Origin of the sequence: Lentzea alba (genome assembly GCF_011067745.1) — a bacterium.
Classification (GTDB): Bacteria; Actinomycetota; Actinomycetes; order Mycobacteriales; family Pseudonocardiaceae; genus Lentzea; species Lentzea alba.
The window spans coordinates 115,343-225,008 of the sequence record NZ_JAAMPJ010000006.1 but is presented as its reverse complement, the minus strand read 5'-3'; the positions used below and the strand labels follow the sequence as shown (position 1 = coordinate 225,008).

The 109,666-nt window shown below is 67.9% G+C and carries 113 protein-coding genes, 4 tRNA genes and 1 pseudogene (1 of these 118 only partly in view); 64 read left to right on the top strand and 54 right to left on the bottom strand.

Annotated features, from left to right (window positions below; translation table 11 throughout):
• Positions 1 to 64 precede the first annotated feature (64 nt).
• Positions 65 to 697: a GNAT family N-acetyltransferase gene (locus G7043_RS23160; RefSeq protein WP_313888032.1), complete on the bottom strand. Its 633-nt coding sequence runs from the start codon at positions 695 to 697 to the stop codon at positions 65 to 67.
• Between the two features lie 134 nt (positions 698 to 831).
• On the opposite strand from G7043_RS23160, the gene G7043_RS23155 reads away from it, so the two are divergent.
• Complete coding sequence (locus G7043_RS23155) at positions 832 to 2,148, top strand: aminotransferase-like domain-containing protein (protein WP_166048689.1); 1,317 nt, start codon at positions 832 to 834, stop codon at positions 2,146 to 2,148.
• Between the two features lie 16 nt (positions 2,149 to 2,164).
• The gene (locus G7043_RS23150) at positions 2,165 to 3,109 is read left to right on the top strand and encodes a D-alanine--D-alanine ligase family protein (RefSeq protein WP_166048687.1); all 945 of its coding nucleotides are present in this window, start codon (positions 2,165 to 2,167) and stop codon (positions 3,107 to 3,109) included.
• Positions 3,110 to 3,197: 88 nt separating this feature from the next.
• Here the strand turns inward: G7043_RS23150 and G7043_RS23145 are convergent, their stop codons facing one another.
• The 3 genes from G7043_RS23145 to rsmG form a co-directional block, all read right to left on the bottom strand.
• Complete coding sequence (locus tag G7043_RS23145; protein ID WP_166048685.1) at positions 3,198 to 4,178, bottom strand: ParB/RepB/Spo0J family partition protein; 981 nt, start codon at positions 4,176 to 4,178, stop codon at positions 3,198 to 3,200.
• Positions 4,175 to 5,050, bottom strand: a complete 876-nt coding sequence (locus G7043_RS23140) for a ParA family protein (protein ID WP_086664885.1) — start codon at positions 5,048 to 5,050, stop codon at positions 4,175 to 4,177. Before G7043_RS23140 ends, G7043_RS23145 begins: the two co-directional genes overlap by 4 nt.
• Positions 5,051 to 5,145: 95 nt before the next feature.
• Complete coding sequence (gene rsmG, locus G7043_RS23135; RefSeq protein WP_166049362.1) at positions 5,146 to 5,793, bottom strand: 16S rRNA (guanine(527)-N(7))-methyltransferase RsmG; 648 nt, start codon at positions 5,791 to 5,793, stop codon at positions 5,146 to 5,148.
• Between the two features lie 221 nt (positions 5,794 to 6,014).
• Here rsmG and G7043_RS50415 point away from each other — a divergent pair, with 221 nt between their 5' ends.
• A complete protein-coding gene (locus tag G7043_RS50415; protein ID WP_390827763.1) occupies positions 6,015 to 6,464 on the top strand; it encodes a protein-tyrosine phosphatase family protein in 450 nt (149 codons plus the stop codon).
• A gap of 336 nt (positions 6,465 to 6,800) precedes the next feature.
• On the opposite strand, the gene G7043_RS23125 is transcribed toward G7043_RS50415, so the two are convergent.
• Genes G7043_RS23125 through rpmH form a run of 5 tightly spaced genes read right to left on the bottom strand, consistent with a single transcriptional unit; the run spans position 6,801 to position 9,203 of the window.
• On the bottom strand, positions 6,801 to 7,352 hold the full coding sequence (locus G7043_RS23125) for a Jag family protein (RefSeq protein WP_166048681.1): 552 nt from the start codon (positions 7,350 to 7,352) through the stop codon (positions 6,801 to 6,803).
• 31 nt (positions 7,353 to 7,383) lie between these two features.
• On the bottom strand, positions 7,384 to 8,418 hold the full coding sequence (gene yidC, locus G7043_RS23120) for a membrane protein insertase YidC (protein ID WP_166048679.1): 1,035 nt from the start codon (positions 8,416 to 8,418) through the stop codon (positions 7,384 to 7,386).
• A gap of 4 nt (positions 8,419 to 8,422) precedes the next feature.
• Complete coding sequence (gene yidD / locus G7043_RS23115) at positions 8,423 to 8,680, bottom strand: membrane protein insertion efficiency factor YidD (RefSeq protein ID WP_166048676.1); 258 nt, start codon at positions 8,678 to 8,680, stop codon at positions 8,423 to 8,425.
• A complete protein-coding gene (rnpA, locus tag G7043_RS23110) occupies positions 8,677 to 9,033 on the bottom strand; it encodes a ribonuclease P protein component (RefSeq protein ID WP_166048674.1) in 357 nt (118 codons plus the stop codon). Before rnpA ends, yidD begins: the two co-directional genes overlap by 4 nt.
• A 26-nt stretch (positions 9,034 to 9,059) precedes the next feature.
• Complete coding sequence (gene rpmH / locus G7043_RS23105; protein ID WP_030465619.1) at positions 9,060 to 9,203, bottom strand: 50S ribosomal protein L34; 144 nt, start codon at positions 9,201 to 9,203, stop codon at positions 9,060 to 9,062.
• A gap of 350 nt (positions 9,204 to 9,553) precedes the next feature.
• On the opposite strand from rpmH, the gene dnaA reads away from it, so the two are divergent.
• The 11 genes and pseudogenes from dnaA to G7043_RS23055 all read left to right on the top strand — a co-directional run bounded on the left by dnaA (position 9,554) and on the right by G7043_RS23055 (position 22,126).
• A complete protein-coding gene (gene dnaA, locus G7043_RS23100) occupies positions 9,554 to 11,125 on the top strand; it encodes a chromosomal replication initiator protein DnaA (RefSeq protein WP_166048672.1) in 1,572 nt (523 codons plus the stop codon).
• Positions 11,126 to 11,796: 671 nt separating this feature from the next.
• Positions 11,797 to 12,921: a DNA polymerase III subunit beta gene (dnaN, locus tag G7043_RS23095; RefSeq protein WP_166048670.1), complete on the top strand. Its 1,125-nt coding sequence runs from the start codon at positions 11,797 to 11,799 to the stop codon at positions 12,919 to 12,921.
• A gap of 40 nt (positions 12,922 to 12,961) precedes the next feature.
• Positions 12,962 to 13,843: a phosphogluconate dehydrogenase (NAD(+)-dependent, decarboxylating) gene (gene gnd, locus G7043_RS23090; protein ID WP_166048668.1), complete on the top strand. Its 882-nt coding sequence runs from the start codon at positions 12,962 to 12,964 to the stop codon at positions 13,841 to 13,843.
• The gene (recF, locus tag G7043_RS23085) at positions 13,844 to 14,950 is read left to right on the top strand and encodes a DNA replication/repair protein RecF (protein WP_166048666.1); all 1,107 of its coding nucleotides are present in this window, start codon (positions 13,844 to 13,846) and stop codon (positions 14,948 to 14,950) included. It abuts the gene before it with no gap.
• Positions 14,951 to 15,068: 118 nt separating this feature from the next.
• Complete coding sequence (locus G7043_RS23080; protein ID WP_242642573.1) at positions 15,069 to 15,602, top strand: DciA family protein; 534 nt, start codon at positions 15,069 to 15,071, stop codon at positions 15,600 to 15,602.
• 228 nt (positions 15,603 to 15,830) lie between these two features.
• Entirely contained in the window at positions 15,831 to 17,798 is a 1,968-nt protein-coding gene (gene gyrB / locus G7043_RS23075; RefSeq protein WP_166048662.1) for a DNA topoisomerase (ATP-hydrolyzing) subunit B, read from the top strand.
• A gap of 55 nt (positions 17,799 to 17,853) precedes the next feature.
• Positions 17,854 to 20,409, top strand: coding sequence for a DNA gyrase subunit A (gyrA, locus tag G7043_RS23070; RefSeq protein ID WP_166048660.1), 2,556 nt, complete (start codon positions 17,854 to 17,856; stop codon positions 20,407 to 20,409).
• A gap of 477 nt (positions 20,410 to 20,886) precedes the next feature.
• The gene (locus G7043_RS23065) at positions 20,887 to 21,507 is read left to right on the top strand and encodes a DUF3566 domain-containing protein (RefSeq protein ID WP_313888057.1); all 621 of its coding nucleotides are present in this window, start codon (positions 20,887 to 20,889) and stop codon (positions 21,505 to 21,507) included.
• A 73-nt stretch (positions 21,508 to 21,580) separates the two neighbouring features.
• Positions 21,581 to 21,654 (top strand) — tRNA-Ile (locus G7043_RS23060).
• Between the two features lie 233 nt (positions 21,655 to 21,887).
• Positions 21,888 to 22,007, top strand: a pseudogene (locus G7043_RS48465) (DLW-39 family protein); the annotation flags it as partial.
• Between the two features lie 46 nt (positions 22,008 to 22,053).
• Positions 22,054 to 22,126 (top strand) — tRNA-Ala (locus tag G7043_RS23055).
• Between the two features lie 213 nt (positions 22,127 to 22,339).
• Here G7043_RS23055 and G7043_RS23050 read toward each other — a convergent pair.
• The gene (locus tag G7043_RS23050; RefSeq protein WP_166048658.1) at positions 22,340 to 22,732 is read right to left on the bottom strand and encodes a DoxX family protein; all 393 of its coding nucleotides are present in this window, start codon (positions 22,730 to 22,732) and stop codon (positions 22,340 to 22,342) included.
• Positions 22,733 to 22,847: 115 nt separating this feature from the next.
• Here G7043_RS23050 and G7043_RS23045 point away from each other — a divergent pair, with 115 nt between their 5' ends.
• Complete coding sequence (locus G7043_RS23045) at positions 22,848 to 23,381, top strand: DUF2020 domain-containing protein (RefSeq protein ID WP_166048656.1); 534 nt, start codon at positions 22,848 to 22,850, stop codon at positions 23,379 to 23,381.
• A gap of 59 nt (positions 23,382 to 23,440) precedes the next feature.
• On the opposite strand, the gene G7043_RS23040 is transcribed toward G7043_RS23045, so the two are convergent.
• Positions 23,441 to 24,007 carry a hypothetical protein gene (locus G7043_RS23040; RefSeq protein WP_166048654.1) on the bottom strand — a complete coding sequence of 189 codons (567 nt, stop codon included), beginning with the start codon at positions 24,005 to 24,007 and terminating at the stop codon, positions 23,441 to 23,443.
• Positions 24,008 to 24,102: 95 nt separating this feature from the next.
• Here G7043_RS23040 and G7043_RS23035 point away from each other — a divergent pair, with 95 nt between their 5' ends.
• Together G7043_RS23035 and G7043_RS49950 are read left to right on the top strand one after the other, a co-directional pair.
• Complete coding sequence (locus G7043_RS23035; RefSeq protein ID WP_166048652.1) at positions 24,103 to 24,651, top strand: peptidylprolyl isomerase; 549 nt, start codon at positions 24,103 to 24,105, stop codon at positions 24,649 to 24,651.
• The gene (locus G7043_RS49950; protein WP_313888031.1) at positions 24,648 to 25,565 is read left to right on the top strand and encodes a rhomboid family intramembrane serine protease; all 918 of its coding nucleotides are present in this window, start codon (positions 24,648 to 24,650) and stop codon (positions 25,563 to 25,565) included. The genes G7043_RS23035 and G7043_RS49950 overlap by 4 nt, the downstream gene beginning before the upstream one ends.
• Positions 25,566 to 25,571: 6 nt before the next feature.
• Here G7043_RS49950 and G7043_RS23025 read toward each other — a convergent pair whose 3' ends face one another.
• The gene (locus tag G7043_RS23025; RefSeq protein ID WP_166048650.1) at positions 25,572 to 25,967 is read right to left on the bottom strand and encodes a PH domain-containing protein; all 396 of its coding nucleotides are present in this window, start codon (positions 25,965 to 25,967) and stop codon (positions 25,572 to 25,574) included.
• A gap of 248 nt (positions 25,968 to 26,215) precedes the next feature.
• Positions 26,216 to 26,482 carry a cell division protein CrgA gene (gene crgA / locus G7043_RS23020; protein WP_030465604.1) on the bottom strand — a complete coding sequence of 89 codons (267 nt, stop codon included), beginning with the start codon at positions 26,480 to 26,482 and terminating at the stop codon, positions 26,216 to 26,218.
• 432 nt (positions 26,483 to 26,914) lie between these two features.
• Here crgA and G7043_RS23015 point away from each other — a divergent pair, with 432 nt between their 5' ends.
• On the top strand, positions 26,915 to 27,886 hold the full coding sequence (locus G7043_RS23015; protein WP_278185832.1) for a class E sortase: 972 nt from the start codon (positions 26,915 to 26,917) through the stop codon (positions 27,884 to 27,886).
• Positions 27,886 to 28,041, top strand: a complete 156-nt coding sequence (locus tag G7043_RS23010) for a hypothetical protein (RefSeq protein ID WP_166048648.1) — start codon at positions 27,886 to 27,888, stop codon at positions 28,039 to 28,041. Before G7043_RS23015 ends, G7043_RS23010 begins: the two co-directional genes overlap by 1 nt.
• 56 nt (positions 28,042 to 28,097) lie before the next feature.
• On the opposite strand, the gene G7043_RS23005 is transcribed toward G7043_RS23010, so the two are convergent.
• The gene (locus G7043_RS23005) at positions 28,098 to 29,441 is read right to left on the bottom strand and encodes an FAD-dependent oxidoreductase (protein WP_166048646.1); all 1,344 of its coding nucleotides are present in this window, start codon (positions 29,439 to 29,441) and stop codon (positions 28,098 to 28,100) included.
• A 77-nt stretch (positions 29,442 to 29,518) separates the two neighbouring features.
• On the opposite strand from G7043_RS23005, the gene G7043_RS23000 reads away from it, so the two are divergent.
• On the top strand, positions 29,519 to 30,160 hold the full coding sequence (locus G7043_RS23000; protein WP_166048644.1) for an aminodeoxychorismate/anthranilate synthase component II: 642 nt from the start codon (positions 29,519 to 29,521) through the stop codon (positions 30,158 to 30,160).
• Positions 30,161 to 30,226: 66 nt separating this feature from the next.
• Here the strand turns inward: G7043_RS23000 and pknB are convergent, their stop codons facing one another.
• The 7 genes from pknB to G7043_RS22965 are packed head-to-tail and all read right to left on the bottom strand — an operon-like array spanning position 30,227 to position 39,935.
• Positions 30,227 to 32,236: a Stk1 family PASTA domain-containing Ser/Thr kinase gene (pknB, locus tag G7043_RS22995; protein ID WP_166048642.1), complete on the bottom strand. Its 2,010-nt coding sequence runs from the start codon at positions 32,234 to 32,236 to the stop codon at positions 30,227 to 30,229.
• 55 nt (positions 32,237 to 32,291) lie between these two features.
• A complete protein-coding gene (locus tag G7043_RS22990; RefSeq protein WP_166048641.1) occupies positions 32,292 to 33,800 on the bottom strand; it encodes a serine/threonine-protein kinase in 1,509 nt (502 codons plus the stop codon).
• A complete protein-coding gene (locus tag G7043_RS22985; protein ID WP_166048639.1) occupies positions 33,800 to 35,272 on the bottom strand; it encodes a peptidoglycan D,D-transpeptidase FtsI family protein in 1,473 nt (490 codons plus the stop codon). The genes G7043_RS22990 and G7043_RS22985 overlap by 1 nt, the downstream gene beginning before the upstream one ends.
• Positions 35,269 to 36,744, bottom strand: a complete 1,476-nt coding sequence (locus G7043_RS22980) for an FtsW/RodA/SpoVE family cell cycle protein (protein WP_166048637.1) — start codon at positions 36,742 to 36,744, stop codon at positions 35,269 to 35,271. Before G7043_RS22980 ends, G7043_RS22985 begins: the two co-directional genes overlap by 4 nt.
• A gap of 3 nt (positions 36,745 to 36,747) precedes the next feature.
• A complete protein-coding gene (locus G7043_RS22975; RefSeq protein ID WP_166048623.1) occupies positions 36,748 to 38,178 on the bottom strand; it encodes a PP2C family protein-serine/threonine phosphatase in 1,431 nt (476 codons plus the stop codon).
• Complete coding sequence (locus tag G7043_RS22970) at positions 38,175 to 38,636, bottom strand: FHA domain-containing protein FhaB/FipA (protein ID WP_030480247.1); 462 nt, start codon at positions 38,634 to 38,636, stop codon at positions 38,175 to 38,177. Before G7043_RS22970 ends, G7043_RS22975 begins: the two co-directional genes overlap by 4 nt.
• 51 nt (positions 38,637 to 38,687) lie before the next feature.
• Positions 38,688 to 39,935, bottom strand: coding sequence for a DUF3662 and FHA domain-containing protein (locus G7043_RS22965; RefSeq protein WP_166048621.1), 1,248 nt, complete (start codon positions 39,933 to 39,935; stop codon positions 38,688 to 38,690).
• Positions 39,936 to 40,061: 126 nt separating this feature from the next.
• Here G7043_RS22965 and G7043_RS22960 point away from each other — a divergent pair.
• From G7043_RS22960 to G7043_RS22945, 4 genes are all read left to right on the top strand, one after another.
• Positions 40,062 to 40,144 (top strand) — tRNA-Leu (locus G7043_RS22960).
• A gap of 88 nt (positions 40,145 to 40,232) precedes the next feature.
• Positions 40,233 to 41,042, top strand: coding sequence for an alcohol dehydrogenase catalytic domain-containing protein (locus G7043_RS22955; RefSeq protein WP_166048619.1), 810 nt, complete (start codon positions 40,233 to 40,235; stop codon positions 41,040 to 41,042).
• Positions 41,043 to 41,357: 315 nt separating this feature from the next.
• Positions 41,358 to 41,975 (top strand): hypothetical protein, encoded by a 618-nt coding sequence (locus tag G7043_RS22950; protein WP_086664859.1) that lies wholly within the window; start codon positions 41,358 to 41,360, stop codon positions 41,973 to 41,975.
• 14 nt (positions 41,976 to 41,989) lie between these two features.
• On the top strand, positions 41,990 to 42,646 hold the full coding sequence (locus tag G7043_RS22945) for an NAD(P)H-binding protein (protein WP_166048617.1): 657 nt from the start codon (positions 41,990 to 41,992) through the stop codon (positions 42,644 to 42,646).
• Between the two features lie 89 nt (positions 42,647 to 42,735).
• On the opposite strand, the gene G7043_RS22940 is transcribed toward G7043_RS22945, so the two are convergent.
• On the bottom strand, positions 42,736 to 44,028 hold the full coding sequence (locus G7043_RS22940; RefSeq protein ID WP_166048615.1) for a D-arabinono-1,4-lactone oxidase: 1,293 nt from the start codon (positions 44,026 to 44,028) through the stop codon (positions 42,736 to 42,738).
• 75 nt (positions 44,029 to 44,103) lie between these two features.
• Here G7043_RS22940 and G7043_RS22935 point away from each other — a divergent pair, with 75 nt between their 5' ends.
• A complete protein-coding gene (locus tag G7043_RS22935; protein WP_166048613.1) occupies positions 44,104 to 45,285 on the top strand; it encodes an amino acid deaminase/aldolase in 1,182 nt (393 codons plus the stop codon).
• Here the strand turns inward: G7043_RS22935 and G7043_RS22930 are convergent.
• The gene (locus tag G7043_RS22930) at positions 45,282 to 45,926 is read right to left on the bottom strand and encodes a TetR family transcriptional regulator (RefSeq protein ID WP_390827748.1); all 645 of its coding nucleotides are present in this window, start codon (positions 45,924 to 45,926) and stop codon (positions 45,282 to 45,284) included. The two genes, G7043_RS22935 and G7043_RS22930, sit on opposite strands and share 4 nt — an antisense overlap.
• Before the next feature lie 82 nt (positions 45,927 to 46,008).
• On the opposite strand from G7043_RS22930, the gene G7043_RS22925 reads away from it, so the two are divergent.
• The 3 genes from G7043_RS22925 to G7043_RS22915 are packed head-to-tail and all read left to right on the top strand — an operon-like array spanning position 46,009 to position 49,236.
• Positions 46,009 to 47,256: a GH1 family beta-glucosidase gene (locus G7043_RS22925; protein WP_166048611.1), complete on the top strand. Its 1,248-nt coding sequence runs from the start codon at positions 46,009 to 46,011 to the stop codon at positions 47,254 to 47,256.
• Positions 47,257 to 47,296: 40 nt separating this feature from the next.
• Positions 47,297 to 48,457 carry an MFS transporter gene (locus G7043_RS22920; protein WP_166049354.1) on the top strand — a complete coding sequence of 387 codons (1,161 nt, stop codon included), beginning with the start codon at positions 47,297 to 47,299 and terminating at the stop codon, positions 48,455 to 48,457.
• Positions 48,457 to 49,236 (top strand): SDR family NAD(P)-dependent oxidoreductase, encoded by a 780-nt coding sequence (locus G7043_RS22915; protein WP_166048609.1) that lies wholly within the window; start codon positions 48,457 to 48,459, stop codon positions 49,234 to 49,236. The genes G7043_RS22920 and G7043_RS22915 overlap by 1 nt, the downstream gene beginning before the upstream one ends.
• Before the next feature lie 258 nt (positions 49,237 to 49,494).
• Here the strand turns inward: G7043_RS22915 and G7043_RS22910 are convergent, their stop codons facing one another.
• Complete coding sequence (locus tag G7043_RS22910; RefSeq protein ID WP_030480258.1) at positions 49,495 to 49,854, bottom strand: hypothetical protein; 360 nt, start codon at positions 49,852 to 49,854, stop codon at positions 49,495 to 49,497.
• Positions 49,855 to 50,347: 493 nt separating this feature from the next.
• On the opposite strand from G7043_RS22910, the gene G7043_RS22905 reads away from it, so the two are divergent.
• Complete coding sequence (locus G7043_RS22905) at positions 50,348 to 51,730, top strand: helix-turn-helix domain-containing protein (RefSeq protein ID WP_166048607.1); 1,383 nt, start codon at positions 50,348 to 50,350, stop codon at positions 51,728 to 51,730.
• 99 nt (positions 51,731 to 51,829) lie between these two features.
• Complete coding sequence (locus G7043_RS22900) at positions 51,830 to 52,165, top strand: hypothetical protein (RefSeq protein WP_313888029.1); 336 nt, start codon at positions 51,830 to 51,832, stop codon at positions 52,163 to 52,165.
• A 71-nt stretch (positions 52,166 to 52,236) separates the two neighbouring features.
• On the opposite strand, the gene G7043_RS22895 is transcribed toward G7043_RS22900, so the two are convergent.
• The gene (locus tag G7043_RS22895) at positions 52,237 to 52,956 is read right to left on the bottom strand and encodes an SDR family oxidoreductase (RefSeq protein WP_166048605.1); all 720 of its coding nucleotides are present in this window, start codon (positions 52,954 to 52,956) and stop codon (positions 52,237 to 52,239) included.
• A gap of 87 nt (positions 52,957 to 53,043) precedes the next feature.
• Here G7043_RS22895 and G7043_RS22890 point away from each other — a divergent pair, with 87 nt between their 5' ends.
• Positions 53,044 to 53,886 (top strand): LysR family transcriptional regulator, encoded by an 843-nt coding sequence (locus G7043_RS22890; protein ID WP_166048603.1) that lies wholly within the window; start codon positions 53,044 to 53,046, stop codon positions 53,884 to 53,886.
• Here the strand turns inward: G7043_RS22890 and G7043_RS22885 are convergent.
• The 4 genes from G7043_RS22885 to G7043_RS22870 are packed head-to-tail and all read right to left on the bottom strand — an operon-like array spanning position 53,864 to position 56,704.
• Entirely contained in the window at positions 53,864 to 54,883 is a 1,020-nt protein-coding gene (locus G7043_RS22885) for a copper resistance D family protein (protein WP_166048601.1), read from the bottom strand. The genes G7043_RS22890 and G7043_RS22885 overlap by 23 nt on opposite strands.
• Complete coding sequence (locus G7043_RS22880) at positions 54,880 to 55,413, bottom strand: copper resistance CopC family protein (RefSeq protein WP_166048600.1); 534 nt, start codon at positions 55,411 to 55,413, stop codon at positions 54,880 to 54,882. Before G7043_RS22880 ends, G7043_RS22885 begins: the two co-directional genes overlap by 4 nt.
• Positions 55,410 to 56,144 (bottom strand): YcnI family copper-binding membrane protein, encoded by a 735-nt coding sequence (locus G7043_RS22875; RefSeq protein WP_166048598.1) that lies wholly within the window; start codon positions 56,142 to 56,144, stop codon positions 55,410 to 55,412. The genes G7043_RS22880 and G7043_RS22875 overlap by 4 nt, the downstream gene beginning before the upstream one ends.
• 44 nt (positions 56,145 to 56,188) lie before the next feature.
• Positions 56,189 to 56,704 carry a hypothetical protein gene (locus tag G7043_RS22870; RefSeq protein ID WP_166048596.1) on the bottom strand — a complete coding sequence of 172 codons (516 nt, stop codon included), beginning with the start codon at positions 56,702 to 56,704 and terminating at the stop codon, positions 56,189 to 56,191.
• A 58-nt stretch (positions 56,705 to 56,762) separates the two neighbouring features.
• Here G7043_RS22870 and G7043_RS22865 point away from each other — a divergent pair, with 58 nt between their 5' ends.
• Positions 56,763 to 58,412: a BCCT family transporter gene (locus tag G7043_RS22865; RefSeq protein ID WP_166049351.1), complete on the top strand. Its 1,650-nt coding sequence runs from the start codon at positions 56,763 to 56,765 to the stop codon at positions 58,410 to 58,412.
• On the opposite strand, the gene G7043_RS22860 is transcribed toward G7043_RS22865, so the two are convergent.
• The gene (locus G7043_RS22860) at positions 58,390 to 58,824 is read right to left on the bottom strand and encodes a DUF6474 family protein (protein ID WP_166048594.1); all 435 of its coding nucleotides are present in this window, start codon (positions 58,822 to 58,824) and stop codon (positions 58,390 to 58,392) included. The two genes, G7043_RS22865 and G7043_RS22860, sit on opposite strands and share 23 nt — an antisense overlap.
• A gap of 82 nt (positions 58,825 to 58,906) precedes the next feature.
• Here G7043_RS22860 and G7043_RS22855 point away from each other — a divergent pair, with 82 nt between their 5' ends.
• Complete coding sequence (locus tag G7043_RS22855; protein ID WP_166048592.1) at positions 58,907 to 60,550, top strand: TM0106 family RecB-like putative nuclease; 1,644 nt, start codon at positions 58,907 to 58,909, stop codon at positions 60,548 to 60,550.
• Positions 60,551 to 60,632: 82 nt separating this feature from the next.
• On the opposite strand, the gene G7043_RS22850 is transcribed toward G7043_RS22855, so the two are convergent.
• Positions 60,633 to 61,391 (bottom strand): SDR family NAD(P)-dependent oxidoreductase, encoded by a 759-nt coding sequence (locus G7043_RS22850; protein WP_166048590.1) that lies wholly within the window; start codon positions 61,389 to 61,391, stop codon positions 60,633 to 60,635.
• A 361-nt stretch (positions 61,392 to 61,752) separates the two neighbouring features.
• Here G7043_RS22850 and G7043_RS22845 point away from each other — a divergent pair, with 361 nt between their 5' ends.
• Positions 61,753 to 63,531 carry a gamma-glutamyltransferase family protein gene (locus G7043_RS22845; RefSeq protein ID WP_313888028.1) on the top strand — a complete coding sequence of 593 codons (1,779 nt, stop codon included), beginning with the start codon at positions 61,753 to 61,755 and terminating at the stop codon, positions 63,529 to 63,531.
• Here G7043_RS22845 and G7043_RS22840 read toward each other — a convergent pair whose 3' ends face one another.
• From G7043_RS22840 to G7043_RS22830, 3 genes are all read right to left on the bottom strand, one after another.
• Positions 63,532 to 63,756: a hypothetical protein gene (locus G7043_RS22840; RefSeq protein WP_166048588.1), complete on the bottom strand. Its 225-nt coding sequence runs from the start codon at positions 63,754 to 63,756 to the stop codon at positions 63,532 to 63,534.
• Positions 63,757 to 63,848: 92 nt separating this feature from the next.
• The gene (locus tag G7043_RS22835; protein WP_166048586.1) at positions 63,849 to 64,193 is read right to left on the bottom strand and encodes a hypothetical protein; all 345 of its coding nucleotides are present in this window, start codon (positions 64,191 to 64,193) and stop codon (positions 63,849 to 63,851) included.
• A gap of 266 nt (positions 64,194 to 64,459) precedes the next feature.
• A complete protein-coding gene (locus G7043_RS22830) occupies positions 64,460 to 64,834 on the bottom strand; it encodes a hypothetical protein (protein ID WP_166048585.1) in 375 nt (124 codons plus the stop codon).
• Positions 64,835 to 65,275: 441 nt separating this feature from the next.
• On the opposite strand from G7043_RS22830, the gene G7043_RS22825 reads away from it, so the two are divergent.
• Positions 65,276 to 66,559, top strand: coding sequence for a UDP-glucose dehydrogenase family protein (locus G7043_RS22825; RefSeq protein ID WP_166048583.1), 1,284 nt, complete (start codon positions 65,276 to 65,278; stop codon positions 66,557 to 66,559).
• Here G7043_RS22825 and G7043_RS22820 read toward each other — a convergent pair whose 3' ends face one another.
• From G7043_RS22820 to G7043_RS22810, 3 genes are all read right to left on the bottom strand, one after another.
• Positions 66,560 to 67,501, bottom strand: a complete 942-nt coding sequence (locus tag G7043_RS22820) for a UDP-glucuronic acid decarboxylase family protein (protein ID WP_166048582.1) — start codon at positions 67,499 to 67,501, stop codon at positions 66,560 to 66,562.
• Between the two features lie 71 nt (positions 67,502 to 67,572).
• A complete protein-coding gene (locus G7043_RS22815; RefSeq protein ID WP_166048580.1) occupies positions 67,573 to 69,528 on the bottom strand; it encodes a glycosyltransferase in 1,956 nt (651 codons plus the stop codon).
• Positions 69,521 to 70,939 carry a glycosyltransferase gene (locus G7043_RS22810; RefSeq protein WP_166048578.1) on the bottom strand — a complete coding sequence of 473 codons (1,419 nt, stop codon included), beginning with the start codon at positions 70,937 to 70,939 and terminating at the stop codon, positions 69,521 to 69,523. Before G7043_RS22810 ends, G7043_RS22815 begins: the two co-directional genes overlap by 8 nt.
• A gap of 53 nt (positions 70,940 to 70,992) precedes the next feature.
• On the opposite strand from G7043_RS22810, the gene galE reads away from it, so the two are divergent.
• Positions 70,993 to 71,973, top strand: coding sequence for a UDP-glucose 4-epimerase GalE (galE, locus tag G7043_RS22805; protein WP_166048575.1), 981 nt, complete (start codon positions 70,993 to 70,995; stop codon positions 71,971 to 71,973).
• On the opposite strand, the gene G7043_RS22800 is transcribed toward galE, so the two are convergent.
• Entirely contained in the window at positions 71,958 to 73,073 is a 1,116-nt protein-coding gene (locus G7043_RS22800; RefSeq protein WP_166048573.1) for a hypothetical protein, read from the bottom strand. The two genes, galE and G7043_RS22800, sit on opposite strands and share 16 nt — an antisense overlap.
• 122 nt (positions 73,074 to 73,195) lie before the next feature.
• Between G7043_RS22800 and msrA the strand changes: the two genes are divergently transcribed.
• The 3 genes from msrA (at position 73,196) to G7043_RS22785 (ending at position 74,558) form a co-directional block, all read left to right on the top strand.
• Entirely contained in the window at positions 73,196 to 73,855 is a 660-nt protein-coding gene (gene msrA / locus G7043_RS22795; protein WP_166048571.1) for a peptide-methionine (S)-S-oxide reductase MsrA, read from the top strand.
• Between the two features lie 120 nt (positions 73,856 to 73,975).
• Complete coding sequence (locus G7043_RS22790) at positions 73,976 to 74,296, top strand: type II toxin-antitoxin system RelE/ParE family toxin (RefSeq protein WP_313888027.1); 321 nt, start codon at positions 73,976 to 73,978, stop codon at positions 74,294 to 74,296.
• Positions 74,297 to 74,303: 7 nt separating this feature from the next.
• On the top strand, positions 74,304 to 74,558 hold the full coding sequence (locus tag G7043_RS22785; RefSeq protein WP_166048569.1) for a helix-turn-helix domain-containing protein: 255 nt from the start codon (positions 74,304 to 74,306) through the stop codon (positions 74,556 to 74,558).
• On the opposite strand, the gene G7043_RS22780 is transcribed toward G7043_RS22785, so the two are convergent.
• The 5 genes from G7043_RS22780 to G7043_RS22760 are packed head-to-tail and all read right to left on the bottom strand — an operon-like array spanning position 74,547 to position 79,313.
• Entirely contained in the window at positions 74,547 to 74,999 is a 453-nt protein-coding gene (locus G7043_RS22780) for a hypothetical protein (protein WP_166048567.1), read from the bottom strand. The two genes, G7043_RS22785 and G7043_RS22780, sit on opposite strands and share 12 nt — an antisense overlap.
• A 37-nt stretch (positions 75,000 to 75,036) precedes the next feature.
• Positions 75,037 to 75,393 carry a septal ring lytic transglycosylase RlpA family protein gene (locus G7043_RS22775; RefSeq protein ID WP_166048565.1) on the bottom strand — a complete coding sequence of 119 codons (357 nt, stop codon included), beginning with the start codon at positions 75,391 to 75,393 and terminating at the stop codon, positions 75,037 to 75,039.
• A gap of 45 nt (positions 75,394 to 75,438) precedes the next feature.
• Complete coding sequence (locus tag G7043_RS22770; protein ID WP_166048563.1) at positions 75,439 to 75,831, bottom strand: contact-dependent growth inhibition system immunity protein; 393 nt, start codon at positions 75,829 to 75,831, stop codon at positions 75,439 to 75,441.
• A 28-nt stretch (positions 75,832 to 75,859) separates the two neighbouring features.
• Entirely contained in the window at positions 75,860 to 76,486 is a 627-nt protein-coding gene (locus G7043_RS22765; protein WP_166048561.1) for a hypothetical protein, read from the bottom strand.
• A 40-nt stretch (positions 76,487 to 76,526) separates the two neighbouring features.
• Positions 76,527 to 79,313 carry a BTAD domain-containing putative transcriptional regulator gene (locus G7043_RS22760; protein ID WP_166048559.1) on the bottom strand — a complete coding sequence of 929 codons (2,787 nt, stop codon included), beginning with the start codon at positions 79,311 to 79,313 and terminating at the stop codon, positions 76,527 to 76,529.
• A 312-nt stretch (positions 79,314 to 79,625) separates the two neighbouring features.
• Between G7043_RS22760 and G7043_RS22755 the strand changes: the two genes are divergently transcribed.
• Positions 79,626 to 80,417, top strand: coding sequence for a cytochrome P450 (locus G7043_RS22755; RefSeq protein WP_166048557.1), 792 nt, complete (start codon positions 79,626 to 79,628; stop codon positions 80,415 to 80,417).
• Here the strand turns inward: G7043_RS22755 and G7043_RS22750 are convergent.
• From G7043_RS22750 to G7043_RS22740, 3 genes are all read right to left on the bottom strand, one after another.
• On the bottom strand, positions 80,392 to 80,820 hold the full coding sequence (locus G7043_RS22750) for an OsmC family protein (protein WP_166048555.1): 429 nt from the start codon (positions 80,818 to 80,820) through the stop codon (positions 80,392 to 80,394). The two genes, G7043_RS22755 and G7043_RS22750, sit on opposite strands and share 26 nt — an antisense overlap.
• A 145-nt stretch (positions 80,821 to 80,965) precedes the next feature.
• A tRNA-Gly gene (locus G7043_RS22745) sits at positions 80,966 to 81,038 on the bottom strand.
• Positions 81,039 to 81,079: 41 nt separating this feature from the next.
• Positions 81,080 to 81,478 (bottom strand): DUF7674 family protein, encoded by a 399-nt coding sequence (locus G7043_RS22740; protein ID WP_166048553.1) that lies wholly within the window; start codon positions 81,476 to 81,478, stop codon positions 81,080 to 81,082.
• A 159-nt stretch (positions 81,479 to 81,637) separates the two neighbouring features.
• On the opposite strand from G7043_RS22740, the gene G7043_RS22735 reads away from it, so the two are divergent.
• From G7043_RS22735 to G7043_RS22725, 3 genes are all read left to right on the top strand, one after another.
• Positions 81,638 to 82,951, top strand: coding sequence for a sigma-70 family RNA polymerase sigma factor (locus tag G7043_RS22735; protein WP_242642569.1), 1,314 nt, complete (start codon positions 81,638 to 81,640; stop codon positions 82,949 to 82,951).
• Between the two features lie 93 nt (positions 82,952 to 83,044).
• Positions 83,045 to 83,482, top strand: coding sequence for a DUF983 domain-containing protein (locus G7043_RS22730; RefSeq protein ID WP_166048550.1), 438 nt, complete (start codon positions 83,045 to 83,047; stop codon positions 83,480 to 83,482).
• A 15-nt stretch (positions 83,483 to 83,497) separates the two neighbouring features.
• Entirely contained in the window at positions 83,498 to 84,364 is an 867-nt protein-coding gene (locus G7043_RS22725) for an Fpg/Nei family DNA glycosylase (RefSeq protein WP_166048548.1), read from the top strand.
• Here the strand turns inward: G7043_RS22725 and G7043_RS22720 are convergent.
• Genes G7043_RS22720 through G7043_RS22710 form a run of 3 tightly spaced genes read right to left on the bottom strand, consistent with a single transcriptional unit; the run spans position 84,357 to position 87,035 of the window.
• A complete protein-coding gene (locus G7043_RS22720) occupies positions 84,357 to 84,935 on the bottom strand; it encodes a LutC/YkgG family protein (RefSeq protein WP_166048546.1) in 579 nt (192 codons plus the stop codon). The genes G7043_RS22725 and G7043_RS22720 overlap by 8 nt on opposite strands.
• Positions 84,928 to 86,346, bottom strand: a complete 1,419-nt coding sequence (locus G7043_RS22715; protein WP_166048545.1) for a LutB/LldF family L-lactate oxidation iron-sulfur protein — start codon at positions 86,344 to 86,346, stop codon at positions 84,928 to 84,930. Before G7043_RS22715 ends, G7043_RS22720 begins: the two co-directional genes overlap by 8 nt.
• Positions 86,328 to 87,035, bottom strand: coding sequence for a (Fe-S)-binding protein (locus G7043_RS22710; protein ID WP_313888055.1), 708 nt, complete (start codon positions 87,033 to 87,035; stop codon positions 86,328 to 86,330). Before G7043_RS22710 ends, G7043_RS22715 begins: the two co-directional genes overlap by 19 nt.
• A 111-nt stretch (positions 87,036 to 87,146) precedes the next feature.
• Between G7043_RS22710 and G7043_RS22705 the strand changes: the two genes are divergently transcribed.
• Positions 87,147 to 88,409, top strand: a complete 1,263-nt coding sequence (locus G7043_RS22705; RefSeq protein WP_166048543.1) for a sensor histidine kinase — start codon at positions 87,147 to 87,149, stop codon at positions 88,407 to 88,409.
• Between the two features lie 227 nt (positions 88,410 to 88,636).
• On the opposite strand, the gene G7043_RS22700 is transcribed toward G7043_RS22705, so the two are convergent.
• Positions 88,637 to 88,804 (bottom strand): hypothetical protein, encoded by a 168-nt coding sequence (locus G7043_RS22700; RefSeq protein ID WP_166048541.1) that lies wholly within the window; start codon positions 88,802 to 88,804, stop codon positions 88,637 to 88,639.
• A gap of 112 nt (positions 88,805 to 88,916) precedes the next feature.
• On the opposite strand from G7043_RS22700, the gene G7043_RS22695 reads away from it, so the two are divergent.
• From G7043_RS22695 to G7043_RS22645, 11 genes are all read left to right on the top strand, one after another.
• Positions 88,917 to 89,777 (top strand): S49 family peptidase, encoded by an 861-nt coding sequence (locus tag G7043_RS22695; protein WP_166048534.1) that lies wholly within the window; start codon positions 88,917 to 88,919, stop codon positions 89,775 to 89,777.
• Positions 89,778 to 89,840: 63 nt separating this feature from the next.
• Positions 89,841 to 90,707 (top strand): LytR/AlgR family response regulator transcription factor, encoded by an 867-nt coding sequence (locus G7043_RS22690; protein WP_166048532.1) that lies wholly within the window; start codon positions 89,841 to 89,843, stop codon positions 90,705 to 90,707.
• Positions 90,704 to 91,132 carry a hypothetical protein gene (locus G7043_RS22685; protein ID WP_166048530.1) on the top strand — a complete coding sequence of 143 codons (429 nt, stop codon included), beginning with the start codon at positions 90,704 to 90,706 and terminating at the stop codon, positions 91,130 to 91,132. Before G7043_RS22690 ends, G7043_RS22685 begins: the two co-directional genes overlap by 4 nt.
• A 1-nt stretch (position 91,133) precedes the next feature.
• Entirely contained in the window at positions 91,134 to 92,933 is a 1,800-nt protein-coding gene (locus G7043_RS22680; RefSeq protein ID WP_166048528.1) for a sodium/solute symporter, read from the top strand.
• A 259-nt stretch (positions 92,934 to 93,192) separates the two neighbouring features.
• On the top strand, positions 93,193 to 93,543 hold the full coding sequence (locus tag G7043_RS22675) for a DUF485 domain-containing protein (RefSeq protein ID WP_166048526.1): 351 nt from the start codon (positions 93,193 to 93,195) through the stop codon (positions 93,541 to 93,543).
• Positions 93,540 to 95,132, top strand: a complete 1,593-nt coding sequence (locus G7043_RS22670) for a solute symporter family protein (protein WP_166048524.1) — start codon at positions 93,540 to 93,542, stop codon at positions 95,130 to 95,132. The genes G7043_RS22675 and G7043_RS22670 overlap by 4 nt, the downstream gene beginning before the upstream one ends.
• Before the next feature lie 140 nt (positions 95,133 to 95,272).
• Positions 95,273 to 95,764, top strand: coding sequence for a SigE family RNA polymerase sigma factor (locus tag G7043_RS22665; protein ID WP_166048522.1), 492 nt, complete (start codon positions 95,273 to 95,275; stop codon positions 95,762 to 95,764).
• Complete coding sequence (locus tag G7043_RS22660; protein ID WP_166048520.1) at positions 95,764 to 96,645, top strand: hypothetical protein; 882 nt, start codon at positions 95,764 to 95,766, stop codon at positions 96,643 to 96,645. Before G7043_RS22665 ends, G7043_RS22660 begins: the two co-directional genes overlap by 1 nt.
• A gap of 59 nt (positions 96,646 to 96,704) precedes the next feature.
• The gene (locus G7043_RS22655; protein ID WP_166048518.1) at positions 96,705 to 97,043 is read left to right on the top strand and encodes a rhodanese-like domain-containing protein; all 339 of its coding nucleotides are present in this window, start codon (positions 96,705 to 96,707) and stop codon (positions 97,041 to 97,043) included.
• Positions 97,044 to 97,045: 2 nt separating this feature from the next.
• Entirely contained in the window at positions 97,046 to 97,954 is a 909-nt protein-coding gene (locus tag G7043_RS22650) for a DUF4328 domain-containing protein (RefSeq protein WP_313888026.1), read from the top strand.
• 66 nt (positions 97,955 to 98,020) lie between these two features.
• Positions 98,021 to 98,989 carry a glycerophosphodiester phosphodiesterase gene (locus G7043_RS22645; RefSeq protein ID WP_166048516.1) on the top strand — a complete coding sequence of 323 codons (969 nt, stop codon included), beginning with the start codon at positions 98,021 to 98,023 and terminating at the stop codon, positions 98,987 to 98,989.
• On the opposite strand, the gene G7043_RS22640 is transcribed toward G7043_RS22645, so the two are convergent.
• On the bottom strand, positions 98,986 to 100,668 hold the full coding sequence (locus G7043_RS22640) for an MSCRAMM family protein (protein WP_166048514.1): 1,683 nt from the start codon (positions 100,666 to 100,668) through the stop codon (positions 98,986 to 98,988). The genes G7043_RS22645 and G7043_RS22640 overlap by 4 nt on opposite strands.
• Positions 100,669 to 100,878: 210 nt before the next feature.
• Positions 100,879 to 102,066, bottom strand: coding sequence for a cytochrome P450 (locus G7043_RS22635; protein ID WP_166048511.1), 1,188 nt, complete (start codon positions 102,064 to 102,066; stop codon positions 100,879 to 100,881).
• A gap of 90 nt (positions 102,067 to 102,156) precedes the next feature.
• Between G7043_RS22635 and G7043_RS22630 the strand changes: the two genes are divergently transcribed.
• The 9 genes from G7043_RS22630 (at position 102,157) to G7043_RS22590 (ending at position 108,699) form a co-directional block, all read left to right on the top strand.
• Positions 102,157 to 102,897, top strand: a complete 741-nt coding sequence (locus G7043_RS22630; RefSeq protein ID WP_313888025.1) for a glycerophosphodiester phosphodiesterase — start codon at positions 102,157 to 102,159, stop codon at positions 102,895 to 102,897.
• A 26-nt stretch (positions 102,898 to 102,923) separates the two neighbouring features.
• Positions 102,924 to 103,859, top strand: coding sequence for a DUF5926 family protein (locus G7043_RS22625; protein ID WP_166048507.1), 936 nt, complete (start codon positions 102,924 to 102,926; stop codon positions 103,857 to 103,859).
• 38 nt (positions 103,860 to 103,897) lie between these two features.
• Positions 103,898 to 104,233: a DUF952 domain-containing protein gene (locus tag G7043_RS22620; RefSeq protein WP_166048505.1), complete on the top strand. Its 336-nt coding sequence runs from the start codon at positions 103,898 to 103,900 to the stop codon at positions 104,231 to 104,233.
• Positions 104,234 to 104,395: 162 nt separating this feature from the next.
• Positions 104,396 to 104,842, top strand: coding sequence for a SigE family RNA polymerase sigma factor (locus G7043_RS22615; protein WP_166049338.1), 447 nt, complete (start codon positions 104,396 to 104,398; stop codon positions 104,840 to 104,842).
• A gap of 3 nt (positions 104,843 to 104,845) precedes the next feature.
• Entirely contained in the window at positions 104,846 to 105,655 is an 810-nt protein-coding gene (locus tag G7043_RS22610; protein WP_166048503.1) for a hypothetical protein, read from the top strand.
• Positions 105,656 to 105,825: 170 nt separating this feature from the next.
• On the top strand, positions 105,826 to 106,422 hold the full coding sequence (locus tag G7043_RS22605) for a hypothetical protein (protein WP_166048501.1): 597 nt from the start codon (positions 105,826 to 105,828) through the stop codon (positions 106,420 to 106,422).
• A gap of 29 nt (positions 106,423 to 106,451) precedes the next feature.
• The gene (locus G7043_RS22600) at positions 106,452 to 107,033 is read left to right on the top strand and encodes a hypothetical protein (protein WP_166048499.1); all 582 of its coding nucleotides are present in this window, start codon (positions 106,452 to 106,454) and stop codon (positions 107,031 to 107,033) included.
• Positions 107,034 to 107,137: 104 nt separating this feature from the next.
• Entirely contained in the window at positions 107,138 to 107,545 is a 408-nt protein-coding gene (locus tag G7043_RS22595; RefSeq protein WP_166048497.1) for a YciI family protein, read from the top strand.
• A 2-nt stretch (positions 107,546 to 107,547) separates the two neighbouring features.
• Complete coding sequence (locus G7043_RS22590; RefSeq protein WP_166048495.1) at positions 107,548 to 108,699, top strand: RNA polymerase sigma factor; 1,152 nt, start codon at positions 107,548 to 107,550, stop codon at positions 108,697 to 108,699.
• Positions 108,700 to 108,750: 51 nt separating this feature from the next.
• Here G7043_RS22590 and G7043_RS22585 read toward each other — a convergent pair whose 3' ends face one another.
• Together G7043_RS22585 and G7043_RS22580 are read right to left on the bottom strand one after the other, a co-directional pair.
• Positions 108,751 to 109,308, bottom strand: coding sequence for a ferritin (locus tag G7043_RS22585; RefSeq protein ID WP_166048493.1), 558 nt, complete (start codon positions 109,306 to 109,308; stop codon positions 108,751 to 108,753).
• Positions 109,309 to 109,407: 99 nt separating this feature from the next.
• A protein-coding gene (locus G7043_RS22580) for an arginine deiminase (RefSeq protein WP_166049337.1) crosses the window boundary here: on the bottom strand, positions 109,408 to 109,666 show its final stretch. 929 nt of this gene lie beyond the right edge of the window; only the last 259 of its 1,188 coding nucleotides appear in the window; its start codon lies off the right edge, out of view; the stop codon is at positions 109,408 to 109,410.

The window sequence follows — 109,666 nt, the reverse complement described above, 5'->3', positions numbered from 1 at the left end:
GTGCCCGCCCCCTGGGGGGCCCCAACGTTGCCCGTGTCTTCTGGGGGGGCCCCCCGCGTTGCTGTCAGACGGGGCGGAAGCTGGGTTCCGCGGTCGAGACGGTGACGCTGTTGAGGAGACGTTCGAGGGCGGCCTCGACGTCCTCCTTCCACGTGATGGCGCTGCGCAGCTCCAGGCGCAACCGGGGCCAGCGCGGGTGCGGCCGCACGGTCTTGAAGCCGACGCTCGTGAGGAACTCCGCCGGCGTGACGCAACTGGGTTCGTCGTCGTCCGGGCGCATGTCGCCGAACGCCTCGACGGCCTTCACGCCACGACGCGTCAGATCCTTCGCCACGGCCTGCACGAGCACGCGCGCGAGTCCTCCCCCTCGGAACTCCGGAAGGATGTCCAGTGACGTCATGAGGACCGCGTCCGGGCTGACCGGGGACGTGGGGAAGGCGGCGCTGCGCGGAACGGCGGCCGGAGGTGCGTAGAACACCGAACCTGCGGGAATGCCGTCGCAGTAGATGAGACGACCGCACGAACCCCATTCGAGCAGGACGCTGGAGACCCAGGCTTCCTTCTCGAACTCGGTGTCGCCGTATTCCTCCGCTTGTTCGCGCAGGTGAGGGGCGAGCTCCCAGAAGACGCACGTCCTGCTGTGCTTGGACAGATGCTCCAGGTTGTCCAGCGTGACGCCCACAACGCGTCGCGACACCCCGACCTCCACCCCTTGGCACACACAGTGAACCCATACGAGGGTAGGCGAATGTGACGGAACCCGGAAGGCGCGTGCCCTGAACGGGATGACGGTTACACTCGCTCGGGACAATTCCTGATCAGGAGTCCCACATGACTGTGCCCGGACAGCCCGCCAAGCAGGGCCCCAGAAGCCTTGACCCCCACCTCCGCCGCTACGCAGCGCGCACGGCAGGGATGACGGCATCGGAGATCCGGGCACTTTTCGCAGTCGCGTCCCGCCCCGAGGTCGTGTCGCTGGCCGGCGGTATGCCGCACCTAGCAGCGCTGCCGCTGGAATCGCTGTCGGCCGAGATCGGTGATCTCGTGGCCGCCGAAGGCCTGGTGGCGCTGCAGTACGGCTCGGCGCACGGTGTTCCGCTGCTGCGCGAGCAGATCTGCGACGTCATGGCGCTGGAAGGCATCAACGGCCACCCGGACGACGTGGTGGTGACCGTCGGCTCGCAGATGGGCCTCGACATGGTCACCCGGATCTTCTGCGACCCCGGTGACGTGGTGATCGCCGAGGGACCCTCCTACGTGGGTGCTCTCGGGTCGTTCACCGCGTACCAGGCGCAGGTCGTGCACGTCGCGATGGACGCTGACGGGCTCGTGCCGTCGTTGCTGCGAGAGGCGCTCGAAGCCTGCAAGCGTGCTGGTCAGCGGGTCAAGTTCCTCTACACGATCCCGAACTTCCACAACCCGGCCGGTGTGACGCTGGCGGTGTCGCGGCGGGCCGAGATCCTGGAGATCTGCCGCTCGTACGGCGTGCTGGTCGTGGAGGACAACCCGTACGGGCTGCTGGGGTTCGACGGTCAGACGTACCCGGCGCTGCGGTCCATGGACCCGGACAACGTGGTGTACCTCGGGTCGTTCTCGAAGACCTTCGCCGCCGGCCTGCGGGTCGGCTGGGTGCTGGCGCCGCATGCGGTGCGCGAGAAGCTGGTGCTGGCGGCCGAGTCGGCCACCCTGTGCCCGCCGACGCTGAACCAGATGATCGTGTCGCGGTACCTGTCGACCCAGGACTGGAAGGGTCAGATCAAGACCTACCGCGAGGCGTACCGGGAGCGCCGGGACGCGGCGGTGTCCGCTCTCGAGCAGCACATGCCGCAAGGTTCCACGTGGAACATTCCGAACGGCGGCTTCTACGTCTGGGTGACGGTGCCGGAGGGCATCGACACGAAGGCGATGCTGCCGCGCGCCGTGACGGCCCGCGTGGCGTACGCGTCCGGTACCGGGTTCTACGCGGACGGCTTCGGCTCCCGCCAGTTGCGCATCTCGTACTGCTACCCGACCCCTGAGCGCATCCGTGAGGGCGTCCGCCGCCTGGCGAACGTCATCGAGGAAGAGATGCAGCTGCACGCGACCTTCGGGGCGACCCCGGGCCGTCAGCTGTCCGGGCCGCAGACCCCGTCGCCCGACACCGCCTGATCCTTGGAGTTTTGCTGTGGCTGACCGCATGGTCGCTGTGCTGTCCGGTGGGCTTTCCCACGAACGCGAGGTCTCGATCCGCTCGGGTCGCCGGTTGTCGGCGGCCCTGCGGTCGGCGGGCGTGACGGTGGAGGAGTGGGACGCCGACGCCTCGTTGCTGACGCGTCTTCGTGATCACCGCCCGGATGCCGTCGTCGTCGCGCTGCACGGCGGCGAGGGCGAGAACGGTTCGGTGCAGGCGATCCTCGAGATGTTCGGGGTGCCGTACGTGGGCACCGACTCGCGGGCGTGCCGCCGGGCGTGGGACAAGCCGACTGCGAAGGCCGAGCTGGCCCGTGCCGGGCTGCTGACGCCGGAGTGGGTCGTGCTGCCGCACGCGACGTTCCGCGAGCTGGGTGCCAAGCCGGTGCTCGACGCGATGGTCTCGACGCTGGGACTGCCGTTGATGCTGAAGCCGGATCAGGGTGGCTCGGCGCTGGGCGCACACGTGGTCCGTGACGCCGCCGATCTGCCCGCGGCGATGGTCGGGTGCCTGGCGTACGGCGACACCGTGCTGGCCGAGCAGTTCATCTCCGGCGTGGAGGTGGCCGTGACGGTGGTCGATGGTCCTGACGGTCCGACCGCGCTGCCGGCGGTCGAGATCGTGCCGGAGAGCGGTGTGTACGACTACACGGCTCGGTACACCGCGGGGCTGACCGACTTCCACGCGCCGGCTCGGCTGGACGCTGCTTCGGCCAAGGCGGTCGGGGAGCTCGCCGTGGCGGCGCACCGGTTGCTCGGGCTGCGGGACGTGTCGCGGACCGACGCGGTGGTGGCCGAGGACGGGTCCGTCTACTTCCTCGAAGTGAACGTGTCGCCGGGCCTGACTGAGACGTCGCTTCTGCCGATGGCCGTCGAGGCGGCGGGGCAGTCGTTGGGCGAGATTTACGCCGGTTTGATCGAGCGCGCTGTCGCTCGTTGATCTCTTCTCATAGGTGACGCCCCGTATCCGTTTGGATGCGGGGCGTCATCGTCACCGTGACATAAGGCCCGTGGGTGATCCTATGGACCTACTCCGATGTCCGAATTGTCGTTTCTGGGCTCATCATGCCGATGATGCGTTCAAGATCGTCAACTGACCCGAATTCGACGACGATCCGGCCCTTTCGCTGCCCGAGTTCGACCTTCACGCGGGTGTCGAAGTTGTCCGAGAGGCGCTCGGCGAGCTCCTGCAGACCGGGCGCGTGCATCTGCTTGCGCGGGGCGGCCTTCTCCTTTTTGGGCTTCTCGTTCTTCGCGATCGTCACCGCTTCTTCGGTCGCGCGGACCGACATGCCCTCGGCGACGATCCGTGCCGCGAGGTCTTCCTGCGTGCCGGCGTCGTCGAGACCGAGCAGCGCCCGCGCGTGGCCCGCGCTGAGAACGCCCGCCGCCACCCGTCGCTGGACGGGGAGGGGGAGCTTCAGCAGCCGGATGGTGTTCGTGACGACGGGGCGGCTGCGGCCGATGCGGTCCGCGAGTTCCTCGTGCGTGACGCCGAACTCCTCGAGCAGCTGCTGGTAGGCCGCCGCCTCTTCGAGCGGGTTGAGCTGGACGCGGTGGATGTTCTCCAGCAGCGCATCGCGCAGCATCACGTCGTCGGCGGTCTGCCGCACGATCGCCGGGATGGTCTTGAGCCCGGCCTGCTGGGTCGCCCGCCACCGGCGCTCGCCCATGACGAGCTCGTAGGTGTCGGCGGTGAGCTCGCGAACCACGATCGGCTGCATGAGCCCGAACTCCTTGATGGAGAACGAGAGCTCGTTGATCGCGTCCGGGTCGAACACCTGGCGCGGCTGCTTGGGGTTGGTCTTGATCGCGGTGACCGGCACCTCCCGATACACCGCACCCGCGACCTCACCGGCCAGCTGTTGGGTTTTCGCCGCTGCCCCGTTGCCGGCCGCCCCGTTCCCAGCCGCGGCGGGGCGGATGGTGCTGGGCGCACCGGGCGGAGGACCCTGCGGGATCAATGCGGCCAGGCCGCGCCCGAGTCCGCCCTTGCGCTGCTCCGTCATGCGCCCTCCTCCTTGGCCCCGCGGATCGCGATCTCCTTCGCGGCGTCGAGGTAGCTCATCGACCCGCGCGAGCCCGGGTCGTACGTCAACACCGTCTGCCCGAATCCTGGTGCCTCGGAGACCTTCACGCTGCGCGGAATCACGGTCTTGAGGGCGACGTCGCCGAAGTGGCCGCGCACCTCACTGGTCACCTGGTCCGCGAGCTTCGTGCGGCCGTCGTACATCGTGAGGAGGATCGTCGAGATCGCGAGGTCCGGGTTCAGGTGCTGCTGCACGAGCTCGATGTTGCGCAGCAGCTGGCTCAGCCCCTCCAGCGCGTAGTACTCGCACTGGATCGGGATGAGGACCTCCTGGGCCGCGACCATCGCGTTGACGGTCAGCAGGCCGAGGCTCGGCGGGCAGTCGATGAAGACGTAGTCGGGCTGCAGCTGGTCGAGCGCCTCGGGGGAGAGCGCCTCCTTCAGCCGCGACTCGCGGGCAACCATCGAGACGAGCTCGATCTCGGCGCCGGCAAGGTCGATCGTCGCGGGCACGCAGAACAGGTTCGGCGACGTCGGGCTGACCTGAGCGGCCTCCGCGATGGAGATCTCGCCGATGAGCACCTCGTAGACACTCGGCGTGCCGCTGCGGTGCTCGACCGCGAGCGCCGTGCTGGCGTTGCCCTGCGGGTCGAGGTCGATCACGAGGACCTTGAGCCCGTGGATCGCGAGCGCCGCCGCGAGGTTCACCGTGCTCGTCGTCTTACCGACGCCACCCTTCTGGTTGGCGACCGTGATCACCCGGCGGCGGGTAGGCCGGGGGAGCAACGACTCGTCGGGGTGCAGCACGCTTGCCGCACGAGCCGCCTCTTCTGCAATCGGGGTCCACACCACGGCGCTGTCATCTCCGTTGTTGGTCGGCTTGGCTTTGGGTTTGGAGGTCTTCGTTTCACGTGGAACATCGGCTGCTTGAAACTCCGGGTACACGCTCACCGATCCCTCCGCGTCTGGCGCTCGACGATCAGCACCGTCGTAGGCACCTCAAGTACGTCCGCTCCCACGACGACGACCGAGGGATTCGCGCCCCCAGCTTTGAGCACCGCAGCGCCGTCGCGGTCCAACTCTTCCTGCGCGCGCTCGCCCTTGAGCGCGACCATCCGCCCCCCGCCCTTGAGCAGGGGCAGGCACCACTTCGCGAGCTTCTCCAACGGAGCCACAGCCCTCGCCGTAGCCACGTCGCAGTTCTTCAACTGAGCCCTGATCGGTCCTTCCTCCGCACGCCCGCGGAGGACGGTGACGTTGTCGAGGCTCAGCCGTTCCTTCACCTCTTCGAGCCACGCGATGCGGCGCGCCATCGGCTCTAGCAACGTGATCCTCAGGTCCGGCCGCACGATGGCCAACGGCACACCAGGCAACCCGGCTCCCGATCCCACATCCACAACGCGCTCGTTCTGATGGAACAGCTCCTCGATCACCGCCGAGTTGAGCACGTGCCGTTCCCAAATCTTGTCGACCTCACGAGGACCAATAAGTCCGCGCTCGACGCCGTACTCCTCCAGGAGTCGAACGAACTCGGCAGCACGGTCAACGTACTCACCGAAGACGAGCTTCGCGTTGTCGGGCAACTCCCCGGCCATGTTCTCCGTCCGTGAGCGTTTCACGTGAAACCACGCGGCGGCGACGTTCCGGCGGCCGGTGGAAAAGCTGGCGAATGCCAGGGCACCATCATGACGGATCGACCGTGCGCTCCGCCAAATCCTGAGCGCTGTTTCACGTGAAACTTGGGGGAAAGTTGCGTCCGACCATCTACACGGTGACTCATCCGCGTCCATCTGTCGGCGCTGGGCTGGTTTCGACGATGGCTCATCCGGCTGGCGGGGCGTTGTTGGAGGGGAAGGTGCGGGGGCTGCGTCGGCTCGGTGTCGATGTGTTGGTGTCTGCTCAGACTGATGGTGAGCGGGTGGAGTGCGATCTGGTGGACCAGGCGCGGGCGGTTGCCGCGGCTGGGCTTCGGTTCGTGTGCTTTCCGATTGAGGATCGGACAGTGCCTGATGTGGCTTCGGCGGTGGCGGTCGTGGAACCGCTGTATGAGATGTATCGGGGCGGGGCGCATGTGGTGTTCCACTGCTGGGCTGGGATTGGGCGGTCTTCGTTGTTGGCCGGGTTGTTGTTGGGGATGGATGGGGTGGCGCCTGGGGAGGCTTGGCGGGTGATTTCGGAGGCTCGGGGGATGCCGGTGCCGGACACGGGGGAGCAGGAGGAGTGGTTGGCTGGGTGGTGGGAGGGCCGGTTTCACGTGAAACGATGAGGGGGCGGCTTGCGTGGGCCGGTCACCTTGCGTGGGCCGGTCACCTTGCGTGGGTGGTTGCGCGGGCCGGGAGGTAAAGCCCCGATCGCGACGCGTGGGTGCGTCACCGCTACCCAGCCGATTGTTGCCCACCGGGGCATGCGCTCCTGCCAACCCGGCGCGGCAAGGTCCTGCCAACCCATCCGCGCCTCACCCAGCGCGGCATCACACCGGGGCGTACCCCATCGAGGCATTGCCTGGCGTACCCGTCCTCGTCTCCGTGGTCCTGGTCCGTGGTCTGGACAGCAAACGGCCCCTGGTTCCGGGGAACCAGGGGCCGTTGTACAGCGGTTGCCGTCAGGGCTTCGGGAAGATGATTACCCGGCGCTGCGGCTCCTCGCCTTCGCTCTCGCTGTGCACGCCCGCTACTGCGGCCACGGCGTCGTGGACCACCTTGCGTTCGAAGGGAGTCATGGGGTGCAGGCGGGCGCGTTCGCCGGAGGCGAGGACCTTTTCGGCGGTGGTGCGGCCCATTTCGGCCAGTTCGGCTCGGCGGCCTGCTCGCCACTGGGCGATGTCCAGCATGAGGCGGGAGCGGACTCCCGTTTCTTGTTGGACGGCCAGGCGGGTGAGTTCTTGGAGGGATTCGAGGACGTTGCCTCGGGGGCCCACCAGCTTGGACAGGTCCTCGCCGCCGTCGATGCTGACGATGGCGCGGCCGCTTTCCACGTCCAGGTCGATGTCGCCGTCGTAGTCGAGCAGGTCCAGCAGGCGTTCTAGGTAGTCGCCTGCGATGTCGCCTTCTTGGACGAGCAGGTCCTCGGTCTTGGACTGGGACTGCGGCTCGGCTTCGGCCTCAGCCGGCGACGACGCCTCCACGTCGTCGGTCGCCTGCAAGGTCTCCGACACGATGTCTCCTCTCCGGGGCAAACGCCCGAAATCAGCGGCGCTTCTTGCTGCCCGGCTTCTTGCTGGTGGATCGGCCTGGAGTCAGGCCGGGAATCTCGGTGTTGGGCGTGCTGCCGTTCGTGTTGTCGGCAGCAGGCTTCTTCGGCGTGCCGCTGGGGCCTGCGGTCGGCATGCGCTTGGCGCCGTTCGCGGGCTTGGCGCCCGGTGCGGGCTTCTTCGGGTTGACCGGCTTGGCGCCTGGCTTCGGGGCGAGGGCCTGGCGCGTTTCCACGACCGCGGCCTTCTTCTCTTCTTCTTCGGCGTCGATGCGCTTGTAGACGAAGTGCTGCTGGCCGAGCGTCCAGCCGTTGTTGGACAGCCAGTACAGCAGGATCGCCACCGGGAAGAAGAAGCCACCGACCAGGACGCCCAGCGGGAAGATGTAGAGCGTCAGCTTGTTCATGATGGCCGTCTGCGGGTTGTCCAGCGCGGCCGGGTTCTGGCGGGCGACCGAGTGGCGGGACGTGAAGTGGGTCGCGATGGACGCCACGATCATCAGCGGCACGGACAGCAGGATGACGTTCAGGCGCTCGGTGCCGTACTGGGCCAGCTGGTCGGACGGCATCGTGATGAACGTCGAGAGGTTGGTGCCGAAGAGCTTGGCGTTGACGAACGAGTCGACGCCCTGCTTGTCGAAGAAGTAGACCTCGCCCCAGCCGGGCTTGAACGAGCGCAGCACGTGGAACAGACCGATGAACACCGGGATCTGCACCAGCATCGGCAGGCAGCCGCCGAGCGGGTTCACGCCGTGCTCGGACTGGAGCTTCTGCATCTCCTGGGCCTGGCGCTGGCGGTCGTTCGGGTACTTCTTCTTGATCTTCTGCATCTCCGGCGCGAACTCCTGCATCTTTCGCATGGAGCGCACCTGGCCGACGAACGGCTTGAAGAGGATGGCGCGGAGGGTGAAGACCAGGAAGATCACGGCCAGCGCCCAGGCGAAGCCGCTCGACTCACCGAAGACCTTGCCGAACACCCAGTGCCAACACCACAAGATGAAGGACACCGGGTAGTAGATGAAGTTGAGCACGGAGCTACTCCTCGGTGGGTACGTCGGGGACCTGCCGCCTCGGCGGAACGGGGTCCAGGCCTCCAGGGTGCCAGGGTCCGCAGCGCAGCAACCGGCGGATGGTCAGCCAGGTTCCGCGCAGCGCGCCGTGGACGGTCAGCGCCTCCACCGCATACGCGCTGCAGCTCGGGTAGAACCGGCATGTGGGCGGCAGCAGCGGCGAGATGAAACGCCGGTAGAAGTGCACCGGCAGCAGTGCGACCTTCGCGGGCAACGTGGTCATCGCGGCACCTTGCCCGTGAGGAGTTTGCGCAGCGCAGAGGAAAAGTCTGCGGCGAGCTCCGAGCTCGACGCCTCTGCTGCCGGTGCCAATGCCCGGACCACCACCAGAGTTCCCGGTGGCAGGTCGGCCAGGACCGGGCGAACCACGTGACGCAGACGCCGGTAGACGCGGTGGCGGACCACCGAGTTGCCGACTGTTTTGCTCACGACGAAGCCCACCTTGGACGAATCCAAGGTGGGCACGTCTGGCATCAAGGCGTGGACGACCAACCGGGGTCGTCCGGCGCGGCGGCCTCGGCGGACCACCAGGCCGAAGTCCTGGCTGCGGGTGAGCCGGGCGGCCGGTGGGAGCACGACGACGCTGCGCTTACCAGCCGCTGTCAGGCGGACAGCGTGGCACGGCCCTTGCTACGGCGCGCGGCCAGAATGGCGCGGCCGGCGCGGGTCCGCATGCGCAGCCGGAAGCCGTGCGTCTTCGCGCGGCGGCGGTTGTTGGGCTGGAAGGTGCGCTTACCCTTGCTCACGGTCGGTTCTCCCGGTGCTTCACTGCTTACAAAGCCTGGTTGGCGTCCCCAACGAGCAGTGGACGTAGGCGCGACAAAGGCGCCCGTCGCAAGCGGGAGACTCCTCTGAGAGTACGCACGCCCGGGTGCCACGACCAAATCGGGGTGGCAGATGCCACGTCTTGTGAGGCGTGGCGGGCCTTGTTACCGTTCTTCCCTCGCGCACGCCGGAGCTGGCGAGGGAGCCGCCACCGTACCGGCATCACAACGCACCGTTTAGTGCACAGTTGTGGATAACTCTGTGGATGCCTCTATTCTCCGTGTCCACGTGTGGAGTCATTGGCTCCGGTGGAGGGGAGGGGAGCGCGGAGGTGTCGAACCAGCAGGTCGATCTTGGTCTCGTGTGGGCCGAGGTGGTGCAGGAGCTCGCCACGAGCCACCTGTCCCCTCAGCAACGCGCGTGGATGAGGGTCACCCGGCCGATCGGTCTGCTCGACGGAACGGCCCTGCTCGCGGCGCCGAGCGACTTCGCGAAAGAGGCGATCGAACGGGCTCTGCGCGACCCGATCACCGCGGCTCTCTCCCGCAGGCTCGGCCGCACGGTCTCCCTGGCGGTGAAGGTCGACTCGCCGGAACCGGTGAGCCCGCCGACCACGCCGATCCCGGTGCAGACGGTCGTTCCGAGCATTCCCACCGGCGACACGCCCGTCCTCGCGGACGAGGCGGTCGTCACATCTGTCAGTGCAAACGCCGACACGGACGGTTCCGACACGGACGAGGTCGACGAAGCCGGCGACGCGCTCGCCGCCGTCACCGAGATCTGGCCGACCTTCAACACGGCGGGCGGCGCGGCGCCGAACGGGAACATGCCGTACACCCGGCCCGCGAACCCGTCTCCGTCGCAGACCCGGCTGAACGAGAAGTACAACTTCGACACGTTCGTCATCGGTGCCTCGAACCGGTTCGCGCACGCCGCCGCGGTCGCGGTGGCCGAGGCTCCCGCCCGGGCGTACAACCCGCTCTTCATCTGGGGTGAGAGCGGCCTCGGCAAGACGCACCTGCTGCACGCCGTCGGGCACTACGCCCAGCGCCTGTTCCCCGGCATGCGCGTGCGGTACGTGTCGACCGAGGAGTTCACCAACGACTTCATCAACTCGCTGCGCGACGACCGCAAGGTCGCCTTCCAGCGCCGCTACCGGGACATCGACGTGCTGCTCGTCGACGACATCCAGTTCCTGGAGGGCAAGGAAGGTACGCAGGAGGAGTTCTTCCACACGTTCAACACGCTCCACAACACGAACAAGCAGATCGTGGTGTCGAGCGATCGGCCGCCCAAGCGGCTGGAGACGCTGGAAGACCGTCTGCGCACGCGGTTCGAGTGGGGTCTGATCACGGACATCCAGCCGCCCGAGCTCGAGACCCGGATCGCGATCCTCCGCAAGAAGGCGGCGCAGGACCGGCTCGCGGCCCCGGCCGACGTGCTGGAGTTCATCGCTTCCCGGATAGAGCGGAACATCCGCGAGCTCGAGGGCGCGCTCATCCGCGTCACGGCGTTCGCGTCGCTCAACCGCCAGCCGGTCGACATCCAGCTCGCCGAGATCGTGCTGCGCGACCTCATCCCCGACTCGCACGCGCCGGAGATCACCGCGCCGACGATCATGGCGGTCACCGCCGAGTTCTTCGGCGTCTCGATCGACGACCTCTGCGGCCCTGGTAAGACGAAGGCGCTCGCGCAGGCGCGGCAGATCTCCATGTACCTGTGCCGCGAGCTGACGGACCTGTCGCTGCCGAAGATCGGCCAGACGTTCGGCGGCCGCGACCACACGACGGTCATGCACGCGGACAAGAAGATCCGCAAGGAGATGGCCGAGCGCCGGCGGATCTACGACCAGGTGCAGGAACTGACGTCCCGGATCAAGCAGCGCGCCCGCCACGCTCCCTGATCCGACCCGGGTAGCAACGAAGGGGTCCTCCGACACGGAGGGCCCCTTTTTCGTTCGCCCGCAACGGGGGGCGCACCCGGGAAGCACAAGCAGACGGAGTCGCACGGGCCGTACGCGCGCGCTCGAACCCAGGTGGAGTCGAGGGGTGCCCGGCCGCCCGGCAAGGCTTTCTGTTCAGCCCCAGCACTCGAAGGGGTGGGGACAACTGGAAAAGTCTGAGACCCAGGCCACGATCTGGCCACGGAAGCCTGTTGAACACCCGGGTACAACTGCCCCGCACCCGGGGACGCACCCGGGGACAACTGTGGACGATCTGTGGATCGAGAGGTGTGCACAACTGGCTGTCCCCGGGTGCGCCGATCTGTCCCCGGGTGCCATCCCCCCTTAGTCCACATGGTGGGTGACACCCTGACCAGCAGGTTCAACACCAGTCCACACAATCCACAGCCCTTACTGTTACTGCTGTTTGATCTCTTCAAGGAAGAACTTCAAAGCAAAACAGCGGGGGATGGTTCCCGGGGATCGGTGCCCGAACCCCGAAGTGACGGGAAGGGCCAGGACGCTCTAACGTGGTTGCTCCGCACCTCGGGTAGCCGAGGGTCGAGGCTCCCTAACCCCCACTGGCACGTTGTCGTGGTTGGGCTTGTCGACTGTCGAGGAAAGGACGCCTCATGAAGATCCGCGTCGAACGCGACGGCCTGGCCGACGCTGTCGCCTGGGTCGCTCGCAGCCTTCCGTCCCGTCCGCCGGTCCCCGTGCTGGGCGGCGTGCTGCTCGACGCGGAGTCGGACGATTCGCTGACGGTCTCCGGGTTCGACTACGAGGTCTCCGCCCAGGTCGGTGTTCCGGCCACGATCGCCGACGGCGGCCGCGCGCTGGTCTCCGGCCGTCTGCTCGCCGACATCACCAAGGCGCTGCCGAACCACCCGGTCGAGATCGCGGTCGACGGCGCTCGGATGATGATCAGCTGTGGCAGCGCCAGGTTCAGCCTCCCGACGATGCCGGTCGAGGACTACCCCGCGCTCCCGTCCATGCCGCAGCTCATCGGTGAGCTTCCGGGCGAGGTCTTCGGCGAGGCGGTCGGTCAGGTCGCCGTCGCGGCCGGCAAGGACGACACGCTCCCGATGCTGACCGGCGTCCGCGTCGAGATCGGCGACGGCAAGCTGACCCTGGTCGCCACCGACCGGTTCCGGCTCGCCATGCGCGAGTTCCCGTGGGAGCCGGACGAGGCGCTCGGCGAGGTCGCCGTGCTCGTCCCGGCCAAGACGCTCGGCGACGCGGCCAAGACGCTCGGCTCGTCCGGCAGCAAGGTCGAGATGTCTCTCGCGGCGAACGACGGTCTGCTCGGTCTGGCGGGTTCCGGCAAGCGCACGACCACCCGCCTGCTCGACGCCGACTTCCCGAAGTACCGCCAGCTGCTGCCGTCCGAGCACTCGGCCGCGGCGATCATCGACATCGACGCGCTGCAGCAGGCGATCAAGCGCGTGTCGCTCGTCGCCGAGCGCGGCACGCAGGTGCGCCTCGAGTTCGTGGACGGCGGTCTGCGTCTGTCCGCCGGTGGCGACGACGAGGGTTCGGCCGAGGAAGAGCTTCCGGTCGAGTACACCGGCGACGCGGTCACGATCGCGTTCAACCCCGGCTACCTGCTCGACGGTCTCGGTGCCGTCCGCACCCAGAAAGTCCACTTGTCCTTCACCACACCCAGCCGACCGGCGTTGCTCAAGCCGGTGGACGAGGATGGGAACGTGGCACCGGGCTACCTGTACCTCCTGATGCCCGTTCGCCTGCCCGGCTAAAACCCTTACCGGGTAACAGAAACGTTTAGGGGAGAACACCGTGCAGCTCGGACTCGTCGGCCTCGGCAAGATGGGTTTCAACATGCGCGAGCGGGTGCGTCGTGCCGGTCACGAGGTGATCGGCTACGACCGCAACCCGGAGGTCAGCGACTCGGAGTCGTTGGCGGACATGGTGTCCAAGCTCGAAGCGCCGCGCGTCGTGTGGGTGATGGTGCCCGCCGGCGAGATCACCCGTAACACGGTGAAGGAGCTGTCCGAGCTGCTGCAGCCCGGCGACCTGGTGGTCGACGGCGGCAACTCCAAGTTCACCGACGACCGGATCCACGCGGACCTGTTGGCGGAGAAGCAGATCGGCTACCTCGACTGCGGTGTGTCCGGCGGTGTGTGGGGTCTCGACAACGGCTACGCGCTGATGGTCGGTGGCGACGCCGCGCACGTCGAGCAGGCGATGCCGATCTTCGACGCGCTGCGTCCGGAGGGTCCGCGCGAGGAAGGCTTCGCGCACGCGGGCAAGGTCGGCGCCGGCCACTACTCGAAGATGGTGCACAACGGCATCGAGTACGGCCTGATGCAGGCGTACGCCGAGGGCTTCGAGCTGCTCGACAAGACCGACGTCGTGGACAACGTGCCCGCGGTGATCTCGGCCTGGCAGCGCGGCACCGTCGTGCGGTCGTGGCTGCTCGATCTGCTGGTGCGCGCGCTGGAGTCCGACCCGGAGCTCGACGACCTGCGCGGGTACGTCGAGGACTCCGGCGAGGGCCGGTGGACCGTCGAGGAGGGCATCAACAACGCGGTGCCGCTCCCGGTGATCTCCGCCGCGCTCTTCGCGAGGTTCCAGTCGCGGCAGGACGACTCGCCCGCGATGCGTGCGGTGGCCGCGCTGCGCAACCAGTTCGGTGGCCACGCCGTTCAGAAGGCATAAGTGCACGTCAGACACCTCCAGGTCAGCGACTTCCGGTCGTGGGAGCTCGCTGACCTGGCGTTCGAGCCCGGTGTCTCGGTGCTCATCGGGCGCAACGGCCAGGGCAAGACGAACCTGGTCGAGGCGATCGGGTACGTAGCGACGCTCGGTTCGCACCGCGTCGCCACGGACGCGCCGTTGATCCGTCACGGTGCTCAACGCGCCGTTGTGCGGGCGGCCGTGGTCAACGACGACCGCGAGCTGCTCGTGGAACTCGAGATCACGGCGGGCAAGGCGAACCGGGCGCGGATCAACCGTGGTCCGGTGCCGCGTCCGCGCGATGTGCTCGGGATCCTGCGCACCGTGTTGTTCGCACCGGAGGACCTCTCTCTCGTGCGCGGCGATCCGGGCGACCGGCGGCGGTTCCTCGACGAGATGCTGGTGTTGCGCGCGCCGCGGTTCGCCGGCGTTCGCAGCGACTACGACCGTGTCCTCAAGCAGCGCAGCGCGTTGTTGAAGACGGTGAAGCATTCTCGATCGGCGGAGCTGTCCACGCTCGACGTCTGGGACGGGCACCTCGCCAAGCACGGCGCGGAGCTGCTGGCCGCGCGGCTGAAGCTCGTCCGCGACATGGCGGACCACGTGACCTCGGCGTACGCGGAGGTCGCTCCGGAGTCACGTCCGGCGCTCATCTCGTACCGGTCGAGCGTCGGCGAGCTTCCGGAAGACCGGGAGAGCATCGAGGATCTGCTGCTGGCCGAGCTCGACCGGGTGCGGCGGCAGGAGATCGAACGCGGCGTATGCCTCGTCGGCCCGCACCGCGACGACCTCGACCTCACCCTCGGAGAGCTCCCCGCAAAGGGCTACGCCAGTCACGGAGAGTCATGGTCGTTCGCACTCGCGCTGCGGCTCGGCGGGTACGAACTCATGCGTGTCGACGGCCTCGAACCGGTGCTCGTGCTGGACGATGTCTTCGCCGAACTCGACCGCGGCCGGCGGCAGCAGCTGGCCAAGGTGGCGGCTGGTGCCGAGCAGGTGTTCATCACCGCGGCGGTGGCGGAGGACGTTCCGGAGGAGCTGAGCGGCGCTCGGTTCGTGGTGCATGACGGGGAGGTGCGGCGTGTCTGACTCGACGCCTGACTCTGAGGGTGCAAAAGCCCCACATGTAGCTCGATCGGGTGTGTCCGCCCACACATCTGGGGACAAGTCTGTGGATGGTGTGGATAACTCCGTCACAAATCCGGACTTGTCCACAGGTTTCCTCACACCTGGGGGTGAACCCCTGAAGGGGTCTGACCTCGCACGGGCCGCTCTCGAGGCCGCGAAGGCCAGCGCGAAAGCCCGCGGCAGGGTGCCCGGTAGCAAGTCGAAGGGCCGCCCGGTCAACCGTCGGCGCCGGCGCTGGTCGGGGCCGGGTCCGGACGACCGCGACCCCCAGCCGCTCGGCCGGATCGCCTCCCGGATCGCCGCGGACCGCGGCTGGGTCGAGCAACTCCAGGGTGGCCAGGTCTTCGGCCGTTGGGCAAAATTAGTGGGAGAGGACGTCGCCGAGCACGCGAAACCGATCGCGCTCAGTGACGGGGAACTGACGGTCCAGGCGTCGTCGACGGCGTGGGCCACTCAGCTGCGCCTGCTGCAGCGCGATCTGCTCAAGCGGATTGCTGCGGGTGTCGGTCACGGCGTCGTCAAACGGCTCAAGATCAAGGGTCCGGACGCGCCGAACTGGCGACACGGCCCCAGGCACGTTCCTGGACGCGGTCCGCGTGACACCTACGGGTGAGGTCCTGTCAAGCGCTCAGCGGCCGTTCTGCGGCTCAATGAGCGTTCACCTGCGGATTTGAACCCCCATTTCAGCGGTCCGCACCCATCTTCAGCCGATTCAGGGCCTCTGTGACCGAATCAAAGGTGTCCTTGGCCCCGTTCTGTCGTGGTGCACCGGTAGAATCACGGGGAGCGTCACCCATCAACGTGCGGGCCGTGCCCGCATCAGCGAGGAGACTCCAGGCCCGTGTCAGCAAAGAAGAATGAGTACGGCGCGTCCTCGATCACTGTCCTCGAGGGTCTCGAGGCAGTGCGCAAGAGGCCGGGCATGTACATCGGCTCGACCGGCGAGCGCGGTCTGCACCACCTGGTCCAGGAGGTTGTGGACAACTCGGTCGACGAGGCGATGGCGGGCTACGCGACAACGGTAGACGTCACCCTGCTGGCCAACGGCGGCGTCCGGGTGATCGACGACGGTCGTGGCATCCCGACCGACGTCCACCCGGTGGAGGGCATCCCGACCGTCGAGGTCGTCATGACCAAGCTGCACGCGGGCGGCAAGTTCGACAGCGACTCCTACGCGGTGTCCGGCGGTCTGCACGGTGTCGGCATCTCTGTGGTGAACGCGCTGTCCACGGCCGTCGACCTGGAGATCAAGCACAAGGGTTTCCTCTGGACCCAGCGCTACGAGAACGCCAAGCCGACGCCGCTGGAGAAGGGCGCGCCGACGACCGAGACCGGTACCTCGGTCACGTTCTGGGCCGACCCGGAGATCTTCGAGACCACCGAGTACAACGTCGAGACGATCGCGCGCCGGCTGCAGGAGATGGCGTTCCTCAACAAGGGGATCACGATCGTCCTGCGCGACGAGCGGGTCTCGGAGGCGGACGAGGAAGCCGACGCCGAGGGCCACAAGGCCGCGGTGAAGGAGCGCGTCTTCCACTACCCAGGTGGTCTGGAGGACTTCGTCCGCCACATCAACCACACGCGCGAGGCCGTGCACCAGAAGGTGATCGGTTTCGAGGCGCAGGGCGAGGACCTCCAGGTCGAGGTCGCGATGCAGTGGAACACCGGCTACACGGCGTCGGTCTACACCTTCGCGAACACGATCAACACGCACGAGGGCGGCACCCACGAAGAGGGCTTCCGCGCCGCGTTGACGCGTGTCGTCAACGAGTACGCGCGCGAGAAGAAGCTCCTCAAGGAGAAGGACACCAACCTCACCGGTGACGACATCCGCGAGGGTCTCGCCGCGATCATCTCGGTGAAGTTGAAGGAGCCCCAGTTCGAGGGCCAGACGAAGACCAAGCTGGGCAACAGCGAGGCCAAGTCGTTCGTGCAGAAGTCGACGAATGAGCACCTGGCCGACTGGTTCGAGCGGCACCCCAACGAGGCGAAGACGATCGTCACCAAGTCGGTGTCGTCGGCGCAGGCCCGCATCGCCGCCCGCAAGGCCCGCGAGCTGGTGCGCCGCAAGGGCGCGCTGGACATCGGCGGCCTGCCCGGCAAGCTGAAGGACTGCCGCTCGACCGAGCCGGAGCGCTGCGAGCTCTACATCGTCGAGGGTGACTCCGCAGGCGGCTCAGCCAAGGAAGGCCGCGACTCGATGTACCAGGCGATCCTGCCGATCCGCGGCAAGATCATCAACGTCGAGAAGGCGCGCATCGACCGCGTTCTGAAGAACACCGAGGTCCAGTCGCTGATCACGGCGCTCGGCACCGGTATCCACGACGAGTTCGACCTGTCGAAGCTGCGCTACCACAAGATCGTGCTGATGGCCGACGCCGACGTCGACGGCCAGCACATCCGCACGCTGCTGCTCACGCTGCTGTTCCGCTTCATGCAGCCGCTCATCGAGCACAACCACGTCTACCTCGCGCAGCCGCCGCTCTACAAGATCAAGTGGCAGCGCGCCGAGCCGGAGTACGTCTACTCCGACCGCGAGCGCGACGCCGTGATCAAGGCAGGTCTCGAGGGCGGCAAGAGGCTCGGCAAGGACGACAACATCCAGCGGTACAAGGGTCTTGGCGAGATGAACGCCGAGGAGCTGTGGGAGACCACGATGGACCCGGCCAACCGGATCCTGCGGCAGGTCACCATGGACGACGCGGCCACCGCCGACGAGCTGTTCAGCGTGCTCATGGGCGAGGACGTCGAGGCACGCCGTTCGTTCATCACCCGCAACGCCAAGAGCATCAAGTTCCTGGACATCTGAGTCCGGTCTTGGCACCTAGGCACCCTGGCGTTACTGGCGAGAAGGAAAGAGAACAGTGACCGAGACGACTCTGCCCCCGGACCACGACCGCATCGAGCCGGTCGAGATCCAGCAGGAGATGCAGAACTCGTACATCAACTACGCGATGTCCGTCATCGTGGGTCGTGCGCTGCCGGACGTGCGTGACGGGTTGAAGCCCGTGCACGTCCGCGTTCTGTACTCGATGTTCGACTCCGGCTTCCGCCCCGACCGCGGCTTCAACAAGTGCGCCCGCGTCGTCGGCGACGTGATGGGCAACTACCACCCGCACGGCGACTCGGCGATCTACGACGCGTTGGTGCGCCTCGCCCAGCCGTGGGCGCTGCGCTACCCGTTGATCCAGGGACAGGGCAACTTCGGCTCGCCGGGCAACGATCCGGCTGCCGCGATGCGCTACACGGAATGCCGGCTCTCCCCGTTGGCCATGCACATGCTGGCCGACATCGAGGAAGAGACCGTCGACTTCCGCGACAACTACGACGGCCGCATCCAGGAGCCGGTCGTCCTTCCGGCGCGCATCCCCAACCTGCTGATCAACGGCAGCTCGGGCATCGCGGTCGGCATGGCGACCAACATCCCACCGCACAACCTCCGCGAGGTGGCGGACGCGGTGGTGTGGGCGCTGGACAACCACGAGGCCTCCGACGAGGAGACCCTCGAGGCGACGATCGCCCGGATCAAGGGCCCGGACTTCCCGACGTACGGCCAGATCCTCGGCACCTCCGGCATCGAGGACGCGTATCGCACCGGCCGCGGCTCGGTCCGCATGCGCGCGGTCGTCGAGATGGACGAGGACGCCAAGGGCCGCACGATCCTGGTCGTCACCGAGCTGCCGTACCAGGTGAACCCGGACAACCTGGTCGAGAACATCGCCGCGCTCGTGCGCGACGCCAAGCTCACCGGCATCGCGAACATCGCGGACGAGTCGAACCGCCGCATCGGCATGCGCATCGTGATCACGCTCAAGCGCGACGCGGTGGCGAAGGTCGTGCTGAACAACCTCTACAAGCACACCCAGCTGCAGTACTCGTTCGGTGTGAACATGCTGGCGCTGGTCGACGGCGTGCCGCGCACGCTGCGGATCGACCAGATGATCCGCCACTACGTGAAGCACCAGATCGAGGTCATCGTCCGGCGCACGCGGTTCCGCCTGCGCAAGGCCGAAGAGCGCGCGCACATCCTGCGCGGTCTGGTGAAGGCGCTCGACCAGCTCGACGCGGTGATCGCGTTGATCCGCCGGTCCGAGACGCCGGACATCGCGCGCACGGGCCTGATGGAGCTCCTCGAGGTCGACGAGGTCCAGGCCAACGCGATCCTGGAGATGCAGCTCCGCCGGCTGGCCGCCCTCGAGCGTCAGAAGATCATCGACCAGTTGGCCGAGATCGAGCTGGAGATCGCGGACCTCAAGGACATCCTCGAGAAGCCGGAGCGGCAGCGCAAGATCGTGCGCGACGAGCTCACTGCGATCGTGGACAAGTTCGGCGACGACCGCCGCACGAAGATCATTCCGTTCGACGGCGACGTGTCCATGGAGGACCTGATCGCGGTCGAGGACGTGGTCGTCACGATCACTCGCACCGGCTACGCGAAGCGCACCAAGACCGACCTCTACCGGGCGCAGAAGCGCGGCGGCAAGGGCGTCCAGGGCGCGCAGCTCAAGCAGGACGACATCGTGGCGCACTTCTTCGTGTGCTCGACGCACGACTGGATCCTGTTCTTCACGAACAAGGGCCGTGTGTACCGCACGAAGGCATACGAACTGCCTGAGGCGAACCGCAACGCCCGCGGCCAGCACGTGGCGAACCTCCTCGCCTTCCAGCCGGAGGAGGAGATCGCGCAGGTCATCCAGATCAAGAACTACGAGGTCTCGCCGTACCTCGTGCTCGCCACCCGCAAGGGCCTGGTCAAGAAGTCGAAGCTCTCCGACTTCGACTCCAACCGATCGGGTGGTCTTATCGGCATCAACCTGCGCGAGGACGACGAGCTGGTCGGCGCCGTGCTCTGCTCGGCCGACGACGACCTGCTGATGGTGTCCGCGGACGGCCAGTCGATCCGCTTCCACGCGACCGACGACGTGCTGCGCCCGATGGGGCGTGCCACCTCAGGCGTGCAGGGCATGCGGTTCAACGCCGAAGACGAGCTGCTGTCCGTGGGCGTCGTCCAGGAAGGCCTGTTCGTTTTGGTCGCGACGGACGGTGGGTACTCGAAGCGGACGCCGATCGAGGACTACCCGGTCCAGGGTCGCGGTGGCAAGGGTGTGCTGACCATTCAGCACGACCGCCGACGTGGCAGGCTGGTGGGAGCGCTCATCGTCGACGTCGACGACGAGCTTTACGCCATCACCTCGACCGGCGGGGTCATCCGGACCCGAGCCGAGCAGGTGCGCAAAGCTGGACGGCAGACGAAGGGCGTGCGGCTGATGAACCTCGGCGAAAGCACCACTTTGATCGCCGTCGCACGCAACGCGGACGAGCCCAGCGACGTCACTAACGGTGAGACGTCTGCCGCGGAAGACGCAGCAGTGGACTCTGCCGCCGACCAGGCAGCCAGCCCCACCGACTCGGCTGAGTAGTCGGAATTGCTAGCGAGAGGCTAAGGACAGCTCGTGACTCCACCCGAGAACCGCGAAGGTCGGGACGCGGACAAGACCGCGGTGATCACCAAGCCGACTCCCCAGAACGCTGCGGAGAAGAAGGCTGACGCGGCCGCGCCGGCGGCCTCCGGTTCCTCGGGTGGGAACGCGCAGGACAAGACCAAGCCTGTGACGGCGGAGAAGGCGACCGAGGCCGCCAAGCCCGCAAAGCCCGAGACTCCGGCCGCTGCGGCTCCCGCTGCTCCGGCCACGCCCGCACCGGCTGCTCCTGCCGAGCAGAAGACCAAGCCGGTCGAGCAGAAGACGGTCGCGCTCGAGACGCCGGCACCGACGCCAGCACCGGCACCGGCACCGGCTGCGGAGACTCCCGCACCGGCGACCACGGCTGCTCCGGCGGCTCCTGCTCCGACCGCCGACGAGCCGGTCGTCGTCTCGGCGCCGCCGCCCTGGCAGCGCGTGACGAACGACACGGAGGCCGCGCAGCAGGACGCGACCCAGGCGTACGTGGCTCCGTCCGCGCCGCCTGCTCCGTCCTCTGCCTCGAACCCCGAGCCGGCCTTCCCGATGACCGACCCGGACACCGTCAAGGTGCAGAAGCCGGTGGTCACGGGCTCGGCCATCCCGGTGGGCCTGGGCAGCAGCCGCACGTCGGTGAACCTCGGCAACGGCGGAGCCCGCCCCGCCGCGGCCACCCCGTCGGCCCGCCGCCCCGGCCGCGGCCCGCGGCGCGCCTCGCTGCAGGTGAAGCGCGTCGACCCGTGGTCGGTGCTCAAGCTCGCCCTGGTGCTGGGCGTCGCGCTGTTCTTCGTCTGGCTCGTGGCGGTCGGCGTGCTCTACGGCGTCCTGCACGGCATGGGCGTCTGGGACAAGATCAACAGCACCGCGAACGACCTGCTCCAGGCCAACGAACCGGGCGAACCGTTGATCAGCGCCGGCCGCGTGTTCGGCGTCTCGGCGATCATCGGTGCCGTCAACATCGTGCTGTTCACGGCCCTCGCGACCGTGGGCGCGTTCGTCTACAACGTGTCGGCGGATCTGGCTGGTGGCTTGGAGTTGACGCTCTCCGAGCGTGAGTGACCCCCGATTTGGGAGCGGCGAGGACGATCCTGTAAGGTTCTCCTCGTCGCCCCAAGGGGTGACAGTTGATCGAGGGCCTATAGCTCAGGCGGTTAGAGCGCTTCACTGATAATGAAGAGGTCGGAGGTTCAAGTCCTCCTAGGCCCACTCGATTCGGGGCTACTCCTGTCGACGGAAAGCGTCGACCGTATCCCGAATCATCGTATCTTTTTCTGGGGGCCAAGCCCCCAGACCCCCTGCCGGGGGCGAGCCCCCGGACCCCCATCAACATCATTCGCTCGGCAGTCGACTCGGCGGTCGAGCTTCGTTCGTTCCGCAGTCGCCGCGGTGCTGTAACGTGATGGGGTCGTTGTTTTTTACGGTCTTGGGAGGGATTCGAAGTGGCTAAGAAGATCATCGCACTCGTCGTGGTCGCCGGTGCGGTCCTGTTCTTCGTGAAGCGCAGCCGTTCGGCCAAGGCCGACGCGGACCTGTGGCGCGAGGCCACCGCTCCCACCGACTGATCTCGGTTTCGATCTGACGGACGGCCCGCCGCCCTCGGATCTCGGGGACGTAGCTCAATTGGCAGAGCACCGCCTTTGCAAGGCGGGGGTTAGGGGTTCGATTCCCCTCGTCTCCATTCGTACCTCGGGCCGAGGAGTGTCTGCAGAAAGCGCAGACCTCCTCGGCCCGAAGTGTTTTCTGGGGGCCGAGCCCCAGACTCCACAGCCGGGGGCTTCGCCCCCGGACCCCCGGTCGGCTTGCCTTCGGCATCGCCGCCCCACCTGAGCTGGAAAAGCTGAAGCCCTGTTCGCGCCGCAGCGAACAGGGCTTCAGTGCTTTAGTAGTCACTTCACGCGTTGGCGAGTGACTTCTTCGACGACTTGCGAAGATGGTCGATGCTCCACGCGCCGGCGCCCGTGAACACCAGCAGCAGGAACACCCACGAGTAGACCGCCGCGAGCTCGCCGCCGTTCTGGATCGGCAGCAGGCCCCTGGGCTGGTGCACCACGAAGTAGGCGTAAGCCATGGCGCCGGAGGCGATCAGTGCGGCCCATCGTGTCCACAGGCCGATCACGATGAGGCTGCCACCGATCAGTTCGATCAGGCTCATGGGTCCGCTCGGCCACGACAGCAGGGCGGTTCCCTTCGCCATCTTCTGCACTCCGTGGATCACGAAGAGCACTCCGATCACGATGCGGAACAGCGCCAGGGCGTGCTCTCGTCGTTGCTCCAGGAACTCCATGACAGGGTCCTTCCGAGGCAGGGGGAGGGGACAGGGACCAGGGCACAAAAGGCATGGACCGATTCAGAGTGTGCCGCGAATGGGTGCTCTCGGTATCTGGTTGACTGTTGCCCCTATGAAACGAGCACTGTTGCTGCCCCTGCTCGGCGTACTCGCCGCGTGCGGCACCGATGTCGCCCAGAACGTGCCGGTGCCCACGACCCAGACCCAGCAGGTCACCACCACGACCAGCGCCGCTCCGACAGTGCCGCCCGCGCCCCAGCCCGCGACCGACGGCACCTGCCCGTACCTCGCGACCGGATTCGTCGCCGAGGCGAACGGTCAGCGGGTGCCCAAGGTGAAACTGTCAACGGACTCGCCCCACCCGGCGTGCTTCTTCTACGCCAATGCGACCGAGATCCAACTGACCGTGCGCGTGTACGTGGGTGACGAGCGCGTGGCCAAGTTGATCGTCAACGAGGCGGCGCCGGACGGTTCGCAGCCCGCCAGCTCACCCACCGGGTGGGCCGGAGGGTACGTCAGCAACGACACCGGTGTCGTCTACGCCGTCTCGAAAGGCGATGCCGCGGTGGTCGTGACGAGCAACCAGAAGCAGTCGATCAAGGCCCGCCGCATCGCCGAGGAAGCGATCAAGGGCCTGAAGATCTGAGACACGCGCGAACGGGTGGCCTTCCCGAGGGAAGACCACCCGTTCTGCGGTTCGGGAACCTACTTGACCGGTTCCTTCTGGGTCGGCACCTGCCCGTTGAGGACCGGCTCCGGCATCGGAGCCTGCTCCTCGTCCTGCAGGTGGACCTCTTCCGGCCTGCGCGTCAGCGCGATGTAGCCGGCCGCCGCGGCCGCGATCAGGAGTCCGAGCACCCACGGCCACCTGCGGCGCTTCGGTGCGTCCGCACCGAGCTGGGCCGCGGCCTTGCGGATCTCCTTGGCGCGCACCTTGGCGTCCTTGCGCGCGTGCTTCGCTGCCTTCTTCACTTCCTTGCGCACGACCTCGGCCTTGTGCATGAGGTCCGCTCGCGTTTTCGCGCTCTTCTTCGCGAGACGTTTGCGGGACCGGCGGGTTTGCTTCTCCCAGTCCTCGGCCTTGCCCATGAGCGTGTCGGCTCGATCCACGAGCGCGCCGCGCATCTGGTCAGCCGTGATACCGCGCTCCGCGAGCTTCACCTCAGCGGCGTGACCTGCGCGAACGACACCCTGACGCGCGGCCTTCAGACCGGTGCCGACAGCCTTGCCAACGGACTCGCCGGCGCGGGTCATGACGTCCACCTCGTCCATCCTGTGCTCCACAACGTTGTCGTCCGGTTATGCAAGAGAGGTACCCATCGTGCCCCTTTCTGAACATCGCCGCCTGTGGATGGCACGATGGGGTGGTGGCTGACAGCAACGAATCCTTCGTCGGGACCAAGGTGACGGCGACCCTGCACACCACGCAGGGCGACATCCGCATCAACCTGTTCCCCGACCACGCCCCCAAGACGGTGGCGAACTTCGTCGGGCTCGCCGAGGGCACGAAGAACTACACCGAGGCGAACGCAGGTGGCACGAACTCGGGTCCGTTCTACGACGGCACCCTGTTCCACCGCGTCATCGCGGGCTTCATGCTCCAGACCGGCGACCCGACCGGCACCGGTCGCGGTGGCCCCGGCTACCGCTTCGCGGACGAGTTCCACCCCGAACTGCAGTTCAACCGGCCTTACCTGCTCGCGATGGCGAACGCCGGGCCCAACACCAACGGCTCCCAGTTCTTCGTCACCGTGGCGCCGACGACGTGGCTGAACTTCAAGCACACGATCTTCGGTGAGGTCGCCGACCAGGAGTCGCGCGACGTCGTCGACGCGATCGGCAACACCACGACCGGCGCGGGCGACCGTCCGGTCAACGACATCAAGATCGAGCGGATCACGATCGAACGCGCGTGAGCAACGCCCCCGTGCCACCGGACGGGCCGGTCGGAGCGCAGCCGGAGACTCCGGTCTGCGTGCGTCATCCCGATCGGCCCACCCGGCTGCGCTGCACCAGGTGCGACCGTCCGGCCTGCCCGGACTGTCTGCGCGACGCCTCGGTCGGCATGCAATGCGTCGACTGCGTGAACGAGGGCGCCCGCTCGGTTCGCCGTCCCCGCACGCTCGCGGGCGCGGAGATCTCGAACGGCCGGCCGATCATCACGCAGGTGATGATCGCGCTCAACGTGCTCGCGTACGTGGTCACGGTCGTCCAGTCCGGCAGCCCGATGAACAACTCCCGTGCGGGCGTGTTCACGGCTACGTCGATGATCCCGGAGCTCACCGCCAACGGTGAGTGGTGGCGGATCCTCACGTCGGGCTTCATGCACTTCGGCCTGATCCACCTCGTGCTCAACATGGCCGCGCTCTTCGTGGTGGGCCCTGTCATCGAGCAGGAGCTCGGCAAGCTGCGGTACAGCGCCGTGTACTTCCTGTCGCTGCTCGGCGGCAGTGCGGCGGCGTTCTACTTCGGCACGGTCTGCCAGCAGCTCGCCGGCGCGTCCGGCGCGGTGTTCGGCCTGATGGGCGCGCTGCTGATCGTGTTCAAGCGGCAGAAGCGGGACATCTCGACGATCGTCGTGATCGTCGGCATCAACCTGGTGTCGAACCTCTTCACCAACGCCTCGCTTCTCGGGCACCTCGGCGGGTTCGTGATCGGCGGCCTGCTGACGCTCGCGATGGTCAAGGCGCCCCAGCAGAACCGCAACGCCTACCAGATCGGCGCTGTGGTGGCGGCCGCGTTGTTGCTCGGAGTCATGTTCGTGTTGCGTGCCTCCGAACTCGACACGACGGCCGAGATCGTCCTCGAGTACGCCAGGACGTGCCGCTAGAACTCTTCACGGCCGCAGAGCGTGAAGCACTCCGGCCACTTCTTCGGGATCGACGCCGAGGTCCAGTTTCGTGAGCACCACGAGACGGTCGTCGGCGTCGAGTTCCAATGTCTGCTGTTCCCTGCCGAGCCGGCGGGTGGTCTGCAGCTTGACCTTCACCTCGTGCCACGGCAGCAGCGTCGTGCTCGCGAACCCGCGCACGGCAAGCCCGTCCGCGTCCGCGGTGAGCCTCGGCCGGGCGATCGTCGCAAACGCTGCGAGGTAGCTGACCAGCAGCGTTGCCAGTCCGACGAGGAGACGGCCCGCGTTGTCGTCGGTGAGGAACGTCGCGACGGCGAGCAGGAGGGCGAGCACCCACGCGCCGGCGACCAGCGGGGCGGGAGTGGACCAGGTGCGAGTCACACCGTCGAGTGTCCCGCATGAAATGTGGACAACTGAACGGGTCCGCATGAGGGAAAACCGTCGCTTGTGCATTTTGGTGCAAAGTTGTCCACAGGACTTGTCCCCAATGGGGATGACTTACAGCCGTGTGCTTCGGTGACGCTCAGATGAACCAGGTGAACCTGGCGCAAACAAGAGTCGGCCCGGACGTGTGACGTCCGGGCCGACCTCTACGAACAGTGACGTGCCGAGTGCCGAGTGCCGAGTGCCTAGCGCCAGCGCATCGTCATCAGCAGGCCGATGATCATCAGCGCGAAGCCGATGGCGAAGTTCCACGCGCCCAGCTCGAGCATGAACGGGATCTTCTCGGCCGCGATGTAGTTGACGACCAGCCACGCGAGGCCCAGCAGCATGAAGCCGAGCATGACAACGACGTAGACCGGGTGAGACGGTCCCGCTGCCTTGACCTTGACCGGCGTGCGGCGGTCAGTGGGTGCGGTGTAGACCGCCTTCTTCCGGACCTTGGACTTGGGCATGCTGTCCTCGCCTGACGTGGATATCCCTAGTGACGTGAGTTTACGTGCACTACTCGGGAGACACGTTAACGTAGCGAACGTGGTCAGCGAACCACCTGGCAGACGCAGTTGTTTTCAGTTCACAGTCCGTGCGGAGGTTCTCAGGTGAACTCGGGACCCCAGCAGCCGCCTCCACGGCGTCCTGTACCCCGTCGTGATGACCTGCAGCACGTGCGGGCCAACCCCTCTGCGCGCCCACTGCCGCCGCCCGACGCGACCCAGTTCACCAGCGCTTTCTCCGGCAGCCTGCCCCCACCCGGTGCTCCGCCACGGCGCCCCGGCCCGCCTCAGGGACCGCCGCCCGGCACCCCCGCGCCCGGCACCCCCGCGCGCGGAATGCCCCAGGGCACGCCACCCGGTGGAATGCCTCGCCAGGGAACTCCGCCCGGAGGAATGCCGCGTCAGGGAATGCCGCCGCGTCCGCCCCGTCCTCGCCCGGTCGATCCGCCCACCGAGGTGATCCCGCGAATCGAGGACGACTACGACGACGAGTACTACGACGATGACGAGTACTACGACGACGAACCGAACAAGGCCGCTCCGCCGCCGGACAGCATGGCGCGCAAAGCGGTGCGCGGTTTCGGTGAGGCCCTCATCACGATGGGCCTGGTCGTGCTGCTGTTCGTCGTCTACGAGGTCTACGTGACCGACCTGCTGTCCGCGGAGAAACAGGAAGACGCCACCGCGGCACTCGACTCCGAGTGGAGCTCGAACGTCGTCACGCCGCCCCCGGCCGACCCGAACCGCCAGTCGAAGCTGAACCTCATCGAGGGCAAGGCCTTCGCGAAGATGTACATCCCGGTCTTCGGCAACGACTGGAAGTTCTCGGTCGTCGAGGGCACCACCGACAAGCACCTCGAAATCGGCCCCGGCCACTACAAGGACACCGCCGAGCCGGGGGAGGCGGGCAACTTCGCCATCGCCGGTCACCGCGTCGGCAAGGGTGCCCCGTTCAACGACCTGGACCTGCTCGAGTCCTGCAACGCCGTCGTGGTGCAGACCCAGACCCAGTGGTTCGTCTACCGCGTGCTCCCCATGAGCAGCGAGGTGGCCGGCTGGGCCTCGAACCCGAAGTCGAAGCAACCGTCGTGCGCCGGCGTGGCCCCGCTCTCGACGACCTTCGGCGACGCCTACGCGAAGACCGTCGGCCAGGAGATCGTCGTCCCGACCCAGGGCGAGGTCATCGCCCCGATCCCGCACCAGGTGGGCGCCACCGTGCCGGCCGACAAGCAGGCCCGGCTGCTCACGCTGACGACCTGTCACCCGCGGTTCTCCGACAAGCAACGGCTGATCGTGCACGCCATCGAGACCAAGAGCTACCCGGTGGCCAACGGCTTCGTGCCGCCCGAGATGACGGAGGGCTGATGTACGGCTGGATCTGGCGGCACCTGCCGGGACCGCTGTACCTGCGGATCGCCGAGGCGGTCGTGCTGGTGGTCGGCATCGTGGCGCTGCTGATGTTCGTGGTGTTCCCGTGGGCCGAGCCGAAGCTGCCGTTCAACAACGTCACGACCCAGTGAGCAGGTGAAGCCGCCACCGTGCCCACACGGTGGCGGCTTCATCGGGGAACGGCTGGTCAGCCGTTCGAGATCGTGGTCATCTCCTCGCGCGACACGACCTTCACGCGCTCGCGGCCCTGCACGGCCCCCAGGGCGATCTCGTGCAGGTCGAGGCGGCCCCAGCCCTCGTTCGTCACGAACGGCACGCCGCGCTGCTCGAGGAACTCGACCACCGCGGACGGCGAGGGCGACGTGGCCAACGGCAGCGAGGCGGCGTCTTCGAGCAGGCTGGTGATGGTTTCCAGGGCGTCGCCCTTGGTGTGGCCGATGAGGCCGATCGGGCCGCGCTTGATCCAGCCGGTCGCGTAGACGCCCGGGATGGGCACCTCGTCCAGGTCCAGCACGCGGCCGGCGAGGTGCGGGATCGTGCCGGACACGTGGTCGAACGGGATGTCGGGCAGGTGCGTCGAGAGGTAGCCGACGGCGCGGTACACGGCCTGGACGTCCCAGTCGGTGAAGGCGCCGGTGCCGCGGACGTTGCCGTCACCGGTGAGTTCCTGGGTTTCGGTGCGCAGGCCGACGACCGACGAGGTACCCAGCACCTCGACCGGTGCCTCCAGGAAGTGCAGGTGCAGGCGGCGCGGGCGGTTGCCGACGTCGCGGATCGCCCACTCCTGGAGGGTTTTCACGATCATCTCGACCTGCTTGTTGGTCCTGATCGCGTGCATCGAGGCCTCGTCGAACTCGATGCCCTCGGCGTGGACGATCACCTCGACGTTCGGCGAGTGGTCGAGTTCGCGGAGTTCCAGCGGCGTGAACTTGGCCTGGGCCGGACCGCGGCGGCCGAAGACGTGCACGTCGGTGACCGGTGAGGAGGCCAGACCCTCGTAGACGTTCGACGGGATCTCGGTGACCAGCAGCTCGTCGGCGGTCTTGGCCAGGATCCGGGCCACGTCGAGAGCGACGTTGCCGACACCCAGGACGGCGACCGACGTGGCGGTCAGCGGCCAGGTGCGCGGGACGTCGGGGTGGCCGTCGTACCAGGACACGAAGTCCGCGGCGCCGTAGCTGCCGGGCAGGTCGATGTCGGGGATGTCGAGAGCGCGGTCCGCGGAGGCGCCGGTGGAGAAGATGACGGCGTCGTAGAACTGGCGCAGGTCGTCGAGCTTCACGTCGACGCCGTACTCGACGTTGCCGAAGAAGCGGACGGACGGCTTGTCGAGCACCTTCTGCAAAGCCGAGACGATGCCCTTGATGCGCGGGTGGTCCGGGGCGACGCCGTAGCGGACGAGGCCGTAGGGCGCCGGCAGCTTCTCGAAGAGGTCGATCTGCACGTCGACGTCGGACTTGGTGAGGATGTCGGCGGCGTAGACACCGGCCGGTCCAGCGCCGACGACCGCGACGCGCAAGGGGCGACTCATGACACCTATTTTAGGGAAGCCTTACCTGAGTGCGGACGAGAGCTAACTCACTCGACTCGACCGACTAGGCTCTGTCCATGCGCGTGCTCGTGGTCGACAACTACGACAGCTTCGTCTACAACCTGGTCCAGTACCTGGCTCAGCTGGGTGCGGAGTGCGTCGTGCGGCGCAACGACGAGGTGGACCTCGACGAGATCGACAAGGTCGACGGCGTGCTCGTCAGCCCAGGCCCCGGCACGCCGGAGCGCGCGGGTGCGAGCATCGACGTCATCAAGAAGTGCGCCGACACCGGCAAACCGGTCTTCGGCGTGTGCCTCGGCCACCAGGCGATCGGTGTGGTGTGGGGCGGCACGGTCGACCGCGCACCCGAGTTGCTGCACGGCAAGACGAGCATCGTCTTCCACGAGGGCAAGGGCGTGCTCGACGGCGTGCCGCAGCCGTTCATCGCGACCCGCTACCACTCGTTGACGGTGCTGCCGGAGACGATCCCCGCGGAGTTCGAGGTCACCGGCAAGACCGAGACCGGCATCGTGATGGCCATGCGCCACAAGGAACTTCCGGTCGAGGGTGTGCAGTTCCACCCCGAGTCCGTGCTGACCGACGGCGGCCACCGGATGCTCGCCAACTGGCTCAGGGTCTGCGGCTTCGAGGTCCCCGAGGCCACCGTCGCGCAGCTCGAGAACGGCATGCGCACGCTCGCGGCGGCCGCTCGCCAGTAAGACCGGCTCGTGAAGACCGAAGGGCGGTTCCGGAATCCGGAACCGCCCTTCTCGTCAACCCTGGTGTCAGGTGGTGATGATGCCGGCCTTGCCGATGGTCACCGTCACCGCGGTTCCCTTCGAGATCGGCGAACCCTTCGCCGGTTGCTGGGTGATCACCTTGCCGATCTGCGGCGACCCCGGCTGGACCGTCTGGTCCTGCGTGTTGAGGACGCCGTTCCAGCCCAGTGACTTCAGCTTGTTCTCGGCTTCCTTCTCGGTCATGCCGGTCAGGTCCGGCATCTCGAACTGGTTGCCCTTCGAGACCTTGAGCGTGACGAGCGTGTCCTTGGCCGCCTTGCTGTTGCCGACCGGGTTCTGCGAGATGACCTCGCCCTCGGGCTTGGCGCTGTCGACCTGCTCGATGTTGACCTTGAAGCCGGAACCTTCCAGCGTCTGGCGGGCGTCGGCCTGGTCGTCACCCACGACGTTCGGCACGTTCTGCTTCTCCGGTGCCCTGCCGAGCTGGATGCTGATCGTGCCACCCTTTTTGAGCTTCAGGCCGGTCGCCGGGTTCTGCGCCGCGACCTTGCCGACCTTGGTCGCGTCATCGACCTCGACCTGGTCATTGGCCTGTTGCAGCTTGAAGCCGTTCGGGTCCTTGTCCAGGATCGCCTGAGCTTCCTGCGGGGTCTTGCCCACCAGGTCCGGCACCGTGCCCTCACCGGGAGGAGCGCCGACGGAGATGGTGACCGACGTACCCTTCGTGAGCTGGGTGCCCTCGGGCGGGTTCGTGCCGATGACCTTGTTGATCTGGTCGGCCGTGCACTTGGCCTGTGCGCCGTTCGGGCCGGGCTCGCAGGCGACGTCCTCCTGGGCGGCCACGAGGCCCGCCTTCTGGACCTTCTCCTTGGCCTCCAACGGGCTCAGGCCGACGATCGACGGCACGGGAACCTTCTCCGCCGCCTCGTTGCTCGTGCTCATCACGTTCTTGGTGATCCACGCGGCGAGGCCGAGGACGGCCACGCACAGGATCGCCACCAGCGTGATCATGATGGCCTTCTTGCGCTTCGCGCGACGTTCTTCTTCCTCGTCGGCGATCGGGTCGTAGTCGTCGTCCGGCTCCGACTTCAACGCCGCCGGGCGGTGCCGGCCACCGCCGGAGATCACCTGCGTCCGGCCGGTGCGCGCCGCCGCCTGCTCGTTCATCACGGCGGTGCGGTCCTCGGCCGTCATGACGGCCGGCGCGGACGGACGCTGACCCGACAGCACGCGGACCAGGTCGGCTCGCATCTCGGCGGCCGACTGGTAGCGGTTCGCCGGACCCTTCGACATCGCCTTCAGCACGATCGCGTCGAGCTGCGGCGACACCTTCGGGTTCAGCTGTGACGGGGCCTTCGGGTCTTCCCGCACGTGCTGGTACGCGACGGCGACAGGGGAGTCACCGGTGAACGGGGGCTCGCCGGTCAGCAGTTCGAACAGCACGCAGCCGGCCGCGTAGACGTCGGAACGGGCGTCAACGGACTCGCCGCGCGCCTGCTCCGGCGACAGGTACTGGGCCGTGCCGATGACCGCGGCGGTCTGCGTGACCGCGGCCTGGCCGTCGTGCAGCGCTCTGGCGATGCCGAAGTCCATGACCTTCACGGCGCCGGACTTCGTGATCATCACGTTGGCCGGCTTCACGTCGCGGTGGACGATGCCGTGCCGGTGGCTGAAGTCGAGTGCGGCCGAGACGTCGGCCATGACCTCCATCGCGCGCTTGCCCGACAGCGGGCCCTGCGTCTTCACGATGTCGCGCAGCGTTCGTCCGTCGACGAACTCCATCACGATGTAGGGCAGCGGGCCGTACTCGGTCTGCGTCTCGCCGGTGTCGTAGACGGCGACGATCGCCGGGTGGTTCAGGGCGGCGGAGTTCTGCGCCTCGCGGCGGAACCGTTCCTGGAACTGGGCGTCGCGAGCGAGGTCAGCGCGCAGCACCTTGATCGCCACGTCTCTGCCGAGGCGGACGTCCCGCCCCTTGTGGACCTCGGACATGCCGCCGTAGCCGAGGGTCTCACCCAGTTCGTAGCGGTTTGAGAGCAGTCGTGGAGTGCTCATCGGTGCTTCGTCCCGCTCCTCGTCGACGGTGTTCCCAACTCGGTTCTGGCATTGCTCATGGCGCGCACGTCACCTTCACCTGCGAGCCGGCCGGCACCCCGCCTGTCGGCGCGATGGCGGTGACCCGGCACTTCTTCAGGTCGCCCGGCGATGTGCCCTGCGCGCTTTGCACCCTGGGGTCCATGCCTTGCTCGATCAGGTCTGTCCTGACTTCGTCGCCGGAACGACCGATGTAGTCGTCCTCGTCGATCTGCCTCATGGCGTTGCCCGGCAGCCGGTCGGCGGAGTCGGGTTTCGCCTGTCCGTTCGCCGGCGGGTTCACGCTCGCCGAACTGGAGGTGGTCGGCCCGCCACCTTGCCCGCTGCCGTTGTTCGACTGCACGGTCAGCTTCCACAGGACGACCACGCCGAGCACCAGCAGCACGGCCACCAGGAAAGCGACCATAACCCAGACGGCGTTCCGGTTTCTCCCCGGTGGCGTCGGCATTGGCGCGAACGTGCCGGTTTGGTGTGCCGGTTGCATCGCCGGGTGGGTACCGGGACCGGGACGGCCCTGGTGGTGCGACGGAATCGGCAGCGGTTGGGAAACCTGTGGCGGTGGGGGCGGTGGCTGCTGCTGGATGATCTGCTGCTGCGGCACGACCTGCTGCTGCACCATCTGCGGCGCCTGCTGGGGCACGTGCTGCGGAATGACCGGCGGCATCGTGAACCCGGACGGTGTCGGCAGCGGCTGACCGACCCGCACCGCGCTGACCGCCGCGGCGAACTCGCCACCGGTCCGGTAGCGCTGCCGCGGGTCCTTGACCAGCGTGGCCTCGATCAACGTCCGCGCACCCGGCGGAACGTCCGGCGGCAACGGCGGCGCGATGTCGCGGATGTGCATCATCGCGACGGTCACGGCGTTGTCCGACAGGAACGGCCGGTGTCCGGCCAGGCATTCGTAGCCACACACTGCCAACGAGTAAACATCGCTCGCCGGTTCGGCCTCGCCCCCAAGTGCCTGCTCGGGAGCGATGTAGTGCGCGGTCCCCATGACCATCCCGGACCGCGTCACCGGTGCGGCGTCCACGGCCTTCGCGATGCCGAAGTCGGTGATCTTCACCTTCCCCGACGGCGTGACCATGATGTTGCCGGGCTTCACGTCCCGGTGCACGAGCCCGCGTTCGTGGGCCGCCTGCAACGCGTTTCCGGTCTGCTCCAGCAGATCCAGCGTCACCTCTGCGGTGAGCCGGCCCCGCGAGATGATCGTCGCGAGCGGTTCGCCCTCGACGAGCTCCATCACGAGGTACGCGGTGTCCTCCGGTCCGTCGGTGACGGACGCGGTCTCGCCGTAGTCGTGCACCGACGCGATGCCGGGGTGGTTGAGCGACGCGGTCATCCGCGCCTCGGTGCGGAAGCGGTGCAGGAACTCGGGATCGCCCGACAGTTCCGCCTTCAGCACCTTCACGGCCACCCGGCGGTCGAGCCGTTCGTCGGCGCCTTCCCAGACCTCGCCCATGCCACCGACCGCGATCCGCCTGGTGAGGCGGTAGCGGTCGGCGAGGAGCTGGCCTTTGGTGAGCATCAGCGACCAGCCATGTACGCGTTGATCACGGCGCGTCCGATCGGAGCGGCGACCTTGCCGCCGGTGGCACCCAGACCGCGGTCGCCACCGTCCTCCACGATCACGGCGATCGCGATCTCCGGCTTCTGCGCCGGGGCGAACGCGATGTACCAGGCGTGCGGGTTGTTCTCGAGCGGCTTGGCGCCGTGCTCGGCGGTACCGGTCTTCGACGCGATCTGGAGGCCCTGCTGACGACCCTCACCGCCGGTGTTGGTCTCCGACTGGATCATCATGTCGCGCAGGGCGGACGCGTTGGCCGAGCTCATCGCGTCCTCGACGTTGTCGGGCTCGGTGTCGTCGATCGACTTCAGGTCCGGACCGAGGATCTTCGACACCAGGTACGGCTTCATGCGCTTGCCACCGTTGGCGATCGTCGCCGCGATGACCGCGTTCTCCAGCGGGGTGATCTGCACGTTCCGCTGGCCGATGCCCGTCTGGTAGAGCGCCGCGTCGTCCTCGATCTGGCCCAGCGTCGAGGTCTCGACCGGCATCGGCACCTGGAGGCCGGGGTCGTTGAAGCCGAACTTCTCCGCCTGCCGGCGCAGCTTGTTCGCACCGAGCTGGCCGGCCATCTCGCCGAATGCCGTGTTGCACGACTTGGCGAGCGCGGTCTCCATCGACACCGTCTGGCCGGGGCCGCACGGGGTGCCGTTGAAGTTCGGCAGGTCCGTCTGGGTATTCGGCAGCTTGATGGTGCCGGCAGCGGTGTACTGCGTGTCCTTGTTCTTGCCGTCGGCGAGCGCGGCCGCGGCCACCACGACCTTCAGCGTCGAACCGGCCGGGTAGAGGGCCTGCGTCGCGCGGTTGAGCAGCGGGTCGTTCGCGTCCTTGGCGTTCAGCTGCTTCCACGCCGCCGCCTGCTCGTCCGCGTCGTGGCTCGCGAGCAGGTTCGGGTCGTAGGACGGCGTGCTCACCATCGCGAGGACCTCGCCGGTGTCCGGCTTGATCGCGACGACCGAGCCGGTGAAGCCCTTCGAGGTCAGCTGGTCGTACGCGACCTGCTGGATCTTCGGCTGCAGGGTGAGCTGCACGTTGCCGCCGACCGGGTCACGACCGGTGATCAACGCCGAGACGCGGCGCGCGAAGAGCCGGTCGTCCGAGCCGTTCAGCAGGTCGTTCTCCGCACGCTCCAGGCCGGCCGTGCCGTAGGTGACCGACAGGTAGCCGGTGACCGGCGCGTACGCCGGACCGCTGTTGTAGACGCGCAGGTACCGGAGACGGTCCGTCGTCTCCTTGACGTCCGCGATCACCGTGCCGTCGGCGACCGTGATCAGACCGCGCTTGCGGGCGTACTCGTCGAGCAGCACCCGCTTGTTGTGCGGGTCCAGGCGCCACTTGTCGGCGTTGACCACCTGCACCCAGGTCGCGTTGCCCAGGAGCAGCACGATCATCACCATCATGGCCATGCCGATGCGGCGGAGCGGTGTGTTCATTTGGGACGCTCCACCATCACAGTGTGCTGGTCGGCGATAGCCGGTTGTTGCGGTTTCGGCTTGGGAGCTCGCTGAGGAGCCCTCGCCGCCGCAGAAATTCGCAGTAGCAATGCGACCAGGATGTAGTTCGCGAGCAGCGACGAGCCGCCGTAGGACAGGAACGGGGCGGTGATACCGGTCATCGGGATCAGCTTGGTGACACCGCCGACGACGATGAACACCTGGAAGCACACCGCGAACGCGAGACCGCCGCCGAGCAGCTTGCCGAAGCTGTCGCGCACCGAGATGGCACTGCGCAGGCCGCGGAGCGCGAAGACCATGTAGATCAGCAGCACTGCCGCGAGGCCGATGAACCCGAGTTCCTCGCCGATCACGGCGGTGATGAAGTCGGAGTTCGCCTCGGGGATCATTTCCGGACGGCCGGCGCCGAGACCCGCACCACCGATGCCGCCGGTCGCGAGACCGAACAGCGACTGCGAGATCTGGTAACCGCCACCGAATTCCACGTCGTAGCGCGCGATCGGGTCCTGCCAGTTCGCCACGCGGTCCTGGACGTGGTCGAAGAGCCGCCACGCGATGATCGCGCCGCCGGAGAACAGGCCGACGCCGAGCACGACCCACGCCGCGCGTTCGGTGGCGACGTAGAGCAGCACCAGCACGATGCCGAAGAACAGCAGCGAGGAGCCGAGGTCCTTCTGCAGCACCATCACCGCGACCGTGACGCCCCACGCGGCGAACAGCGGGCCGAGGTCGCGGGCACGTGGCAGGTCCATGCCGAGGAACCGGCGGCCGGCGGTGGTGAAGAGATCTCGCTTCGACACCAGAAACGCGGCGAAGAAGACCATCAGCAGGATCTTGGCGAACTCACCGGGCTGGATGGAGAACTGGCCGACCCGCAGCCAGATCTTCGCGCCGTTGATCGTCGGCGCGATGAAGCCCGGCAGCACACCGGGCAGCAACAACGCGACGAGCCCGGCGAGACCGAAGGTGTAGCCGAACCTGGCCAGCGTGCGGTGATCGGACAGGAACTTCAGCGTGGCCGCGAACAGCAGCAACCCGATCGCGGTCATGATGACCTGCTTGAACGCGACCGGTGACCACGTCGAGCCGTCCAGGTACTTGACGCCCTCCAGAGCCAAGTCGATCCGGTGGATCATCACCAGACCCAGCCCGTTGAGCAACGCGACGCACGGCAGAATCGCCGGGTCGGCGTAAGGCGCCCACCTGCGCACCGCGAGGTGCGCACAGGCGAAAAGACCGAGATACGCGAGACCGAGGTAGACGATCCTCAGGCTCAGCGAGCGCTCCTGGTTGAGTTCCACCAGGATCAGCGCCAGGGTCACGAGACCCGCGGCGAACGAGAGCATCACCAGTTCGGTGCCGCGCCGCGTCGGCGGACGCAGTCCCGGCGACGTGTTCGTCGCCACGGACGCGACTGGTGAGCCTTCCCCGGCGGGGGCGGGCGAGCCCATCAACTACGGACCCTCCCGGCAATCCACGCCGACCTTCTGCCCGCTCTGGGTGGGCGACGGCTCGGTGGCCCCGGTCTCGGGGGTCGTGCCGTTCGCCGGCGGCGGGCTGGTCGGCGTGCTGGTTTCCGTGCCGGTCGGAGTCGTCGGCGACGTCGGGCTGGTCGGGCTGGTCGGCGTCGTCGACGTGTCCTTGCAGAACGGCAGCATGTGTTCCGTGCGCAGCAACCTGACCGCGGCGCGCGCGCCGTCCAGCCCGTTGTCGCTGCGAAGGCCCGCGGTGATGGTCTTGCGACCGGCTTCCTTCAGGTCGCTCAGCGCGACCGGCTTGCAGCCCGTCGAACCGGGCGGGCACGAGTCCTCGACCTTGGACGACAGCTTGAAGCCGAGCACCGAGCCGTTGAGACCGCGGAAGATCGCGACCTGACCGTCCTCGGTGGCACCCACGTAGTACTGGGTGTTCAGCCACAGCTTTCCGCCGACCGCCACGACGGCGGTCAGCAGGAGCAGCACGAAGACGATCGCGAACGCCTTGATGGCGGTCCGCTTCTTGCGCTTCGGGTCCTGCGGTGGTGGCTGCGGTGCCTCCATGCGCTGAGGCATCGGCGGGCGCTGCTGCGTGAGCGCGCTCGCCCGGGAGGCCGCGGAGTCCGGCGGAGCGTTGTGCTCATCGCTGCCGTCACCGGCCGCGCCACCGAGGATCGGGTAGTCGTCGCCGAAGTCGATGTCCTCGACGTCCGCCACGATCACCGTGACGTTGTCGGGGCCGCCGCCCTTGAGCGCGAGCTCGATCATGCGGTCCGCGCAGGCCTGCGGGTCCGGGATGCGGATCGCCTCGTCGAGCGTCTCCAGGCTCACGACGCCGGACAGACCGTCCGAGCAGAGCAGGAACCGGTCGCCGACGCGCGCTTCGCGCACCGTCAGGCTGGGCTCGAAGTCGTGGCCGGTGAGGGCGCGCAGCAGCAACGAGCGTTGCGGGTGCGTGGCGGCCTCGTCCGGCGTGATCCGGCCCTCGTCGATCAACGACTGGACGAACGTGTCGTCGTGCGTGATCTGCGCGAAGGTGCCCTCCCGCAGGAGGTATGCCCGCGAGTCGCCGATGTGCACGAGCCCGAGGCGGTTGCCCGCGAACAGGATGGCCGTGAGCGTGGTGCCCATGCCCTCCAGGTCCGGGTCGCTCGTCACGAGCTCGGAGATGGCGCCGTTGCCGGCCGCGACCGCGTCGCGGAGCTTGCCGAGGAGGTCGTCACCGGGCTCGTCGTCGTCGACGTGGGCCAGCGAGGCGATGACCACCTTGCTCGCGACTTCACCGGCGGCGTGGCCACCCATGCCGTCGGCGACTGCGAGCAGGCGAGGGCCCGCGTACACGGAGTCCTGGTTGTTGGAGCGAACCAGGCCCCTGTCGCTGCGGGCCGCGTATCGAAGAACCAAGGTCATGAGCGCAGCTCGATCACCGTTTTGCCAATGCGGATCGGGGTGCCGAGAGGTACGCGCAGGGGTGCGGTGACCTTGGCTCGGTCTAGGTAGGTGCCGTTCGTGGAGCCCAGGTCTTCCACGTACCAGTCGGTGCCGCGCATGGACAGCCTCGCGTGCCTGGTCGACGCGAAGTCGTCGTCCAGGACGAGAGTGGAGTCGTCAGCGCGGCCGATCAGGATCGGCCTGCCGTCGAGCGAGATGCGGGTGCCGGTCAGCGCCCCGTGGGTGACCACGAGTTGCCGAGGCGCCTTGCTTCCCCTCGCCGACTTCTCGGACCTCCGGAATCCGGGCAGACCCGACGCCCGGAGCCCTGAGGCTGCGTAAAGATCAGAGCGGACCACACGTAGGGCGGCCAGCACGAAGAGCCAGAGGAGCACGAGAAAGCCCGCTCTGGTCAGCTGCATCACCAGCTCTTGCACCGGTTGTAACCGCTCCTGCCTTGAGTTGCTGACCGATGCCCGTGTCGACCTCTAGCCCGCGGTGCGGAAGACCAGTGACGAGTGGCCGATGCGGACGACGTCGCCTTCCGCGAGCTGCCAAGTCTGCACTGGCGTGCCGTTCACCGTGGTGCCGTTGGTCGAACCGAGATCAGCGAGCATCGCATTCTGCCCGTCCCAGGAGATTTCCAGGTGGCGCCTGGACACTCCCGTGTCAGGGAGGCGGAAGTCGGCTTCCTGCCCACGTCCTACGACGTTTCCACCCTGCTTGAGGTTGTACGTGCGGTTGGAACCGTCGTCGAGATGCAGGGTCGCGTTGAGCTGACGGTTGGCGCCCTGGGTGGCCGGCGGGGCGTATCCGCCCTGGTTGTAGCCCTGGTCGTAGCCGCCCTGCTGGCCGTAGCCGGGCTGCTGGCCGTAACCCTGGTCATACCCGCCTTGCTGGCCGTAACCCTGGTCGTAGCCACCGCCCTGCTGCTGGCCGTAGCCCTGGTCGTAGCCGCCGCCCTGCTGGCCACCGCCGTAACCCTGGTCGTAGCCCTGCTGGCCGTAGCCCTGCTGCTGGCCGTAGCCCTGGTCGTAGCCGCCGCCCTGCTGGCCGCCGCCATAACCCTGGTCGTAGCCCTGCGGCTGGGCGCCGCCGTAGCCCTGCTGCTGGCCATAACCCTGGTCGTAGCCGCCTTGCGGCTGACCCTGGTCGTAGCCCTGCTGGCCATAACCCTGCTGCTGGCCGTAGCCCTGCTGGTCATAGCCCTGCTGGTCGTAGCCCTGCTGGCCGTAGCCGCCCTGACCATAAGGGTCCTGGCCGGGCTGGCCCTGTCCTTGTCCGTAGCCGGGTGGCTGGCTCATGGGTCGGTCTCCTGCGGTGCGAGGTTGTGCTGACCGTCGGCTGGCCGCTTTCACGTCGGGGTCGACGGACGAGCTGGTTCGGAACTGTCCGGTGTGCAGCGCCTCGGAGCGCTCCAGGGAGACTACGACGTCACCATAGGTATCCCATCCGGACTCGGCCAGGTGCTCTCGCAGGCCCTCTGCGAGTAGCTGGGTGATGCGTAGTTCATCCTGCTCGTCGCCCGCAAGACGCTCGTGGTCCTGGGCGCCGAGCAACACTTTGTAGTGGTTGGGGGCTAGCAGTCTGCCACCCGCGAGCTCGCGGATGTTGCTGTCACCCTCCCGTTGCAGTGCCTGTGCCACCTCTTGGGGCACCACGTTGCCGCCGAACACGCGCGCGAAGGTGTTGCCGACCAGACCTTCCAGCTTGCGCTCGAAGCGTTGCAGGCCCATGTCGACTCCTTCCACTCGTCCCGCACGGCCGGGCTCCTGTACCGATCGTATCCGGGTACGACTCCGCCTACAGGGGGCGATTAGGAACCTGGTTTGGACGCGTGCTAGTGTTCCCAACGTCTCCAGGGGCAAGTGGCGGAATGGCAGACGCGCACGGTTCAGGTCCGTGTGTCCGAAAGGACGTGGGGGTTCAACTCCCCCCTTGCCCATCGAAAGACAGATGGAACCCCTCTCGCGGAATCGCGAGGGGGGTTCTTTCGTTGACCGGCAGTATCGGATTCCTTGATCCAACAGGTGATGTCTGTCACTCGTTCGGGGGTCGGCATGTGGGCGATAGCAGCGGCGGATTTCGGCGCGGAGCTCGAACTCGTGGAGCTTCCCGAGCCCTCGGCCGAGCCCGGTCAGCTCAAGGTCCGGTTGTTCGCGGCGAGCGTGAACCCGTTCGACCGGAAAGTCGTCGACGGGATGTTCCGGGGTTCGGATCACGTGTTCCCGTTGGTTCCTGGAACTGATGGGGCTGGTGAGGTCGTCGGTTCCGGAGAGAGGATTTTCGGCACCTTCTTCCACCATCCCGTCGGCGTTGGTACATACGCCGAGTACGTCACAGTTCCGGCCGGGAACGCGTTGGCTCCGTTGCCGGAAGATCTCGATCCCGCCGTTGCCGCCGCATTGCCGACCGCGGGTATGACGGCGCTGCAGTTGGTCGAGTCGCTCGGTTCCGCGCAATCGGTGCTGATCATCGGGCCCAACGGCGGCGTCGGATCGTTCGCGGTGCAGATCGCCCGTGCCGCCGGCAAGCGGGTCATCCCGGTGGGCCGCGGGGATTCCCTGGTCGAGGCCGACGCGCTGATCGACCTCGTGAGCAACGACCGTTCGTCGTTCGAGGCGAACGCGCGCTACGCGCCGTTGGCCTTCAACACCAACTACGTCTCCAGTGATCCCGCGCAGAACTTCGGCATGAAGGGGTCGCGCGAAACGTTGGTGCGGCTCGCCTCGATGGTGCAGGCAGGGGACCTGGACGTGCCGATCGCCCGGCGCGTGCCGTTGCGCGAAGCTGTTGATGTTTTCGCAGGTCACGGGCCCGGCAAGACCGTGATCATCATGTAGGTGGTCGTTCTGGCGCGGTGAACGGTCGACGGACGGTGACCGGCGCCGCTCACCGCCGTTTTGCCCCCACGCCTGACACACCCACTCTGAGCAGGTCTTTTGGTGCGTCCATCCGGATTAACGTCACCCAGACGGCAGCACCGTAGGACCGAACTCCCCGTGCCACTCTTCGACCGGTCACCGACCGGTCGGCGCCGTCGATCGCAGGGGGTGCGGCGACCTGGGGGCGGGCCGTGCGCTTCCTGCTAATCCTTATCCAGAGCACGAGTCGAAACGCGGCGGATCGCCCGCCGCGGGTGACGAGGAGGCACTGGCGTGAGCAGCACCCCAGCAAGGATCGCGGCCCTCGACAGCTCGAACGGTTTGTCGACGACCGCAGTCCCGGTTCCGGAACTGCCCGCGTCCGTCGAGGAGTTGGCAGCCGCCGCGGCGATCCGCCTCGGCTGGCACGGCGTGGTTCTCCCCGAAATGGTCCTGATGGGCCGCAAGGTCGTCGTCGTGGCCGAGCTCCTGGCCGACGCCCACGCCGAGCGCGTGTGCGTGGGTGCGGGTCCTGAGGCCGACAAGACCACCGTCTCCACGTGGGTGTGGCCGGAGATGGAAGGCCGCGTCCCGCCGGCCGCCGTCCGCATCGTCGGCGTCCTGGCCGTCGCCCGCCACTGGCGGACCGCGCTGGCCTCCGCCGTCCCCTTCGCCCGCTACGGCAACGCCGCGGTCGTCCTGCCCGAGTCGGTCGCGTTCTCGCACGACTACCTGGCGAACTGCCTGCCGCGCGTGCGTCGCTACGGCGTCTCGGTGCTGCTGGCCGACGACGAGAAGGACCTCTCGGTCGACGTGTCCGGCCGCCAGGAGACCGTGCCCGCCGAGGACACCGCCATCACCCGCTGGGTCAACGAGCTCGTCTACGAGCAGGTGCTCGCCACCGCTTCCTGATCTACGGTCGGGACATGCGAGTAGTCATAGCCGGCGGACACGGGCAGATCGCGCTGCTTCTCGAGCAGCAGCTGGCCACCCGTGGAGACGCGGCAACAGCACTGGTCCGCAATCCCGATCACTTTGGCGATGTGCAGGAAGCCGGAGCCGTTCCGGTGCTGTGCGACCTGGAGTCCGCTGAGCTGGACTCGGTCGCCGCGTATTTGAACGGCGCGGACGCCGCGGTTTTCGCCGCCGGCGCAGGGGCAGGCTCAGGAGCCGCCCGCAAGGACACCGTGGACTACGGAGCCGCCGCCCTGTTCGCCTCCGCTGCCGTGGAGGCGGGGGTGCGGCGGTTCGTCCAGGTGTCGACCGTCGGCATCGAGGACGCCGACTCTCCTTCGGTGGACCCGGACTTCGCGGTCTACCTGAAGGCCAAGAAGCTGGCCGAGGCCGACCTGAAGTCGCGTGATCTCGACTGGACGATCCTGCGGCCCGGGCCGTTGGTGAGCGACGCGCCCACCGGTCTGGTCACGTTGGCCGCGCCCCGGTTGCCGCGTTCGTCGGTCACGCGTGCGGATGTCGCCGCCGTGCTGGCGGAGTTGCTCAACGCCCGCAACACGGTCGGCAAGACGCTGGAGCTGGTGAACGGCGAAACGCCGGTCGCCGACGCCGTTCGCGCGATCCTCTAACCGACCAACGACGTCACTCACCCGTGGTTCCTGACTGCACGCGGGGACCCCGCGTATCCCAGGACTGCACGCGGGGTCCCCGCGTGCAGTCAGCCAAGCACTCGATCGAGGTACGGGTTCGTGAAGGTGCGGTTGGGGTCGAGTTCGTCGCGCACCCGCAGGAAGTCGTCGAAGTGCGGGTACAGCGGGCGGAGTTGCTCGGCGGTGAGGTCGTGCATCTTGCCCCAGTGCGGACGGCCGCCCACCGACGCGGCGATGCTGGCGTAGGCGTCGAAGAAGGCCTTGTACTGCATGCCGAGTGCCTGGTGCATCGAGATGTAGGCGGTGTCGCGGCCGTTCGCCGTGGACAGCCAGATGTCGTCGGCCTGGGCGACGCGCACCTCGCACGGGACGATCAACGCGTCGCGGTCGCCCAGCTTGTTGGCCACCGCGCGGAGTTCGCCGATGACGTCCGTCAACGTCTCGCGCGGGATCGAGAACTCGGTTTCCACGAACCGGACGCGGCGCGGGGTCACGAAGACGTTGTGCGAGTAGTCGGAGTAGGAGCGCTCGGAGATCAGCGAGCCGCAGAGCTCGTTCAGGCGCCGGGTGTAGCGCGGCAGGGTCTTGGCGACCTTGCAGACCGCGCCGAACGCGGCGTTCTCCATGACCTCGTACTCCCACGTCTGCCGGAGCTTCGACAGCGGCTTCGCGGGTCCGGGGATCCTGTTGTTGCGCTTGAGGATCACGCGGTCGGAGTGCGTGAACCAGTGGAACTCGACGTGGTCCTCGACGGCGCAGAGGTCGTCGAACTGCTCCATCACTGCGTCGAGCCGGCCCGGTGCCTCGGAGGCCTGCAGGACGAACGACGGCACGCACTGCAGGGTGATCGTGCTGATGATGCCGAGTGCGCCGAGGCCCACGCGGGCCGCGTTGAAGAGGTCCGGGCGCTCGGAGCGCGAGCAGGTGACGACCGAGCCGTCGGCCAGGACCAGTTCGAGTCCGGCGATCGCGGTGGCGAGGACGCCGAGCTTCGCGCCGGTGCCGTGGGTCGAGGTGGAGACCGCGCCGGCGACGGTCTGGGCGTCGATGTCGCCCAGGTTCGGCATGGCGAGGCCCAGGCGGTGCAGGTCCGCGTTGAAGGCCCACAACGGGGTGCCGGAGCGGACGGTGACCAGGCCGGATTCCGTGTCCGCGCGCACGATTCCCGTCCAACGGTCCAGGTCGAGCGCTGTTTCCGGCGCGACCGCGATGTCGTTGAACGAGTGACCGCTGCCCCGCGCGCGGACACGGGAGCCTGAGGTGACCGCCGCGGCGATCTCGTCCGTGCTGGCCGGGTGGACTACGCGCGTCGGGGTGCACGAAGCCGTTCTAGCCCAGTTCGTCCACACACGGACCTCCACGAGAGTGTGACCTGACACAGCAACGTAGGTGAAAGCTCTTCACGTTTCAAGGGTTCACGACGTACCGTCAGAGGTATGCGCAGAACTCGACTCGACGCCGCGACGAAGGATCTGGATCCTCCGTTCGCGATCGTCGACCTGGACGCCTTCGACCACAACGCGGCGGACCTCGCCCGTCGCGCTGCCGGTCACCCGATCCGGGTCGCGAGCAAGTCGATCCGCGTGCGCGAGCTCGTGAGCCGGGCGCTCGAACGGCCTGGCTACGCCGGGGTCATGTGCTACTCGCTGGCCGAGGCGCTGTGGTTGTCGGAGCAGAACATCAGCGAGGATCTGCTGGTCGCGTACCCGACCGCCGACCGGGCGTCGTTGCAGAAGCTCGCGGCCAACGAGACCGCGCGTCAGCGGGTCACGATCATGGTCGACTCGGTCGAGCACCTCGACTTCGTGGACGCGGCCATCGGGCCGCACGCCGACATCCGGGTGTGCCTGGAGCTGGACGTGTCGTGGCGGCCGTTGCCGGGCGTCCACATCGGTCCGCGCCGTTCGGCGATTCACACGCCGCAGCAGGCGAAGGTCCTCGCCGCCAAGATCACCCACCGGCGGGGCTTCAAGCTGGTCGGCGTCATGGCGTACGAGGGACAGATCGCCGGGCTGGGCGACAACCCACCGGGACAGCCGTTGCGGGCACTGGGGATCCGGTTCATCCAGTCGAAGTCCGGGCCGGAGCTGATCCACCGCAGGACCGCCGTGGTCAGCGCGATCCGGCAGGTCGCCGACCTGGAGTTCGTCAACGGTGGCGGCACCGGCAGCCTGGAGCTGACGGGTTCCGACCCGTCGGTCACCGAACTCGCGGCGGGCAGCGGCCTGTTCGGGCCGACGCTCTTCGACGCGTACCAGGCGTTCAAGCCGGAACCCGCGGCGCTGTTCGCGTTGTCGGTGGTGCGCAAGCCGACCAAGCGGGTCGCGACGCTGTTCGCCGGCGGCTACATCGCCTCCGGGACGCCGACGCCCGACCGCCAGCCGTCGCCGTACCTGCCGGCCGGGCTGAAGACGCTCGGGCTCGAGGGCGCGGGCGAGGTGCAGACACCGGTCACCGGCAAGGCGGCGGAACAGCTGAAGATCGGCGACCGGGTCTGGATGCGGCACGCCAAGGCGGGCGAGCTGTTCGAGCGGTTCGACGAGGTGCACCTGGTGCACGGTGACCGCATCGAGCAGACCGTGCCCACCTACCGCGGCGAACGGCACAACTTCGGCTAGACGGGCAGGCGCGACGACAGGTAGCCCCGGACCAGCGCCCTCGCTTCGGTGAGGATCGTCTGGTCGCCCATCGGGCTCTTGCGGAACGCCATCTTCATCACGGCGTCGGCGGCTTCGACGGCGATCGCGATCGGCAGCAGAACCTCGGTCATCGGAATTCCGAACTTGCCGGAGATCAGTTCGGAGATCTTGTCGGAGATGACATCGTTGTTGTCGCGGCGGTCGTCCAGCAGCCGCATGTCCACGACGTCACCGAAGTGCAGCCTCCCGAACGCGGGGATCTCGCGGTGCATCGTCACGTAGACGTCGAACACCGTGTCCACGGCGTCCCACCAGTGTTCGAGCGTCGCCTGCTCGAGCCGTTCGGTGATGCCCTGGGAGAACCTGTCGACGTTGCGCAGGGTCAGCGCCTGCACGACGGCTCTCTTGTCCGGGAAGAACTGGTACAGCGAACCGACCGCCACCCCGGCTCTTTCTGCGATCAACGTCGTGGTGACGCCGTCGTAGCCCACCTCGTCGATCAGGGTCGCGCAGGCCTCGAGCATGCGCTCGACTCTCTTGGCGCTGCGCTGCTGGACGGGCTGACGGCGAAGCGGGGTGGTGCTCGTCACGGCGACTCCCAGTAGTTCGGGTGCTTCCATCTTGCCTGTTGTACGGCCTTTTCACTTCCCTGAACCTGTCAACACGCCTACGATCCGAACAAGTTTCACATTTGGAGGATCGATGAGCGACTTCCTTTGGGGAGTGTCGACGTCCGCGTTCCAGATCGAGGGCGCGTTCGATGCAGGCGGTCGGGGTCCCTCCGTGTGGGACGAGTTCACTCCGATCCACGACAACGACAACGCTTCCGTTGCATGCGACCACTACCACCGGTGGCGCGAGGACGTTGCGCTCATGACGCAGCTCGGTGTGAACGCGTACCGCTTCTCGATCGCGTGGCCGCGCATCCAGCCCTCCGGCAAGGGGCCCGTCAACGCCGAGGGCCTCGACTTCTACGACCGTCTGGTCGACGCCCTTGTCGACGTCGGCATCGCACCCGTGGTCACGTTGTACCACTGGGACACGCCGCTGGAGCTGGAAGCCGAGGGCGGCTGGCTCAATCGGGACATCGCGGATCGGTTCGCCGACTACACCTCGCTGGTCGCGGACCGTCTCGCCGACCGCGTGAAGCTGTGGATCCCGATCAACGAACCCGCGATGGTGACGTTGCAGGGCTATGCGATCGGTGAGCACGCCCCTGGCAAGACGTTGCTCTTCGACGCGTTGCCGACCGCCCACCACCTGAACCTCGCTCACGGCCGTGCGGTCGAAGTGCTGCGGTCGTTCAACGCGCAGGCCGTTGGCACGGCGAACAACCACACGCCGGCCTGGCCGGCTACGCCGAACGACGTAGCAGCCGCCGAGGCGTACAGCGAAATCCACAACTGGTTGTACGCGGACCCACTTCTGTCGGGCCGATATCCCGACGCAGTCGCCGATCTGCTGCCGATCCAGGACGGTGACCTGCAGGTCATCCACCAGCCCCTCGACTTCTACGGCGTGAACTACTACAACCCCACCCGGCTCAAGTCGCCGTCGGAGGGCAACCCGCTGCCGTTCGAACTGGTGGAGATCGACGAGTACCCGCGCACCGGCTTCGGATGGCCGGTCGTGCCGTCCGGGCTGGCCGAGATCATCAGGACGTTGCGCGAGCGGCACCCGAACCTGCCGCCGGTGTACGTCACCGAGAGCGGCTGCAGCTTCCCGGACGAGATCGAGGACACCGACCGGATCGCCTTCCTCGACGGACATCTCAAGGCGGCGCTGGAGGCGGACGTCTCGGGCTACTTCGTGTGGTCCCTGCTGGACAACTTCGAGTGGGAGTCCGGATATTCACAGCGGTTCGGCCTGGTCCAGGTCGACTTCGAGACGCAGCGACGCACGCCGCGCGACTCGTTCCACTGGTACAGAAGGGTGATCAGTGGTGAGTGAAGCCCTCGCCGAGCCGATCGTCCCGGTTCGAAGAAGCTGGATGGCCTGGCTGTTCATCGCGAACCTCGGTCTGTGGCTCGCGGTCTACGCGCCGATCCAGATTCTGTTGCCACGGCAGGCCGAACTGCTGGACAAGGCGAACAAGACGTTCGTGTTCGGCGTCGTCACCGGTGTCGGCGCCTTCGTGGCGATGGTGGCGGTGCCGCTCATCGGGTTCCTGTCCGACCGCACGACCTCGCGCTTCGGCCGTCGGCATCCGTGGACGCTGAGCGGGTCGATCGTCGCGGCCGCCGGCCTCGGCGTTCTCGCCAACGCGCAGTCGGTCCTGGTCATGACGCTCGGCTGGTGCATGGTGCAGGCAGGGATCAGCAGCATGCTCGCCGCTCTGACCGCCGCAGTGCCGGACCGGGTGCCCGTCGAGCAACGGGCCACGGTCGGTGGACAGTTCGGCATCAGCCAGATGCTCGGCACCGTGCTGGGCGCGGTTGTCGTGACGACGCTGGTCACCGCCCTGCCTGCCGGCTACCTGGCCTGCGCGGTGATCGTGCTGGTCGGCGCGTTGTTCTTCGTGGTGAGGACGCCGGACACGCAGTTGATCGTGAAGCCGGTGCGGCCGACGTTCTGGATCTCGCCGCGTGAGCACCCCGACTTCACATGGGCTTGGCTCGGGCACTTCATGCTCAACGTCGGCAACGCGTTCGGCACGCTGTACCTGTACTTCTTCCTGAGCGACGAGGTGCACCACCCGTCTCCCGACCAGGGCCTGCTGGAGTTGATGGTCCTGTACGGGGTGGCGCTCACCGCAGGAGCGGTGCTGTTCGGCGCACGAAGTGATCGTTCTGGCCGTCGGAAGCCGTATGTGTACGGCGCGTCGGTCGTCATGGCGTTCGCGGCGTTGTTGTTGGTGGTGTCGCCGACGTGGCCGGTCGCCCTGGTCGCCTCTCCGTTGCTCGGCATCGGCTTCGGTACCTACCTGGCCGTCGCGATCGCGCTGCTCACCCAGGTCTTGCCGGCCGCGTCCGATCGGGCCAAAGATCTGGGCGTGATCAACGTGGCCAACGCGTTGCCACAGGTCATCGCCCCCTTGCTGACCACCGTGATCCTCGCGAACCTTGGTGGTTACCGCGGTCTGTTCGCGGCGTCGGCGCTGGCGACCGCGCTGGCGGCGGTGTTGATGAGTCGAGTGCGATCGGTGGTCTGATGCAGCTGTCGGGCAAGAGGGTTCTGGTCACGGGAGCGTCCCAGGGGATCGGTGCCGAGGCCGCGTTCCGGTTCGCGGCTCACGGCGCGCACGTCCACCTTGTGGCCCGGAGCGCCGAACTGCTCGATCAACAGGTCAAACGGATCATCGAGTTCGGCGGCTCGGCGACCGCGCACGTGGCGGATCTGGCGGACGCCGTGCAGATCCGCGCGCTCGCCGAGGAGGTTTCCGCACCTGACGTGCTCGTCAACAACGCGGGCGTCGGTCGCTGGCTGTTCCTGGACGACACCTCGGCCGACGAGCTGCAGACGATGACGTCGGTGCCGTACCTGGCGGCGTTGCTGCTGACCAGGGAGTACCTGGGTGCCATGCGGTCGCGCGGCTCCGGCTGGATCGTCAACGTCAACTCACCGGTCTCGCGCCTGCCGATTCCCGGCTGCGTGGGCTACCAGTCGTCGCGGTGGGCGTTGCGCGGTCTCACCGCTTCGCTGCGCCTCGACCTGCGCGGAACCGGCGTCGGGATCAGCGAAGTGGTGCCGGGCAAGGTGTCCAGCGAGTACTTCAACAACAACCCCGGTGCGGAGGAACGGATCCCGGCGATCGCCCGGATGATCCCCACGGTCACGCCGCAGCGGTGCGCGAAGGCGATCGTCGACGCCGTGGAGAAGGAACGCGCTGAGCACCTGTTCCCGTGGCAGCTCAAGGCGTTCGAGATCTCCGGCCGCCTCTTCCCCGGCCTCACGTCCTACCTCACCTGGAAGACCGGCACCCACCGCTAGCCGCAGCCGTCTGGAAACGTGAAAACGGCCCTTGCCTGCGCGGGAGGTGCAGACAAGGGCCGTGGTTGGTGACCGCGGACCGACGACGGTCGGGGAGGGTAGGTGCACGTCACCGGCCCGCGGGAATCTGTGGAGTTGTGAAGCTGACCGGGGCCCGCGATGTCGCGGTCGGGGGTTCGCACATCGCGGGCCCCGGTCAGTAGGCGGTTTGCAGACCTGGTCGTGTCGGGGGGACGCCAGGTCAGTCGCAAACGCCCGTTAGTGGGCTCGAGCCACCGCGCGGCGGGACCGGGTGACAGGAGGAGTCACCGGGGCCTCGCGCAGATGGCGAGCCGGGCGCGGGGCGAGTCCGCCCGCGACCAGGTGTTCGTACGCGGCGCGCCACACCGAGCAAGGTGACTTCTGCTGGCGCCAACGGCCGGAGCACTCGGGGCAGTTGCCCTTCTCGTCCGGCTCGTGCGCTGCCAGCAGAGCACGCCATCCCTCGGTCAGCCGAGGGAGCTCGGATCGAGCCACCGACAGGAGGGACGGGGCGTCAGCGCGGCTCGCCAGCTCCGTGAGCAGGTCGAGACGTTCCCACACAGCGTTGCGAAGAACCTGTCCGAGGATCGCGTCCATCGAAACGTCACCGTCACCTTTCCGCCTGGTCGGCGGCTTCGCGTAGCGCAGCCCTGAGCTGTACGAGCTGGTCGTAGGTCAAGACTGCCGTCTCACCGGGAGGTCCGACCAGAACCACTTGGCCCTGAACGACCTTCACGGTGAGCTGGCGGTCCCGGTCGACCACGTCGCCGCAGCTGATCTGCCACGATCGACGTTGCCCGGTCATGCCGCGCCATGTGGATTCGGTGTCACCCGTCTCCACAATGGAGGTGGAGCCAGGGGAGGAGCTGTCCACTATCGGTCGTTCCTCTCCGTGCTCACTCGCTTACCGGAATCCAGATTGCGATGATTCATGCCGGAACGGGACGTCACAGCGCCCACCGGTGGAAGTCTTACGGTGAGCGGTAAGCGGTGTTCGGTGGAGCCGATCAGCTCCGCCGAAGAGGACTTCTCGACTCGGGGACCTGCCCCTAGTCTGCCGATGACGCCTAACGGACTGTGAGGGTGCGCGATGAACACCATGAGTTCCCAGGGCTCTCCGATCCCCACCGAGGTGTGGGACCACCAGGAGATGCGGGACGCACTGGCCCGACGAGAGATCAGCTCGGTTTACCGGCTGCTCCGACGGCACGGTGTGTCCCAGCGCCAGATCGCGGCGCTCACTGGGCAGTCGCAGTCCGAGGTCTCGGAGATCCTCAAGGGACGCCAGGTGATGGCTTACGACGTCCTGACGCGGATCGCCATCGGCCTGGGTGTCCCACGTGGATACATGGGTCTCGCCTATGACGAGACAACGGCAGTACGGGTGGCCGCAACCGCGGACTCACCCCATCCTGAGGAGGACGAGTCGGTGAAGCGTCGGAAGTTCCTCGCGCACGCCGCCGCCGTGACAGTGGGCGCGGCCGTGTTCGGAGCGGACTCCGGGTCGTGGGTTTCACACCCCACACAGACTCCGGCTCCGGGACGCATCGGCATGACCGATGTGCGCCAGGTCGAAGCGGCGACGCGGGCTCTGCGTGCCCTGGACTACCAGTACGGCGGCGGTTCCTGCCGCGACGCCGTGGTCGCGCAGCTGTCCTGGGGACAGCAGATGCTCGGTGCGAGCTCCACGGACATCGTTCGCCAGCGCCTCTACGTCGCGCTGGCCGACCTGCACAACCTCGCCGGCTGGACGTCGTTCGACACGGGCCTGATGGACTCCGCCCGCAACCACTTCGGTCAGGCGCTCGACCTCGCCAAGCAGGGCGAGAACGAGGCGCTGATGGCGAACATCCTGTACCGCATGGGCCGCGTCTACCTGCACCAGAACGCCCCGGACGACGCGCTGAAGGTGTTCCAGCTGGGTCAGCTGGCCGCGCAGAACTCGGGCTCCGAACTGGCGGTGGGCATCCTGTGCGCGAACGAGGCCTGGGCCTACGCGAAGATGGGGTCCGACGAGCAGGCGCTGAAGCTGCTCGGCCGCGCCCGTGACGAGTTCTCCCGCGCGAACGTCGCGGAAGCCCCTGCCTGGGCCAAGTTCTTCAACGAGATCGACCTCTCGTCCATGATCGGCACGGTGCACACGGAGCTGGCACAGACGGTGGACGCCAAGTACACGAGGACCGCCATCCCGGCGCTGTCCAAAGCGATCAACAACTTCGGTGACGAGTACGCGCGCAGCCGCTCGTTCAACCTCACCTCGATGGCGATCAACCACCTGCTCGAGGGCGACATCGACCACGGCGCCAAGATCGGTCGCCAGGCCGTCGACCTGTCGGAAAGCCTCAAGTCGGTGCGCACGAAGCAGCGCATGGAGCCGCTTCGCCAGGAGGCCGAGAAGCGCCGCAACAACCCCGAGGCCCGCGAGCTCGCGGACCGCGTCGCCCGCTTCACCGGCACCGAGTCGGCCGCCTGATCCGCATCTCGTTTGGGTCCTATAGCACCACTTTTGGATGGTGTGGGACACGAAGCGGTAACGCCAGGACCTTCGCACACGAATGCAGCATCGACGGGCGTGCAATCCGCGCCTAAGGTGCGGCAGGTCGGGGCGAAGGACGAGGTGCGGCGCGTGAGCCTTACTCGGAGGTGGCGTTCCAGGAGAGCGCTGCGGTCCGCGCAGTTGCTCGATGAGGTGGTGGACACCCAGTTGCCGCTGCTGGCGGCGTTCGACGAGGAGAGACGGCGCAAGTCAGCCGACTACCTCGCGGAACTGGTGGCGCTGGCGCAGGACTACCGCTACTACGCGAACGGCTGGATCGACAGCCGTGAGCTCGATCGTCGCGGTCAGCGGACGATGAACCGGCTGGCGCGCATGCGTGAAGAATCTTCGGCTCGACTGATCACCGATTAGTCCGTTCGCGCGCAGCTCGTCGCGCTGATCGGACCACTCACCGAGTTGTGCGAATGTTTCACGTTGAACAATCACCAGGGCACCGGTCCGCTGTGGTCGAACAGGCCGCCGGTCGGCCCGTCGTCGGGCAGGGTGGCCAGCCTGATCGCGATCCTGGCTCCCTCCGCGGGTGTGTCCCTCCCCTGGAAGCCGTTGAGATCGGTCGCCACATAACCGGGGCAGGCGCCGTTGACCTTGATGTTCTCCAGTTCCTTCGCGTACTGCACGGTGATCGCGTTCAGGTACGTCTTCGACGGCGAGTAGGTCCCGCTGACCCCGCCGAGCGTGACGTCCGGTGTGCTCTGCAAGGTCAGCGACGCGACGTGGCTCGACAGGTTCACGATCCGCGGCCTCGCTGAACGGCTCAACAGCGGCAACAGCGCGTTGGTGACCCGGACGACGCCGATCACGTTGGTCTCCACCACCGCCCTGATGCTCTCCGGCGTGGCGGTCGACGGCTGGTCCGGCCACCCTCCGGCGATCGCGGCGTTGTTCACCAGCACGTCGAGCCGGCCGAACCTCTCCTCGAACAACGCGGCTGCTTCAGTGGCGCTCTCGTCGTCGGTCACGTCCAACGGCACGAAGAACGCGGCAACGCCCTCCGCCTGCAGCTTCGCCGCCGCCTCCTCGCCTCGCTGACGGTCCCGTGCACCGACTCCGACGCTCATCCCCAAGGCGCCCAGCCCTGCCGCGATCTCGTACCCGATGCCCTTGTTTGCGCCGGTGACCAGCGCAATCGTCTGTTCGCTCATGCATTTGATCGTGGTACGGCCCGCGTTCAAGACCAACATCAGTTCGGTGTGGCAGCGATACCCGGCCGGTATCGATAGCGTGGACGGGTGGAGACCCGAGAGCTTCGGTACTTCGTCGCGGTCGCGGAGGAACTGCACTTCGGCCGGGCCGCCGACCGCCTCGACATCGCCCAGCCGCCGTTGTCGCGGACGATCGCCCAGCTCGAACAACGGCTCGGCGTCGCGTTGCTGACCCGCACCAGCCGGAAGGTCTCGCTCACCGAGGCGGGCGCGGTGCTGCTGGCCGAGGGAAGGGCGATCCTCGGTGCGATCGCCGCGGCGGAGAGGCGCACCCGCACCGTCGACCGGCCTTCGCTGGTGCTGGCCGCCAAGGCAGGGGGCTCCGGCGAGCTGCTGGCGAAGCTGCTCGACGCCTACGCCGCCGAACCCGGCGCGGTCGCCGTCGACCTGCTGTTGTGCGAGGCCCACACCTGGCAACCGCTGCTCGACGGCCGGGCCGACGTGGCGATCCTGCACGAGCCGTACGACTCGACCGCCGGTCTCGACGTGGAAGCCCTGCACGTCGAGAGCCAGTTCGCGATCCTGCCGACTTCGCATCCACTGGCCGGTGCGGGACAGCTGCGGATGGCCGACGTCGTCGATCTGCCCGAACTCGCGCGCTGGCCGGAACCCGATGGCACCTACCCGGACGGTACCCGGGTGGAGGTGCACAACCTGACGCAGCTGTTCCAGATGATCGCGCTCGGCCGTGCGATCGCGGTCATGCCGGAAGTCGTCCGCCCGGGCCTGCCCGAAGGCCTGGTCGCGGTACCGCTGGTGGACGCGTCGAAGGTGACGACGGTGATCGCGTGGCCGCCGCACAGCAGGTCGCGGGCTGTTGCCGGCCTGGTCAGGGTCGCGACCGGGGTCAGCTCACCGGGGCCCGGCTGAGCACCACGGCGAGCCCGAACGCGACGCCCATGATGGTCACCTCCAGCACCGCCCACTGCACGATCGCGGTGACCTTGTGCTGGGAGATCTTCGGCAGCAACCGCCACCGGATCTGCGCCCCGAGCACCGCGATCAGCACGGCGCACACGGTCTTGCCGATGAACAGCAGGCCGTAGCCGGTCGTGAACATCGACTGCGGGAACGGCACGACCGGGTTGAGGACCAGCTCCAGCAACCCGTTGAACAGGCCGGTCACCGAGACCACGATCAGGCTGATGGTCGCGATCTTGGAGAACTTCGGCAGCGCGACCGCCAGCAGCCCCTTGCGGTAGGCGACCAGCGCCATCAACGCGCCGAGCCCGCCGGTCCACGCGGCCGCGCCCAGCACGTGCAGCTCCATGGAGACCATCGAGTAGTCGTGGTACTTCCAGTTGGAGGCGTGCCCGGTCACCGGGATCGGCAGCAGACCGAACATCGAGATGAGGATCCGCAGCTCAGCGGGTACGGACTCGCCGCCGCGCACGGCCATCACGCCGATGATCACGTAGACGAACGCGCAGGCTGCGCTGAACAGCAGGCCCTTGCCCGCACCGACTGCTCCGATGTAGTCGATCGCGTTGCCGATGCTGACGTTGCTGCCCGGCCGCAGCTCAGCGGCCTGCAGCACGATGGCCGTGAGCGCCGTGACCACCCAGACGGCCGCGGCGATCACCGCGGCCGGCCGGGCGATCCGCATGACGGGTTCGGTGTGCGTCGGACGGTCGAAGCCGAGCAGTTTCGGCAGGATCGACAACCCGACGACGACGGTCGCCGAGACGTCCAGCAGCACCCTGGTGACCGGCAGGCCGTACCGGACCGCCGCCCCGGCGTCGACGACCCCGGCGACCACGACAGGTGGTGCCAGCACGAGGCCGAGCGCGATGCCCGCGAGTGCGCCGAGGACGAGCCCGGCGAGCACCCGGTAGTGGGTGGGGGCGGTGGTCCGGACGTCGCTCATGCCTTCGCGCCCCCGCCACCGCGCAGGGCGAAGAACACGCCACCGCCGAGCAGCACCACGGCGCCGACGATCCACACCCAGATGGGCAGGCCGTTGCTCGAACCGTCGCTACCGGAGGCCGTGTCCGGGCTCGCCGGCGTGGTGGGCGTGCCGGTGCCGTCCTTGGTGAGCGTGAACGTGAGCTCACCGGACACGGGGTGGCCGTCCGCGGACAGGATGCGGTAGCCGATCTTGTACTGCCCGGCCTTGCCGAGCGCGTTGACCTTCGCGGAGACCGCGTTGTCCTTGATCGTCGGGTCGCCCGCGACCTCGTAGTGACCGCCGTTGGCGTCGACGACCGAGATCGTGTTGATGCCCTGGCCGCCCTGCACGTCCTGGTCGAACGTCAGCGTGACCGACGACGGACCGGCGTCCAGCGAGCTCTTGTCCTTCGGATCACTGCTGATCAGCGCGTTGTGCGCCGCCGCGGGGGCGGCCGTGACGAGCACGGCCGCACCAGCGATCAGGCACGCGACGAGTGCGCGCTTCATGCCTTGCGCCGCGAACGCAGGATCGCGCCGACGCCGAAGCCCAGGCCGAGCGCGCCGACGGCCAGACCGGCGCCACCGAGGTAGCGGGCGGTCTTGTCGGAACCGGCTGCCGACGCCTCGTGGGTGTCGGTGCTGTTGGCGGCCGGCGTCGTGCCGTGGCCACCGTGGGCGTCCTCGCCGGCCTTCTTGGGGGCGAGCTTCAGCGCGGGCGCCGGGTGCTCCGGCTCCTTGCCGTCGGCACCGGTCGACTGCGACCAGTCCACGACCTCGCCGTTCTCGTAGGTCTGCTTGGTCGGGAGCTCCAGCTTGTCCTTGCCCTCCGGCAGGGTGCCGAGCGCGACGAAGAACTCCTGGTACTCGTTGATCCCGATCTTCACACCGGGGTCGGCGGTCCAGGTGATCGTCTTGAACGCCTCGGTGATCTCCTTGCCGCCGATCGTCACGGGCTTGTCGAGCTTGCCCTTGACTGCCTCGGCCTTCCAGCCGGCCAGCGGCTTCGTGCGCACCGAGGTGAGCGGCGTGTCCTGCGGCAGCGTCACCTCGATCTTGGTGGTGCCGGCGTTGTCCCGTTCGTTCGGCACGCGGAACGCGAACGTCGCGCGGCCGCCCTGCGTGAACTCGGCGGGCTGGGCGCTGACGTGCGCCGATGCGATGGCCGGAGTGCCGAGCACGGCGAATCCGGCAACGGCGAGAACGGCGAGCGTGCGCACGCCGAATCGATTTGTCGACATGAAGTTGTGGCTCCTGATTGCCAAAGGGGTTTGGGGTTTTGGGGTCAGGAACCACAGGGAGGGCCGCGCAGCCCGTTCGCACGTCTCAGGTCCGTGTGGTGCGGGTTCCGGACGTAAGGCGTGCTGGTGAACGTCCGCACCGGCGTCGTGACCGGCTGCGGCGTGAGCCTGCGGGGGATCAGGCGGGTGACGGCGGCGAAGAGCCTGAACAGGGCGTTCTCGGCGTGGAACAGGAGCAGGCCGGTCAGCGTCGCGGCGACGAGGTGCGCCACGAACATCTGCCCGGTGAGCGTGTTCGTGTGCTCGTGGTTGACCCAGGTCAGCAGCAGGTGCTGGGCGAGCTGGGCGGTGCCGAGCCCGGCGATGATCGAGAGCTTCCCGGTGCGCTTGTCGGCGAGTGACGCTGCCGCGAACGCGATCAGCACCACCAGCGGCAGTGCGTGGATGAACTCACTGATCTCGCCGCCGCCCAGCCCGTGGGCGGTGATCGTGAGCGCGGCAGACGTCAGCGCGAGTGCGGCACCACGCAGGGTGCGCAACTCACTCGACCGTGTGCTCACCTCGGTGAGGGTAATCGGAGGAGTTTGCCGAGGTCTACGAGTGGGTATCTACGGCCGCATGCACAACCAATGCGACCAGCCGGGCCGTACCGACCGGGTCGTGTTCGGCGTTGCCGCTGGTCTGACGCTTGCGTTCGTGGCCTGGGGAATCGTCGGCACGTCCAGTCTGGCGACTTTCTCGAAGTCGGCGCTCGGGTGGATCATCCAGCATCTGGGCTGGGCTTTTGTGATCTCGGCCTCCGGGTTCGTGGTCTTCGCCCTCTGGCTCGCGTTCAGCCGCTACGGCAAGATCCCGCTCGGTCGTGACGACGAGAAACCCGAGTTCAAGACGGTTTCCTGGGTCGCGATGATGTTCAGCGCCGGTATGGGCATCGGGCTGATGTTCTACGGCGTCAACGAGCCGCTGAGTCATTTCGTGAAGCCGCCACCCGGCACGGAGGGTGACCCCCTCGAAACCGCGATGGCCACCACGCTCTTCCACTGGACGCTGCACCCGTGGGCGATCTACGCCGTCGTCGGCATCGCCATCGCGTACGGCAGCTTCCGCCGTGGCCGGTCGTCGCTGATCAGCTCGGCGTTCGCGCCGCTGCTGGGGCGCCGGGCGTCGTCCGGCTGGGGCCGGGCGATCGACGTGATGGCGATCTTCGCGACCCTGTTCGGCTCGGCGACGTCGCTCGGCCTCGGCGCCCTGCAGATCGGCAGCGGACTGGAGGCGGCCGGTTGGGCGAGCAACGTCGGCAAGGGCGTGCTGGTCGCGATCATCGCGGTGCTGACCGTGGCGTTCGTCGCGTCCGCGGTCTCGGGGGTCGCGAAGGGCATCCAGTGGCTGTCGAACATCAACATGATGCTGGCCGTGGTGCTGGCGCTGTTCCTGTTCGTGGTCGGCCCGACGGTCTTCATCCTGAACCTGATGCCGACGGCGCTGGGCGACTACTTCCGCGAGCTCGCGAACATGGCCGGCCGGACGGCTGCTTCTGGCGGTGACGCGACGGAGACGTGGCTGTCCGGGTGGACGATCTTCTACTGGGCGTGGTGGATCTCGTGGACGCCGTTCGTCGGCATGTTCATCGCGCGGATCTCGCGTGGCCGCACGATCAAGCAGTTCGTGGCGGGCGTGATCCTGGTGCCGTCCGCGGTGTCGCTGGTGTGGTTCGCGATCCTGGGCGGGACAGCGATCTTCGAGCAACGCTCGGGTGTCGATCTCGCCGGCCAGTCGACGCCGGAGTCGCAGCTCTTCTCGCTGCTCGGCCAGTTCCCGCTGGCGACGGTCGCCGGCGTGGTGGTGATGGTGCTGGTGGCGATCTTCTTCGTGTCCGGCGCGGACGCGGCGTCGATCGTGATGGGAACGCTCTCGCAGGAGGGCTCGATCCGGCCGAAGAAGCCCGTGGTGATCTTCTGGGGTGTGCTGACCGGTGCCGTCGCCGCGGTGATGTTGCTGGTCGGTGGGTCGAACGCGCTGACAGGACTGCAGAACCTGACGATCATCGCCGCCCTGCCGTTCATGGTCGTGATGATCGGGCTGTGCGTCTCGCTGGCGAAGGACCTGCGCTCCGACCCGATGATCAGGCGGGAGGAACGGGTCGCCGAGGTCATGGAAGAGGTCACCGCGCACCTCGATCCGGGGCAGGTGGTCGAGGAGGCGGCGGTCAAGGCCGTGGCCGAGGTGACCGGGAAGGTCCCGAACGTCAGCGCACGTTCAGGCGCCTGAGCAGTTCCTGCTCGAGCATCTCCAGATCGGTTCCGACGGCCCGGTGCGCGGCTTTGCGTCGGGCCGTCGGCATGCGTTCGGCGGCGCGCACCGCCGCGAGGAGTTGAGCCAGTCGCGCCTCGGTCTTCGAAACCCAATTGGAATCCGAAGCCCGCAATGCGTCCAACGACTCCGAGAAACCGACAATCCGCGCGTGCAACCGGGCACCGTAGCCGGAGTACTTCCCGATGTCCGCGACGTCGATGCCGAGCCGACGCGCCCGGTACCGGTCGTACTGCTCGCTCAAAAGCCCAGCTCCGCGGGCGATCACCGGGGCCAGCACCGGAATGAGCGCGGGCGCCACCACCTTCGCGACACCGACCAGGTTCTTCGCCCTGCTAGGCGTGAAGCCGGCCTTCGCTTTGCGCGCCATTCGGGTACACCTCCTCCGTCAGATGAAACTTACTGCCCAGGTTGCCGACACATGAGCCCGACGCGCGACATACGCTGCACCAGTGACTTCCCAGGTGCAGCTAGACGCCGGCGTGGTCACTCGTTGTCGGCGGCGGGTGCACCTCGAAAACGATCCGGAGATGCGCGACGCTCCCAAGGCGGCGCCGGATCCGGCTTCGGAACAACGGAAAGCGGACGCGACGAACCACCGTCGCGCGGTGGCGGACGCGCTCGGCAGAATCGTCGGCTCGAATCTCTTCGAGGTGCCGAGCGGGCCGGACGTGCGCAGCGCGGACCGGGAACGCGTGACGCTCGCCGCGATGGAGATGGGCGCGCCGTACATCTGGGGCGCCGCGCTGCCGCGTGACCCGCGCGGTGGCCGTCGCGGCGGAATCGACCTGCTGGTCAAGGACTCCACCGGGTACGTGCCGGTGCTCGTGGTCCGGCACAAGATCACCGACCCCGGCCAGGGCGCGCGCACGAGCCCGTTGACGCTGCCGTTGCCCGACGGCAGCCGCACCGACCCGCACCGCAAGGTCCGGCCGCAGCCGCGCGACCAGCTGCGGCTGGCGCACGCGCAACGGCAGCTGCAGGCCGCCGGGTACGCGCGCAACGGGCGCGCGACCGGTGGCGTGATCGGCATGGACGCGGACGTCGTGCTGTGGCACGACCTGGAAGCACCGACGTGGCCCGGCGGCCGCAACGCGCTGGCCGAGTACGACGCCCGGTTCAGCGACCGGCTGGCGGTGGCGCTGGCCGCGGCGAACCAGAAGGACGCGCTGGCCCGGCCGTCCCGGATCGTCGACTGCAAGACGTGCCCGTGGTGGCCGACCTGCGACAGCGATCTCAAGCAGGGCAGGGACGTCAGCCTCGTCGTGCGCGGCGAGGACGCGGCGGCCCTGCGCAAGGCCGGTCTGTCCACTGTGGATGAACTGGCGGCGCTGGACCCCGCTGCCGACGGCCCGATCCAGTTGGTGGGCATGCCGTTCGGCGATGCCGTGGTGCTTGCCCGCGCGTGGCTGCGCGATCTGTCGCTGGTGCGCCGGGTGCCCGAGATGAGCGTGCCGCGCGCGGACGTCGAGGTCGACGTCGACATGGAGAGCTTCGGCGATCTCGGCGCGTACATGTGGGGCTGCCTGCTGTCCGGAAAGGACATCGACGAATCGCCCGGTTATCGCGCGTTCGTGACGTGGGATGCGCTGCCGTGCGACGACGAGGCCCGTTCGTTCGCCGAGTTCTGGACCTGGCTGACGGGGATCAGGCTGCGCGCCAAGGCGCGCGGGCTGTCGTTCCGCGCCTACTGCTACAACGAGCTGGCCGAGAACCGCTGGCTGCTGGCGTCGGCGGAACGGTTCGCCGGCAAGCCCGGCATCCCGACGGTGGCGCAGATCAAGGAGTTCATCCAGTCGGACTCCTGGGTGGACCTGTTCGGGATCGTCCGCGAGCAGTTCCTGTGCGCGCACGGCAAGGGCCTGAAGATCATCGCGCCGGTCGCGGGCTTCTCGTGGCGCGACCCGGAGGCCGGCGGCGAGAACTCCATGCGCTGGTACCGGGCCGCGGTGGGTCTCAACGGTGACGAGCTCGACGTCGACCAGCGCCGGCGGCTGCTCGAGTACAACGAGGACGACGTCCGGGCCACCCACCGCCTGCGAGAGTGGATGACCTCTGACGAAATGTCCCGCCTCCCCTACGCCGGCGACCTCTGACACGCGCCTGCTTTTCGCACGCGGGGCCCTCTCGTACTGACACACAGTACGAAAGCGCCCCGCGTGCCGTCAGCGGCAGGCTTTAGCGAGGCGCCATGCGAAGAGCGCCGTCCATGCGGATGACCTCGCCGTTCAGGTAGTCGTGCTCGATGATCGAGAGCGCCAGCTGCGCGTACTCCGCCGGCTGGGCCAGTCGCTTCGGGAACGGCACGCCGGCGGCGAGGCCCGCGCGGAACTCGTCGGAGACCGTGGCGAGCATCGGGGTGTCGACGATGCCGGGCGCGATGGTCAGCACGCGGATGCCGACGGTGCTCAGGTCGCGGGCGGCCGGGAGGGTCATGCCGACGACGCCACCCTTGGACGAGGCGTAGGCGACCTGGCCGATCTGGCCGTCGAACGCGGCGATCGAGGCGGTGTTGATGATGACGCCGCGGGCGCCGTGCTCCAGCTCCTCGGTCTTGCCCATCGCGGCGGCGGCCAGGCGCAGCACGTTGAACGAGCCGATCAGGTTGATCTCGATGACCTTGCGGTAGAGGTCGAGGTCGTGCGGCCCGGTCTTGCCGACCGTGCGGGACGACGGGCCGATGCCCGCGCAGTTCACCGTGATGCGCAGCGGGGCGCCCGAACCGGCCGCGGTGTCGACGGCGGCCTGGACCTCTTCGCCCGACGTCACGTCGGCGGACAGGTAGGTGACGTTCTCGATCGCGTCGGCCTTCTCGATGGCGCCGGGCAGGTCGAGGGCGAACACCTGCGCTCCACGCGCCGCCAGCGCACGAGCGGTCGCGCCGCCGAGACCGGAGGCGCCACCGGTGACGATGGCCGCGGTACCCGAGATCTCCATGCCTTCATCCTCCTCGAGAAGAACTGCTCGCGAGGAGGTTAACGCTCGTTACCTCGAACTCAACGATCGGACCAGTGCAGCAGGGCCACCAACGGCACCGCTGCCAGGAGCGCGAGGCCGATGAAGATCGTCGCGATCGTCAGAATTCCCATGCCCTGAACTGTGCCGTTCGGCAGCGTTCGAAACATCGGCCGCGCCGGTAGACCTCTGGTAGGAGATCTGTCACGGTCAGCTACGACCAAAGTTGTACGGCGGTCTCAGGGTGCCAGCGGAGCAGATCAGGCCGCGTTGCGCTATTCGGGCGTAGGGCGTGCGTCACTCGGAGTCACGCAATTTAGTTAGCGTCGCATACCTTTATGGGGTGTTCACCACGCGCCCCGAACTCGTCGGCACCTTCGGAATGGTCGGTTCGACCCACTGGCTGGCCTCCTCGGCCGCCATGGCCGTGCTGGAGGACGGCGGCAACGCCTTCGACGCCGCGGTGACCGCCGGATTCGTGTTGCAGGTGGTGGAACCGCATCTCAACGGCCCCGGCGGCGAGGTTCCGATCATCTTCGCGGCGGCTGGTTCCGGGCCGCGCGTGCTCAGCGGCCAGGGCGTGGCGCCGGCCGGAGCCACGGTCGAGCACTACGCCGGACTGGGGCTCGAACTCGTTCCCGGCAGCGGGCTGCTGGCCGCGACGGTGCCGGGCGCGTGGGACGGCTGGCTCACTCTTCTGCGCGACTACGGCACGAAGTCGTTGCGCGACGTGTTGGACAAGGCGATCGGCTACGCCCGGGACGGGTTCCCGCTCGTCGCCCGCGTCGTCGACACCATCGAGATGGTCTCGGACCTGTTCCGCGATCACTGGCAGACCTCCGCGGCGCAGTGGATGCCCGGCGGTGCGCTGCCGGTGCGCGGCGGCCGCTTCCGCAACCCGAAGCTCGCCGACACCTGGGAGTGGCTGCTCGCCGCCGCCGAGGCCGCGGGCAGTGATCGGGAGGCGCAGATCGAGGCGGCGCGCCGGGCGTGGTCGCAGGGGTTCGTGGCCGCGCAGGTCGACGAGTTCTGCCGCACGGCCTTCCGCGACGACTCGGGACGCGACCACGCCGGTGTGCTGACCGGTGCCGACATGTCGTCGTGGGAGGCGTCGTACGAGGACGCCGTGCTGACCGACTTCGGTTCGTGGACCCTGGTCAAGGCCGGGGCGTGGACGCAGGGACCCGTTCTGGCGCAACAGCTCCGGCTGCTGGAGGGCTATGACCTGTCCTATGTGGACGGCAAGCCCACCGCCGAGACCGTCCACCTCGCCGTCGAGGCCGCGAAGCTCGCGTTCGCCGACCGCGAGGCCTGGTACGGCGATGTCGGCGATGTTCCGCTCGACACCCTGCTGTCGCGTTCCTACGCCTCTGAGCGGCGTTCGCTGATTTCAGATGCCGCGTCGTTCGAACTGCGCCCCGGCTCGCCCGACGGTCGGGAACCGTTGCTGCCCAAGCACATCATCGGCGGCCCGTCGGCGCTGACCTCGGACCCGACCGGTGCGATCGGCGAACCGACCGTGGCCCGTTCCGGCGTGACGCGCGGCGACACCGTGCACGTGGACGTCGTGGACCGCTGGGGCAACATGGTCTCCGCGACCCCGTCCGGCGGCTGGCTGCAGTCGTCGCCGACGATCCCGTCGCTCGGCTTCTGCCTGGGCAGCCGCGCCCAGATGTTCTGGCTGGACAAGGGTTTGCCGAACTCACTGGCGCCCGGCAAGCGTCCCCGGATCACCCTGTCGCCGTCGATGGCACTGCGCGACGGCGAGGCAGCGCTGGCGTTCGGCACGCCCGGCGGCGACCAGCAGGACCAGTGGCAGCTCGGCTTCTGGCTGGCGCACCAGGCGGGGCTGAACCTGCAGGAGGCGATCGACTCGCCGATGTGGCACTCGAACGCGTTCCCCAGCTCGTTCTACCCGCGCGCCTGGACCCCCGGCGAACTCGTCATAGAGTCCCGCGCCGGCGCGGACGTCCTGGCTGCGTTGCGAGCGCGTGGCCACCAGGTCGTGGACGCCGGCGAGTGGACCCTCGGCCGGATGTCGGCCGTGGCGAGGGGCTCCGACGGACTTCTGCGCGCCGGCGCGAATCCGCGCGGCGCGCAGGGCTACGCAGTGGGACGCTGATCAGCCGCCGATGACCTGAGTGCCGTCGTGGATCATTTCCACGTTGCCACCGAAGTTGTGCAGCGTGGAAATGCCGGCGCTCTCACCGAGGTCGCTGACCTTGCTGATCGGGTCGACGTCCGGCAGCTGCGGGGCGGGCAGCGGCGCGGCCTGCGCGGTGCCGGCCAGTGCGGCGATCGCGCCGGCGGCGATACCAGCGGACGCGACGATCTTCTTGATGCTCAAGGCGTTTCGCTCCGTAAAAAGAAAAGTGGAACGGCGCCCGATTCGAGGGGGAGGGAATCGGGCGCCGCCCCGGCCAGGAAGTACTGGTTGGATCAGATGTCGACGTGCGCGAAGCCGTTCCACGGCGCGGTCGGCTCGTTGAGGCCGAGCAGCGTCGCGGCGGGAACGCCGTTGCCGCCGGCGTCGACGTTCTCGACGAGCGCGGTGACGTCCGCGTCCTCGGCGTTGATGGCCTGGATCTTGCCGTTGACGTCGGACGTGTCGACCTTCGCGAGCGAGCCGACCGACGCGACGTCGCCCAGCTGACCACCGAGGTCGGGCTGCGTGTGAGCAGTGGCGTCAGCGGTGTCAGCGTGCGCGATACCACCCAGGCCGAGCATGACGGTGGCGCTGCCGAGGGCAACAGCGGCCCCGGTGACGGTCTTCCTGAGGTTCATGGGCGCGAACGTTTCGTGTTCGGGACCTCTACATCAAGCTGCGTAACTCAGGAGAGGGACATTCTTCATCCTTTAGGTGGACGCCAGTCCGTCTCAACGCACTTGCTACCGAACGTCACAGTTCTGGTCGTATTGGACACAACGGCCTGTTCGCCCGCTTGCGAGTAACACTCTTAAATCGGTCAAAATCCGTCGTCGCCGCGCCCGAATGGGCAGCGTTCATCAGCGCCATCAAGCGCGGCGACCTCGAAAACGTCTGACCAAACCTAGGCGATCGCGCCCGGCGGCAGCTTCAGCTTGAACGGCAGCGTCGTCACGACGGCCAGATCGGAAGCGGTCGCCTTCATCAACGACGGCGCGTTGCGAGCGCCGGGTTCCGGCAGGTCGAGAAGCCTGTCCACGGCCTCGACCAGCGGACCCTCGTAGATCCACACGGCCTGGGCCGGACGGGCCGAGTCGCGGACCGCAGGCAGACGTCCTGCGCGCGCCTCTGTCTCCGACCAGAACAGGATCGAGTCGATGAACCCTCTGCGCTGCTTGAACGCCATGATGCGGTCGAGCTGGCCGGCGTCGTCCCTCAGGTGGAGGAACTGAAAGCCGTGCTCGCGCAGCTCGATGACCTTGCTCAGTGCGTGGTCCATGGCGCACCTACCCCTGTGAGGTCCCCTTCGGGTGACTGATCAGTCATACGACCCGAAAGGATCGTACGGTAAGTCAACGTTCGTCCGTAAGACGTACTCCGAACGAGTATCTCAATTGGTGGACGCTTGTGGCTTAGGGTAATCACGTGCGTCCTTGTTGGGAGAAACGGCCAGGAGGGCCATTACGGTTCGCGTCAGGAACGCCAAACCGCCCAATGTGACTAATGTCACTGTGATCCACATGTGTCGCCTCCGAGTGGTGACCTACACCCGTAGTAGACGTCTAGCACTCGCCGGCGGTTGCAAGCCGCACCGACTCACCTTCTTAACAGAGAACGCCTGCGAGAGATCTCACGGCCCCGGTGAAACCGCCCTCCGCGACGGGGCCGCTGTGCGACGATCGGCGCTCATCTGTTCGTGCTGATCAAGGGCGGTTCGGGGATGTTCGTTCGCCGGGTTGCGGTCGTCGGGGCCGGGTACGTCGGGCTCACGTCAGCCGCCTGCCTCGCGTCGCTGGGGCACCACGTCGTCTGCGCGGACATCGACGAGAAGAAGGTCGAACAGCTCAGGAAGGCCGAAGTCCAGATCTTCGAGCCCGGGCTGACCGAACTCGTCGGGGAGGGCATCGCCGCCGGGCGCCTCGAGTTCGTCGTCGGCGTGCGCAACGCCGTGCCGGACGCCGAGGTCGTCTTCCTCTGCGTGCCGACGCCGATGGGCGAGGGCGGCGCGGCCGACCTCAGGGCCGTCGAAGCCGCGGTCGCCGAGATGAAGGACCTCCTCGCGCCCGAGACCGTGGTCGTCAACAAGTCGACCGTCCCGGTCGGCACCGCGAAGCGCGTGCTCGAACTGCTCGACCGCGACGACGTGTTCGTCGCCAGCAACCCGGAGTTCCTGCGCGAGGGCAGCGCGGTCAAGGACTTCATGCACCCCGACCGGATCGTCGTCGGTTCGGACGCCCAGAACGCCGCCGAACGCGTCTCCGCGCTGTACGCCCGTCTCGGTGCGCCCACGGTCCTCATGGACGCCGCCAGCGCCGAGCTCGTGAAGTACAGCGCCAACTGCTTCCTCGCCATGAAGCTCAGCTACGTCAACGCCATGGCCGAACTGTGCGAGCGGCTCGGCGCGGACATCGCCAACGTCACCGAGGGCATGGGCTTCGACCAGCGCATCGGGCAGTCGTTCCTGCAGCCGGGGCCGGGCTGGGGCGGTTCGTGCCTGCCCAAGGACACGCACGCGCTGTTGCAGATCGCCGAAGCGGCCGGTCACGAGTTCGAGCTGCTCCAGGCCACGATCAATACCAACGAGAAGCAGAGCCGGCTGATCATCAGCAAGATCGCTCAGGCGGTCGGCGGCCTGCGGGGCAAGAAGCTCGGGCTGCTGGGCCTCGCGTTCAAGGCCGGCACGAACGACCTCCGCGACTCGCCGGCGCTCAAGATCGCGAAGATGCTGAAGGCCGAAGGCGCCGAGCTGGTCGCCTACGACCCCGCGATCCCGGCCGAGGTGGAGGGCGTCACGGACGACGTCACGGTCGTCGACGACGTGCAGCACGCGGCGAAGGACGCGAACGCGCTCGTCGTGCTCACCGAGTGGCCTCAGTTCCGGTCGCTGGACTGGGCGGCGCTCGCCGGGGCGATGACCGGGCAGGTCGTGGTGGACACCCGCAACCTGCTCGACGGGGACATCCTGACCCGCGCCGGCCTCACGTCACACGGCGTCGGCAGGTAGTCAGAGCTTCACGGCGTTCTGCGAGAACCACTCGATCGTCCGGAGCAGCCCCTCGCGCAGGTCGACCTGCGGCTCCCAGCCCAGCAACTCCTGCGCGCGGGTGATGTCCGGCTTGCGCTGCGTCGGGTCGTCGGTCGGCAGGTCCGAGTACTCCAGGCCGACCGACACCCCGGTGAGGTCGCCGACGATCTGCGCCAGCTCCAGGACGGTGATCTCCTGCGGGTTGCCGAGGTTCACCGGGCCGAGCTCGCCGCGCTTGTCCGCCAGCGCGAAGATGCCGCGGACCAGGTCGCCGACGTAGCAGAAGCTGCGGGTCTGCTTGCCCGTGCCGTAGACGCTCAACGGCTTGCCGCTCAGCGCCTGGTGCACGAAGTTCGAGACCACCCGGCCGTCGGTCGCGTGCAGGCGCGGGCCGTAGGTGTTGAAGATGCGCACGATGCCGACGTCGAGCAGACCCATGCGGTGGTACGCGCCGAGCATGGCCTCGGCGTAGCGCTTGGACTCGTCGTAGACGCTGCGCGGGCCGATCGGGTTGACGTTGCCCCAGTACTCCTCGGGCTGCGGGTGCACCTGCGGCTCGCCGTAGACCTCGCTGGTCGACGCCTGGATCAGCCGCGCGCCCTTCGCGATCGCCATCTCGGCGACCTTCTTCATGCCCGTCGAACCGACCTCCAGCGTCTCCAGCGGACGCTCCAGGAACTTCGGCGGCGAGGCGGGGGAGGCGAAGTTCAGCACGAGGTCGACCGGACCGTCGACGGACCACTCACCGCAGATGTCCGCCTCGATGAACTCGAAGCGCGGCTCGTCCGCGTACCTCGTGACGTTTTCCGTGAGCCCGGAGGAGAAGTCGTCCACGACCACGACCGACCAACCGCGGTCGAGCACCGCGTCTACCAGGTGCGATCCGATGAATCCCGCACCACCGGTGACCACTGCACGCATGGCGTGAACCAACCCCTCCCCCAGGACCAAAGACACGAACGAGTGAAACCTAGGCTACGAAACCTCGGTGCCTAGGCGTTTTGCGCCTCCCAGTTGCTGAGCCACACGTCACGCGCCTCGCGCTCGCCGCGGATGGACGCCAGCCAATCACCGAGGGCGTCGACCTGCAGTTCGAGCGCACCGGACATCAGTCGCGGGCAGCTCTCCCGCACGGCGTCGAAGCCGGCGTCCTGGGAGATGTTCGTGAGGCTGAGCATCGAGGTCGCCGACTGCCGGTAGCGGCCGACGATCGTCTGCACGTGCGCCGCGTGCCCACCGCTTTCCGCGATCCGGCACCACAGCTCGTAGTCCTCCCACCCGTGCAGGCGGCGGTCCAGCGTGTAGCCCTCGAGCTTCGTCAGCGCCTCGTGCTTGATCAACGCCATCGCGTCGATGTAGTTGCCGTAGCGCAGTCGCCACGGCTCCCACGGCCACACGCCCATCAGGCCGACGGGACCGGTCGAGTCGAACCGCTGCAGCACGCCGTACGCGAACGACGCGTCCGGCTCGGCGTCGATGGCGGCCACCAGGCGTTCCAGACCGGTCGGCACGATCGCGTTGTCCGAGTCGAGCACGAACACGAGCTCGCCGCGCGCGTGCCGGAACGCCTCGTTGCGCGAGCGCGGCAGGCCCCGGTTGACCGGGTGCCGCACCAGCGTCATGGGGACGTGCGGGCTCTTGTCCATCCACTTGCGGACGGTCTGGTTGGAGCCGTCGTTGGAGCAGTCGTCGACGACGATGATCTCGATGTCGTTGTACGAGCCGGACGCGGCGGACTCCAGCGCTTCCACGACGTACGGCTCGTGGTTGTACAGCGCCATGATCACCGAGACGCGCGGCGTGCGGCGGTCCCACGCGGGCGTGCGGTGGTCGATCACCGGCGTCGGGTCGATCGTCGGGTCCGTCGAGACGCGGCGGCGCAGGTCGATGATGTCGAGCCGGATCTCGCGGATCGCCTGGCGGACCGCGTCGACGCCGTCGGTCTGGCGCTCCCAGGACGGCGTGACCTGCTGCCGGAACGGCTGCGTGCGGCTCGGGCCGAGGCGCAGCCGGTGACCGTCGTGGGTCTTGCGCAGGTCGTGCGCCACCGAGACCAGCTTCTCGACGCCGGCGGAGAACGGGTTCTCCTTGATCAGCTCGTAGGCGTTGCGGCGCAACCTCTTCAGCCGCGCAGGGTCCTCCAGCAACGCGGCCAGCGCGTGCGGCATGGTGGACAGCGCGGAGAACACCAGGTGCTCGTCGTGCTTGAACGGCTCGGTGTGCAGCGAGGTCTCGGACAGCATCACCGCACCGCAGTGCGCGGCCTCGGCGGCGCGCAGCCACTCGAAGTACGGCTCGTCTGCCTGGTGGACGTTGACGAGAACCTTGGTGCCCGCCAGCAGTTCCCGCTTGCGGTCACCCGTCACGAACGCCGCGTGGTCGCCGGTGTTCGGCGCCGCGTTGTCGGACAGGATCAGCCGGCTGCGGCGCGACCACAGCTGCCGGCCGATCTTCGAGAGAGCGTGCTCACGCCGTGGCGTCGCGCAGCCCAGGAACAGCACGTCCAGCTCGTGCTCGTCGGCGTCCGGGACGAACTTGTCCCAGGTGGGCGTCCAGCCGAACGGCAGGTGCTCCGCCGCGATGCCCTCCGCCTGGTAGCGCTTGACCGACAGCGTGCTGAAGTCGAACACCGCGCCGAGCTTGTGTCCGTAGTAGACGTTCGTGTCGAAGTGCGACGACGCCGGCTGCTCGGCGGTGATCCCGATGCAGCGCTTGGCCAGCCGCGGGTCCTCCAGGAACTGGCCACCCTCCAGCACCGCGTACTCGTGCGTGGGCAGCAGGACGAAGACGTCGTCGGGTTCGGTGTCCACGACGGACGTCACCACGTCGGCCGGCACGCCGAGCCGGGTCGCCTCGTCGACGATCGCCTCGGCCAGTTCGTGGAAGAACGCGTTCTGGAACCGCGACTGGACGACCCGCAGCCGCAGGTCAGCTCGCTTCTCAGGCATTGCGCCCGCCCTTGATCACACCGGTCGCCTTGCGCAGCGGAGCCGTGACGCGCCACGACGTGGAGCGTTCGAGATCGGTGATCCTGTCCTGCAGCGTGGTGCGCCAGTGCAGGTGCTCGCGGATCTCCTCGTCCAGCCTGCGGTTGAGGCGGTCGTTGTCGCGGGCGTACTCGGCGAGCAACGTCGTGGCCTCGTCCAGCGCGGTGAGGCGTTCGGCCGCCTTGGCCAGCTCGGTGTACTCGTTCTTGAGGTCGTGCAGTTCCTGCGCCACCACGTACTCGCGGCGGCGGGACTCCTCCAGCTCGGCGAGCGCCTTGCCCAGCGCGTCCTCGAGACCGGTCGCGACCGACTCGGCGCGCTCGCGGGCCGCCTTCTGCTCGTCCGCGAACTGAAGGCTGCGCTCCAGCTGGTCCGCGGCCGCGTCGGCCTCGGGGACGACGACCTGGGACAGCGGGTGGCGGGCCGTGCCGCCCTTCGCCCTGGTCTTCGTGGCGGCGGTGACGGCCGCCTGCAGGTGCTTGACCAGTGAGTCCTCGGAGTAGTGCTCCTCGATCCACGCGCGGTACGAGCGGCGTTCGTCGATCGACGGCTCCTGCGCGAACACCGCGGCGGCCTTCTCGACGATCGTCAGCACGTCCGCGTCCTCGACCGCGTGCGTGCCGGGAGCCTGGAACAGCTCGGCGCCACCACCGGCCGGGTAGCCGATCACGACGCAGCCCGCGGAAAGCGCTTCCGCGGCGGGCAGGCCGAAGCCCTCGTCCCGGCCGAGCGCGATGAACACCGACGCGTCGGCGAGCTCGTCGGCGACCTTCTGCTCGGTCACGTCGTCGAGCGACACGACCTCGACGCCCGCGAAGCGCTTGTCGTTGCGGAAGAGCGTGCTCAGCACGGCGGCCTCACGCGGGCGCTTGCGCGGGAGCAGCACGATCTTGCGCTTGCGCTCCTCGGCGAAGCGGTACAGCTCGGTGTCGATCACGTACGGCACCAGCTGGACCTTGAGCTTCGGGTGCAACGCGCCCAGCACGTCGACGCTCACCTTCGACCCCGCCCACACCTGCGGCGCCGGCTTCCACGCCGGGTAGTCGTTCCCGGTGAAGTTGTCGTAGGTGTAGAAGTGGTTCTGGTTGTAGACGACCTTGCGCACGCCGGGGGCCGGGTCGAACCCGTCCAGCACCATGACCTCAGGGACGACCAGCACGTCGTCCGGGCCGAGCTCGCAGGTCTCACCGCTGATGACCTGCGCGGTCGAGGAGAACCACCCGATCTGGAAGCCCTCGGCGAGGTGCCACACCTTGGCGTCGAAGCCGGTGCGTTCGGCGAGTTCCGCGTGCCGGTACATGGCGCGCACGCCGCCGGCCGGCTCCGTGACGTCCGGGACTACGTACACGACCTGGCGAGTCATGGTCGACATCAATCCCCTCGTGGGTCTGGCATAGCCTGTCGCCGTCGAACGGAGGACAAGCGGTGACGATCCTGGTTACCGGCGGTGCGGGTTACGTCGGCTCGCACGTCGTGCACGCGTTGACCGACGCCGGACGCGGCGTGGTCGTCGTCGACAACATGCGCACGGGCTCGCTCGCGGCCGTACCGTCCGGCACCCCGGTACACATTATCGACGTCACCGACACCGCGGCGCTGGAACAGGTCATTCGGGACCACGGTGTGACGGCCTGCATCCACCTGGCCGGCCTGAAGAACCCTGGTGAGTCCATGAAGGACCCCGGGCTGTACTTCCACAACAACGCCACCGGCACGCTGTCCGTGCTGAACGCGCTGGTCGGCACCGGTGTTCGTGATCTGGTCTTTTCGTCGTCCTGTTCGGTCTACGGCGCCGCGGAAAAGCTGCCGATCACCGAGGACAGTCCGTTGCAGCCCATCAGCCCGTACGGCCACAGCAAGCTCGTGGGCGAGCGGATGATCGAGGCGTACGGGAACGCGCACGGCCTGCGCTGGATGTCGTTGCGGTACTTCAACGCGGCCGGAGCGGCGCTCGACGGCAGCATCGGCGAGGACTGGGGCCCGACGCACAACCTGGTGCCGTTGCTGGCGAAGGCCGCTTTGGGAGCGCGTCCACCGGTGACGTTGTTCGGCAGCGACTACCCGACCGAGGACGGCACCGCGGTTCGCGACTACACGCACGTGGTGGACCTGGCCGAGGCGCACGTCCTGGCGCTGGGACACCTGCAGGACGGTGGTTCGTCGGCCGCGTTGAACCTGGGCACCGGCACGGGGTACTCGGTGCTGCAGGTGGTGAAGGGGCTGGAGCAGGTCGCCGGACGGCCGTTGCCGGTGACGTTCGGCGAGCGGCGGCCGGGGGACCCGCCCGTGGTGTGGGCGGATCCGGCCCGTGCTTCCGAGGTGCTGGGCTGGCGTGCCAGGTTCGGTCTTGCCGAGATCCTCGCCACCGCGTGGCAGTGGCACGCCAGGTCTCACTTGGTGGGGTAGTTCTTGGCGACGGCGGCGACGACCTTGGTCATGCCGCCTTCCATGGCTTCCTTCGTCTTGCCGCGCACCTCGATGCGCACGAGGGTGTCCTTGGAGGCGTAGAAGAGGCGCTCGTCGAACGGCACGTCGGGAACGTCGATGGCCCTCTCGTTCACCATCGCCGGCAGGCTTTCCGGACCCGTCGTCGCGACGAATCCCCACTTCTTCTGGTGCTCCGAGAGCGCCCCGACGGCCGCCTTGGCCGCGGCCTCGTCCGAGCACTTGAAGGCGTGGATCTGGGTGACCCAGTCGTCGGAGTAGGTCACCTGGGTCATGCCGGCCTCGGCACCGCACATGGTGATGAGCGCGGCTTCTTCCGGCCCGAACTGCGAGCGTTCCTTCGAAGCCTGGTCAACGGTCGTCTGGCCGCTGTTGGCCTCGTCGATCTTGCCCGGCAACGTGCTGCCGGGAAGCTTCGGTCTGGCGCTCGTCGACGTGGTCGGCGGGTTCGTCTCGCTGTTGGCGATCGGCGTGTCGGTGGACGACTTGCTGCCCGACGTGAACCACCAGATGCCGCCACCGATGAGCGCGAGCACCAGCACGACACCGACGATCGCGAAGACGCGACCCTTGCCGCCGCCACCGGACTCGTCGAAGACCTCAGGCCCGTGGCTCCAACTCGGCGACGGCTGGTTGATCTGGTCGTAGTCGCCGCTCACCCACGGCGGAGGCGCGGCCTGCTGCTGTTGCGGTCCGGGCTGGCCCCACCCGTCGGGACCGGGCTGAACCGGCGCCACGAACTGGGTGCGGTCGGCGTCGCCACCTCCGCGCTGGCCACCGGTGACCACCTGGGTGGCGTCCGGGTTGGGGTTCTGCGGCGGTTGCGGCTGCGGCTGCTGCGGGCCCTGGACGTTGACGACCTGGGTCCGGTCCGAGGTGTTTGGCGGCTGTGCCTCCCACTTGAAGGGCGGGGCAAAAGGCCCGCTCTGAGGATTCTGGGCAGGCCCACCGCCAGCCGACCCGGAGAGGACCTCGTCCCGGCGCCGTCGGTAATCGTCAGCCGAGATCCGACCAGAGGCGAGTTCGTTGTCGAGCTTCTGCAGCTCGTCTTGCCAGGTCACCCCTGGCACCCCCTTCCGCGCGAACATGGACTCGGACATTGTGCCCGTGCCCACTTATGGCTTCGTGCGGGCCTCACAAGTCGTGACCTGGTTGTGGCGCACCGCACCGTTATATTGACCGCATGGCGTGGTTCGGGCACAACAAACCGCAGGTGGTGGCCGCTGACGAGGCCCTGCCGGGCCGCGCGGAACCGCTCTCTGCGTCTTCGTCGCACGCGGTGTTCGCGGATCGACCGTTGGTGCCGCCGTTCCCGTCCGGTCATCGGACCGCTGTCCTCGGCATGGGCTGTTTCTGGGGCGCTGAACGACTCTTCTGGCAAACGCCGGGCGTCTGGTCCACCGCCGTGGGCTACGCGGGCGGCTCCACCCCGAACCCCACGTACGAGGAAGTCTGCTCGGGACGGACCGGGCACGCCGAGGTCGTCCTGGTCGTGTTCGACCCGGCCGCGTTGCCGTACGCGGAGCTGCTGCGGGCGTTCTGGGAGGGACACGATCCGACGCAGGGGATGCGGCAGGGAGCGGACATCGGGACCCAGTACCGGTCTCTGCTGCTGGTCGGCGATGAGGGGCAGCGAGTGACGGCCGAGGCCTCGCTGGCGGTCTACCAGGCGGCTCTGGATGCTTCGGGGCGCGGGGCGATCACCACGTCTGTCGAGCCGCTCGGGGAGTTCTACTACGCGGAGGACTACCACCAGCAGTACCTGTCCGATGCCAAGAACCCTCACGGGTACTGCGGGTTGGGCGGTACCGGGGTGTCCTGCCCGGTGGGCCTGAAGCCCTGACCTGTCAAGGTCGTTCCCTCAAAAGAGGACGGCACGCTGTGTATATAGCATCGATGGTATGGACTGGGTGCCGTCGAGCTTGAGCCCGAGGTTCGGGACTGGCTCGAAGAACTGAACACCGTGCAGTTCGCGACCGCTGCCTTCTACGTCGACTTGCTGGCGAACGAGGGTGTGCACCTGAGTGAGCCGTACACCCGCCAGCTGGACGGCAAACTGAGGGAGTTGCGGTTCTACCTGGACGGCAACGCGGTGCGCATCACGTACTGGATCGCCAGCGGGCGAAGAATCGTTCTGCTGACGGTGTTCCGCAAGACGCGGATGCGTGAAAGCCAAGAGGTGGCACGTGCGCGCCGCGCACTTGCACGGTGCATTGATCAGCTGCACACCGTGGACGAGCACGACGGGAGTGATGACGATGGCCGACTGGCGGCAGCTCCGTGATCGGCGAATGGCTGAGCCTGGAGCTGAGGAGGCGTACGAGGCCGCTCGCATCGCGTTCGAGTTGGGACGAACGGTCCGGGAGGTCCGGGAAGAACGTGGCTGGAGCCAGGCGCGGCTCGCCGAGGCGTCCGGGATGACGCAGCCGGCGGTGGCCAGGTTCGAGGCGGGTGGCACGGTTCCGACGATTCCCGTGCTGGAACGGCTCGCGCACGCTCTCGACCTCGAGCTGGTGGTCCGTCTCGCGCCGCGATCAGCTGCCTGAGATCGCGCTCTCCCGCGTCAGCAGAAGATGAGTCCGCACGGCCGCGTCGTCGTGGTCGTAGGCGCCGGCGGCGGTTTGGGCGTCGTGGTCTGAACCGGTGGCGGCTTCGTCGTAGTCGTCGTCACCGCGGCGGTCGTCGTAGTTGTGGTCGTCGTCGTAGTTGTTGTCTTGGAAGAAGAAGACGGTGCGGACGACGAGGGAGGGGACGACACGTTCTGTGACGGAACGTTGGACTCCGTCGGGAGCACCGAAGGCGTGTTGATGAGCGATACGCGGGCCGGTCTGTCGGTCTCCGGGCCTGCCGGATCGCTCGACGCGAGCGATCCGACATGCGGCGCGAGCACGTAAAACGCGGCAATGACAGCCCCCAGGAGCGCCCCGGTTGCGAGCCGACCCGGCCCACTCATCGCCGCTAACACCCGGATTGCCTATCTCGTTCACTCGATTGGGTCAAGCTAAACGAGTTTTTTCTAGTCGATCAAACCCTGGTGACCGTCACGCCGACCACGCCCTGTGACAACGGGGCGATGGCTTTGAAGCCGCGAGGGGTCAGGTCGATGCATCGGCCGGTGATGAACGGACCGCGGTCGTTGATCCGCACGGTGACCGTCTTGCCGTTGGAGCGGTTCTTCACCTTGACCTTCGTGCCGAACGGCAGCGTCTTGTGCGCGGCGGTCAGCTTGTTGGGGTCGAAGCGCTCGCCGCTAGCCGTCGTACCGCCACCGGTGTAGTAGGAAGCCTTGCAGGTCTCCGCAGAAGCCACGGGGGAGAAGAGGACTGCGGTGGCGGCGAGAGAGGCCAGCGTGAGGCCGGCAGCCGCGAGAGTCTTAGCCATGGGACTAGCAACTCAGCCGGCGGCAAAGACTCGCCTAACGCGCGCCTAACCGGGAAATTGCTCGGCGGCAGACACCAGCAGCTGCCAGTCGCCGTCGGGCAAGGTGCGCAGCCGGTCCAGCAAAGCGGACATTCTGGACAGTAACTCAGGGTGATCAGCCCAGAAGGAGTGGTCTACTCTGAGTAGAGCGGCGAGCAGGTCGCCGGGGTACAGGGCGACCGATCGCAGCGGGTCGCCTTCGACGTGTTCCAGCGCGAGCAACGCCGTGACGTCCAGCCCCACCTGATGCGTCACCAGCAGATGCAGCGACGTCGGCGTCAGCTGGCCCACCGGCAGATCGCGCAACGCGCACAGGTCCCGGTACAGCTGGGTGGACGACGAGTCAGGTCTCAGCCAGTCGTCGTCGCTCAGGTGCGCGAGCGTTCGGTGGCGATCCACGCACCCATAGTCCACGCAAACGGAAGACCTAGCGGGCCGACGGAGGCAACGGTTCGGCATTGGGCGACTGCCAGCCGACGCGCACCAGCACCTGGCCCTCGTGCAGCAACGCCTGCGACGCCAGGCCCCACACGGTCGACGCGAGCAGCACGCTGCTCACCGCTTCGCCCATCCGCAGCCAGTCGTTGCCGATCATCCGGACCAGCGCGCCGCCGCGGCGGGCCACCAGTTCCAGGTCGCAGCTCTCGGCGTGGGCCGCGTGCAGCAGCCAGGTCAGCGCCGAGTCCGGCACCTCGTCCGCCAGATAGGGCCGGGGGTCCTCCCGGCGCAGCGAGATCGCGGCCGCGGAGGCCACCTCGCACGAGAACGCGTCGAGCTCCCAGCGCGGGTGCACCGACGCGACCTGGCCGTCGGCCCCGGACCGCAGCACGTGGCAGTCCCAGCCCATCGCGGAGAGAGCGACCCGCACGTGGTGCAGCGCGGCACCACACGCGAGCATCGCCGTCTGGTCGGTACGTGTGGTCACGAGCTCCAGACACTCGTTGCCCTTGCGCCACCGGTACGGCGGAACGATGCCGAACGACGGTGCCCGCGCCGCGAGCTTCAGCACTTCTTCGACGGTTCCCGCGTCTGGGGTGCGCACGCTGGTCCTCATCCGAGACAGCCTGCTCGCGCCCGGTTGCACCGAGCCTGCGTCACGACTGCGCGGCCGCGACCACCGCTGCCACGGTCATCGCCGCACCACGCGCGAAATGCTCGTCGTAGTCCTCACCCAACGCCTGACGGCACAATGCCACGCACTGGTCGTGTGAGGCCGCGAAGTTGGCACTTCCGAACAACGGCAACCCGACCGACTGCCACACCCGGTCCGCGCCGCCCAGCAGCAACGCGGCGTGCGCGGCAGACCCGGTGACCACCGAGATCAGCGCCAGCAGCTCCACCGACACCGCGATGCCCAGCAGATCGTCGAACTGCTCCTTGATGCGCAACGAAGAAGTAGCCAGCTCACGGGCTTCGGCGACGTCACCGCGTCCCATCGCCACGAAAGCCAGGACGTACAACGCGTACGCGCGCGCCCAGAGTTCGCCGTGCTCTTCACACACGGCGCGAGCCTCAGCGCAGATCGCGGCCGCACGGTCGAGTTCGCCACTGAACGCCACGGTGATCGCCAACGCCACCCGCGCCATGATCACGTTGCTGTCGAGGTGTCCCAGCTCCGCGTGGCGCCGGTCGGCCTCAGCCAGCAACGCCGCCCCCGACGACAGGTCGTCGTCGAACACCGCCGCCGCGCCCTGCACGTAGGTGGCGTAGACGTCGGCGTCCTCGTCGTCCAGCAGAGCAGCCTCCGCACGGCACGACGCCAGCAACGCCGGCACCACGGCGGTGTTGCCCTGCAGCGTCGCCACGTAACCCGTGACCCACAACGCCTTGCAGCGCGCCCGCGACGGCTCGGTGTCCAGCGACAGCGCCCAGTTCAGCCAGTGCCGTCCCTCGGCGAACCGTCCACAGCCGACCCAGTAGAACCAGAGCGTCGCCGCCAGTCGCAGTCCCGCGTCGGCCTCGCCCGGCGTCGTCAGCGAGTACTCCAGCGCCGCCCGCAGGTTGCCGCTCTCGGTCGTCATCGCCCCGACGGTCGCGGCCTGCCGTGGTGTGAACCAGGCCCGTTCACCTTGTGCGGCAATGCCCGCGTACCAGTCGCGATGCCGTAGTCGTAGCCGTGGCTCGTCATCGCTCGCGCGCAGCCGTGTCTGCCCGTACTGGCGCATGGTCTCCAACAGCCGATAGCGCGCCACGCCGCCGTGTTCTTCGCGCTGCAGCACGGATTTGTCGACCAGCCCGTCGACCGCGTCGAACATGAAGTCCGCGGTCAGCGCGTCGTCGGAACACACCGCCTCGGCCGCGGCGAGGTCGAAGCTGCCGGCGAAGACCGAGGCTCGCGCCCACAACAGCTGCTCGCGCGGCGAACAGAGGTCGAAGCTCCAATCCATGGTCGCCATCAGGGTCTGGTGCTGCGGCAACGCCGTCCGCCCGTCGTCGGTCAGCACCTTGAACCTGTCGTCCAGCCTTTCCAGCAGCTGCGACGGCGTCAGGGCGCGGACCCGCAGCGCCGCCATCTCGATCGCCAGCGGAATGCCGTCCAGCCGCCGGCACAGGTCCGCGACTGCCTGCTCGTTCGCCCCCGTGATGACGAACGAGCCAGGCACCGCCGCGTCGGCGCGTTGCGCGAACAACGTCGCCGCGGGATAAGGCACGGACAACGGCGCCACGGACATCACCTGCTCGCCGTAGACCCGCAACGCCCGCCTCGACGTCGCCAGCACCCGCAATCGGGGAGCCACCCGCAACAGCGTGTCCACCAGCACCGCGCAGTGGTCGACGACGTGCTCGCAGTTGTCCAGCACCAGCAACGCGTCCCGGTCAGCGAGGAACTCGGTCAGCACGGCCAGTTGCCCGCGCCCGGTCTGGTCGACCACGCCCAGCGCCTCGGCCACCGTGTGCGGGACCAGGGCCCTGTCCCGCAACGCCGCCAGCTCCACCAGCCACACCCCGTCCGGCGGCTGCTCGCCCCGTGCCACGTGCACCGCGAGCCGCGTCTTGCCCACCCCGCCAACGCCGATCAACGTCACCAGCCGGTGCTGCCTGACGAGCTCCGCGACGTGCTGGGTCTCCGGGCGGTCGACGAAGCTCGACCGGTCGGCCGGCAGGTTGCCGCGGATCACTACGGGAGCGCGTTCGGACAGGTCAAGACGTGGATCGGCGGTCAGCACCGCCTGTTCGAGGTCGCGCAGCCGGGCGCTCGGCTCGATGCCCAGCTCGCCGACCAGCACCGCGCGGGCCCGTTGGAACGCGGCCAGCGCCTCCGCCTGCCGGCCGCCCCGGTAGAGCGCGATCATCAGCTGCTCCCACAGCCGTTCGCGGAACGGGTGCTGCTCGACCAGCGAGTTCACCAGCGGCGCCACCGCGGCGTGTTCGCCGAGCTCCAGCGACGCCTCCATCAGGTCCTCGGTCGCGTCCATCCGGAGCTCGGTGAGCCGCGCGGACTCCTGCCGGGTCCACTCACCTGGCCGGCAGTCCGCGAGCGGGTCGCCCGTCCACAACGCGAGGGCTTCGCGCAGCATCCGGGCCGACTCCAGCGGGTGTTCGCTGTGCCGTGCTGCTGCGACGAGCGCCTCGAACCGTGCGACATCAACGGTGTCCGCGGGCGTGTTCAGCACATAGCCGGGTTCGCGGGTGGTGATCAGCTCGCCCAGCCCGGCGTCGCGGATCTGGCCGCGCAGCCGCGCGAGGAGGCTGTGCAGGGTCTTCGTGGCGGTCGCGGGTGCCTCGTCCGACCAGAGCGCGTCCACGAGCGCGCTTCTCGGCACCGTCTCCCCGGGATTCACGGCCAGGCGGGCCACCAGGGTCCGCTGTCCCGCGCTGCTGAGCTGAACTGCTCCGTTCGGACCGGTGAGTTCGAGTGGTCCGAGCAGCCGGATGATCACGTCATTGGTCCTGTCGTCAGCCCCCGACAAAGGCTGGAACCGCGCCAAGATATCGCAATGGAATTCGACCCGAGAATCAACGCCCAGCGCGTGACCGCCTACGCCGATCTACGTGCGGTGTTGGCTGATCCGGTGACGTTCTCCTCCCGGAACATGGCAGGACCGCAGGTCGCGACAGTGGCGGCGCTGCTGCCGCCGGAGCAGCGGCGATTGCTGGAATTGATGTCATCGCTCAACGCGGCGGACGGCACGAGGCACGCCCGAATTCGTGCATCGGCGAATCACAAATTCACTCAAACGGCCGTGCGCCAAATGGCTGACCCAATTCGATTACGTGCTCGGGCCCTGCTCGACGACCTGCCGGAAGAGGCGGACTTCGTGAGCCAGTTCGCGGCGCCGTTCGCGTTGGGTGTCGTGGGTGACGTGCTCGGCGTGCCGGAAAAGGACTTCCCGCTGTTCCGCGAGTTCGTGGCACCGGTGCTGGAACTGACCAGCGGTGAGGAGGTCAGCGAGCGGGTCCTCGGGTCGTACTTCGCCGCGATGAACGAGTTCTGCGCCTACTTCGGGCGCTCGGACGTGTTCAAGGGCGGGCAGCTGTCCGAACAGGAACGGCTGTCGCTCTGCCTCGCGGTCGTGGTGGCCGGTACCGACTCGACCACGAACCTGCTGGCCAGCACGCTGCTGCGACTCGACCGGCGGGAACGCCGACTCGGTGGCGTGGTGGAGGAGGTGGTGCGGCTCGACGCGCCGTTCATCGGCTTCTTCCGGACGGCGACGCGTCCGGTGGCGATGGGCGGGGTGAAGATCGCCGAGGGCGAGCACCTCTTCCTCGACTACGCGGCCGGCAACCGCGACCCGAAGGTGTTCACCGAGGACTTCGACCCCGGTCGGCCGTCCGTGCCGGCGCACCTCGGCTTCGGGCACGGGCCGCACTACTGCCTCGGCGCCCAGCTCGCGCGGCTGGAGGGCCGGATCGTCGCCGAAGAGCTGCTCGACCGCTCGTCCGAAGTGGCCGAGCAGCCCGGCGACGTGCGCTACCGCAGGCACCTGATCAGTCACGGGCCCGCTGCGCTGCGGTTCAGACCAGGGCGGCGTCCAGCGTGATGTTCTCGACGGCCGCGAGCGCCTTGGAGACCGGGCAGTTCGCCTTGGCGCCCTCGGCGGCCTCGACGAAGGCCTCCTGGGTGAGGCCCGGCACGTTGGCGCGCACGGTGAGGTGGATGCCGGTGATGCCGACACCGGCCTGGAACGAGACCTCGGCCTTGGTGTCGATCGAGGTGGGCGGGGTACCCGCGCCGGTCAGGCCGTGCGAGAGCGCCATCGAGTAGCAGGAGGAGTGCGCCGCCGCGATGAGCTCCTCGGGGCTGGTCTTGCCACCGGCCTCCTCGGCGCGCGCCTTCCAGTCGATCTCGAAGCTGCCGCTCTTGGACGTGTCGAGGCTTACATTTCCCTTGCCCTCGACGAGAGAGCCTTCCCAGTGCGCGTTTGCCGTCTGAGTGATGGCCATGATCTCCAGGTCCTTGTCGAACGTGCTCGATCAGGTTGATGCGAGCGGACAGGACCACCCTTTCACGGGCGGGCTGCGAGATCACCTCAAGAAGCCTGAGAAACGAAAGAAGCCCGGTGTCCGTGGACACCGGGCTTCTTTCGAGAGCGGATGACGAGACTCGAACTCGCGACCCTCACCTTGGCAAGGTGATGCGCTACCAACTGCGCTACATCCGCACTGCGTCTTGCTGTCGTACGGGGACAACTATACAACAGCGCTAAACGGCGTCTCGACCGGGGGGTTCCAAACCGGCCAGCAGTTGATCTACCTCGTCCAACTGCTCCTTGGGCCAGCGCCACTCCCACAGCGCCCGCACCTTCGGCAGCACGTCGACCGGCAGCCAGGCCGCGACCTCCTCGCGGAGGTCCCAGTCGTCGAACACGTGCTCGTAGAAGCTGATCAACGCCGCGTTCTCGAGGAACTGCTCCGGCTGGTGGAAGCACCAGTGCGCGAACCCGTACGCGCGCCGCAGCACGTCGTCGTCCTGCTCGCGATGCGCTTCCATCGCCAGCTGAGACAGCTCCGAGAAGAAGACGTGGCAGGACCACTCCTCGGTCTCGGCGACAGCACTGAGCTCCGGCACGAGGGCCGAAGCGCGTTCTCGCCAGTCCACCACGCCCGTGACGATAGTCGCTCGATCTTCTTCGGCCGACGGTCCGACTCCCACATGTGACCGTCTCGTCACCGATCACGTTGCGCTGATCAGCCCACTACTAACGGATGGTCTTGTATATCGACCTGTTCTCATCCAGGAGCAGTTCTGGCCCCTTGTGGCATGTTGAAGCCTGTGATGGTCGACGAGAACGAGGTCGACCGGGACCTGCTCGCCAGGGTGCGCGAGGGAGATGACTCGGCCTACGGCGAACTGTTCTCCCGGCATGCGGACGCGATCCGCCGTTTCTCCCTCAGGCACGTCCGCGAGGCGGCCGAAGCCGACGATCTCACCGCAGAGGCGTTCTTCCGCATGCTGCAGGCGATCCGTCGCGGCAGCGGCCCCACGGACCACGTCCGCACGTACCTGCTGACGGTCGCCCGTCGCGTCGCGTGGGAGTGGAGCGGCCGGCGGCGGGACGTGCCGGTCGAGGACGAGGAGCTGGGTCGCCGGGTCGAGCCGGTGGGTGACAACGCGAACCGCCGGGCCGAGCACAACCTGATCACCCGCGCCTTCTCGAGCCTGCCCGAACGCTGGCGGGTCGTGCTGTGGCGCGTCGAGGTGGAGGGCGAACGCCCCGCCACCGTGGCGCCGCACTTCGGGCTTTCGCCGAACGCCATGTCGGCGCTGGCGCGGCGTGCGCGTGAGGGTCTGCGCGCGGCGTACCTGCAGGCGCACCTGGCCGCCGACGACGGGCGTTCGTCGTGCGCGGCGATCCGTTCGAAGCTCGGCACCTACACGGCCGGCGGGGTCCAGGGCGTCGAGGAACGCCGGATCCGCGCCCACCTGGACACCTGTTCGTCCTGCTCGCAGCTCTACACCGAGCTCAACGAGGTCTGCGCGACCCTGCGCGCCAACGCGGCGTTCCTGATCGTGCCGTCCTCGCTGGGGCTCGCGTTCGCCGGGAAGGTGCTGTTCACCAAGGCGAAGCTGGCGTTCGCGGCGGCGAGCGTGGCGACCGTCGGCCTGGTCGGGACGATGGCCGCGGTGTTCACCGGAGGACCGGGCGTCGCGGTGCTGCAGCCGGACCAGCACCCGGTGATCGCCATGGTCACGTCGGGTTCGGCCAGCTCGGGGCACAGCCAGGAGCTCGTGGTCGCGCCACCGCCGGTGCAGCATCAGGAGAAGCCGCAGGCGAACGTGATCAACCCGGGCGGCCGGGCGCAGGAGACCGTGCGCAGGACGTCGTCCTACGCGCCGCCGCCACCGCCCGTGGAGCAGCGCCGGGAGGAACCGGTCGAGCGGGCCTTGCCGGTCTCCACGCCGGTGTCGTCCGAGGCGGTCACCTCGGGGCCCGTGACCTCGCGGGACGTCAAGTCGCTGAACGCGGTGTCCACCACGTCCGATCCGCCGTCACCGCCTGATCCGTGCTCGTCTCCGCAGACCACGCCCACGACGATCACCCTCTACCCGACGAGGCCCGCCGTCCAGAACTGACGGTGACGATCAAGCTCGGCCTAGTTCACCCACAAGGCTCGCCTCGCGTCGGATACGGTTTGACCAAGACCGAGCGAGCGTGGGAGCGGGTTTATGACGCGGCTGGTGCGCGGTGCCGACGGGCGGATGTGGACGGTCCACAGCCGCATCGAGTGGCGCAACCCGGAGGAGTCCGACGACTTCGAGCACGACGTCAGCGGCGGCGTCCTGCCCGGCATCATGATGGCCGGGATGCTCGTCGTGATGGTCGTGGTGCTCATCGCGTGGACGCCGGAGCAGGTGGTCGTGCCCGCGTGGCTCATCCTCGCGCTGATCTTCCTGTTCGCGTTCTTCCCGGTCCGCTGGGCGCTGCGCCGGCCGCACACGCTGGTCGCGGAGAGCAAGGCGACGGCCGACGAGCTGCCGCCGGAGCGGTGGATCGGGTCGGTCCGGGGCCCGCTCGCGGTGCGCCAGGAGGCCTCGCGGGTCGCTCGCACGATCGAGATGCACTCGCTGCCGGACGTCGAAGGCCCGTTGCAACCCGTCGACTGATGCGACACTGGACCGGTGCCCGAACTACCCGAGGTAGAAGCACTGGTTCACCACCTGCGTGAACACGCTGTCGGTCGCACCGTGCACCGCGTCGACGTGGCATCGCTGCAGGTGTTGAAGACGTTCGACCCGCCGTGGACCGCGCTGCACGGCCAGGAGGTCGTGGGCGCGCACCGGCACGGCAAACACCTCGACCTGGAGATCGCGGACGGCCTGCACCTGGTCGTCCACCTAGCTCGCGCCGGCTGGCTGCGCTGGGCGGACACCATGTCGGCGCCCCCGCCCAAGCAGGGCCGCGGGCCGTTGGCGTTGCGCGTGCACCTCGGTCCGCCGGGGCAGGGGCCGGGCTTCGACCTGACGGAAGCGGGCACCAAGAAGGGGCTCGCGGCGTGGATCGTGCGCGACCCGAAGTCCATTGCGAGCGTCGCCAGGCTGGGCCCGGACGCGTTGGAGATCACCCGGACGCAGCTGGAGGACCTGCTGGCCGGGCGCACCGAGCGGTTGAAGACGGCGCTGACGGATCAGGGCCTGATCGCGGGCATCGGCAACGCCTACTCGGACGAGATCATGCACATGGCGCGGCTGTCGCCGTACGCGACGTCGGGCAAGCTGAACTCCGAACAGCTGGATCACCTGCACGAGGCCATGCTCAGCACGCTGACCGACGCGGTGGCGCGGTCGGTGGGCCAGGACGCGGCCCGGCTCAAGGGCGAGAAGCGGTCGGGGCTGCGGGTGCACGCGCGCACCGGTCTGCCTTGCCCGGTCTGCGGCGACACGGTTCGTGAGGTGTCGTTCGCGGACAAGGCGTTTCAGTACTGCCCGACGTGCCAGACCGGCGGCAAGCCGTTGGCCGACCGCCGGTTGTCCCGCCTGCTCAAGTGACGATGAGGACTTCCAGGGTGCGGGGCCCGTGGACGCCCTCCACCCGGTTCAGCTCGATGTCGCTCGTCGCGGACGGGCCGCTGATGAACGTCAACGGGCGGGTGGGCTCCAGCCGGTGCAACGCTTCCGGGACCGACGCGGCGATCTGGTCCGCTCGCACCACGCACAGGTGGTAGTCCGGGAGCAGGGTGAGTGCCCTGCGGCCCTGTGCTTCGCCGCCGTCGAGCACGATCGTGCCGGTGTCCGCGATGGCCACCGCGCAGCCGGTCAGCACGCCGTCGGACCGGTCCAGTTCCTCGATCGACAACGGCTCGCGCAGCCACGTGACGCCGTCGATCAGCCACTCGTCCGGTACGCCTGCCGGTGCGACGATCCGCTTGCCCTCCAGGCGTTTCAGCGCCTCCGGGACGTCGCTGACGACGTGCACGATCGCGCGGTAGTCGGCGACCGTTTCGGCGAGCAGTTCGACGCCGCCAGTGCCCTTCGTGTTGTAGCCGCGGACCACTTGGGGCGCTGCCGGGACTTTCGCGCTCCGGATGCGGTTGAGGATCTCTTCTCGTGCGCTAGCCACGGTTCTTCCTCCACCAGGCGCGGAACGACTCTTTCGGGGGCGCGGGCACGTCGCGTGAGGACGTCCACTTCGAACCCGGCCACGGCAGGGACGTGATCTTGCCGTCCTTGGCCAGGAAACGGGCCAGGGAACCGGCTTTCTGCGCCTTCTCGTAGCGGGAGGCCGAGGCGAACATCCACGCCGCGGCCGCCATCGCGATGGACTCCGGCGTGCGCCCCTTGGCGGCCACGACCTCGGCCCGCAGGTGCGTGAGGACGGACGGGATGTCGATCCGGACCGGGCACACCTCGAAGCACGCACCGCAAAGCGAAGAGGCGTAAGGCAAAGACGCGGCCAGCGGGTCGTGCAGGTCGCCGACCAGTTGTGGCGTCAGGATCGCGCCGATCGGTCCGGGGTAGACCGAGCCGTACGACTGGCCGCCGGTGCGTTCGTAGACCGGGCAGACGTTGAGGCACGCCGAACAGCGGATGCACCGGAGTGCTTGGCGACCGACGGAGTCCTTCAGCGTGGCGGTGCGGCCGTTGTCGATCAGGACCAGGTGGAACCGCTGCGGGCCGTCGCCGGGCGTCACGCCGGTCCACACGCTCGTGTACGGGTTCATCCGTTCCGCTGTGGACGACCGGGGCAGCAGCTGCAGGAAGACTTCCAGGTCCTGCCACGACGGCACGAGCTTCTCGATGCCCATCACGGTGATCAGGGTGTCCGGCAGGGTCAGGCACATCCGGCCGTTGCCCTCGGACTCCAGCACCACGATCGACCCGGTGTCGGCGACGGCGAAGTTCGCTCCGGAGATGGCGACCTTCGTGGTGAGGAACTTCTGGCGCAGGTAGCTCCGGGCGGCCTCGGCGAGGTCCGCCGGTTCGTCCGAGACCTCGACCCCCATGCGGCGCTGGAAGATCTCGCGGATCTCCGAGCGGTTGCGGTGGATCGCGGGCACCAGGATGTGCGACGGCCGGTCGTCGCCGAGCTGCACGATCAGCTCGGCGAGGTCGGTCTCGATCGCGTGCACGCCGCCGGCCTCGAGGGCTTCGTTGAGCCCGATCTCGGCGGTGGCCATGGACTTGACCTTGACGACCTCCTGCGCGTCCTCTGCCCTGCAGAGGTCGAGGACGATCCGGTTCGCCTCTTCGGCGTCCCGCGCCCAGTGGACCGTTCCGCCGCGCGCGGTCACCGACTCCTCGAGCTGCACGAGGAGCGTGTCGAGGCGAGCCAGGACGTCGTCCTTGATCTGCTCACCGGCGACGCGCAGCTGCTCCCAGTCGGTCATCTCGGCGACCGCGGCTGCCCGGCGGCCGCGGATGGTTCCGGTGGCCTTGCGCAGGTTCTGCCGCAGCTGGGTGTCGGCCAGGGCGGTCTTGGCCGCCTTGGGGAAAGTCGGGCTGCCCAGCCACGTCACGGGGTTGCGCGCCACGGGTCCTCCTCCGTCGAAGCCAGGATCTCCGCCAGGTGCACCGGCCGGACGCCCGCGCGCAACCGCGACAGGCCACCGCCGATGTGCATGAGACAGGAGTTGTCACCGGCGGAAAGCACTTCGGCGCCGGTGTCGAGCACGCACCGCATCTTGTCCGCGAGCATCGCCGTGGACGTCTCGGCGTTCTTCACCGCGAACGTGCCGCCGAAGCCGCAGCACTGCGTCGAGTCGGGCAGTTCCACCAGATCGAGCCCCTTGACCGACCTGAGCAGCGCCATCGGCTTGTCCCCGACGCCCAGCATGCGCAGCGAGTGACAGGTGGGGTGGTAGGTGACCCGGTGGGGGAACCACGCGCCCACGTCGGTTACGCCCAGCACGTCGACGAGGAACTCCGCGAGCTCGAAAGTGCGCGGCGGAGACTCACCCAGCGTGGGATGGATCTCCCGAACCATGCCCGCGCATGACCCGGATGGCGCAACGACGTAGTCGTAGCCGCCGAAGACGTCGGTGTACTTGCGGGCGAGCGGCTTCGAATGCTCCCGATAGCCGGTGTTGAAGTGCATCTGACCACAGCAGGTCTGATCGAGCGGGAACTCCACCGAACAGCCGAGCCGCTCCAGCAGACGCACCACAGCACGGGCCGTCTCCGGGAAGAACGTGTCGGTCAGGCAGGTCGCGAACAGGGCCACTTTCACGGCCACACCCTCTCCCCAAAATCATCGGATGTCTACCCGGATCGGTGGACCGTACGGGGGTACGCCGGGCGCGCCTCTTGCTATCGGGCTGTCCCACAGCAGAGCATGTGCCCTGTGGGCGACCTGTTGACCGAGCGCGCTGTGCTCGGCGTCATCGCGACCCTGGCCGTTCTGGGCCTCTTCGTGATGCTGTGCCGCGCTCGACGAGTCAGCACCTCCGTCGAGGATGCTGTGATGGACATGCTCGACCGCATGTCCAGGGCGTCGAGCGACCTCCGCGCGGGCCTGACCGAGGAGGCCGCGAACAAGGCCACGCCTCACCTGCGCGAGATGCTGCGGTGCGTAGCGGTCGCCATCACCGACGAAGAAGGCACCGTCCTGTCGTGGGACGGCGGCGCGAACGACCACTACGAGTACCTCCGCGACACGGTCGCCCGTGCCATCAACAACTGCCACAAGGAACACGTCGACCACCGCAAGCTCGGCTGCGAACTGCAGGGTCCGTGCTCACTGCACAGCGTTGTTGTCGTTCCGCTGGTTGTCGAGGGTGACGTGGCCGGAACGCTGATCGTGGTCTCCGGCGTCGCCTCGAAGCGCCAGATCCGGATGGCCGAGGAGACCGCCCGCTTCGTCTCCACGCAGCTGGAGCTGGAGGTCGTCCAGAAGCAGCGGCAGGCCCTCGCCCAGGCCGAGGTGAAGGCCCTGCGAGCGCAGATCTCGCCGCACTTCGTCTACAACGCCCTGAACACGATCTCCTCGCTGATCCGCACGGACCCCGCGCACGCCCGTGAGCTGCTGCAGGAGTTCGCGGAGTTCACCCGTTACTCGTTCCGCACCGACGGCTTGTTCACGACCCTCGCCGATGAGTTGACCAACATCCATCGCTACCTGACCATCGAACAGGCCCGCTACGGCTCGCGGCTGAACGTCCGCCTGCGCATCGCGCCCGAGGTGTTGCAGGTCGTCCTGCCGTTCCTGGTGCTCCAGCCGTTGGTCGAGAACGCGGTCCGCCACGGCCTGGCCAAGAAGCCCGGCGGCGGCATGCTCACCATCACCGCCGAGGACAACGGCAGCGAGGCCCTGATCAGCGTCGAGGACGACGGCGTCGGCATGGACCCGGACCGCCTCGACGACATCAAGGACGCCCACCAGACCGGCGCGCACGTCGGCATCGGCAACATCAACGACCGCATGCGCACGGTGTTCGGCGTCGAGTACGCCCTGGTCGTGGAGACGGCGCCGGACGCGGGGACCAAGGTCATCCTCAAGGTGCCGAAGTTCGCCCGGAACGTGCTGCCGAACCTGAACATCGGGTCCCAGATGACGGACGAACCGATGACGAACGAGCAGCCCGCGATCCGCGCCTGACGCAGCCCCGTGTAGTTGCACGTACAACCATGCTCAACCCAGGCGTGGAACGTGCCGATTGTGGTGTTGACCAATGAACAGCCGGCGCTCCCCGCAGGTCGAGGCCGGCCGCGAGTTAAGGGCAACATCAATTGCAGGAACAACAAGCACCCGAGCGCGTCCGCGTCTGCATCAAGTGCACTGCGAAGGGCTTCAGCAGCTGCAAGTGCTGAGCGCGGCACCGCAGGTCAGCGTGCTGCAACCGCCAAAGTCGTGATCAGCACGACGGCGCACACGCTCCAGCTCACCCACATCCAGTAGATGTGCATCGGCGTCGGTCCGGCGGCGTTCTGCCGGCCCCGGTCGTCCCACCACTCGACATAGCGTTCGAGCCAGCGGATCGGGTTGAACGTCACCCATCGAACCTAGCAGCGCACGACGTGTTTTAGGTCACGCGGGGGCCCTGCGTTTCCTCGTGGGAAACGCAGGGCTCCCGCGCGGCGGCGAAACGCACGTACTGTCGAGTACATGAGCGTCACGGACAAGATCGCGGCCCGGCTCCCGAGGGTCATGGACCGGGGTGAGCGGCCTCCGGTCGTCGCGGCGGTGCGGTTGCACGGGGTCATCACCCCGCAGTCCTCGCCGGTCACCCGCAACACGATCAGCCTCCAGAACGTCGAGTCGGCGATCAACCGCGCGTTCGACAACGAGCGCCTGATCGCCGTGGCTCTGCTCATCAACTCTCCTGGTGGCGCGCCCACCCAGAGCGCCTTGATCGCCGAGCGGATCCGGGAACTCGCCACCAAGAAGCACGTGCCGGTGCTCGCGTTCTGCGAGGACGTGGCGGCGTCCGGTGGCTACTGGCTGGCGTGCGCGGCGGACGAGATCTACGCGCACGGCACGAGCCTCGTCGGCTCTATCGGCGTGGTGAGCGCGGGCTTCGGGCTCAACGGCCTGCTGGACAAGGCCGGCGTCGAGCGCCGCGTCTACACGGCCGGGGAGAACAAGGTCAGGCTCGACCCGTTCCAGGCCGAGAAGCAGGAAGACGTCGAGTGGCTGAAGGGCCTGCACGCCGATCTGCACGAGCAGTTCAAGGCGTGGGTGACCGAGCGCCGCGGCGCCAAGCTGAAGACCGAGGAAGACCTCTTCAGCGGCGAGATCTGGACCGGTGCCAAGGCCCAGCAGCTGGGCCTCGTCGACGGCATCGGCACCATCCGGAGCGTCATCGCCAAGCGGTTCCCGGACGCCGAGCTGACCGTCGCCGAGCCGAAGAAGCCGTTGCTGGCCAAGCTCGGGCTCGCGGCCGCGTCCACCCGATCGGGCGATCTCGTGACGCAGGTGCTCGCGAGCATCGAGGAACGTGCTCGCTGGTCCCGATTCGGGCTGTGAGCATCAGTTCGGTTTCACAGGGCGTGTCGAGTCAACGCGTGACGTAGACATGACCGCACATTGATGGGCAAGATGCCCGACACAGTGAGTACCCAAGAAAACGCCGGTCTCCTCGTCCTCGCAGTCGATGACGAGGCTCCTGGCCTGAACGAGATCAAGTTCCTGCTCGAGAGCAGCCCCCAGGTCCGGCGGGTGCTGACGGCGTTCGACGCCGCCGAGGCACTGCGCATCCTGAGGGGCGACTACGAGCAGGAGGTCATGGCGAGGACCAAGGCCGGCCTGCCGCCGGTCGACGCGGTGTTCGCGGACATCAACATGCCCGGGTTGTCCGGCATGGATCTCGCACGGGTGCTCAGTGCGTTCAGGTACCCGCCGGCGCTCGTTTTCGTGACAGGCGTGGAGGAACGCGACGCGCTCGTCACGGCGTTCGACGTCGGCGCGCTCGACTTCATCAACAAGCCGATCAACGAAGAGCGCGTCCTCAAGGCGATCTCGCGGGTCGCCGACCGGGTGGGACGCACGTCCGTGCCGACCGCCGCGCCGACGCCCACGGCTCAGAACCCCGCCGAACCGACCGACGACGAGGTCATCCCCGTCGAGCTCGGCGGCACGATCAAGCTCGTGCCGCGCGCGACCGTGCGGTACGTCGAGGCCCAGGGCGACTACGCCCGGCTGCACACCCACGACGGCAGCCACCTGGTGCGCATTCCGCTCGCACAGCTCGAAGAACGCTGGGCGAACGCCGGGTTCGTGCGCATCCACCGGTCGTACCTCGTCGCGCTGCCGTTGGTGAGCGAGCTGCGGATGACGGCGAACGGGTACGCGGTGGTCATCGGCACAGGTGATGGCGCCAAGGAGCTCCCGGTCAGCCGCCGGCACACCAAGGAGCTCAAGGAACGGATCGTCCGACCGCCGAAGAGCGGCTGGTGAGCAGGCACGACGCGGGAAAGCCCGAGCAGGCCGCCCGCGAGGCCTGGCTCGGTGAGCAGGCCCGCAAACCACGCAGGCGCAGGGTCGTGCTCGCGGACTCGACCAAGCAGCGCGGCAAGGCGCTGCGCACGATCATCGAGCTGGAAGAGCAGACCAGCGTCGGTGAGAAGTTGGTTCGCGACCTCATCAAGCAGCAGCTCAAGTCCGCGTTCGGGCTCGCCTTCGCGGTCCTGATCGGCATGTGCCTGCTGCCGATCACCTTCTACCTGTTTCCGCAGATCGGGGATCTGAAGATCCTCGGCATCGGCATCCCCTGGCTCGTGCTCGGTCTCGCGCCCTTCCCGATCCTCTACGGGGTCGGGTGGATGTTCCGCAGGCAGGCCGAACGGCACGAGCGCGACTTCGTGAACATGGTCGACCGCTGACGTGAACGCCACCATCTGGAGCCTCAGCGCCATCCTCGCCGTTGCGGCCGTGACCTTCCTGCTCGGGTACGTCGGGTCCCGCAAGGCGAACACGACCCCGGACTTCCTGGTGGCGCGCCGGGCGATTCCGGCCACCCGCAACGCCGCCGCGATCTCCGGCGAGTACCTGTCCGCGGCGTCGTTCCTCGGCGTGGCCGGGCTCGTGCTCAAGGACGGCGTCGACGCGCTCTGGTACCCGATCGGCTTCACGGCCGGGTATCTCGCGTTGCTGTTGTTCGTCGCCGCACCGCTGCGCCGCTCCGGCGCGTACACGTTGCCGGACTTCGCCGAGGCCAGGCTGGGGTCGGTGAACGTGCGGCACTTCAGCACGTTCTTCGTCGTGTGCATCGGCGTGCTGTACCTGGTGCCGCAGCTGCAGTCCGCGGGTCTGACGCTGACCACGATCACCGGCCTGCCCGCGTGGTTCGGCGGCCTGATCGTCACGGTCATCGTCGTGATCAACGTGCTCGGCGGCGGCATGCGCGCGATCACGCTGGTGCAGGCGTTCCAGTACTGGGGCAAGCTCTTCGCGATCGCCGCGCCCACGTTCGTGCTCTTCGTGGTGTTCCTCGCCTCGCCGGACCGCGGCACGCAGTCGGTCAGCGACGACGGCGTGGTGCGCTTCCCGCAGACCGAGAAGATCACCGTGGCCGAGCAGGTGGTCAAGGTCCGCGTCGACGAGCCGCTGACGCTGAAGGTGCACGGCAAGATCGACGGCAGGGACGCGGACGGCGCGGTGTTCTGGGGCCGCGGCGTCTACGAGCTGAGCCCCGGCACGACCATGGAGTTCACCGCGGGCAGCCCGGTCCCGGTGGTCGAGGGCTCGCCGACGACCAACCACGACTGGTCGCGGCCGCAGACCGGCGGTATCTCCGAGCTGCTCAGGACGTACTCGCTGATCTTCGCGACGTTCCTCGGCACGATGGGCCTGCCGCACGTCCTGGTCCGCTTCTACACCAACCCGGACGGCAAGGCGGCCCGCCGCACGGCGTTGCACGTGCTCTACCTGCTGGGCCTGTTCTACATCTTCCCGACGGTGCTGGGCGTGCTGTCCCGGCTGTACCTGCCGCAGCTGCTGGTGAACGGCAAGACGGACGCGGCGGTGCTGATGCTGCCGGAGACGATGCTGCCGAACCTGGGCGGCCAGATCGTCGGCGCGATCGTCGCCGCGGGGGCGTTCGCGGCGTTCCTGTCGACCTCGTCCGGGCTCGTCGTGTCCGTCGCCGGGGTCGTTTCGACGGACATCATGCCGGGCAAGGTTCGTGACTTCCGGTGGGCAACGGTGTTCACCGGACTCGTCGCGATCGGTCTTGCGCTGCTGTTGCCGCGCTCCGATGCGTCACTGACGGTGGCCATGTCGTTCGCGCTCGCCGCGTCGACCTTCTGCCCGCTGCTCGTGCTCGGCATTTGGTGGCGCGGACTCACCTGGGTGGGCGCGGTGTGCGGGCTCGTGGTCGGCGGCGGCATGGTGATCACCGCTCAGGCGGTGAGCGTCGTCAGCTCCTACACCGGCCGCTGGGCGCCCGCGTTCATCACCCAACCTGCGCTGATCACGGTTCCGCTGGCGTTCATGACCATGATCGTGGTCAGCAAGGCGACGCGCAGACGTGCCCCCGCGGACGTCAACCAGATCCTGCTGAGACTGCACGCGCCGGACCCGCTGGGGTTCATCCGCGACCGCGACATCGCGCGCTTCGGCACGGCCGAGGAGAAGGCCAGGATGGCCGAGGACAAGCGCAGGGGAGCTGGTCGCACACGGTGAGTAACCACCGTTTCAAATGGGTGAAAATTGGTCACTCGAATCGGTGAACGGTGATTGCGGTCACGCAGAGTGCTGTTCGTCTACGCATACTGACCGTTCGTCGCATCACCCGACTGCTGGGCGCAACGGCACGAACGGAGTCTTACCTGAGTGACTCAAGTCTCCATACGGTTCCTGACCAAGAACAGGACCGCACCTGGAGGCATTACGTGCACGTCACGTTGCTGACACCTACGACGAGTACCGCGAGGAGGGGACTGTGAGCACCGTTGAGCACACCCCATCTGAGTCGGCCCCAGACGCGCAGAAGTGGGTCGACGTCCAAGCGAGCGATGACTTCGCCGAGCTGAGGCACCGACTGCGCAAGTTCGTATTCCCCGTCTCCGGTCTGTTCCTCGCGTGGTACCTGCTGTACGTGCTGCTCGCGGACTACGCGCACGGCTTCATGTCCACCAAGGTGATCGGCAACATCAACGTCGGGCTCATCTTCGGCCTGCTGCAGTTCGTGTCGACGTTCGTCATCACGACGCTGTACGTGCGGCACGCCAACAAGAACCTCGACCCGCTGGCGGAGAAGCTCCGCGAGGAGATCGAGGGAGACGGCAAGTGAACGAGTCCAGCCCGATCCTCAACATCAGCATCTTCGGTGTCTTCGTCCTGATCACGCTGTTCGTGGTCATCCGGGCGAGCCGCAACACCAAGACCGCTGCCGACTACCTCGCCGCCGGCCGCGCCTTCACCGGCCCGCAGAACGGCATCGCGATCGCGGGCGACTACCTGTCCGCCGCGTCGTTCCTCGGCATCGCGGGCGCCATCGCCCTCAACGGCTACGACGGCTTCCTGTACTCGATCGGCTTCCTGGTGGCGTGGCTCGTCGCGCTGCTGCTGGTCGCCGAACTGCTGCGCAACACCGGCAAGTACACGATGGGTGACGTGCTGAGCTTCCGGATGCGCCAGCGTCCGGTCCGCGCCGCCGCCGCCACGTCGACGATGGCCGTGTCGTTCTTCTACCTGCTGGCCCAGATGGCCGGTGCCGGTGGTCTCGTCGCTCTGCTGCTCGGCATCACGGGCACCGGTGGCCAGGCACTCGTCATCGCCGTCGTCGGCGCCCTGATGATCGCCTACGTCCTCATCGGCGGCATGAAGGGCACCACCTGGGTGCAGATCATCAAGGCGGTCCTGCTGATCGCCGGTGCGGGCATCATGACCCTCTGGGTGCTCGGCATGTACAAGTTCAACCTGTCGTCGCTGCTCGGTGCCGCCGTCGACAACGCGCCGAAGGCGGGCGAGAAGCTGCTCGGCCCCGGACTCGCGTACGGCAAGAACGGCACCACGAAGCTCGACTTCCTGTCGCTGGCTCTCGCCCTGGTGCTCGGCACCGCGGGTCTGCCGCACATCCTGATGCGCTTCTACACCGTGCCCACGGCGAAGGAAGCCCGTCGCTCGGTCGTGTGGGCCATCTGGCTGATCGGCATCTTCTACCTGTTCACGCTGGTCCTGGGCTACGGCGCCGGTGCGCTCGTGGGTCCGGACACGATCAACGCGGCACCCGGCAAGGCCAACTCGGCCGCCCCGCTGCTCGCGCTGGAACTGGGTGGCCCGATCCTGCTCGGCCTGATCGCGGCGGTGGCGTTCGCGACGATCCTCGCGGTCGTGGCCGGTCTGACGATCACCGCGTCGGCGTCGTTCGCCCACGACATCTACGCCAACATCATCAAGAAGGGCAAGGAGGAGGACAAGGACTCCGAGGTCAAGGTCGCCCGTCTCACCGCGATCGTGATCGGCCTCGTGTCCATCGGTGGTGGCATCATCGCCAACGGCCAGAACATCGCGTTCCTCGTGGCGCTGGCGTTCGCGGTCGCCGCCTCGGCGAACCTGCCGACGATCCTCTACTCGCTGTTCTGGAAGAGGTTCAACACCTCGGGCGCGCTGTGGAGCATCTACGGCGGTCTGGCAGTGACGATCACGCTGATCGTCCTGTCGCCGGCGGTCTCCGGTCAGCCGACGTCGATGTTCAAGAACGCCGACTTCGCGCTCTTCCCGCTGTCGAACCCCGGCATCGTGTCGATCCCGGTCGCGTTCCTGCTCGGCTACCTCGGCACGATCCTCTCCAAGGAGAAGGCCGACTCGGTCAAGCAGGCCGAGATGGAGGTCCGCTCCCTCACCGGTGCGGGCGCCGAGAAGGCCACCGCGCACTAGCCCGCAACAGCCTCCATGGGGGGCACATTCATGGACCTCACGTCCATGAATGTGCCCCCCATGGCTTTTCGGAGGGGTGCAACCCTGCCGGGGCCGGCCGCGTATTGAACGCGAACGCAGCACGAGCATGGGGGACCGGAGTGCGACGAGACGAGGAGTTCTCGGAGTTCTTCACGAGCAGATTCGACTGGGCGCGGCGCACGGCATACGCCTTGTGCGGTGACTGGTCGGAGGCGGAAGAGCTGGCGCAGAACGCGTTCGTGAAGGCGTACGCGAAGTGGCCGAGCATCAGGCGCGAAACGGCGGAGGGCTATGTCCGCCAGATCGTGACGCGCCTGTTCCTCGACAGCAGGCGCCGCGGCCGCGACCGCGTGAGCCCTGTCGCCGAACTGCCCGAACACGGGGTGGCCGGTGGTTTCACCGATCCCGACGCCAAGTTGAACGCGGCGCTGCTGCAGGTGCCGCCGAAGCAACGGGCTGCGCTGGTGCTGCGGTTCGTGCACGACCTGTCCATCGAGCAGACGGCTGCTGAGCTGGGCTGTTCGCTGGGCAACGTCAAAAGTCAGACAGCCAGAGGTTTGGCGGCGCTCCGCGAGGCGTACGGCGAGCCGGTCAACTCGGAGTGTGCCTGATGAACATCGAAGACGAGCTGCGCGGAGCTCTCGACGTACCCGCGCCGCCTCCCACGACAACTCTGGACCACGTGCTCAAGCGCGGCCGTCGCCGGGTGTTCGCCCGACGTGCGGGCGCGATGCTCGGTGTGGTGGCGGCGGTCGCCGGCATCGGCATCGGCGTCACGACGCTGAACCACGTGGCCTTGGAACACGCGCCCGCGGACCGGCTGAACGAGACCCCCGCCACCGTGGAGCGCACGCTGGACTGGCCGCGGGTCAACACACCGGCCCGGACTCCGTACGGGACATGGACGCCTGCAGCAAGCGCGCCACCGCCTGCCGGTCGCCCAGCGGCACCGATTCCGTTGTGCAACGCGACGGATCCCAAGAACGGGTTCGGGCTCAGTGCGGAGCCGCTGTCCGCCAAGTCCGTCGACGCCTGGCTCGATCTGGTGCGGCGGGCGCTGCCGGAGATGACCATCGCGCCAGGCCACTCCAACGAGTTCGCCATCGAGTTCGACGTGACCGACTCCGGCGGGACCGGCGGCATCAGAATCCTCGCGGGCAGGCCAATCGGTACCCCGCAGTCGAATGCGGACGACGGGCTCTGGGCCGGCGACTGCGAACCGGCCAGGCGGCTGACCCGCGCCGACGGCACGATCATGCAGTTGCACGGTGTGCGGCCGGTCGAGCCGTTCCTGACGCTCAAGCAGGTGCTGCAGGTGTACCGCAAGGATGGTCTGTACGTGCAGCTCGAACTGCTCAACTTCGGCACCCCGGACCTGGCTCCCGCCCCGGATCAGCCGGGATTCATCCGCACCGGGCCTGGTCGCGCCAATCTGCCGCTGACCGAGGAACAGTTCGCGAGGCTCGGGCCCATCATCGCGGAGGTGGCCTGAGGGTGTGCCGTGCCGGAGGCTCACGTCCGTGCAACCTCCGGCATGGCAACATCTAGGGCGTGACTGTTCCAAGCGTGGAGATCGCTGACGTTCCCGCCGTGCTGCCGGAAGACGCCGTCCTGCTGGACGTGCGCGAGCAGGACGAGTGGGACGCGGGCCATGCGCCCGGCGCGCTGCACATCCCGATGAGCGAAATCGGTGGCCGGCTCGCCGAGGTGCCGAACGACGTGCAGCTCTACGTCGTGTGCCGTGCCGGTGGCCGCTCCGCCAGGGTGACCCAGTACCTCAACGAGAACGGCTGGGAGGCCGTCAACGTCGAGGGCGGCATGCAGCACTGGGACGCGTCGGGTCGCCCGCTCGAGGGTGGCGTCGACGGCATGGAACCCGAGGTCATCTGATCGTGCAGCCGTTGCAGCCGATGCGCGTGGACTGGGTGGCGACTCCGCCACCCGGTGCGTACCCGCAGCCCTCGCGGCGGTCGCAGCGGCTGTCCTACGGCGGTCCGCCGAACTACCCGGCCCCGCCGCGCTGGGGTTTCCCGCTGCTGGCGTGGCGCTGGCCGACGGCCGTGTCCGGTGCGGTCGAGCAGGCCGACTCGGTCGACAACGTGCGCCGACTCGGCAAGACCGCGCAGAACTCGCTCTGGGTGCTCGCCGCCGTCGCCGTGTGGGCCGCGGGGTCCGAGATCTGGCGGTACGTGCTGCTCGCGCTGAGCCGGTTCGGCGCCCTCGACGCGAACCTGGTCGCTGCCTCGGACGCCATGGTGGTGTCCTCCGCGGCCATCATGTTCGTCGGGTGGCTGGTGGCGCTGGTGCTCACCGTGCTGTGGGTGCGGCGTGCGCGGAACGTGGCCGCTGATCTCGTGGGCTACGGGCCGTCCCGTTCAGGCGTGAAGTCGCTCCTGCTGCTGCTCGTGCCCTTCGTCAACCTTGTCGTGCCGGGCTCGGTGCTCGCCGAGCTGGAACACGCGGTGGTGCGCCGCCCCGTGGACGAACGCCCCCGGCCGTCGAAGCTGGTGCGCTGGTGGTGGGGCTTCTGGGTCGCCAGCGGGGTGATGTTCTGGGTCATCGTGCTGTGGCGGAACCTGACCGAGAGCACCCAGGCGTTGGCGGACGGCGTGCTCCTGCACACGGTCGACGACCTGTTGATGGCCTGCGTCGCGGTGACCACGGCGCTGGTCGTCCGGCGGATCACCACGCTGCTGCTGCCGGTCGACGCCGCATCCGTGCGGCTGATGCGGGTGCTCGAGGTGAAGGACGCCCCCCGACCGCCGCTGCGGTCGTTCCGCGCGTCCGGCTCGCCGCGCTGATCTGTTCAGCCGACGTTCGTACGCACGGACCTTCCCGGCGTTTCCGGTCAGTGCCAGGTTGGACTGATGCGGACACTCATCGGGGCACTGGTGATCGCAATGGCCACACCAGGCGTCGCTCAGGCGCACCACCGTGAATTCGACCTCCAGGCGCACCGCGGCGGCATCGGCCTGACCGTGGAGAGCACGCTCAAGGCGTTCGGCAAGGCGCTCGAACTCGGCGTGACGACCCTGGAGCTCGATCTCCAGATCACGAAGGACGGCCGTGAGGTCATCACCCACGACCGCAAGACGAACCCGGCGAAGTGCCTCGACACGGCACCCGCGTTCCCCGGCGACCCGGAGTTCCCCTACGCCGGCAAGTACGTGAAGGACCTGACGTTCGCCCAGGTGCGGACGTTGGACTGCGGCAGCACGCGCTGGTCGCAGTACCCGGACCAGGAACTCTCGCCGGGCGCCCGGATGCCCACCCTGGCCGAGCTCTTCGACCTGGCCCGCAGGCACCGCGCGTGGGGCATCCGCTTCAACATCGAGACCAAGGTCGAGGCCGCCGCGCCGCACGAGACCGCGCCGCGCGAGCAGTTCGTGCAGCGCGCGGTCCGCGAGATCCGCCGGTCCGGTTTCCTGTCCAACGTGACCATCCAGTCGTTCGACTGGGGCACCTTGATGCGGTTGCGCGAGGTCGAACCGCGCATCCCGTTGGTGGCGCTGACGCAACCGGAGTTCCTGCGGCCCGGCTCGCCGTGGACCGGTGGGCTGAACCTGGACGACTTCGGTGGCAGCGTTGCGAAAGCGGTGAAGAGCTTCGGCGCGAAGGCCCTGTCCCCGGTGCACACGATGACCACGAAGGAACTGGTCACCGAAGCCCACGGACAGGGCCTCGCCGTCATCCCGTGGACCGTGGACGAACAGTCACGGATGCACGAGATGATCGACACCGGGATCGACGGTCTGATCACCGACTACCCGGATCGGTTGCGGAAGGTGTTGAAGGAGCGCGGTTTCAAGCTCCCCAAGCGTTATCCGCGGCGCTAGTTGATCGCGACGGGGTCGGCGGAGTGGTCGCCGGTCTGCAGACCACCGCGCTGTCCGGTGGAGATTCCGCACAACGCCGCCTCGTTGAGGCTGGCTGCCGCAGCCTGTGCCGAGGACAGCGAGTTGCCCGCGGCCTGACCGTCGATCGTGACCGCGCTCGGGTACAGCGAGCTGTCGGCCTCACGGCAGACGAGCACGATCACCTTGAAGGTCCTCGGGTTCGTGTACTCGAGGTTCTTCGTCTCACCGTTCGCGAGCGTGATCTGCGCAGGAAGGCCGGCGGCCTTCGCGTAGCCGGCCGGCACGGTGGTCTCGTCGATCGTGTAGGTGCCCGGCGTCAGGTTCGTGAACGGCGGCTGGCAGACACCAGCGGCGTCGGTGGTGCAGGTGGCCACGATGCCGTTCGCGTTGGACAGCGTGAAGACCGCGCCCGCGACGGGCGCGCCGGTGTCGTCCTTCTTCAGCACGTTCGCAGTCGCCGGCCGCGCGGGGTTGGTGAACGTCAGTTGCAGGTTCTCGCCCGCCGCGACGGTGAAGTTCAGCTTCGGCAGGCTCGGATCCTTGTCGTAGCCGGCCGGGACCGTTGTCTCGTCGAGTGAGTAGATGCCGACGGGCACGTTGGTGAACGTCGGGGTGCACGCGCCGCTCGCCTGCACGGTGCAGGTGCCGGCGATCGTGCCGGTGAGGTCGGGGCCGTTGTACAGCGTGAAAACGGCGCCGACCTGGCTGCCGCCGTCACTGCCGAGCTTGGTGACGGAGACGGAACCGCAGTTGCGGATGTTGACGTTGCCCGGCCCGACCAGGTCCTTCATCTGCGCGGTCGACGACTGGCCGGAGCTGCGGCTGACGGCGTAGGCCTTGCCGAAGCCCTCGCACACGCCAGGAGAGAAGACACCGGCGGCGGTCAGGTTGATGACGGCTTCACCGAACTCGTTCAGGCCGAGCGTCTCGGTCGTCGGCGCGACGGTGTCCTGCGCGGTCGAGTTGACATTGACGGCCGCCTCAGCGGAGCCGCTGGACAGGGTGTTCGCCACACCCCAGCACGGCGGGGAGTTGCTGCCGACCTCGCACGAGCCGGAGGTGATCCAGCGGGACAGCTTCAGCGCCGGGATGTCGGCGCCGCCCTCGAAGTCGTAGACGATCAGCATGTCGCCTGGGGTCCGCTGCACCAGGCCGGAGGTACCGGCACAAGCGGTGGTGCCCTTGTTGAACTCGAAGGCCACGTGCGCGGACGGTGAGGTTGTGTTCTGCGGGATGCGGACCCACGCCAGCGTCAGGAACACGTTGCCGTTGACGGTCTTGCTCGCGACGTAGACGCGTTTGAGATCGTCCTTGTTGGACGCCTTCTGGGTGCCGACGGTCGGACAGACGTGGTCCTGCTTGGTGCCACCGGCGAAGCCCGAGTCCGAAGTGGACGCCTGGCGGTCCTCCAGGCCGGTGAAGGTCCAGCCGTTGGTGACCTTGGTCGCGGTTCTCAGCGGTGCGGTGCCGGTCCAGCCGGCCGGTGTGAAGCTGTTCCAGTCGAAGCTGATCGGAGCCTGCGGGACGAGGTTGGCGTCTTGGGCCTCGAACCCGGCGTTGGTGCTGATCGGTCCGGCTACCGCGACACCCGCGGGACCGAGCAGCCCGAGCACGAAGGCGGACACCGCGGCGCCCGCGATCATCAAACGTCTGCGCATGGTTTTCTCCACAGCGCCGGGACGTCTGTCGCGGTCCCCGCACCGTGCGCCGACGTCCAGTGGACGGGTTGGCGGCCGGGCGGGAGGGTTGGTGCAAGGCTCAACGGTCGAGCGGGGCCGAATCATGAGGGTAGACACGCAGGTCGGAGAACGCTCCCGCGCTGACTCATTCAAGGCCGATGTACTGGCCGAAGTGCTCGGGTCGGCCGGTCACGCTCCGTTGCCGAGGGGCAGTGAGTGCAGGCCGCGGATCACGAACTCCGCCCGCCGGTTGGGTTCCTCGGCCAGCACGGCGCCGGGCAGCTTGCGGTGCAACGAGGACAGCGCCGCCTCCACCTCGATGCGGGCCAGCGGCGCACCCAGGCAGTAGTGGATGCCCATGCCGAACCCGAGGTGCTGGTTCTTCTCGCGGCCGACGTCGAGCGTGTCCGGGTTTTCGAAGACCAACGGGTCGCGTGCGGCGGCACCGAGCAGTGCGGCGATCTTCTCGCCGGGCTCGATGACGTGACCGGCGATCTCCACGCGTTCGGTCGCCGTGCGTTCGAAGAGCTGCAACGGCGAGTCGTAACGGATGAGCTCCTCCACGGCGGTGGGCATCACCGACGGCGAGAGGCGTTCCCACTGCGAACGGTGCTGCATCAGCGCGTAGACGCCGTTGCCGATGACGTTCACCGTCGCTTCGTGGCCCGCCATCAGCAGCAGCACCGCGGTGGCGACCAGTTCGTCCTCGGTGAGCCGTGCGCCGTCGGTGTCGGTGACCGCGACCAGGTCGGAGACGAGGTCCGAGCCGGGGTTCTTGCGGCGCAACGCGATCAGCTCGCGCAGGTAGGCGACGAACTCGGTGGCGGCGCGTTCGGCGACCTGCTGCTGTTCGGCGGGCAGGCCGTACTCGTACATCTTCACGATGGAGTTCGACCACGGTTGCAGCAGGTAGCGGTCCTGACCGGGGACACCGAGCAGCTCGGCGATCACCTCGACCGGCAGCGGTGCGGCGACGTGGGCGAGCAGGTCGGCCTGACCCTGGTCCTCGATCTTCGCGACCAGTTCGTCGACGAGCCGGTCCGCCAGGTCGGCGACCCACGGGCGCAGGCGCTCGACGTGGCCGCGGCCGAACGCGGCGGCGACCAGGCGGCGCAGCCGGGTGTGCGTGGGCGGCTCGTTCTCCAGCAGCGAGTTGCGGTGCAGGAGGTTGAACGACATGAACTGCTCGACCGGCTTCACGTCCGACCAGATGCGGCCGAGCGAGCGGTGTCGCAGGACGGCCGAGCAGGCCGCGTGCGAGACGGCGACGGCGACACCCATCTGCTCGTGGTGATGCACCTCACCGGCTTCGCGCAGGGCGGCGAAGGCCGGGTACGGGTCGGCGATGAACACGGGATCGCGCTGGTCGAACGTCACAAGGCGGGACGGTAAGTCGCGATCGGCGTTTCGTCCACGCTCATTTGATTGATGACTCAAATTGTTGTGCAGGAACTATCGTTCGTACTTGTGCAGCTACCTTCCGTCGTCGCGCACCGTGGCGCGTCCACCGACCGTCCCGAGCACACCATCGGCGCCTACGAGCTGGCCTTGAAGGAGGGTGCGGACGGGCTGGAGTGCGACATCCGCTTGTCGCGTGACGGCGAGATCGTGTGTGTGCACGATCGCACGCTCACCCGCACGTCGAACGGCCGTGGCACGGTCAGCGCGCTCACGCTCAGCGACCTGCAGAAGTACGACTACGGCAGCTGGCACCGGCACGGTCAGCCGGCCGAACTGCTCGTGCTCGACCAGCTGCTGGAGTTGGTCAAGGGCAAGAACGTGCAGCTCTTCGTCGAGACCAAGCACCCGGTCCGGTACCGCAACGAGGTCGAACGCAAGCTCGTCGAGACGCTGAAGAAGCACGACCTCGACGCGCAGATCGTCATGATGTCGTTCTCGCCGACGGCCGTGAAGGCGTTCCGGGAGCAGGCGCCCGACATCCGCACGGTGCTGCTGCTCGACCGTCTCGGCCGGTACCGCAGTGGCGTGCTGCCGTCGTTCGCCGACTACACCGGGCCAGGTGTGCACGTGCTGCGCAACGACCCCGAATACGTCGAACGGGCGAGGCGGGCGGGCCACGAGACCTACGTGTGGACGGTGGACAGCCCCGAGGACGTCGCGCTGTGCCGTGACCTGGGGGTCCGCTACCTCGCGACCAATGCCCCGGCGAACACCCGCCGCCTGCTGACGGCTAATTTGGCCACCTGACAAGCCTGAGCACGAGGAGGGCCAAGGTGGCCAAGCGGACCGCGGTCAAGGACGCACCGAAGGACGGGATCAACCCGAAGCAGCCCTGCCCGTGCGGGTCCGGCAAGCGCTACAAGGCCTGCCACGGCGCGCCCGGTGGCGCGACGGACGTGATCGTGTCCCGGCCGTTCGAGGGCCTGGCCGCCGAGTGCGAGCTGATCGCGCTGCGCGAGTTCGTGCCGTCGGCGGTCGCGAAGCTGCCGGTCAAGGACGGTCGCGAGGTCACGCTCGCCACGGTGCTGCCGATGGCCGCCGCCGGTCTGATCCGCGGCGACGACGTCCCGTTCGTGGGTCTGCAGGTGCAGACGCGCTCCGGTGACATCAGCCGCGACCTGGCGCGGGCGCTGCAGTGGGCGCAGCAGGCCAAGACCGGTGACGTGCTGCCGGTCGTCGGTCCGGACAACGGGGACAACCCCGGTCGGCTGCAGGACCTGCTCGACCCCGAGGCCGAGATCACGCCCGTCCTGCACGCCGACTTCGTGTGGTGGATGCCCGAGGGCACCGAGCCCACCGGCGACGTGGCGCTGTCGCTGGAGCGCGCGAACGCGGCGATCCTGCCGACCGAACGCCTCGACGCTCCCGGCGTGAAGGCCGCGTACTGGGTGGACGCGGGCGACAAGGCGCACCTGCGCTGGGTTCGTCCCGAGCCCGAGGAGAAGCTGCTGCCCGCGATGGCCCGCCTGGCCGCCCGCGGTGAGCTGGACCTGGGCGAGGGCTCGCGGTACGCCGGTTCGTTCCGCGCGCACGGCCTGCTGGTGCCGGTCTGGGACCTCGACCGCGAGATGCACGCGCGCGAGTGGGCCGACCCGGCCGAGGCACTGGGCAAGCGCTTGCTGGAGGCGCTGGCCTCCGACGAGCCGCTCAGCGACGCCGAGCGCCGTGCCCGCGACGGCCTGCGCGGCCGTCAGATCACGCTTCGATGACTCTGTCCACAGCGTTGTCCACAAGGAGCTGTGGATAAGTGCTGCTGCACATCATCTCGACGGCCGGCTGGGCTGCTGCCCAGTCGGCCGGTGTGATCGCGCCGGACGGCGAGGACTTCGTGCACTGCTCCGATCGGGGCGTCGTGCACGTGACCGCCGGCAAGTTCTTCCGCGGCCAGAGCGGGCTGCTGTTGCTCGTGATCGACCCGAAGCTGCTCGACGTGCCCGTGCGCTGGGAGGCGGTGCCGGACTCGCCGCTGTGGTTCCCGCACGTGTACGGGAAGATCCCGGTCACGGCGGTGCTGGAGATCCACGACTTCCCGTGCGAGCCTGACGGTTCGTTCGTTCTCCCGGAAGCCGTTGCCGTTCTGTGATTTAGTGGGGCAACCGTTCCGCACGGCCGGGCGTGAACTCCTCGAAGCCAGTCGCTTCGGGGAGGGGGGTGTGCCGTGACGGCGGTGCTGAGACTGGAGTTGGCCGCCGAAAGCGGCGGGGGAAGAGCGGAAACCGTGGGGGATTTCGCGGAGTTCGTGCGCATGTCCATGCCCGGACTTCTGCGTTATGGCCATGCACTGACCGGAAATCCGCACGACGCGTCCGATCTCGTGCAGTCCGTGCTGGAGAAGGTCGGCTCGCGCTGGGTCTCCGTGCAGCGCAAGGGCGACGACCCGCTCGCATATGTCCGCCGTGCCATGGCCAACACGCACATCAGCATCTGGCGCCGCCGCCGCCGCGAGAGCCTCGTGGCGGAGTTCCCGGAAACCGGTGCCGTGCCGCCCGAGCTGAGCCGGCTCGACAACGAACCGCTTTGGCAAGCCCTGCGCGAACTGCCGCCACGGCAGCGCGCGGTGATCGTGCTGCGTTACTACGAGAACCTCTCCGAAGCCGAGATCGCGAACGCGCTCGGCATCTCGTGCGGCACGGTCAAGAGCCAGAGCAGCAAGGCGATGGCGAGTCTCCGGACCCGCCTGGGAAAGGACTGACCAGTGGACGACCTCGACGACGATCTGCGCAGGCTGTTCAGCGACGATCGGCTGGAACTCCACGTGACGCCGGACGCGACCGACTCGGTCGTCCGCGGAGCCGCTCGGCGCCGCCGGCGACGGACCGCGGTCGCCGGCGCCTTCGGCGTGGTGGCCCTGGCCGGCGTCGGGCTCGGTGTGACCCAACTGCACCTGCCGAACCCGGAGGAACTGGCCGGCCCGCTGCTGCCGATCGCCTCCTCGACCACCTTGACTTCACCACCCTCGGTCACGGTCAGCACGTTCACCTCGACCGCCACCGTCACCGTCGATCCGCCGGTGAAAACGGGGGACGTGAGCTCCGGCAAGCCCAACCCCGGCAACACCAACAAGGCGAGCTCGAGCAACCCGCCCCCGCCCGCCACTCCCGAGGCGCAGCCTGGCCGTTACGGCTCGCTCGCGCTGGGGATGCCCGAAGCGGAGGCGCTGGCAACCGGTTCGCTGATCGAACCGAGCAGCCCGGCCGACCCCGAGGGCAGGTGCAAGGCGTACGCCACGAAGTCGGTGCCCGACACCAACGCCGTGATCATCTCGCCGGTCAAGGGGATCGTGCGGATCACGCTCGCGAGCTACGCCAAGACACCCAAGAACGTCGGTGCCGGTTCGACGGTGGACGCCGTGAAGACCGCATATGCGAACGCCACGCAAAGTGGTTCCAACGTGGTCGTGCCGATGGCCGCGACACCCAAATGGTCGTACATCTTCGAGAGCGACGGCGCCACCGTGACCACGGTCCGAATGCGCCTGGCCGACAACGACTGCGCAACTGCCTAATTGAATCCTGCTGAAGTCCCGCCGCTCTTGGGGGTGCGGCGGGGCTTCGGCGTCCCCTTTTGGTGATAGTGAAAACGTCCGTTCCCCGTGACTTTTCCGTGACGATGAACTTCGCAACCGCCCTGCGGTATCGACGTCCTATGGGTGTCAGAAAACAGGGGGGACCTGAAATGAAGATCGCAATCGGCATCGCAATCGTGATCGCCGCCGCCACAGTCGGAATCGTCGCGACGCCCGACTCCCGCAAGAGCGCCACGCCCACGACTCCGGACCCGATTTCCGCGCCGCCGGTGTCCTCGACCGTGGTCACCGAGGTCACGACCGTCACCGTCACCAACCCGGCGCAGCCGGAGTCGCTCGTGAAGATCGACAACCGTCTCGGCTACGGCGCCCTCAAGCTGCACATGACGCCCGAAGAGGCCGTAGCCGCCGGTTTGGAGGGCCTGGAGCTGGAGCCGGGGGCCGGTGCCTGTTCGATTGCGGAGAACGTCGCCATTTCCAGGAAGTACGGCATCGAACGGATTACCTTGCCCGCGGAATCGACCACCTCGCTGGGGATCGGGGTCGGCTCGACCGTCGCGGACGTGAAAAAGGCGTACCCGAACGCCAAGCCTTTCCGGGGTGGCTTCTCGGTGGAGTTGAACGACACCGGAGGTTACACGTTCTCGGTCACGTCCAAGTTGAACGGTCCTTTCGCGGACACCGACAAAGTCGAAGCCGTCAAGCTCATGGCAAGCCTGGTTGAATGCCCAAACGCCGCTCTCTGATTTTCGCAAACAATTTTCTGGGGACAGAAATGAACCGCTCGCTCGTGCTCGTCGCCGTCACCGCCGCGCTGGCCCTGGCCGCGTGCACCTCCACGCCCACGCCGGACAACAACGCCACGTCCACGCCGACCGGCACCAGTACCAGCACTCCGCAGGCCACGGTCGTCACCGAGGTCGTGACGCAGACGGTGACGAACCCGCCGGTGAAGCCGGTGATCGACTCGTTCGGCTACGGCGGCCTCAAGCTCGGCATGACGCTGCAGCAGGCGTTGGACACGAAGCTGATCGGTCCGGCGCGTCCGGGTGGCCAGCCGAGCGACGTCTGCACGACTCACGACATCCTCGGCACCGGGCAGTGGGTGTCCGTGTCCAAGAGGATCGGTGTCGCGAACATCTACTTCTCGGCGGACATGACGGCAGACGGTGTTGGCGTGGGTGGCACCGAGGCCGCTCTCAAAGCGAAGTACACCAACCTCACGCAGCGCCACATGAGCACCAACTGGACCACCAGGACGCCCGAGAACCCTTCCGCCTGGTTCGACTTCACCTCGAAGGACGGCAAGCTCATCCAAGCCCTGCTGAGGCACGTGGACCAGGACTGCCACAGCTAGTCGCAAAAATCTTGAACAGGCGTGTCGAGAAGCAGGGAACGGCTCCGTCCCCGGTGTGAAAGCGGCCAAGATGGGCCGCAAGCGGACTGAGGGAGTCACCAGAGATGGCCAAGTACCTGCTGCTCAAGCACTACCGCGGCGCCCCTTCGCCGGTGAACGACGTGCCGATGGACCAGTGGACCGAGGACGAGATCACCGCGCACGTCCAATACATGAACGACTTCGCGGACCGGCTCAGGAACACCGGTGAGTTCGTCGACGAGCGGGCGCTCGCACAGGAGGGCACGTGGGTCCGTTACGACGGTGAGGGCCGGCCGCCGGTCACCGACGGGCCGTTCGCGGAGACGAAGGACCTCATCGCCGGCTGGATGATCATCGACGTCGACAGCTACGAGCGCGCGGTCGAGTTGGCCGGCGAGTTGTCCGCGGCGCCCGGCAAGGACGGCAAGCCGATCCACGAGTGGCTCGAGCTGCGTCCGTTCTACGGTCACGCGCCGACGATCACGGAGTGACGATGGACGAGGCGCTGCTCAGGAGCCTCACCCCGGCCGTGCTCGGCATCCTCGTCCGCCGCGGAGCTGACTTCGCTGCGGCCGAGGACGCCGTGCAGGACGCGTTGGTCGAGGCGATCCGCGTGTGGCCGGCCGACCCGCCGCGCGATCCCAAGGGCTGGCTGGTCACCGCTGCCTGGCGCAAGTTCCTCGACGCGACGAGAGCGGAGACCGCGCGGCGCAGGCGCGAGGACCTGATCGACGCCGAACCGGAAGCCGGTCCCGCGCAGGACACCGACGACACGCTGCAGCTCTACTTCCTGTGCGCGCACCCGTCGTTGACGCCGTCGTCGGCGGTCGCGCTCACCCTGCGCGCCGTCGGTGGCCTGACCACCCGCCAGATCGCCCAGGCCTACCTCGTGCCCGAGGCCACCATGGCCCAGCGCATCAGCCGGGCCAAGAAGACGGTCGGCGCGGTGCGGTTCGACCAGCCCGGTGACGTCGCCACCGTGCTGCGCGTGCTCTACCTGGTCTTCAACGAGGGCTACTCCGGTGACGTCGACCTGGCCGCCGAGGCCATCAGACTCACCCGGCAGCTCGCGACGGCGATCGACCACCCCGAGGTGTCCGGTCTGCTCGCTCTCATGCTGCTGCACCACGCCAGGCGCGCCGGCCGGACCGCGGCCGACGGTAGCCTGGTCGCGCTGGCCGAGCAGGATCGCGGCAAGTGGGACACCCGGCTGATCGCCGAGGGCGTCGAGATCCTGCAGGCGGCGCTCGCGCAGGACCGGCTCGGGGAGTTCCAGGCGCAGGCGGCCATCGCGGCACTGCACGCCGACGCTCCCAGGGCGGAGGAAACGGACTGGGTGCAGATCGTCGAGTGGTACGACGAGCTCGCCGCGCTGACCGACAGCCCGATCGTGCGACTCAACCGCGCGGTGGCCGTCGCGGAGGCGGACGGTCCGCGCGCCGGGTTGAAAGCACTCGCCGAACTCGACGACTCATTGCCCCGCTACACGGCGGTGGCCGCATACCTCCACGAGCGCGACGGCGACGATCAAACAGCCGCGCGGCTCTACGTCGAGGCGGCCGGGAAAGCGTCGAACCTCGCCGAACGGGAATACCTCACGCGCCAGGCCGCCCGGCTCAACCGAAAAAGCCCGCCTCACCCGTGAGGGTGAAGCGGACTTCATGATTTCAGGCACTCAAGCGTGCGAAGAAAAACCTCAGACCGTGCCGCCGGCCGCGGTCGGAGCGCCGGAGTCACCACCGTCGCCCACGGTTTCGCGGGTCAGGAACGTCTCCACGTAGAACATGTTGCCGTCCGCGCGGTCCATGATCGTGAGCAGCGTCTTCATCGAGGAGACCTCCTCGACCTGCTCCTTCAGGAACCACTGCAGGAACTGCTCACCGATGTAGTCGCCCTCCTCGCGGGCGGCCCTGGCGAGCGCCACGATCTGGTCGGTGACCTGCTGCTCCTGGCGCAGGGCGAGGTCGACGAGGTCGCGCGGCGCCTTGAAGTCGTTGATCGGCGTCTCGGTGCCGGGAATGGCGACCGCGATGTCGTTGTCCATGAGGAACTGAACGATCATCATCGCGTGGTTGCGCTCTTCGAGAGCCTGCTTGTAGAAGTGCGACGCGAGGCGCGGGAGGTCCTCGTTGTCGAACCAGACGGCGAGCGCGATGTACTGCTGCGAAGCGGAGAACTCGTTGCCGATCTGAGCCTGCAGGAGCTCGTGGAACTTCGACTTCTTGGTCAGGATCTTCTTCACGTTCGAGGCCATGAGGAGTACGTTAACCCAAGACGTCGATCTTCGCATTCCAGGAAAAGCTAACCTTTGTTTGGAAAGGGGAACCAAACAAAGGTTAGGCGTTCCTAATAATCACACCAATGGCGCGCGGTCAATCGGGCACGACATGCAGCGCGGCCCGCCGCGGCCCGAGCCCAGTTCCGAGCCGGCGATCCGCAGCACCTCGACGCCCGCGTCCTCGAGGCGCGCGTTCGTCTCGACGTTGCGCTCGTACGCCACGACGAGACCGGGGCCGACCGCCAGCGTGTTGTTGCCGTCGTCCCACTGCTCGCGCTCGGCGGTGACCGTGTCGAGGCCGGTGTCGATCACGCGGAGTCGCTCGATGCCCATC

Bases quoted from the DNA above. Each gene is read 5' to 3' on its own strand.
- G7043_RS22690 (WP_166048532.1), top strand. From the start codon at position 89,841: ATGGGCAAGATGCCCGACACAGTGAGTACCCAAGAAAACGCCGGTCTC.
- G7043_RS22955 (WP_166048619.1), top strand. From the start codon at position 40,233: ATGTCTGTCACTCGTTCGGGGGTCGGCATGTGGGCGATAGCAGCGGCG.
- G7043_RS22910 (WP_030480258.1), bottom strand. From the start codon at position 49,854: ATGGACGCGATCCTCGGACAGGTTCTTCGCAACGCTGTGTGGGAACGT.
- G7043_RS22905 (WP_166048607.1), top strand. From the start codon at position 50,348: ATGAACACCATGAGTTCCCAGGGCTCTCCGATCCCCACCGAGGTGTGG.
- G7043_RS23005 (WP_166048646.1), bottom strand. From the start codon at position 29,441: ATGAGTCGCCCCTTGCGCGTCGCGGTCGTCGGCGCTGGACCGGCCGGT.
- G7043_RS22915 (WP_166048609.1), top strand. From the start codon at position 48,457: ATGCAGCTGTCGGGCAAGAGGGTTCTGGTCACGGGAGCGTCCCAGGGG.
- yidD (WP_166048676.1), bottom strand. From the start codon at position 8,680: ATGACCACGTTGCCCGCGAAGGTCGCACTGCTGCCGGTGCACTTCTAC.
- G7043_RS23000 (WP_166048644.1), top strand. From the start codon at position 29,519: ATGCGCGTGCTCGTGGTCGACAACTACGACAGCTTCGTCTACAACCTG.
- G7043_RS22695 (WP_166048534.1), top strand. From the start codon at position 88,917: ATGAGCGTCACGGACAAGATCGCGGCCCGGCTCCCGAGGGTCATGGAC.
- G7043_RS22730 (WP_166048550.1), top strand. From the start codon at position 83,045: ATGACGCGGCTGGTGCGCGGTGCCGACGGGCGGATGTGGACGGTCCAC.
- G7043_RS22590 (WP_166048495.1), top strand. From the start codon at position 107,548: ATGGACGAGGCGCTGCTCAGGAGCCTCACCCCGGCCGTGCTCGGCATC.
- G7043_RS22775 (WP_166048565.1), bottom strand. From the start codon at position 75,393: ATGGCTAAGACTCTCGCGGCTGCCGGCCTCACGCTGGCCTCTCTCGCC.
- G7043_RS22945 (WP_166048617.1), top strand. From the start codon at position 41,990: ATGCGAGTAGTCATAGCCGGCGGACACGGGCAGATCGCGCTGCTTCTC.
- G7043_RS22595 (WP_166048497.1), top strand. From the start codon at position 107,138: ATGGCCAAGTACCTGCTGCTCAAGCACTACCGCGGCGCCCCTTCGCCG.
- G7043_RS22755 (WP_166048557.1), top strand. From the start codon at position 79,626: ATGGCTGACCCAATTCGATTACGTGCTCGGGCCCTGCTCGACGACCTG.
- G7043_RS22930 (WP_390827748.1), bottom strand. From the start codon at position 45,926: ATGGAAGCACCCGAACTACTGGGAGTCGCCGTGACGAGCACCACCCCG.
- G7043_RS22660 (WP_166048520.1), top strand. From the start codon at position 95,764: ATGAACATCGAAGACGAGCTGCGCGGAGCTCTCGACGTACCCGCGCCG.
- G7043_RS23015 (WP_278185832.1), top strand. From the start codon at position 26,915: ATGCCGCGTCAGGGAATGCCGCCGCGTCCGCCCCGTCCTCGCCCGGTC.
- G7043_RS22835 (WP_166048586.1), bottom strand. From the start codon at position 64,193: ATGAACCTCAGGAAGACCGTCACCGGGGCCGCTGTTGCCCTCGGCAGC.
- G7043_RS22850 (WP_166048590.1), bottom strand. From the start codon at position 61,391: ATGGAGATCTCGGGTACCGCGGCCATCGTCACCGGTGGCGCCTCCGGT.
- G7043_RS22830 (WP_166048585.1), bottom strand. From the start codon at position 64,834: ATGGACCACGCACTGAGCAAGGTCATCGAGCTGCGCGAGCACGGCTTT.
- G7043_RS22750 (WP_166048555.1), bottom strand. From the start codon at position 80,820: ATGGCCATCACTCAGACGGCAAACGCGCACTGGGAAGGCTCTCTCGTC.
- G7043_RS22735 (WP_242642569.1), top strand. From the start codon at position 81,638: ATGTTGAAGCCTGTGATGGTCGACGAGAACGAGGTCGACCGGGACCTG.
- G7043_RS22985 (WP_166048639.1), bottom strand. From the start codon at position 35,272: ATGAACACACCGCTCCGCCGCATCGGCATGGCCATGATGGTGATGATC.
- G7043_RS22975 (WP_166048623.1), bottom strand. From the start codon at position 38,178: ATGACCTTGGTTCTTCGATACGCGGCCCGCAGCGACAGGGGCCTGGTT.
- G7043_RS22990 (WP_166048641.1), bottom strand. From the start codon at position 33,800: ATGCTCACCAAAGGCCAGCTCCTCGCCGACCGCTACCGCCTCACCAGG.
- G7043_RS23045 (WP_166048656.1), top strand. From the start codon at position 22,848: ATGAAACGAGCACTGTTGCTGCCCCTGCTCGGCGTACTCGCCGCGTGC.
- G7043_RS22645 (WP_166048516.1), top strand. From the start codon at position 98,021: ATGCGGACACTCATCGGGGCACTGGTGATCGCAATGGCCACACCAGGC.
- G7043_RS22865 (WP_166049351.1), top strand. From the start codon at position 56,763: ATGCACAACCAATGCGACCAGCCGGGCCGTACCGACCGGGTCGTGTTC.
- G7043_RS23040 (WP_166048654.1), bottom strand. From the start codon at position 24,007: ATGGACGAGGTGGACGTCATGACCCGCGCCGGCGAGTCCGTTGGCAAG.
- G7043_RS22605 (WP_166048501.1), top strand. From the start codon at position 105,826: ATGAAGATCGCAATCGGCATCGCAATCGTGATCGCCGCCGCCACAGTC.
- G7043_RS22810 (WP_166048578.1), bottom strand. From the start codon at position 70,939: ATGTCGACCATGACTCGCCAGGTCGTGTACGTAGTCCCGGACGTCACG.
- G7043_RS22925 (WP_166048611.1), top strand. From the start codon at position 46,009: ATGAGCGACTTCCTTTGGGGAGTGTCGACGTCCGCGTTCCAGATCGAG.
- G7043_RS22885 (WP_166048601.1), bottom strand. From the start codon at position 54,883: ATGAGCGACGTCCGGACCACCGCCCCCACCCACTACCGGGTGCTCGCC.
- G7043_RS23155 (WP_166048689.1), top strand. From the start codon at position 832: ATGACTGTGCCCGGACAGCCCGCCAAGCAGGGCCCCAGAAGCCTTGAC.
- G7043_RS22585 (WP_166048493.1), bottom strand. From the start codon at position 109,308: ATGGCCTCGAACGTGAAGAAGATCCTGACCAAGAAGTCGAAGTTCCAC.
- crgA (WP_030465604.1), bottom strand. From the start codon at position 26,482: ATGCCCAAGTCCAAGGTCCGGAAGAAGGCGGTCTACACCGCACCCACT.
- G7043_RS50415 (WP_390827763.1), top strand. From the start codon at position 6,015: ATGGCTCATCCGGCTGGCGGGGCGTTGTTGGAGGGGAAGGTGCGGGGG.
- G7043_RS23145 (WP_166048685.1), bottom strand. From the start codon at position 4,178: ATGACGGAGCAGCGCAAGGGCGGACTCGGGCGCGGCCTGGCCGCATTG.
- G7043_RS22880 (WP_166048600.1), bottom strand. From the start codon at position 55,413: ATGAAGCGCGCACTCGTCGCGTGCCTGATCGCTGGTGCGGCCGTGCTC.
- G7043_RS23010 (WP_166048648.1), top strand. From the start codon at position 27,886: ATGTACGGCTGGATCTGGCGGCACCTGCCGGGACCGCTGTACCTGCGG.
- dnaN (WP_166048670.1), top strand. From the start codon at position 11,797: ATGAAGATCCGCGTCGAACGCGACGGCCTGGCCGACGCTGTCGCCTGG.
- G7043_RS22615 (WP_166049338.1), top strand. From the start codon at position 104,396: ATGTCCATGCCCGGACTTCTGCGTTATGGCCATGCACTGACCGGAAAT.
- G7043_RS22765 (WP_166048561.1), bottom strand. From the start codon at position 76,486: ATGAGGACCAGCGTGCGCACCCCAGACGCGGGAACCGTCGAAGAAGTG.
- G7043_RS22705 (WP_166048543.1), top strand. From the start codon at position 87,147: ATGTGCCCTGTGGGCGACCTGTTGACCGAGCGCGCTGTGCTCGGCGTC.
- G7043_RS22920 (WP_166049354.1), top strand. From the start codon at position 47,297: ATGGCCTGGCTGTTCATCGCGAACCTCGGTCTGTGGCTCGCGGTCTAC.
- G7043_RS23050 (WP_166048658.1), bottom strand. From the start codon at position 22,732: ATGGAGTTCCTGGAGCAACGACGAGAGCACGCCCTGGCGCTGTTCCGC.
- G7043_RS22825 (WP_166048583.1), top strand. From the start codon at position 65,276: ATGTTCGTTCGCCGGGTTGCGGTCGTCGGGGCCGGGTACGTCGGGCTC.
- rsmG (WP_166049362.1), bottom strand. From the start codon at position 5,793: ATGGCCGGGGAGTTGCCCGACAACGCGAAGCTCGTCTTCGGTGAGTAC.
- G7043_RS22600 (WP_166048499.1), top strand. From the start codon at position 106,452: ATGAACCGCTCGCTCGTGCTCGTCGCCGTCACCGCCGCGCTGGCCCTG.
- G7043_RS22980 (WP_166048637.1), bottom strand. From the start codon at position 36,744: ATGGGCTCGCCCGCCCCCGCCGGGGAAGGCTCACCAGTCGCGTCCGTG.
- G7043_RS22965 (WP_166048621.1), bottom strand. From the start codon at position 39,935: ATGGGCCTGCAACGCTTCGAGCGCAAGCTGGAAGGTCTGGTCGGCAAC.
- G7043_RS22640 (WP_166048514.1), bottom strand. From the start codon at position 100,668: ATGCGCAGACGTTTGATGATCGCGGGCGCCGCGGTGTCCGCCTTCGTG.
- pknB (WP_166048642.1), bottom strand. From the start codon at position 32,236: ATGAGCACTCCACGACTGCTCTCAAACCGCTACGAACTGGGTGAGACC.
- msrA (WP_166048571.1), top strand. From the start codon at position 73,196: ATGGCGTGGTTCGGGCACAACAAACCGCAGGTGGTGGCCGCTGACGAG.
- G7043_RS22815 (WP_166048580.1), bottom strand. From the start codon at position 69,528: ATGCCTGAGAAGCGAGCTGACCTGCGGCTGCGGGTCGTCCAGTCGCGG.
- G7043_RS22935 (WP_166048613.1), top strand. From the start codon at position 44,104: ATGCGCAGAACTCGACTCGACGCCGCGACGAAGGATCTGGATCCTCCG.
- G7043_RS22785 (WP_166048569.1), top strand. From the start codon at position 74,304: ATGGCTGAGCCTGGAGCTGAGGAGGCGTACGAGGCCGCTCGCATCGCG.
- G7043_RS22895 (WP_166048605.1), bottom strand. From the start codon at position 52,956: ATGAGCGAACAGACGATTGCGCTGGTCACCGGCGCAAACAAGGGCATC.
- G7043_RS22875 (WP_166048598.1), bottom strand. From the start codon at position 56,144: ATGTCGACAAATCGATTCGGCGTGCGCACGCTCGCCGTTCTCGCCGTT.
- G7043_RS22860 (WP_166048594.1), bottom strand. From the start codon at position 58,824: ATGGCGCGCAAAGCGAAGGCCGGCTTCACGCCTAGCAGGGCGAAGAAC.
- G7043_RS22820 (WP_166048582.1), bottom strand. From the start codon at position 67,501: ATGCGTGCAGTGGTCACCGGTGGTGCGGGATTCATCGGATCGCACCTG.